Below are 115343 nucleotides of genomic sequence, written 5' to 3'. Positions count from 1 at the left end.
GTCGAGCGCGGCCTGAGCTCACCCTCGCTGACCTCGCTGATGGCGATTGCCGCGGCACTTCAAACCAGCATCGAAAAGCTGCTCAGCGTACCCGAGGTGTTCAGCGAATATGTGGCAAAGGACAACCGCCAGACATATTCCTTGGGTATGCGGGGCAGGTTTTATGAGAAGCTGGGCCCTGGTTTTACCGGTGCATTGTTCAACCCACAGATCGTTCATCGCCCCCCGGGGCACGTTTCCGAAAAGATGCGGCATGAGGGCGAGGCGTTTTGCTATTTGATCTCGGGACGGCTTGAATATCACCTTGGTGACAAGGTTTTCATTATGTCGCCAGGTGACGTCGTTCACCACGACACATCTACCCGTCATTTCTCAGTCGTGTTGGGGGACGTAGAAGCCGTAGAGCTTTGGGTAACAACCTCTCCGATCAATGATTCCGGCTTTGTGGCAAGTTAAATTGACCAACCGAACAGAGGTCAGCCTAAATACATTTGGCCATTTTTCACCCGCCACTAAAAAAAGCTTTAGTATTGTTAAGAATCGGATATGGTCGCCCCGAGCATGAATTCATTCTGCGGGAGGACTGATTATGAAATTGAAGACGGTTTTGGGACTAACCGTTGCCGCTACCCTGGCCATGCCTGCATTGGCACAGGAAAGAGGCGGCACACTCAACTTTGCACGCTATGACGGGTCGCGCCTGATTGATCCGATCTATGCGGATCGCAACCCTGATATCTGGATGGTCGGCAGCCTGTTCGACACCCTGCTGCGGAGCAGTGCCGACGGCAATTCCGTCGAACCCGGCCTTGCTGAGACCTATACAGTCTCTGACGATGGTAAAACGGTTTCGCTGACCCTGCGCGAGGGGATCAAATTCGCAAACGGTTCGCCCATGTCAGGTGACGACGTAGTCTTTTCCCTCGACCGAGCGCGCAATCCCGACCTGAGCCCCTGGGCTGGCTTGCTGGGTTCGATCAACGCGGTTACCGCAGATGGAAACGCGATCACGGTTGCCCTTGGCAGCCCGGATCCAACCATCCTGTCCATGCTGGCGACATTCAACACGGCAATCGTGTCCAAAGCGGCCTTTGAGGCCGCAGAAGGTGCAACAGATCAGGAAAAATCCGCTGCGATATTTGCCGCCACAGCCGCCGGAGTAGGCTCTGGCCCCTTCTATCTGTGTGGCTTTGAACAAGGTGCATCGATGGATTTCTGCGCCAATGAAAACTATTGGCGCATGGGCGCAGACGGCAAAGCTCTGCCGTATCTGGATGCCGTACATTTTGAGATCATCCCGGATGACGCTACCCGCATTCTGAGTTTGCAGGCCGGAGAAGTTGATGCCGCAGAATTCATCCCGTTCAGCCGTGTGGCCGAGCTGGAGCAGGATTCAAACATCAACATGAACCTCTATCCGTCCACGCGGATCATCTATTCGCCAATCAATACGCGCGATAACCGAGCCGATGGTTCTGCAAACCCACTGGCCGACGCCCGCGTCCGGCAGGCGCTGAACTATGGCACCAACAAAGAAGCGTTGATCGGGCTGGTACTGCATGGCGCGGGTCAACCGATGAGCTCGCCGTTGATGGCCAAGGCTACCCAATATGCCGCCGACATGACCCCGCTCTATGGCTATGACGTGGACAAGGCCAAGGCATTGTTGGCCGAGGCCGGGTTTGCCGATGGAACCGAAATCACCTTTACCACGCTGGCAGGTTCTGCGGACGATGCAACCATCTTTGCGGCGCTTCAGCAGATGTGGGCTCCTCTGGGCGTCGATCTTGTGGTCGAGCAAGTGGACGGCGCAACACGCGGCGCTAAGAACCGATCAGGTGAGTTTGACATTCACACCTATGGCTGGGTCAACGATGTAAATGATCCCAGTCAGGTGGTGGGCTGGCTGGGCCACACACCCACGGCCAAGGCAGTAGGAACCGGCTGGGAAAACGCCGAGTTTAACACCCTGTTCGACGAAGCCGCCGGTGAAATGGACGCCGAGGCGCGCAAAGCGAAATTCGCCCGAATGCAAGAGCTCTATGCCGAAGCAGCCCCCCTGCTGTTCATGTATGAGACCCCCTTTGCCGTTGCAGTTGGCTCGGCTGTCGAAGGCTATGTCCAGACCCCTCTGGGCAACAATATCTTCGATCAAGCAACCGTCAGCCGCTAAGGTAAGACCCCTGGTCCCGCCGCTTTCAGGCGGCGGGACAAATTTGCGGAGCTCGCTTTGTCCAGCCTGTCCTATATCTTCAAACGACTCCTGATGATGATCCCTACCTTTTTTCTGGTCATGATCATTATTTTTCTTCTTGTTCGATTGCTACCGGGAGACCCTGCCATTGCGATGGCCGGTGATCGTGCCTCGGACGCCGACATCCAGGCCATCCGTGAACGGCTTGGGTTGACCGAACCTATGCTGGTGCAATTCTGGCTGTTCCTTACCAATACCGTGCAGGGCGATCTGGGTCGGTCTATCCTGATGCGCTCGGATGTGATCAATGTGATTTCTGACCGTCTTCCTATCACTGTCTTCCTGACCGTGTATTCGGTGGTTTTGTCGCTGCTGATTGCCGGTCCGCTGGCCTTTGTTGCTGCGCTCAATCGGGGCCGCTGGCCTGATGCGGTGATCCGCACCGTTTTTCAGATCGGGCTGTCGATGCCGGTGTTCTATATTGGCCTCGTTCTGTTGACCTTTCTGGCAGCACAGCTGCGCCTGTTTCCGGTCGGAGGATATGGCGACACCTTTACCGAGCGGCTCTATCACCTGTTCCTGCCTTCAGTGACCGTAGCGCTTTACACCTCGGCCATCATCATGCGGAACCTGCGCAGCGCGATTATCGAGGTTCTGGACGCCGAATATGTTCAGTTCGCGCGTGCCAAAGGCCTGCCGCCTCGTTTGGTTCTGGGTCGCCACGTCCTGCGCAATGCGCTGATTTCCACGGTAACCCTGCTGGGCCTGTCCATCGGCAATCTGATGAGCGGGACATTGGTCACCGAAACCGTATTCGCCGTGCCCGGAATGGGGCGCCTGATGCTCGAGGCTATCTTTGCCCGCGACTACCCCCTGATTCAGGGGCTGACCCTGACATTTGCTGTTCTGGTTTCCGTGGTTTTCCTGATGACCGACCTGTTTCAGAGTCGCCTTGACCCAAGGATGCGCCTGCAATGAGTGACGCGACCTTCAACAGCACCTCGCAGCGCCCCACCTTCATGCAGCGGGCCTTGCGCAAGCCTGGGTTTGTGGCCGGGTGCATCATCATCGGGTTTTCGGTGCTGCTTGCCCTGTTTCCCGGCGTATTCGCGCCCTATGACCCAAGCGCAATCGACTATCAGGCCCTGCGCCAACCACCATCATGGGCACATCCGTTCGGCACAGATCTGTTAGGGCGCGACAGCCTATCCCGCGTCATCTGGGCCTATCAGGTCAACATGCAGATGGCAATTTTCGGGACTGTATTCGCGTTGGTCACCGGTATAACGGTTGGCGCGCTGGTCGGGTATTATCGCGGCATCGCGGACATGATCTTTGGCCGCATCGTTGACGCTGTAATAACCTTTCCTTTCCTGGTTCTTGTCATTGCCGTGGTTGCGGTTCTAGGGCCGGGCCTGATCAACATGTATATCGCGATTTCAGTTGTTTACTGGGTCTATTATGCGCGCCTGATGCGGGCCGAGGTGATCGCTCAAATGGGGAATGACTATGCCTCGGCCGGGGTGGTCATGGGCTATTCTGACCGGCGCATCATCTTTCGCCACCTGCTGCCAAACGCGATAACGCCGGTTATCGTCTATTGGATGACCGACATGGCGCTGGTGATCCTGCTGGGGTCATCCCTGGGCTATCTTGGTTTGGGGGCGCAACCACCGCAGGCCGAATGGGGCGTGCTGATCGCCGAAGGGCGCAACTTTATCTCGACCGCCTGGTGGCTGAGCCTGATGCCTGGCATCGCCATCGTTCTGACCGGCCTTGGCTTTTCGCTTTTGGGCGATGGGCTTGCCGATCTGCTGAGACCGCGGGGATAGCGATGCAGGATCAAACGAAACTTCTAGAAGTTACCGGGCTAAGCACAACCTTTCACAAGAACGGTCGCGCGCTGCCTGCGCTGCGCGATGTCAGTTTCGGCGTGAACCGGGGTGAAGTTTTGGGGCTGGTCGGCGAAAGCGGGTCGGGCAAGAGCGTCACGTTGCGCTCGATCATGGGGCTGGCGCGCCGCTATGGCGACGTGACCGGCCAGGTGCGCTGGAATGGAAGTGATCTGATATCCATGTCAGACAGGGCTCTTCGTCGGTTTCAGGGTCGCGAAATCGCGATGATTTTTCAGGAACCGATGACCTCGCTGAATCCACTGCTGACAGTCGGACTGCAACTGGAAGAGACCCTGCGCGCCCATACCGACCTGCCCCGCGCCGCGCGCTTGGATCGGGCAATCGAAATGCTGGACCTTGTCGGCATCCCCTCGGCAGCGCAACGCTTGAAGGATTATCCTCACCAATTTTCCGGCGGAATGCGCCAGCGGGTCATGATCGCAATAGCGCTTGCCGCAGAACCCAAACTGTTGCTGGCGGATGAACCCACCACAGCACTGGACGTGACCATACAGGCGCAGATCCTCGATCTGATCCTGCGACTGGCGCAGGATATGGATATGGGGGTTGTGCTGGTCACCCATGATCTTGGCGTGGTTGCCCAGACTTGCGACAACGTGGCCGTTATGTATGCGGGGCGGATCGTCGAACAAGGGCCGGTCCGCGATGTGCTGCGGGCACCGCATCACCCCTACACTGTGGGTCTGATGCGGTCTGTGCCCGAAAACATCGCTCCTCGCACGCCGCTATATTCTATTCCCGGAGTGCCGCCAGCACTGGATGCCCTGCCTGCTGGATGCGCGTTTGCACTGCGCTGTGCCGCCTGCATAGACGCCTGCACGCAAGAGCGCCCAGCGATGACCCTGATCACCGATCATAGACAGGTCGCCTGTTTCAACCCGATAACCAAAACCCAAGGGAACGCCGCATGACCGCCCTGATGCAAATCCGTGACCTGCATCTGCGGTTCCCAATGGGCCGTAGCATCGGCGATGTCATTTCGCGGCGTCCTGGTCGCGAAGTACGGGCGCTGAATGGTGTCAGCCTAGATCTGACCCGGGGCGAAACTCTGGGCGTCGTCGGAGAGTCCGGGTGTGGAAAGTCCACACTAGCCCGGTGTATCGTGCGCCTTCATAAGCCCAGCGACGGTTCAATCCACTTTGAAGGTCAGGACATATTCGACGGCGAAATCAAAGCTGACCGCACCTATAACCGCCGGGTTCAGATGATGTTCCAGGACCCCTATTCATCGCTCAATCCCCGGATGACGACAGGGCAAATTCTGGCCGAAGCCCTGAGCGTTCACAACATGCGCCCAGAAGCAGAAATTCCCGACCGTGTGGCCGAGTTGCTTGATCTGGTCCGCCTTCCGAAGGACGCGCAAGACAAGCTGCCGCACGAATTCTCCGGAGGTCAGCGTCAGCGGATCGCCATTGCGCGCGCATTGGCGGTCGAACCCGAAGTTCTGATTGCGGACGAACTGGTCTCGGCACTAGATGTTTCGGTTCAGGCGCAGGTGGTAAACCTGTTGCTGGACCTGCAGCGGGAACTTGATCTGACAATCCTGTTTGTGGCCCATGACCTGCGGCTTGTCCGTCATGTTTCAAACCGGGTCGCGGTAATCTACCTTGGGCGGATCGTTGAAATCGGCGACAGCGAAACCTTGTTTTCCGCCCCCTCCCACCCTTACAGCCAAGCTCTGCTTTCAGCCGCCCCTTCGCTGGACCCCGACAACCGCGGTGCCGTCAAGCGGCTTGAGGGAGAGCTGCCTTCACCACTGAACATGCCCTCAGGGTGTCCGTTCCATGTCCGGTGCCCTCACGCCAGCAACATATGCGAAACCAAAGTGCCTGCCCTGATGCCTTTTGAAAATCGTGGCGAGGTCGCCTGTCACCATGTTGAAGAGATAAATGCCGATGCTTGATGCCCCCGGAACCGACCGATCCGCGATTGTTTCGGCCTTGCGCGCAGAGCTTAAAGCACAAGGTCTGGATGCCTTTATCGTGCCCCGCTACGACGCACATCAGGGCGAATATGTTGCCCCTCATGATGAACGCCTCGCCTTTGTAACTGGCTTCAGCGGCTCGGCAGGCATGGCCATCGTCACACCCGAAACTGTCGCTTTATTTGTCGATGGCCGCTATGTGGTGCAGGCTGCAAACCAGTGTGCCGAGGCTGTTTTCTCGCACCATCATCTGTTTAACGAGCCGCCCGAATACTGGCTGGCCGCCGTTGCACAGAAAGGATGGAAAATCGGCTTTGACTCGATGCACCTACCGCCGGTCTGGTTTGACCGATTTGAGCACGGGCTGGAAGGCAGCGGTGCCGCGATGGTAGCGACGGCTTCAAATCCGGTCGATGCAGTCTGGACCGACCAACCCGCTGCCCCCCAAGGACAGATCGAGCCATTTCCACTTCAGTTTTCGGGCCGGGCGGCGGGTGATAAGATCTCGGATCTGGCCACTGAGCTAACACGCCGAGAGGCCGGCTTGCTGGTGGAAACTCAGCCCGACAACATCGCCTGGCTGCTTAATGTGCGTGGCTCAGACGTGGCTTTCAACCCTGTTCCCAACTCTTTCCTTCTGTTGCAAAGCTCGGGCCAGGTTCACTGGTTCGTGTCTGACCAAAAACTGGATGCCGATGTCACTGACCACATGCCGGAAAATGTTTCGGTTCAGGCGCCGGATGGTTTTCTGTCTACACTCAGTGATCTCACAGCGCCCGGCCAGGCTGTGATTTTCGACCCCGATTTTTCGCCGACGGCGGTCAAACAAGTGCTGGAGCGTACCGGAGCAAAGGGCGTGCCGGTCAACGGATTGTTAAGCAAAACCAAAGCCCGCAAGAATACAACGGAACTGGAAGGGTTGCGCGCTTGCCATATCCGGGACGGGATCGCCTGGACCGAATTCTGCGCCTGGCTGGCGGCTCAGGTACAGAAACAGGCTGAACCGGTGACCGAGCGTGAAGCAGAACAGCGGGTATTGGCCTTCCGCCGCGCTCAGGATGGGTTCATCCACGAAAGCTTCAACACAATCTCGGCCGCCGATGGCAATGCCGCGATGTGCCATTACGCTACCGAGGCCGACAATACCGTTCCGATCCAACCGCGGGGCACATACCTGCTGGATTCCGGGGGGCAGTACGACACCGGCACAACGGATGCCACGCGCAGCTTTTCGTTCGGGCCTCAGCGGCCTGATGGATATGACCGGGCCTATACCGCAGTGTTCAAGGCCTTTCACGCTCTGGCCACGCTGCGCTTTCCTGCAGGCACACAGGGCCATCACATTGATGCAATCTGTCGCCGCCCGCTGTGGGATCTGGGATTGGATTATGACCACGGTACGGGTCATGGAATTGGCCACCGGTTGTCTGTCCATGAACATCCGCAGCGCATTGGCAAACCTTACAACCCGGTCGACCTGATGCCTGGCATGGTTATGTCGATCGAGCCGGGATATTACGAGGCCGGCAGGTTCGGCATTCGCATCGAAAACCTGTTCGAAATTGTCGAGGCAGATGACGGATTTCTGGAGTTCTCGAACATGACCTGGATCCCGATCCAGACGGATATGTTGATGCCAGATATGCTGAATCAGTTAGAAATTGACTGGATCAATGACTATCATGCCAAGGTTCTCAGACAGGTCGGGCCGCATCTTTCGCCTCTGGCCCTTAGATGGGCCCAGACGGCCTGTGCAACGCTGACCAAATAAACCAGAGTTTTGCCATCAGACCACCGTTCGAGGCGTCTTTCCTGCAAATACCGGCTGGACCCGGGCACCCTGATATTCGCAGGCGTTATCCAACCAGGCCAGAAACAGACGCGTGTTTCCAACAATGTGAGGGACAAAGCCGAAATCCGGTCGATTACCGGCCAGCTTTTGAACCAAAGAACCCGTTTGCAACACGAAGATCGCGCCCCCTACCACAACGGCGGCGCTGATTGTGGGCGAGGCTGCGATCTCATGGCTTTGGGTTCCGGCCACCCAAAGAGCAAATGCCAGACGCGTCATCGCCACCGTATCCGTGACGCGGCGCAAGCCAGGAAGGAAATAGGTGGATAGAGCCGTCGCGCATACAATGACAGCCATATAGATCAGGCCGATAACAACCGGGACGGGTAATCCGAAACGCGTTGCCTCTATATGTGAGTAAAGAGTGAAACCTGAGGCAAAAGCCAGAGCCGCAATCAGCGACAACCGCCGTCTTTCGAGACTTAGATGCCTTGTGACTCTTTTCACTGCGTCGACCCTCATGTTTTGTTGAGGATCTGTTTGAGATATGAATTTGTGATTGATCTGACGAAATAGCGGCGGAAGTTTGTTTTTGTCTCCCCTCACCATTCAATCGGTCGCCCAAATGACTTGGTTACGCCCTGCACGTTGGCCTTTTCACTCTGGTACGAGCGCAAAATCCAGCCCGGTTTAGGCCGCTGCAACCCGCTTCGGCGGCCCTGTGATTTCAGAAAAGAGGTTTGGCAGAATTCTCACCTCCTATGGTGAAAATCGCTCAAATTCATTCCGCTGGGCCCGTTTCAATGTCGCTTGCCTTCAGGATAAATGTGCTGTCGCTTCAATTTCCAACAAGGCCTCGTCTTCGACCAAACCCGCCACGATGATCATTGACATCGCAGGAAAATGCCTGCCGAAAACCTCACGATAGGCGGCCCCAACTTCGGCTTGCAGAGACAGATATTCGCGTTTGTCTGTTACGAACCAGGTCAGGCGGGTCACATCGCGGGCCGAGCCACCAGCGGCCTCGACAATATCAACGATATTCTGCAGCGCCTGTTTCATCTGTCCGATGAACCCGCCGCTGACAAATTTCTTGTTCGCGTCCCATCCTATTTGCCCGCCGATATGTAACGTTCCATCTTTGGTCAAAACGCCATTGGCATATCCTTTGGCAGGCAACCAGCCGTCGGGGTGAATTGTCTTGTGGCTCATAGCGCGTCGTCCCTGAATGCCTCGAGTTTTTTACGGATGTCTGCGGGCCAGGCCGTTGGACCGCCCTTTGAATCTACATGAACAAGCGTTGCTACGCTTGTCAGTCGCTCCTCTTGCGCACAACTGGCCACGACCGAGTATTCGGCTGAACTGCGTCCGATCTTTGTGATCTTCATCCGGAATATCAAATGGTCACCGTGACGGCTGGGCGCTGAAAATCGGGTTTGTATCTGTGCGGTAGGCACTGCGCCAACAGGATGAATCTCTTCAAACGGTTTGCATAGCACCTGATCGAAATAGGTCTCAACGCAATCATTGATCATCTCGAAATAGCGCGGGAAAAAGACAATCCCCGCCGGGTCGCAATGTTTGAACAGAACCTTTTGGTGGAATTCAAAAGTCATCAGACCCCCACATATTTTTCTGTGATGTCATGACCGAGATCCACCATCGCGCCAGACCAGACTGTTTTACCGCGCTCAAGAATGACCGCGCGGTCAGACACCAGCGCCAACTCTTTCAGAGACTTGTCGATCAACAGGATCGAAACATTGGTTTCCTGTTTCAGGCGATGCAAGACCGACCAGATTTCCTGTCGCACGATCGGAGCCAGCCCTTCGGTTGCTTCATCGAGGATCAAGAGCTGCGGATTTGTCATCAGGGCGCGCCCGATAGCCAGCATCTGTTGTTCTCCGCCGGATAGTGAGGCTGCCCCTTGGCCCTGACGTTCCTCTAACCGTGGGAACAGTTCAGCCACCTTCTGCAATGTCCACTCGCCGGGTCTGGCAGCGGCGATCAGATTCTCGCGCACCGTCAGGTCGGCAAAGCACCGGCGCCCCTCGGGTACCAGCCCGACACCAAGACGCGCGACCTTATAGCTGGGTAGAGCGTGCAGATTCTGATTGTTCAGCGACAAGGTGCCCTCGGACCGGATCATCCGGCAAATGGCTTTGACAGTCGTGGTCTTGCCCATCCCATTGCGCCCCATAAGGGCTGTAACCTCGCCCTGCGCCAGAGAAAGATCGACACCAAATAAAGCCTGACTGACGCCGTATGTCGCGGTCAGGTTTTCTACCCGCAACAAAGTCATGCCTCATCCCCCAGATAGGCATCGCGCACCTCACGGCTTGCGCGGATTTCATCTGCCGTCCCGGTTGCAATCACCTTGCCATAGACCAATACGCTGATCCGGTCAGCCAGCGCAAAAACGGCGTCCATATCATGTTCGACAAGGAGGATGGGCGCCTCTTCCCGCAGACCGTCAAGAAACCCGGTCAACCGTTTGGACCCTCCAGCGCCAAGCCCGGCCATCGGTTCATCCATGACAAAGACCCTAGGTGACAAAGTCAAAGCCACGGCGACTTCAAGCTGGCGGCGTTGACCATGGCTGAGATTTGCGCAACGCGTTTCGCGTTCATCGCCCAAGCCCACCCTTTCCAGCGCAGCCTCGGCCCTTTCGAGCAGCTCTGGCCGTTTCAAGGCAGGTTTCCAGAACCGCCATACGAGGTTTTCCGCACCCATGGCGCTCAACACGACGTTTTCCAGAATCGTATCTTCCATGCACAGTTCCGATATCTGGAACGTCCGCCCCATCCCTGCCCTTGCCCGCTTTTGCGTGCCAAGGTCCGACACATCCTGTCCGCACAGCAAAACACGCCCCGAATCCGGTTGCAAACCTCCGCAGATCTGCTGGATCAACGTGGATTTTCCCGCTCCATTCGGACCAATGATAGCGTGGATCTCTCCTGGCCTGAGATCAATCGAGACGTTATCCGTAGCCTTTAACGCACCAAAGCTTTTGTTCAGACTCTCGGTGGCAAGGACGGGATCAGACATGTGCCCCCTCTTTCCCGGTTAGCAGCCCAATCAGGCCACCGCGACCAAACAGAACGATGCACAGCAGAACAATACCCAAATATACATGCCAGAAATCGGTTAGTTCACCCAGAAAATGCTCGAGCGCGACAAACACGCAAGCCCCAATTACCGGACCCATCAGGCGTCCGACACCTCCGATGATTATCAGCACAATCAATTCGCCCGAAAGCTGCCAACTGAACATAGACGGCGAAACGAACCGGTTGAGATCGGCAAACAGCGCCCCGGCCAGACCAGTGACAGCGCCGGACAGAACAAAGGCCAAAAGTTTCAGCCGCATGGGGTTCAATCCCACAGTCTCGACTCGCGCCGTAGATTGCCGTGTCGCATTAAGAGCCAGCCCGAATGGCGCGGCTTGCATCCGCGCAAACAGGAACAGGACGAGACATAGCAGCGCGAAACAGATGCCGTAAAACTGGATCGGATCCAATGTGTTGAGGCCGGGAAAACCGTTGCGAACATAGATGGATAATCCGTCTTCGCCCCCGTATTGCGCCCAAGAAATCGCGAAGTAGTAAAACATCTGTCCGAAGGCCAGCGTAATCATGATGAAATAAACGCCTGACGTTCTTAGGGACAGAAGACCGACGAAAAAGGCAGCAATGCCCGAAGTAAGCATCGCAACTATCCAGATCACGGGCATGGATTTACTGCCTTCGATAGAAATCAAGCCCAGATCCAGTGCCGTGTAGGTCTGCGCGTGATAGGTCAGAATGCCCATCGCATAGCCGCCGATCCCGAAGAAAACAGCATGGCCAAAGCTGACCAACCCCCCAATTCCCAGGATGACATTCAGACCAGCCGCTGCAAGCGCCAAGATCACCGCCCGCGTCACAAGCGTGATTGTGAAGGGCTGGTCCGCGGCCAGCGCCCAAAGGGGCAGCGCCAGCAGGCCGGCGATCATCAGGCCATTGATGTATCTTTCATTCATTCTCATGCGCGGGCTCCGAACAGACCTGTTGGGCGCCAGATCAGGACCAGTCCCATCAGGACATAGATTCCCATTGATGCCAGAGCCGAGCCGCTTTTCTGAGCGGCTCCCGGTTCCATGAACAGTTTGAACAGCTCGGGCAGGAAAACCCCGCCCAGCGTGTCGGTTAGCCCAACCAACAGCGCCCCGATGAACGCCCCCCGAACCGAGCCTATGCCACCGATTACGATAACCACGAAGGCCAGGATCAGAACAGGTTCACCCATGCCCACCTGTACCGACTGAATTGCCCCAACCAAAGCACCGGCAAGCCCCGCCAGCCCCGCCCCTAGTGCAAAGACCAAAGTGTAAAGTTTCGAGATGTCGACGCCCAGTGCGGCAATCATTTCCCGGTCGTTCTTACCGGCCCGTATCTGCACACCCAAACGCGTGCGTTCGATCAGGGCCCACAAACCTACTGCAACAGCAAGACCAATCCCGATCAGGGTTAGGCGATAGAGGGGATATTCGATCCCGCCCTGCAGCGTGATCGGACCCGAAAGTGCCGTTGGAATATCCAGGAACAATGGGAAAGACCCAAAGACCCATCTTGTCCCTTCGGAAAAGATCAGGATCAGTGCAAAGGTGGCCAGAACCTGATCCAAATGTGGTGCCTGATAAAGCCGCCGGATAACGAGCATTTCTACGATCACCCCGGCCAGTGCGGCCGCAGCCAGAGCAGCAATCAGAGCAAGCAGAAATGACCCGGTCGCCCCTGCAACTGCTGCAGCGGCAAATGCACCCACCATGTACAAAGAGCCATGGGCCAGGTTGATCAGGCCCATCACCCCGAAGATCAGCGTCAGGCCAGCAGCCATCAAGAACAACATGACGCCGAACTGCAGCCCGTTCAGGATCTGCTCGATAATCAGGATCGAGGACATGGAAACTCCGGTGATCTGCCCGCCCCACTTTTAGGGGCAGGCAGAAATTCAGTTACATTTTGCACTCGGCCGCGTAGGCATCAGAGTGGTTTTCAAGAGCTACGCCAAGGATCTTATTGGTGAATACATCACCTTCTTTGATCACTTCGCGCGCATAGATGGTCTGAACCGGATGATGGTTCGGGCCAAAGCTGAAATCCCCTCGTGTGCTGTTGAAATCCGCCGCCCTCAGCGCTTCGCGGAAGGCATCCGCATCTGACGGGTCAGCCTTGTTAAGCGCCGCAAGTAACAGGTTGGCGGTATCGAATCCCTGACTGGCGTAAAGCGAGGGCAGACGTCCGTATTCTGCCTGAAAGCTTTCAACAAAGGCAGCGTTGGTCGGGTTGTCGATATCCTTGTTCCACTGCGAAGTGTTCACCACGCCCAGCGCCGCATCGCCTACCGCCTGCAGAATGCCCTGATCAAAGCTGAAGGCTGGGCCAACAACTGGAAGATCGATCCCGCTGTCGGCATATTGCTTCAGAAACGAAATCCCCATCCCGCCGGGCAGGAAGAAAAATACGCTATCCGCATCGCTTGCGCGGATTTGGGCGATTTCAGCTGCATAATCAGTCTGGCCAAGCTCGGTATAGATCTCACCGGCCAGATCACCTTCGAAAAAGCGTTTATAGCCAGTCAGCGCGTCGACGCCCGCCGGGTAATTCGGAGCAAGTATGAAGCTGCTCTTGTAACCCGCACCATTGGCGTATGCACCCGCGGCCTCGTGCAGGTTGTCGTTCTGCCAGGCGACGTTGAAATAGTTCTGGTGACAGCCCTTCCCCGCCAGAGGTGACGGGCCCGCATTGGGTGACAGATAGAAAACGTCCTGGTTCACGGCGGCTGGCACAACCGCCATCGCCAGGTTTGACCAGATGATACCGGTCATCACATCTACACGTTCGGATTGGATCATCTTGTCTGACAGCTGTACCGCGATATCCGGTTTGCGCTGGTCGTCTTCGATCACCACCTCGATATCATTCCGCCCCGATTGAGCAATCGCAAGCATGAACCCATCCCGTACGTCGATGCCCAAACCGGCCCCGCCGCCTGAAAGCGTTGTGATCATCCCCACCTTAACTTCCGCTGTAACACCCGTCGCGCACAGCGCAGTGATCGCTGCAGCCGCCAATAGTCTCTTCATCGTCTTCTCCCTTCGTTGGCCCTATGAACGCGATTTATGTCATTATTCTCAACGTTCGGTCTATGCCTTTGGCAATTCGGTCTTTTTCTTACATTCTTTCTGCCCGCTATATTCTACATACATTGATCATGATTTCAGGCGGAAACGCTGGATTTTTCCGGTCGCGGTTTTGGGCAAACCATCGCAGAACCGGATCGAGCGCGGGTATTTATACGGGGCAATCATAGATTTCACATGAGCCTGAAGGGCTTCGCGCATAGCGTCATCAGCCGTACCTGAAGCCAGAACAACATGTGCTTGGACAATATGACCCCTCTCAGCATCTGGGACGCCGATCACCGCGCATTCCGCAACGGCTTCATGCGCCAGAAGTGCGGCTTCGACTTCGGGTCCGGCTATGTTGTATCCGGCCGAGATAATCATGTCGTCATTGCGCGCAGAAAAATGAAAATACCCCTCTGCGTCCCGATAAAAGCTGTCACCAGTGATATTCCACCCATCTGTCACATAACCCGCCTGCCGCTTATCATTCAGATACCGGCACCCTGTCGGACCACGAACAGCCAGGCGTCCGATATCCCCAACTGCAGCTTCAGTTCCGTCTGGGTTTAGTACTTTGGCCTCATATCCGGTAACCGGCCTGCCGGTACTGGCTGGGCGGTGATCGTCAAACCGGTTTGAAATAAAGATGTGCAACATCTCGGTCGCGCCGATCCCGTCGAGCATTGGTTTGCCTGTCTTGGAAATCCACTCGTCATAGATTGGCTGCGGTAAGGTCTCGCCCGCCGACACAGCCGCACGCAGACTAGACAGATCTACACCGTCATCCATCGCCTGCAGCATGACCCGATAGGCGGTTGGCGCAGTGAAACAGACAGTCGCTTTGTATTTTTCGATTATCTCGATCATGCCCGCAGGCGAGGCTTGTTCTAACAGGGTTGCAGTCGCGCCGAACCGCAACGGAAACACCGCCAAACCACCCAACCCGAATGTGAAGGCCAAAGGTGGAGAACCAACAAAAACGTCCTCCGGAACGACCTGCAACACCTCACGCGCATAGCTGTCGGCAATGATCAGAATATCTCTGTGAAAATGCATGGTGGCCTTGGGTTCACCTGTCGAGCCGGAGGTGAAACCCAACAAGGCCACGTCGTCGCGCCCGGTTTTAACGCAATCGAACTGTACCGGCTTTTCAAGTGCTAGACGATCAAGCTCGGCATCGTGGTTTGAAGTTCCGTCGAACCCGACGACCCGCTGCAGGAACCGGTTATCACTGGCGCAGGACTGCATTTCGTCGATCAGCCGGGTATCACATAATGCAAACTGGATTTCCGCCTTATCGACAGTTTTCATCAGTTCTGCAGCGCGCAACATCGGCATAGTATTGACGACAACCGCTCCCACCTTGGTTGCGGCAAGCCAGCACGCAACCATTGCCGGATTGTTAGCCGATCGGATCAGCACCCGGTTTCCCGGCTCGACCCCCAAGTCATCGACCAATACATGTGCCAGCCTGTTGGTCCAGTCGCTGAGCTCTTTATATGTTCGTTGCCGACCATTGCCGATCAAAGCGGTATGATCACCAAAGCCCTTGGCAACCATGGCATCGGTCAGCTCATATGCTGCATTCACATGATCGGAATATGCAAAACCCGCCAACAGGAAGTCGGGCCACTGATCCTGGGGGGGCAGGTTATCGCGGCTGAACGTGTCGGTATGTGCAGACGGTCCAAGCATCACCTTCCCTCCATGTGCGCGGCCATCGTCTGACGTGCAATAATTACTTTTTGAACGTCCGAGGCGCCCTCGTAGATGCGCAAGGCACGGATTTCTCGGTACAGAGATTCAACCGCCATCCCAGAACGCACCCCGTCGCCACCAAACAACTGAACCGCCTTGTCGATAATCAACTGCGCCTGATCGGTAGCAAACAGCTTGGCCATCGCCGCCTCACGTGTGATGCGCGCCGCTCCGCTGTCCTTGGCCCACGCTGCCCGATAGATCAAAAGCGCCGAAGCATCGACATCTAATGCCATCTCGGCGATGTGTCCCTGCACCATCTGCAAATCAAACAACGGGGCGCCTTGCACCTGCCGTTCCGATACCCGTGTCAGCGCCTCATCCAGCGCGCGTCGTGCAAATCCCAGCGCAGCGGCCGCCACCGTCGGGCGGAACAGGTCCAGCACAGACATTGCAATACGAAATCCTGCGCCAGCTTGACCGATCATCGCGCTAGCCGGCACACGCAAATCATTGAAACGCAACGTCGCCAATGGGTGTGGCGCGATTGTGTCCAGTCGCCCGACAACTTCGAAACCCTTCAGATCAGGAGTGATGATAAAAGCTGACAACCCTTTGGCCCCGGGTGCCTCGCCAGTACGGGCGAACAGGGTGTAGACATCTGCGATACCCCCGTTCGATATCCATGTCTTTTCACCATTCAGGACAAAGTCGTTGCCATCACGGATAGCCGTCATTGTCGAATTTGCCACATCCGACCCCGATTGAGGTTCAGTCAATGCAAAGGCCGCGATAGCCTGACCAGAGCGCGTTTGCGGCAGCCAATGCGCCTTTTGGCCTTTTGAGCCGAACAACGAGATCGCACCGGTTCCAAGCCCCTGCATTGCAAAGGCGAAATCGGCCAACCCATCATGGCGGGCAAGTGTTTCACGGCTGAGGCACAGCGTCCTGACATCCAAATGGCCGCTTTCGTCCGAAGTAGGCTGCAGCAGCCCTGCGTCGCCCAGCTGGCGGACCAGATCGCGACAAGCCTGGTCCGGGTCGCCATGGTCAATAGTCAGTCCCCGAGCGACCTCTTGCACCCGATCCGCCCAGCCCCGGTGATGAGGGTCAAAGAATGGCCACGAAAGAAAGCTCTGATCTGCCATCAATCGCCCTCGAATACTGGTTTGTTTTTTGCAACAAAGGCCTTGTAGGCGCGTTCAAAATCTCCGGTTTGCATACAGATCGCCTGGGCCTGCGCCTCTGCTTCGATTGCCTGTTCGATCGACATAGACCACTCCTGCGCCAGCATGGTCTTGGTCATCATATGCGCAAAATTGGGGCCTGCCACGATACGGTCAGCCAGAGATTGCGCGGTAGCGTCAAGCTCGGATGGATCAACCACTGCATTGTAGAACCCCCAGGAAAGCCCCTCATCAGCGGTCATGCTGCGTCCGGTATAGAGCAGTTCGGCCGTACGCCCCTGCCCGATGATACGGGGCAGGATGGCGCAGGCCCCCATATCGCACCCTGCCAGCCCCACCCGCGTGAACAGGAATGCACATTTGGCCTGCGGGGTGGCGATACGCAAATCCGCAGCCATAGCGATGATGGCCCCGGCCCCCACGCAAATACCGTCCACCGCAGCAATCACCGGCTTACCACAATTCACAATCGCCTTGACGAGATCTCCGGTCATTCGCGTGAAGAGCAACAGGTCCTTCATCTTCATGCGCGTTAGCGGACCGATGATATCGTGCACATCGCCGCCCGAGCTGAAATTGCCACCATTTGAGGCGAACACCACTGCATCTACCTCTTCTGAATAGACCAGATCCCTGAACCAATCACGTAGTTCGGCATAGCTGTCGAAGGTCAAAGGGTTCTTACGCTCTGGTCGGTTCAGTGCAATCGTTGCAACCCGGTTCCGGATTTCGCAGCGAAAATGTTTGACGTCACTGGCCATCGATTTCCTCCGAAATAGTGAGTTCGGTTGTCAGAGTGCGGGCGTCCTCGGCGGAAAACTGGCCAAGCATATCGGATATCCAAGCCTCATGCGCCGCGGCTTGACGTGCGAATTCCTCGCATCCTTTTTGTGTCATGCGTACGCGATGGGCACGACGATCCCCAGGCACAGGTACGCGCACTAGCAGGCCGTCATCAGCCAGCCGATCCACGATTCCGGTCACATTCCCGTTCGAAACGCGCAGCGCACCCGAGATTTCGCTCATCTTCAGCCCATCTTCGAACCGCGACAGGGCTGCCATCACGTCAAAACGCGGCAGTGTCGTGTCAAACTCTACCCTGAGGTTCTCTCTTAGTGCTGCCTCGATGCCACGCGTGGTCTTGAGCAGCCGCAGCCATAACCGCAACCTCTCTTTGGATGGATCTTCCAATGGTGCTTGAAGCGGGTTTGGGTTCATATCTCGCCTCCGGACAGGCTAAGCGCGTGGCCGTTGACTGAATTTGCCGCATCCGAGCACAACCACCTCACGGCACCTGCTACGTCTTCGACCTGGATGAAACGACCCTGTGGGTTTATCTTTTTCAGGCTTTTCACCGCATTTTCCGCGCTCATTCCCGTCTTCTCGACGATGTTCGCAATCGAGCGATCCAGCATCGGCGTTTCCACAAACCCCGGGCAAACCGCATTGACGGTGATGCCTGTCGCCGCAAGTTCGCCCGCCAGAGACCGCGTCAGCCCGACCACCGCATGTTTTGTCGCACAATAGCCGGAAACATAAGGATAGCCCTTCAATCCGGCGGTGGACGCGATGGCAATCAGACGGCCCGTTCCAGCGGCTTGCATGTCAGGCAAAACCGCCTGCCATAAATTGAAAACACCCACCAGATTCACATCCGTCAGGGTCCGCAGATCATCGGCTGTCATCCGATGAAACGGAAGCGAATGGGCCGCGCCGGCATTCGCAATCGCTATTGAAATCGGGCCGCGTTCTGCCCGTGCTGTTTCAATAGCAGCTAGGACCTGCTTGTCATCGGTCACATCACAAAGGACATACGGCAAGGCTTGCTGCTGCAGCTTGGCCTCTGTACGGCCCAAAATGGTAACGGCTGCTCCGCCATTCGCGAAATCTTGGGCTATAGCCGCACCAACGCCGGTGCCGCCGCCGGTTATGACGACATGTTTCATACTTCACCCGCCGTTTCCGCCTTGCGATCTGCCAGGCGCCAAGCCTGGTCCCGCCCGGCTTCATAGGGGCGGGGCCAAGTTTCCTGCCGATCCCCCAACGCCGTAGCCGCGTGCAAGGTCCAGTACGGATCGTCCAGATGAGGCCGGGCAAGGCACACCAGATCTGCACGACCGGCCATGAGAATCGAATTTACGTGATCGGCTTCATAGATGTTCCCCACCGCCATAGTACTGATGCCGCATTCGTTTCTAATGCGGTCCGCGAAAGGGGTCTGGAACATACGGCCGTAAACCGGGTTAGCATCGGTCGAAGTCTGCCCGGCGGAAACGTCCACGATATCTGCACCCGCCGCATCGAACATCGCCGCTATATCCACAGCTTGTTGCGGCGTCACGCCAGTAGGTCCGACCCAGTCATTGGCAGAAATGCGCACCGCCATCGGCTTATCTTTGGGCCAGGTCGTCCGCATAGCTGAAAAAACTTCAAGCGGATAACGCATACGGTTTTCAAGACTGCCCCCATACATGTCGTCGCGCGTGTTCGACAAAGGAGAGATAAAGGACGAGATGAGGTAGCCATGCGCCGCATGCAGCTCGATCATGTCAAACCCAGCACGATCTGCCATCCGGGCTGCTGTCACAAATTGGGACGTGACCCTATCCATATCTGCACGATCCATCGCGCTGGGCACAGCGTTACCGTCGGACCAAGGGATGGCCGAAGCTGATATCAAAGGCCAGTTTCCTTCCTTCAGCGGCTGGTCCATTCCTTCCCACCCGATGCAGGTTGAACCTTTGCGGCCCGAATGGCCGATTTGACAGCATATTTTGGCGTCGGTTTCCGCATGGACAAATTCGGTGAGTCGAGCCCATGCGGCCTCGTGTTCGGGCTCATAAAGCCCCGGGCATCCTGGGGTGATCCGGCCTTCGGCGCTGACACAGGTCATTTCGGTGTATACCAGCCCGGCGCCACCTTTGGCCCTTTCACCGTAATGGATCAGGTGCCAGTCAACCGGGCACCCATGAACCGCCTTGTACTGTGCCATGGGTGACACTACGATCCGGTTCTTCAACTGCATCCCCCGCAGGCGAAATGGCGCAAACATCGGGGGCCGGGCCATACCATCAACAGCGCCCCCAGACTGCTGCATGAACCAGGCCTCGGCATGCCCCAGCCAGTTGGCATCGCGTTGGCGCAGGTTCTCGTGGCTGATCCGCTGAGACCGTGTCAGCATCGCGTAATTCAACTGAACCGAATCCTGATCGAGGTAACGTTCGACATTCTCGAACCATTCGACCGAGTTCCGCGCTGCCGATTGCAGGCGCAACACTTCAAGACGACGCTCGTCCTCATACCGCGCGAAAGCCGCTTCAGGCGTATCTTCTTTATGGACGAAGTCAGCCAGCGCTATAGCGCTTTCCAGTGCCAGCTTTGTTCCCGAGCCAATGGAAAAATGTGCGGTCGCTGCGGCATCTCCCAGCAATACCAGGTTTTTGTAACTCCATTTTTCGCACAAGACCCTAGGAAACCGCAGCCAGGCCGAGCCGCGGATATGACTGGCATTGCTCATCAAGGGATGGCCGCCCAAATGATCTTTGAAAATGTCTTCGCACAAAGCGATGGACTCTTGCTTGGTCATCTCACCAAACCCAAAAGCATCGAAGGTCTGTTGCGAGCATTCCACGATGAAAGTCGCCGTATCCCGGTCGAACTGATAGGCATGTGCCCAGACCCAGCCCTTTGGCGTTTCCTCAAAAATAAAGGTGAAGGCGTCGTCAAACTTCTGATGCGTACCCAGCCAGACGAACTGACACCGTCGTTGGTCTATATCGGGTCGAAAAACATCTGCGAACTCGGCCCGTGACTTGGAGTTCAGCCCGTCCGAAGCCACAACGACGTCGTAGTTCATCATATAGTCCGAGGCTGATGCCGCCTCGGTCTCAAAGCGCATCTCGACACCAAGCTCGCGCGCTCGGTCTTGCAAAATGAGCAGCAGTTGCTTGCGTCCGATCCCGCAAAATCCGTGGCCGCTGGACACGGTGCGCTGACCTTTATGCACAAGTGCTACGTCATCCCAATAGGCAAAGTGTTTACGTATCACCGTCGCGCTGGCTGCGTCATTGGCGGCAAGATTATCCAGCGTCTCATCAGACAACACGACGCCCCAGCCAAAGGTGTCATCCGGGCGGTTTCGCTCGATAACAACCACTTCGGCATCCGGATCGCGGAGCTTCATTGAAATCCCGAAATAGAGGCCAGCCGGCCCGCCGCCGAGACATGCAACACGCATCGTTACCTTCCCCCATTCGCAGCTTTACCTGAAACGCTAGACCAGGTGGCGCATCCCTTCAAGTAAAAATATTTTATACTTGAAGTTTATATATTCTGAATAACCAACCACAAATTCGCGACGGGTTGGTATTTTCCTGAGCCAAGCCAGCACCGGTTTGCCTGCGACAAAGCAATCAATCTCTGTAAGCGGTTACATTTCGCTTTCACCTGAACGGCGCAGAGCTTACACATATTTGCAAAATCAAATTTCAGGTTTGACAATGCCAAAGGCAAAAACTGCACCGACCCTGGAGGATGTTGCGAAACTCGCGGGCGTATCGACCGCCACGGTTTCACGTTGCCTCAATTCTCCGAACCTGGTGGTGCAGGCTACGCGTGATCGGGTTCAGTCTGCCGTTGACGCTTTGGGATACACGCCGAATTTTGCCGCGCGTGTTATGGCTGCCAGACGGTCGCACACCATCGGCGCCATCATTCCCACCATGGAAAACGCGATCTTTGCGCGTGGACTTCAGGCCTTTCAGGAAGAGCTGCGCCAGCATGGCTATACCCTGCTTGTCTCTAGTTCGGCCTATCAGCCTGAGATCGAAGAAGAGCAGATACGCAACCTGGTCGCACGGGGGGCGGATGGGTTGCTGCTGATCGGGCATGATCGAGACTCGCGGATCTATGACTATCTCGCAAAGCGCAGGATTCCGGTTCTGATAGCGTGGTCGTTTCAGGCAGACGCACCAGTCCCTTCGGTCGGATTTGACAACCGTGCGGCCATGGCCGAACTGGCAAATCAAGTGATCAAGCTGGGTCACCGAACCCTGGGTATGATTTCTGGTGTCAGCACCGGAAACGACCGTGCCCGCCTGAGGATCGAAGGGGTGCAAGAAGCAATGCGCCGCAACAATATCCCAAATGACCGGCTGACGATCGTAGAAACGCCATATGAAATCGAAAACGGGGCAGAGGCGTTTTCCCGTCTGATGTCTCGGCAAGATCGACCAACAGCGGTGCTGTGCGGGAACGATGTTCTGGCTATCGGTGCGTCGCGCCGGGCCAAGGAGATGGGGCTTAGAGTTCCTCAAGACGTATCCGTCACAGGGTTTGACGATATCGAACTGGCGCAGATCACCGATCCAGGTTTGACGACCGTGCATGTCCCACATCGCGAGATGGGTCGACGGGCTGCGCTGGAACTGGTTGGGTTGATCGAAAAGCCCACCGAAAGTTGCAATGTACAGTTGCGAACCAATTTGGTCGAACGCCAATCGCTGGGGCGCCCCGGCTGACTTCAGGCGGCCTCGTTTTCCATGGTGCGAAACTCACCTTTCAACCAGGCGTGACTTGCGCACATCGGGTCGGTAAAATGTTGACGGATGAGCTTTCCCATCGCTCTTTGGATTAGCTTCGAAGTGGTCTCGGGGTATACGTCGGTCGTGAATAAAGACACTGTTCTTACAAAGTTTCGGCCGGGAAATGGCACCACCCGAACTTGGTCGTGAAATCTGTGGGCCCTATGAAAACTTGCGGCCGTGGTAATGGTCCAACCGGTGCCTTCAGCGACCAATCCTATGATCGACTGATTGCATTCCAGTTCGAACCTGTTGGGCAGATCAAATTTACCTCGCCTGAGCTGTATCTCAATTTGCTTGCCGATCACGTAATCACGCGAATAGCGCAGCAACGGCAATTCTGCGTTTGATGAAAACATCTCCTCGGGCATGCCACTGAACCCTCCGGGCAAAACAACGATAAAAGGGTCGCGCATCAACGGGTATTCGATCAGGCCCTCGGTCCGTTCGAACGGTCGGGTCGCTACCCCTGCATCCAGCTTGTGTTCCTGTAACTTGGCAATGATCTCATGGCTGGGGCGTGTGAAATGCCGAAAACTGCAGCGCGGCAAAGCATGCGCAAGAAACCGAAACAAGTCTGGCGAGATTTGATTGTCGAAATCATCAATCAGTGCCAGCCTCAAATCCGTCGCATGGCGCCAGTTACCCGACCGGATCTCCGCCTCGGCCTTTTTCAAAACGATCAGCCCATCGCGGACATGGCGCGCATAGACTTCACCGGCAGGTGTCAGACCCATTGGACGACGCCCGTGATCCACCAAATCAATGCCCAACGCGGTCTCAAGGCTTCGTAGGTGATTGGAAACTGTGCTGATAGACAAACCGGTTTCCGATGCGACCTGTTGGATCGATCCTGACTTTGCGACCAACTGAAAAACTTCCAGCCAGCGGAGGCTTAGCGACTTTGGCACATTTACAGTCCGTTGTTTCGATTACATCAAAACTAGCGAAACAAAGAACGCCCCTCATTGCAATGATGAACTTGCAACCCGTTCTGCGTCAAGCCCGGAGCCTGCTATGGTCCGGGTCATAGGGCGAAGGTGCGATCACGGTTGCGTTGACCCGTTTTCCACAGTGATCCAACTCTATCTTGCACCCGATTTCTGCAAGTGACGGATCGACAAATCCATGGGCAAGATTGAGGCCGGTGCGGTGCCCCCACTCGCCCGAGGTGATTGTTCCGACAACCGTGTCACCCAGCATCAGCGAAGCTCCGGCATGGGCAGATCCCTGTTCGGTTTCCAACCGGAGCGGCACGAGTTTTCTCCGCGGCCCATAAGCATCACGGTTCAGCAGGGCATCGCGCCCGATGAAGTCGCCCTTTTCCAACCTCACAAACCGATTCAGACCTGTTTCAAAAGGATCAAACTCGGTGATCAAATCAGCCTTCCAGTGCAGGAACGTCTTTTCCATCCGCATGGAGTCGATCGCCCGAGCGCCAAACAGCTTGAGGCCGAAGTGCTCTCCAGCCCGCCGCAGCGCCAGATATGCGCTATAAAGCGAAGGGTTGGGAACGTGGATTTCATATGCCAGTTCGCCAGAAAAACTTACCGCCATCACCGTTGCCTGAGCGAACCCAACAAAGCACTCCCTGACGCTCAGCCATGGAAAAGCCAGCGGGGACCAATCACCGCGCGCGCAGGACGCCAGCACATCACGTGATTTCGGGCCGGCAAGGATCAGAATGGTGTAGTCGTTGGTCAGACTGCGTAAATGCACGTCTTCATCGGGGTGGCGGTTCTGCTTTAGCCAATCCATATCGTGGAATTCACTTGCCGCCGCCGAGCCATACCAGACCCGGGCAGGGCCGCGATCGCTGGCTGGCAGGTTCGCCACAGTCGCTTCGGCTTTGACCATCCCGTGGTGGTTCAAAAGATAGCCCAGCCCAACCCTGCCGTCGCGGCGCGTGACAGCACCGCAAAACAGACGATCCAGAAAGGCATGCCGATCCGCACCGGTAATCTCGATACGGTTGAAACCATTCACCTCGGACAGCCCGACATTGGACTGAACATTTGCCACCTCGGCTGCGATCGGATCAAAGGTTTCGTCAAAATCGAAACTGAGGGTCGGTTCAAAGCTGGGGTCAGGCTTGATGTAATCCACCCGCTCCCATCCATTGACGACAGTGAATTCGGCGCCCTCGGCCGCTAGAACCGGGGTCAGCGCCGTGGTCTTGGCGGGCCTTCCTGCAGGGCGGTGTTCATGCGGGAGGTGAAAGCGGAATTCATTCTGGTAATCTTCAACTGCCTTTAGCGCCGTCAATTCCACATTTGCGTGGCCCGTGAACCGGCGCGGGTCCAGGCACCAGGTGTCATAACAGGCCTCTCCATGCACAATCTGCTGGGCCAACAGCCAACCATGGCCACCGCCCTCACCCAATCCAGCCCGCAGGCCGATAATACAGAAGGCGTTGCGCTTGCCCGGGATCGGCCCGACAAGTGGTGCACCATCAATCGTATAGGTTATCGGCCCGTTGACGACCGTGTGAATCCCGGCCTCTAACAGCGCAGGCATCCGAGCAAAAGCGCCTTCCAGTACGTCCGACACGCGGTCCAGATCGTCCGGGCAAAGCGCATTTACAAAATTTGGATCGATCCCGTCCATGCCCCAGGTCTTGCAGTCCTGTTCATAGAACCCCAGCAAGAGGCCGTTCTTTTCTTGTCGACAGTAGAAATCGCTGATCGGACATCGCAGCAAAGGCATTCGGTGGCCGGCATCGCGGATTGCAGGAATTTCTTCCGTCAGAAAATACTGATGCTCCATCGAGGCCACGGGGTGGTGCACTCCCATCAAGGCGCCCACTTCGTTCACACGATATCCGCAGGCATTCACCACGATGTCACAGTCGATATCACCGTGTTCGGTCTGTACCGTCCAGGTGTCATCCTTGTGCTGGATCAACCCGACAACCGGGGTATTCCGGTACACTTCAGCCCCGGCCAAACGTGCAGCCCGGGCCAACGCCTGACACAGCTGAGCCGGATCAATATCCCCGTCCAAAGGATCCCACAGCCCGCCAATTAGGTTTTCGGTCGAGATCAGAGGGTGCCGCCGAGCGCATTCTTCGGCATCAATAACCTCGAAATGGACATCCATCCCCCGGGCCATCGAAGCGAAATGACGGTATCCCTGCATTTGTGCTTGGGTGTTCGCCAACCTGATTCCGCCGTCACCATGGTGGTAATTGATGGGATAGTCGGGATTCGCAGACAGGTCTTGGTACAGTTTGATCGAATGGGATTTCAGTCCAACCATGGTCTGGTTTGTTCCAAAATTCGTCACCTGCGCGGCTGAATGCCAGGTGGTACCAGAGGTCAACTCGTTTCGTTCGACCAGGACGACATCTGCCCATCCTTCTTGCGTCAGGTGATACAGAGTTGAGCACCCTGCGATCCCGCCACCAATTACCACTACTTTTGTCCGCGACTTCATTGGCTTTGCTCCTCTGAACCCCAATAGGTTTTGCTGAAAACGGGTCTTCGCAACAGCTTACGAATGGCTTGTGCTGAAAAATCGAAACTACGATTGAGGATTCTGAAAGGCGCATTTCCCTTTTGCAGAGACCCCGCATCGCCTTTTACGGTTCCGGGAATTCTGACATGAAAAGGATTGGGCGTTGTCAAAGGGCAGTAAAAGAAGCGGTCGAAATGCGCGTCTTGCGCAACGCGCAGCAGAGCCCGCCATAGATCCGTGCCCCCCCGGGCAAGCCGGTGGTCGCTTTCAACCTTTGACACAGTCCGAAGTCAAACAAATATACAATACCGCCTTAAGGCTTCTGGAAACTCTGGGCATGGGCGAGGTCCCGGACAGGCTGGCCAACGACCTGCGGTCAGCCGGTGCACAAACCGGACAGCAAGGGCGGCTGCTATTTCCTCGAAACTTGGTTGAAGACGCTATTGGGTCCGCTGCCAAGACTTTCTCCTTTCATGGCCGGGACGAAGCGCGCTCGATCGAAGTGGGCGGAAATCGTGTGTTCTTTGGCACCGGCGGTGCGGCGGTGCAGACGCTGGATCTGGAGAGCGGCCACTATCGCCCATCCTCGCTGGCCGATCTGCATGATTTCACGCGGCTTCAGGATACGCTGGCCAATGTCAGCTGGTTTACGCGCTGCTGTGTCGCGACTGATCTGCCAGATGTTTTCGATCTGGACGTGAACACGGTTTACGCTCTGGTTCGCAATACCACCAAACCGATTGCCACGTCGTTTACCCTTGCCGAACATGTGGCCCCGATCGTCGAAATGCTCGACATCGTTGCAGGCGGGCCGGGTGAGTTCGCTAAGCGGCCGTTTCTGAAGGCCCATATCAGCCCGGTGATTTCACCGCTGCGCTATGGCGAGGATGCGGTGGATGTTGTCTATGAATGTATCGCACATAATATCCCGATGTCCTGCATTACCGCCGCACAGGCGGGCGCCACAGCACCCGCGACACTCGCCGGGTTTCTGGCGCAGTCTTTGGCCGAGACACTGGCCAGCCTTGTTATGGTCAACGCGATCAAGCCTGGGTTTCCGATGGTGTTTTCGAACTGGCCTTTCATTGTTGATTTACGCACAGGATCCTTCGCAGGTGGCAGCGGTGAGACCGCCATCCTGAACGCGGCGTCGGCACAGATCACTAACGCACTGGGGCTGCCTTCGGGAGTGGCCGCCTCGATGACTGATGCCAAAGCTATCGACGCACAGTACGGGGCCGAGAAAGGAATGACCTCGCTCGCTGCGGCGCTGGCTGGCGGCAATCTGATCTACGAAAGCTCGGGCATGACCGCTTCGTTGCTGGGCGTCAGTTTCGAAGGGTTCGTCCTTGACGACGAAATGCACTCTCACACCTATCGCGCTTTGCGCGGCATCGAAGTGACCGACGAAAACCTGGGATTCGACGCCATTTGTCATGCGGTACTAGGCGACGGTCATTTTCTGGGAAGCGCCCACACCTATGCTGCGATGGAACGGGACTACTTCTATCCAGCGCTGGCTGACCGGAACGAACCCCGGACATGGCAGACCGAAGGGGCCGCAGATGCGTGGACTGTTGCCCGCCGGCACGCAAAGGACATCCTGGCACGACATCATCCGCAATACCTGACCGAAGAACAGGACGCTGAAATCCGCAGACGGTTTCGCATTCTCTATTAGACTTACGTCGACCGACTCTAGCCAGTAGGCTTGCAGCACAGACACTCAGATGAGGCCCTCATGACAAATCCCTTCTTTCAGCCGGTCTCGGCAATGGAGCTTGCGCGTTTCGCCGGCGTCCCCACGTTCATGCGCCTTCCCGAGCTGACGCCCAAGGACGATCGGATTGACGAGGTGGATATTGGGATCATCGGAATCCCGTGGGATGGCGGCACCACCAACCGCCCCGGCGCGCGGCATGGGCCTCGGCAGTTGCGCGACTTTTCCACTATGATCCGGGCAATGAACCCGGTCACCGGGGTTGCGCCGTTTTCGATGGTGAATTGCGCCGATCTGGGCGATGTTGCGCCGAACCCGGTGGATATCGAAGACACCATGAACCGAGTGACGTCTTTCTATGACGATCTGACCGACCGGGGGATAACTCCGCTTACCGCTGGGGGCGACCATCTGACCACCCTGCCCGTCCTGCGCGCTCTGGCCAAGTCGGAGCCGCTGGGCCTTGTTCAATTCGACAGCCACACCGACCTGTTCGACAGCTATTTCGGCGGCTACAAATTCACCCATGGCACCCCGTTTCGTCGCGCGGTTGAAGAGGGCCTTGTAGACCCCAAGCGCTTTGTCCAAGTCGGCATACGCGGGACGGCCTATAACACAGACGATATCGATTGGGCCGAGGCGCAGGGCATCCGCATCATCCGCATCGAAGAACTGTTCGACCGCGGCATTGACGATGTCATGGCCGAGGTGCGCGGGATCGTCGGAACAGGTCAGACCTATTGCACCTATGACATCGACTTTGTGGACCCCACCTATGCCCCCGGCACCGGCACGCCAGAGATCGGCGGGCCGAACAGTTTTCAGGCGCAGCAGGTGATCCGCCAGTTAAGCGGTGTCAATTTGGTTGGTGCTGATCTGGTTGAGGTCGCGCCACCCTTCGATGCCGCTGGGGGCACGGCCTGGCTGGGCATCTCACTGATGTTCGAGCTACTGTGTGTTCTGGCACAGGCCGTAGACGCCCGCCGCTAACCGGTGTTTTCGGCAATCATCGAGATCATCTCGAACATCACCGCCGCCGCAGTCAGGGCGGTGATGTTGTTGGGGCTGTCCTTAGTGGGCATCATGCAAACAACGTCACCGCCGACAATGTTCAAACCGCGCGCGGCACGCAGGATACCCACGGCTTCGTCAATGTCGAACCCCTTTTCGCCCGGCTCCAGATTGGACACCGCCGGAGCGATTGTCGGGTCAAGGCAATCCAGATCGAAGGTGATATAGACCGGGCGATCACCTAGAACCTCTTTGGTCTGCGCCACTACATCTGCAAGCCCGCGCTGACGAAATTCGCGCATGGTGACGATGTTGTACCCATAGTCGTAAGAAGGCTGCAGCCAGTCCAGGCTGCGCGGATGGCCTCGCAGGCCGATTTGCATCGAACGGGCTGGATCAACCTGCCCCTGATCGGCCAGATAAGCCCCCCAATGGGCTGCCGATTTCTTTGCCCCCAAAAAGTGATCGACCTTTGTAAACACATCCGTATGGGCATCCAGATGCAGAAAACTAATCGGCTCTCCTCCGGCCAGCTTCCCACATCCCAGCGCCTGTACGATCCCGCCGGTAATGGAATGGTCACCGCCAACGGATACCGGGCGCGCACCTGCCGCATCTATGTCCTTGTAAAAGGCGGTAATGCGTTCGATGCAGTCTTCGTTGTCGTTGGCGCGCGGAAAGGGTACATCGCCGACATCGGCAATCTTGGCGCGGCTCCAGGGGTCGATCTCAAAAACCGAATGGACCCTGCGCTGTACCGCCGAGACATTCCGCAAGGCGCGCGGGCCCAGATGCTGATCCCTTTCGGTTGTCCCGTTTCCGGTCGAATGCGGCACACCGACAAGTGCAATATCCTGCCCCTCGGGTCCGATATTGGGGCAGCGAAACATCGTCGGTATGCCCCACCAGTACAAATTGTCCATCATGGACTGCTCATAGCGGTCGACCATTTCATCCTCCGGTAAAAAAATGCCCCCGGCCTGAGCAGAGGGCATAGAAGTTCAGATTCTTTCGTCTTCTCGCCGAAATGCGCCCTGAACAATACGGTCCATGACCATAGCAAGGAACAAAATGGCAAAGCCGCCCAACAGGCCGGGCCCCTTGGCTGCATATTGCAACGCCTCAAGGATTTCCTTGCCCAGCCCTCCGCCACCGATCAGCGAAATGATCACCACCATCGATAGGCACATCAGGATAGTCTGGTTCACCCCGGTCATGATCGACGGCAAGGCCAGAGGTATCTCGACATCCTTCAGCAATTGCCATTTCGAGGCCCCAAAAGCCACAGCAGCCTCTTTGATACTGTCGGGCACTCCGCGCATGCCCAGCGCGGTCAGTCGGATGACCGGCGGCATGCCAAAGATGATCGTGGCCAGAATGCCGGGCGGGTTGCCGGTGCCAAAGAAGGCGATAATCGGGATCAGATAGACGAAGGCCGGCAAAGTCTGCATCAAGTCCAGCACGGGCTCTGCCGCGCGGTAGGCACGCCTGGACTTGCCAAACCAAATGCCCAGTGGAATGCCAAAAACAACGCATAACAGCACCGCCGCACCGACCAGCGCCACGGTTTCCATCGCCACATCCCAATATCCCAGCAAGGCGATATAGGCCAATGAAGACGCCGTGAAGATCGCCACTCGGGGGCCTGCAGCCCGCCAAGCCGTCACACATATCACCAGCATCACAACCGGCCAAGGCGACCCGATCAGCGCAATGGTCAGGGCATCCAGAACCGACCGAACCCCAGCGACAATCCCATCGAATACGTCCCCGCCAGCAAGAGCGGCCGCATCTATCTGCGCCTCCATCCAGCTTGCAAGGTTTGAAAACAGGGTCCCGCCGCCCTCACCCAATATCAGTGCGGACACTTCTTTTTCGGGGAATGCATCCAACATGGCCAGCGAAGCATTGACCGTGAATTTGTAGACGATCAACGGCCCAATCGCCGCAACAAGCACAGCCCCCAGCACCATATTTCGCCTGGACTGGCCACTTTCGGTACTGTCCGGATCGGTCCGCCATTTTGAATACTGTTTTTCATAGACGCGGTCGGCATAGAAGCCCTGTGCCAGTTTGAAGACCAGCAGCATCAGCAATCCGGTGATCATGATGCTCAGCGCTTCAGACTGCGCGGCCGCGGCTTTTCCAAAGCTGGCATCGGCGGCTTTCTGTATATTCGCTGCCAGCTTGGTGAAACGGTCAATATCGGCCTTCTCTGTCGCATCGGCCGCCCGCGCCAGCAGCTCGTCGGCGCGTGCCTGCTGACGTTCGGCACGTTCCACCATGTCAGCGCCCGGATTGCCCCAGGCACCACGCCCGATCTGAACCCAAGCGATGATTTCCAGGATCAGAAAGGTCCAGAACATCCCCCAGATGGCTCGTGATGCTGACCACAAAGGCCCCAGAACCCCGGCCCAGAGATTGAACGTATTCGGAACCGCGCTGGTTGCATCATGGATCTTGTGAAACGCCTTGACGTAATAGTCCCCATTCGGACCAGCAAACTCGTGAATGGACCGATCCAGTGCCTCATGGTCGACCTCGATATCCGAGGCGGCGGTGACTTTCACTTCGGTGGTTACATCAGTCATTCTTGCCCCCCTGAATTCCGCGCAGCAGGCGCGGTTTGGTCACGACGCCCACGTCCTGTCCTGCATCGGTGATGATCACCGGCAGGTCCGTGTCGACAGCCAGGTCGATCAACTGATCCAGATCGGCCCCCTCATCCGCGCGCGGCGCGCCGTCGGTCGGGCCGGAATAGCTGTCCAGTGGCTCCATGATTGAATGCGCCTTGACCAGTTTCAGTTTGGATATGCCCTGAACAAACTCGCGCACATAGTCATCGGCCGGATTCATCACGATGTCTTCCGGTGTGCCAATCTGAACGATGACACCATCTTTCATGATCGCAATTCGGTGGCCAATGCGGATAGCTTCGTCCAGATCATGGGTGATGAACAATGTGGTCTTCTGCAACTGGGCGACCAGCGCTTTGAACTGGTCCTGCAGCTGCAGCCTGATCAGCGGATCGAGCGCAGAAAAGGGCTCGTCCATTAACAGGATTTCCGGATCAGAGGCCAGCGCGCGGGCAATTCCAACACGCTGCTGCATCCCGCCCGACAATTCTTTGGGCAGGCGATCTTCGTACCCGGTCAGGTCCACCAAACCCAGCGCATGGTCCGAGACGGCCCAGCGCTTGGATTTGGACACTTTTCGAATTTCCAAAGGATAGGCCACATTGTCTCTGACAGATCGGTGCGGCATCAGCGCCATATGCTGGAAAACCATCCCGATCTGCTGCGCGCGGATACGGCGCAGCTCAGCCTCGGATATTTTGGATACGTCCTGGCCCAGAATCTCGATCTTGCCTGAGGTCGGCTCGATCAAGCGGTTCACGTGGCGCACCAGCGTGGATTTCCCGGATCCCGAAAGACCCATAATGCAGAAGATTTCGCCGCGCGGGACTTCGAAAGACGCACCCTGCACGCCGACCACACAATTATACCTTTCAAGAACTTCAGGCTTTCCAATCCCTTCATCCCGTACTGCGGTCATGGCCTCTTCTGCCCGCGCACCGAAAATCTTCCAGACATCTGTCAGCTTAACGACTGTTTCGGTCATACTTGCCCCTTCAATGCAAAACAGGCCGCCAGGCATTCCCGGCGGCCTATCTGTAATTCAGTTCCGAGCGTTACCGATCACTCTGACATCCAGTTCAGAACTGCATCTTCGTTCGCACCGACCCATTCTTCGGCATATGCGAGCGGCTCTTTGCCATCTATGACAAGCGCATAAGTCATGGCCGAGACAGCGGCAGTATCCAGTTTCATGTTGGACAACAGCCGAGCAACTTCGGGGTACTCATCCTCAAGAGATTTGGCATAGTGAAGGTGCAGATAGGCCAAATCCCAGGCGACACCTGCTTCGGATTTCTCCAGCCAATCCGGATCATCCGTGGGCTGCAGGACATTCCATTTTGCCGCGTCATAGGCCGGCTCTTCCAGGATCTGAAGATCATGCAGTTCAAACACGTAATGCGGCGTATAGCAGAAACCCACCCAAGGCTCACCCGCTTTGATCGCGTTATCAAGGTTCGCATAGGCGACGGTTTCGTCTATCTCGGTCAGTTCCATGACCTGGTCATAGCCATATGATTTGGCCCGGATTTTCTCGACGTTGGTCGACGCCCAGCCGGGGGCACCGATCCATACTTCGCCCTGCCCGTCGCCATTGCTGTCGAACAGTGCCGCGATGTCGGGATTGGTCAGGTCGTCAATGGACCGAATATCATTGGCATCAGCGGTCGCTTTGTCGACACACATTCCTTGAAACGCCTCAACGCCATTGGAATTGAAGGTAACTGTACCCTTTTCGGTTACATAGGTGTCATGCAGGTTCTGCTGGTTCGGCATCCACACTTCGGGGTGTACGTGCATGGCGCCGGAATCCATCGCCTCGAACACGATCGGGTTGGTGCCATTCTGAAGCTCGACCTCTAGCCCCAGATTTTGTTCGATCGCAACCTTTAGAATGTGCGCTGTTGCATTTACCGATGGCCAGTTCGGCACACCGATCACAATGTCAGCAGCAAAAGCAGGCACAGCGACCATCATCGACGCGCCTCCCAGTAACATAGTGAGTTTGTTCATATTATTTCTCCGTGTTGGGCGTTCGTGGCGCTGTTCTTCTTACCCTATGGGCAGCGGTACGCCTACCAAACGACATCGGGATGACGTTCCATCCCCCTTTCTTAGCCAGTTACCGGGCGCGCCGGTTTGACAGGAAAATTCAAACATGCCGACACATGACCCATCAAGAACAACATGCCACAAATCAATATATGCGTCTTTCTCGAATATTAGTTTCGGTTTATTCTGATCTTGGTCGATATGAGGCCTGAAATAGGTGCAGCCGATTCTTGAGTGGGCTTGTCTGCCATCAATATCCCCTAAGCGGCGCCATCTCAGACAGGGGCACAGATTTTATCCAGTCAGTCCTCAGATCCCAGTACAAGATCCTGCTTCAGGATGAAGTCCCCAAACGCGTCCGTCAGCGTTTGAAAGCGCGAGCGTTGCGAGACATAAAGATACACCTGCCTTTGATCTTCGAGATCAGCGATAGGACGGAAGACGATAGCCTCAGGAAGAGACCGTGCAACGGTTTGCGGCAAAACCGTCACCCATTCCTCGGTGCGCACCAATGCGATCAGTGAATGGGTGTTCTGAATGGTCACACCGGCCTTCGAAATCGCCGCGTGAAACCGCGGGGACTGAACCAAATCGCACAGAGCATTGCGTATGAAGGGGACCGAAGCCACCTGTTCGATGGTTGGCATCTCTGATTGCTGTGCCAGCGGGTGTGCAGCCGTGCAAACCACCCCAAACCTGTCTTCGAACAAGGGCGTGGCTGTGACCCCGTTTAGCGCAAGATACCCCGATGCAATACCGATATCCGCTTTTCCTTGCACAACTGCGTCCAGTACCTGCTGTGTATCGGTATCGCGGAGCTCGATCCTGATATCGGGGAAATGGCTATTCATGTGACTCAGCACCTTGGGAAAGGCAAGAGCCGCCACCGACGGCACAGACACGATCCGCAACAGCCCGTACTCTGCGCTGGCTATTGCCTCGATATCCTGAACTGTTTGATCGAACTGTCTGACCTGCTTCAAAGCCAAATCATGAACCTGCCGACCCACTTCTGACAGTCGGTTTTTGCGCTCTCCCTCGAACAGCTTCTTACCCAGGTGCTCCTCAAGCTGCTTCAGCGTCATCGACACCGCCGATTGCGTTCGCCCAAGACGGTCGGCGGCCTCGGTCAGATTACCAGTCTGCACAACCGTGCAAAAACTGCGCAGTGTTTCAATCTTGATCGCCATACTTCAGTTTTTCTGCAATTTGTTTCATTTAATTGAGTTTGACTGATGTTCGCCAAAAAATCCATCCTAGGTCAAATGAAATCGCACTGGGGCGTAACGTGACACAACTGAATCTGATTGCTGGCGAATGGCTGGCAGGTGAGTCTGAAATCGAAAACCGCAATCCTTCGGACCTGAGCGATCTGGTCGGCATGTTTGCACAGGCCAGCGCTGACCAGCTTGAGGCGACGCTGGATCAAGCCCGTGTTGCACAGGCTGAATGGGCCGCCTATGGCATCGAACGGAAGCAAGCTGTTCTGAACGCTATCGGTAATGAAATGATGGTCCGGGCCGAAGAACTGGGTACGCTCTTGGCGCGCGAAGAAGGCAAGCCGCTGGCCGAAGGCAAAGGCGAAGTGTTCCGCGCCGGGCAGTTCTTTACCTATTACGCAGCTGAATGCCTGCGTCAAATCGGTGAGAACGCGGATTCTGTGCGCCCCGATATCGAAGTAGACGTTCGCCGCGAAGCTGTCGGTGTTGTCGCCATCATCAGCCCATGGAACTTCCCTACCGCGACTGCCTCTTGGAAGATTGCTCCAGCACTGTGCTATGGCAACGCGGTTGTGTGGAAACCCGCCAACATCACCCCGGCATCCGCTGTCGCACTGACCGAAATCATCGAACGTCAGGACATCCCCAAAGGTCTGTTCAGTCTGGTCATGGGTTCGGGGCGCAGCATCGGGCAACGCCTGGTCGAAAGCCCCAAGGTCAATGCAATTTCCTTTACCGGGTCAGTCCCGGTCGGCAAGGGTATCGCAGCAGCCGCCATCCAGAACCTGACCAAAGTTCAGATGGAAATGGGATCAAAAAACGCGCTGGCAGTGATGGACGATGCCGATCTGGATCTGGCCGTTACTCTGGCATTGGGAGGAGCGTTTGGCGGCACCGGACAGAAGTGCACGGCGTCTTCGCGCCTTGTCGTGCATGCGGGTATCCATGACGCGTTTGTCGAAAAGCTGGTGGCCGGTGCGCAAGCGATGAAGGTCGGCCACGCGCTGGAGGAAGGCGTGCAGATGGGTCCCGTCGTCAGCCAACAGCAGCTGAGCGAAAACCTGGCCTATGTTGATCTGGGCAAATCCGAAGGGGCCGAGCTGGCCTGTGGCGGAACCCGGCTGGAGATGCCTCATGACGGGTTCTACATGTCGCCGGGCGTGTTTCTGAACACCAACAACGACATGCGCATCAACCGCGAAGAAATGTTCGCGCCCCTGACCAGTGTCATCAAGGTTGGCAGCTATGACGAAGCGCTGAGCGTCGTCAACGACACCAACTTTGGCCTGACCTCGGGCATCGTGACCAAATCGCTGGCCCGCGCCACGCATTTCCGTCGCAATGCGCGCACTGGTGTTGTGACTGTGAACCTGCCCACTGCAGGCACCGACTACCACGTGCCTTTTGGCGGCCGCGGCGACAGCTCTTACGGGCCGCGCGAACAGGGTAAGGCTGCGGCCGAGTTCTATACCACGGTCAAAACCGCCTATATCAGCGCGGGCCCCGTGTGATGCGGATCGACGGGCTACAATATGCCAACTGGTCGGAAAAGATTTTCCGCCAACTGCGTGACGGGGGAGTGGACGCGATCCACGTCACCATCTCGTACCACGAGAACTTTCGCGAAACGGTTCTGAATTTCGAGAAATGGAACCGCTGGTTCGAACAATACCCGGACCTGATCATGAAAGGGCGCTGGGCCAGCGATATCGATACGGCTCGTAAAACGGGACGGACGGCTGTGTTCTTTGGCTTTCAGAACCCCTCGCCCATCGAAGACGATATCGGGCTAGTCGAAATCCTGCACGATCTTGGCGCCCGTTTCATGCAGCTGACCTATAACAACCAGTCCTTGCTGGCGACCGGCTGTTATGAGGCCGATGACACAGGCATCACCCGTATGGGCAAGCAGGTGATCAAAGAGATGAACCGCGTAGGTCTTGTAGTGGACATGAGCCATTCGGCGGACCGTTCCACCATCGAGGCCGCAGAATGGTCCGAGCGTCCCATAGCCATCACTCACGCGAACCCGTATGATTGGTCGCCCGCGCTGCGTAACAAGCGTGACGATGTCATTCGTGCAGTGACGGAAAATGGCGGGATGCTTGGCTTTTCGGTTTATCCCCACCATCTGAAAGATAAATCCGACTGCACGCTGGACAGTTTTTGCGAGATGATCGCACGCGCCGCCGACAAATACGGCGCGCAGCATCTGGGGATCGGCACAGACCTGTGTCAGGATCAACCCGACAGCATTGTGGAATGGATGCGGGTTGGCCGCTGGACCAAGGAAATCGACTATGGCGAGGGATCCGCTTCGGCACCAGGCTTTCCGCCCATGCCGGGCTGGTTTCAGGACAACCGAGATTTTGGGAACATCGAACAAGGGTTACGCGCGACCGGCCTGAACGATGACGAAGTGGCCGGGATCATGGGCAGGAACTGGTATCAGTTCTTTGCCGAGAACTTCGTCCCACAAGGGTAACACTATGAATACACGCGTGCAGACTGAAAATGTCAGACGTGATCCCGCGATGGTCATGCGGCTGTCGCGGCTGGGCTCGCTGCATCAATGCCGTCTCAGCTTTATGCGGCAACTGACCCGCCGTATGGCGCAGGAAAACTGGAGTTTTTCCCGCCCTGCGTTCGAGATTGACGAACACGGCGTTGGCCATGCGGTCTATACCGCGCAAGGCCCTGATCACGCATATTCTCTGGTGGCGTTTGCCCATGATCTGCCGCCCGAAAAACGCTCGGACCGGGTCATCGCCGAGGCCTGGGATGCCACCTTCGCGCTATTTGACGGCATTCCGACGGCGGATGATATTCACCGCCTGTCGCAAAACGTACCAGTGCAAGAGGCCGGGCGCGTCAGCGAGACAGAACTGTCATTGTCGCGCGCCAACCGGTCAGTCCGCCTGTGGGCACATGTGGTCGACCGTCTGGCCGCTGGTCAACAACCCGATCTGGAACAGATTTATCAGGTTGGCTACCTGATGCGGACAACCGCCGTGTATGGTTCCGGCAAGTTTGGGGCTGCAGATCGCGAGAAAACAGCCAGTCGCCCCGAGGTCAACGGCCCGTTCCAGACCGAGATGTTGTCGGTCTACCTGACCCGGACCTTTGTGCGCGATCTGGTGCAGCATATGGCCCAAGTGAAGGGCGGCGGTCAAACCGCGCAGTTAGATCCGCAGATCGCCAGTTGGCTCGGCATTGGCAATTCCACAGGTCTGGGCATGGCCCCGTTCATCGTCAACCATCCGATCTTGTTCAATAACTGGATCATGGCGCGAGAGGAGGCCATCGCCCGGGTACGGTCGCTCTTGACCGCCTCGGAAGATGAGGCCCGTCAATTCCGTGGCATCTATGATCGTAGCAAACTCTCGATGTCCTGGTGGCAGTCTGAGCATCCGGTCCAGCGCGATAAGCTGGCGGCGCTCAACAACGATCTGCAGGCAATCTCTGGGTATCTGGACAGGGATGATCTGACGCAGAACCAACCCTGGGATCGGTTGATCCTGTGGTCGCAATCCGCGCTGAGCGAGGAGGGCCAGGAACTGCTCGCCTCGCTTATCCTTGAGCCCTATGGCGAATTGGTCGATGGGCTGAGTTGTTGTATGGCCGACAGTAATTCAAGTGCCCATGTGATTGATGGATCAATGTCGGTAGGCGCTGCGCGCGATCTGATCAGTAACAGTTTTGGCTGGGCCTTGGATCTGGATTGGAACGCAGCGGAAAACTGTGCGCGGGCCTGGTATGTCTCCGAGGAGAAGCTGGAGCCGCGACTGGGTGAGCGCTTTGAGGAACCGATATCCGGTTACGAACAGCCCCTTGCCCCGGCCCGTGACGCCGCGATGGCGTATAAGGCGCTTGCCGAATGGGATACTCGCTCCTCCGTTGCAGAGTTTCTGCTGCGCCATCCTGAACATCGCCACACCCTGCGCCGCGCTCAAATGAGCCGAGTAGCCCCCTATGGTGAAATCCACGACAACACGATTAGCGCCACTGTCCTGCCTATCGACATGCTGCGGGCCAAGCTGTCGTTTTTTGGGGCAACCCATTTTGACCCCCGGTCGGACCGCTGGGTGCGGATCTGCATGTATTCCGGCGCACCATATCCTGATGAGCTAACGCCGGAAAATGCCGATCTGTGGGTTTATCCGGAGTTGCCGCAATGACCTATTCACTGAACGAGATCGAAGCCACCTCTAAACGCGCTGCCCGAGGGGCAGGGTATGCCTGGGGTCTGGCAGAAGAGGCCGCCAAAGCCACACGCTGGTTGTGCGGGCATGGGCTGAACGGGACTGCAGAGCTGGCCCACCTGCTGGACTTGGGTTTGGCTGCGGCGCCGGCAGATCACAGACCAGATGCGATGCAGGGCCCATGGCAGGGCAAGGGCGCTTTGTGCCCTCTGGCCACTGGCACCTTGCTGTCGGATTGTGCCGAACAGCTGCGCGCCGGACCGGTTGAGATGGCCAACATTGCAATCCCTGCCCTGTTACTGCCCTTTGCTGCCTATGCGGCACGTGAACTCAAGGGCTGTGTGGTGCTTGATTGTGATGGGCATCTGGCGGCATGTGATGGGTATTCCGTGTCGACCCCAGATACCTTACCCGCCCAGGCGCGCAGGGTGGTGGTTTCGCTGGGGGAACAGCGTACAGGCCCCAGCCCACATCAGACCCGCGCCGCCCCGACTGATCAGGCTTGGGCAACGCTGAATCGCTTTGCCCACCGCACCTATGCCCCCGCAACCGAGGAATCCCGCCTGCTGGGTGCAGGGGCCGGGCTTTCTGATAATGACTGATGAGGTACTGATTTGACCGAGACCCGGACCCTTACTCTGAACGAAATCGAAGACCTGTCGTTTCGCGCGCTTGTTGCTGCGGGGACTTCACCGGAAAACGCCCGCCCGCTGGCGGTTGCGACCGCGGCAACCGAGGCGGACGGCGTGGCAAGCCATGGACTGGCCTATATCCCGATCTATTGTGAGCATGTCCAATGTGGCAAGGTCGACGGGCTTGCCAAACCGGTCATGACACGGCCCAAGCCAGGTGTAGTTACCGTAGATGCCGCAACCGGATTTGCCCATTCAGCCATCGATCTCGGGTATGAGACGCTGATCACCGCTGCGCGCGAACAGGGCGTTGCCGTGCTGAGCATCTGCAACAGCTATAACTGCGGCGTGCTGGGCTATCACACCTATCGTCTGGCACAGGCCGGGCTTGTCGGGCTTGGTTTTACCAACGCGCCAGCCTCGATCGCGCCATCGGGTGGCGCAAAGCCGGTTGTAGGGACCAACCCCTTTTCCGTTGCCGTACCCGGTACAGATGGGCAACCCGCCCTGCTGATCGATCAAAGCGCCAGCACAATCGCCAAGAGCGAGGTCATGAAACATGCCAGAGAAGGAAGGCCGATCCCCGTTGGGTGGGCATTGGACGCCGAGGGCAACCCGACCACTGATCCCAATGTGGGCCTCAAGGGCTCCATGGCACCTTCTGGTGGGTACAAGGGCGTCGGTGTGGCCCTTCTGACCGAAGTTATGGCGGCCGCTCTTACAGGGGCCACTCTGGGCATCAACGCCTCGCCCTTTTCAGGAACCGCTGGCGGCCCGCCCAAGACCGGACAGTTTTTCATTGCGATCGACCCTGTGGCGACATCGTCGTCGGGTGGCTTTGCTCAGGGCATCGAGGAACTCGTCGACGCCATTCGATCGCAAGACGATGCACATTTGCCTGGCGATGGCCGACGCGCAAAACGCGTCGCATCGGCCACACAAGGCGTGGCTGTAAATATTGCGACCCTTGAAAAGATCGAGGCCATCTTAGGATAAGCCGGTTTTCTTAGCCCGCAATCAGATTCTTTCTGGTTCGGGCACCCTTACCCAAACCTTCTGACTCAGCACCAATTTTCAGAACGGCTTCCAAGCCTTTAGCCAAAATTCGACCCGGACGCAGCAGGCTCATTTTTCGTATTTCATGCTTTAGCGCAGAAAAACCGGGTTGACTCAAATCGCACTCCATATTTAGTTCGGTAATAGAACGAATAAATGGAATCGACGTGGCAACGCAGACGAAAATCTCTCGACGAATGTCTCAAAGTGCGGTCGTTCAGGCGATTGCGACCTATGGGCCCATTTCGCGCGCCAGCGTGTCGAAGCTGACCGGTCTTTCGAAACAGACAATCTCGGAAATTGTCGGAAACCTAGAAAGCGATGGCTGGGTGCGGACAGTCGGTCAGACCGAGGGGCATGTCGGACGCCGCGCTGTGGTATATGAGATCGCTCCGGATGCGGCAACGGTCGCCAGCGTCGATCTGGGTGGAACAAAGATCAGGGTCGCACTATGCGATCTGACCGGTCGCGTTCTGGCCGAGCGCGTAGAGCCGACAGAACAAAGCGGCGGCAGACAAGTGGTCGATCAGGTTGCCCGTATGGTTCGCGCAACCGCAGACGACCCCCAATGCCCGTCAGGCGAATTGAAAATAGCTGTCGTCGGTGTCCCAGGCGTGCCGGACAGCAGGACCGGCGCGGTCCTGATGGCGCCTAACATAACCGGGCTGGATCAGATTGATCTTGCTGGCACTTTGAACGAACGGCTTGGGATAGAAATCCTTGTCGAAAATGACGTCAACCTTGCCGCTCTGGGCGAGCATTGGATGGATCATCGAAGCGACCAGGATGATCTGGTCTTCGTTTCCGTCGGAACCGGATTTGGTGCAGGAATCGTCGTCGGAGGTATTTTGCTGCGTGGCGCATCTGGTGCAGCTGGCGAAATAGGTTTTCTTCCCTTTGGTGCCGATCCCATTGCAAAGGAAAGCCATAAAATAGGCGCGCTGGAACGCGTAACCGCCACCGATGCAATCATCGGCGAATACAGGATGCTTACGGGCAAAACTTGCTCAGTTCCTGCGATCTTTGAGGCTGCCAATAACGGCGACAAAGCAGCCGAGCAAACGCTGGACAATGTCGCTTATCAGATCGCGCGGGCTTCGGCGTCGATTGTAGCGGTCCTTGATCCGTCCCTTATCGTGATGGGGGGCTCTATCGGCGCGCGTGACGAGTTGATGCACCGGATCAGACGCTTTGCCGCCCAGTGCTACCCCCGTGAAATAGAGATCCAGCCCTCAAAGCTGGGTCCGCATGCTGCCCTTGCCGGAGGTGTGTCTATTGCCCTGTCGCACCTACATATTTCTCTTTTCGCCGAGGGTCAGAAAGGTGCCGAGATCAACGTACCACCTCCAGCGCTCGATACCTTCAAGGCAAGTATGTCATGACCGCTATGGCTCTTTCAGAACGCTTGCGTCAAGAACAGGATGCTGATGCAGACCTGACTCTGTTGCGCAATGCCCTGTCCATCGAAAGCGTGACGGGCAATGAAACACGTTTTGCGCGTTTTCTGGACCAGCAACTTATGGCCCTGGGGCTGAATACCGGACGGAGCTGTTTCGCGGGTGAACGCGAAAATGTCTGGGGAATTGCTTCTGTGGAGGGACCCAACCTCATGATTTTGGGCCATACGGATACGGTGCATATCCGGGGCTGGGAGGAATATTGGGAAGACGATGCACGCAAAAATCCATTCGGCGCGACCGAAAAGGACGGGCACATCTGGTCACGTGGGGCAAGCGACCTCAAGGGTGGGATTTGCGCTGCGATTGCCGGGTATCGCCTGCTGCAAAAACTTGGCGTTATGCCTTCAGCCAGTCTGACCTTTGCCTTCATCGGTGACGAAGAAAGCGGTGAACCTGGCAGCGGCGTCAGCGCCGGGGCGAAAGATCTGGTTGGACGCATCAAATCCGCCGAGATCCCCCGTCCTGATTTCGCGATCTATGTCGAGCCAACGAGTTTGGACATTTATTCCGCCCAGATCGGGTTCTTTATCGCCGAGATCACGATAACTGGAAAAACAGCTTATTTCGGCCGACCCGAATTGGGGGTCGATGCATTGAAAGCAACGCATACGCTTCTGTCGAAAATCTGGGATCATGAAAAAGAACTGAACGCGGGCCCGCGTCATGACCTTGTCGGTGCCTCTTCTGTTCTGGTGACGCATATCGATGGCGGCGGGTTTATCGCAGTGCCCGGAGAATGCAGGCTCTCACTGATCCGGAAACTTAGACCTGGCGAAATGCTTGATGATGCAGTGGCAGCATTGGAAACAGCGCTTGGCCTGGATCGCCTACCTACAGGTATAGAGGTGTGCATCGACTACCCAGCCGGTCGTGATCATCCCAAGGGCGGCTCACCAGTTGAAAACGACCCCGATACTGAGGCGGTTCGCCTGTTGCAAAACTGTGTACAGCAAACTCTATCCCGAAAAGTAGAAATCGGCGGCGCGCCCTACTGGTCTGAGATGCCATTTTTAACAGAACAGATCGGCTGTCCAACCGTTTACTGCGCACCGGGGGATATCGCCGTGGCGCATACTTTTGAAGAACGAATTGAGGTCGAAGAATACCTCGCCGCCGTCCGGGCCTTTGCGCTTTTCATAGCGCAGTTCGGTGCGTCGGACACGCTCGCAATGCATCCAACCTGAGGAGGACAAACATGTCACTTGTTAGAAGCACATTTGCCGCTACCGCGATGTTCGCGCTGGCGGGCAGCTTATACGCTGAAACCATCGGTCCAGCGGGGGAAAGTGCCAACCCTTCATCAATGGTTGTTGTCGCTGATGATGATGTCGAAAAGGTGAAAGAGGCTGGATATTCCGCTGCTTTGCTGTGGCATGACCAATCCGACTTTGTGAATGCGGTAACAGCAGGTGCCAGCGATGAATTTGCGCGTCTGGGGATCGAGGTCGTTGCCGTGACAAGCGCAGGATTTGATGCTGCTAAACAACGTAGCGATATCGAGACGGTCATGGCCAAATCGCCCAATATCATTCTGTCGCTTCCTCTGGACCCGGTGACCTCTGCCGCAGCATTTGCAGAGGCAAAAGAGGCCGGAGTTGCCCTAAGTTTCCTCTCGAACCTGCCGGCCGGCTACAAGCACCCGGACGACTATGCGGCAATCGTGACGGATGACCTGTTTCAGATGGGCAAACAAGCGGCGGATGCGCTTGCGGCTGCCATGGGCAATGAAGGAACAGTTGGGTGGATTTATCACGACGCAGATTATTACGTGACCAATCAGCGCGACAACGCTTTCAAGACCACGATTGAGAACGACTACCCGAACATCACAATCGTTGCAGAACAAGGCATATCTGATCCTGCGCGCGCCGAAGAGATTGCCAATGCGATGCTGCTGAAAAACCCAGACCTGGGTGGAATTTACGTAACCTGGGCTGGTCCGGCAGAGGGTATTCTTGCAGCGCTGCGGACGAACGGAAACACCTCGACCAAGATCGTGACATTGGATCTGTCAGAGCCGATTGCCCTTGATATGGTTCAGGGTGGTAATGTCGCGGCGATTGTTGCCGATGAAGCCTATGAACTAGGGCGTGCAATGGCCGCCAGTGCCGTGCTCGACCTGCTGGGCGAGGAGGTACCATCCTTTGTTGTAGCCCCTGCATTGACAGTCACAGCGGACAACGTTGCCGATGGATGGCAAAACTCGCTGAATATTGATGCACCAGCCAGTCTGACATCGAAGTAGAGACCTGATGGGCAGGTCGCCTCTGGCGACCTGCCGCAACCGGATATTCCCAGAGGCATCCATGGAACAGGCTTTTCAACGTATGCGCGACTTGGATCTACAGCGCTGCGTCATTTATTTCGGCTTTCTTGCGATCTTTCTGTTTTTTGGGATCACTCTCTACGATGACGGGTTTCTGACCAGTCGGAATCTGACAAATATCGTCCTTCAGACAGCCCCGGCCACGATCATGGCCATCGGATTGGTCTTTGCCCTGTCAGCCGGAGAGATCGACCTGAGTTTTGGCTCTGTCGTAGCTGTTGCAGCCCTCTCGGCAGCTGTTGCGATGCAGAACGGCCCAATGATCCTGGGTGTCGCAGCGGGGCTTGGCGCAGGCATTCTGATCGGCGCGTTCAATGGTGCATTGGTGGCCTATCTGCGGTTGCCATCATTTCTGGTGACCTTGGCCACCATGGGATTATTTGCCGGAATTGCGCGTTCGATGACCGATCTGCGATCCATTCCTGTCGTTAACGGGACTTTCACCGGGGTCTTCGGCTCGGGCAAGCTGTTTGGTGTACCTTCACTTGTTATCTGGACCGTGATTGCAGTGCTGATTGGCCATGTCATCTACCGACACACACGTTTTGGCGCACACGTTCTGGCCGTTGGAGACAATGCCCGCGCAGCCCAAGTCTCTGGCATCAGGGTTCCCCGTATCCGGCTGATGGTTCTAACCTTGTGCGGTGCAACCGCTGGGCTGGCTGGTTTGCTCTATGCCGGGCGTATTCAAGCCGCCAAATATACAATGGGCGAAAGCGACCTGATGACAGTCATTGCCGCTGTCATCGTAGGTGGCACTGCGCTTAATGGCGGCAAGGGATCCATAATAGGTGCGCTTTTGGGCTCGCTCATGATGGGAATGCTGAATAACGGGCTGATCCTGATGGGGCTGCAGGTCTCGGACCAGATGATCGTACGCGGGCTGATCATACTGATCGCCGTAGCAATTTCACTCCGCGAAATCCGCCGATAGACACCGGAGCAACCCAATGTTTCTTGATCTTCTCATACGCCGCAACCCCAAGTTCATCGAGGCCGCCATGGCCTTGCATCAACAAGGGAAGATCCCCGCAAACGCCTATGTGCTTGACCTGGATGCCGTCGAACGCAACGCGCGCCTTTTCTCTGATGTGGCCCGTGGGCATGGCCTTACAACTTTTGCCATGACCAAACAGGTGGGCCGCCATTCCGGCTTTTGTCAGGCGGTCATGCGCGGTGGCATCAGCCGGTCCGTCGCCGTGGATATGGCCTGCGCCTTGGCATGTGACCGCGCTGGCTTAAGGACAGGTCATTTGGGTCACCTTGTACAGGTGCCCCGCCAAGAAGCTTTCTTCGCCGCGGCCAAACTACGCCCGGACTATTGGACGGTATTCTCGGACAACAAGGCAAAAGAGGCGGCAGACGCCTCTGCTCGGGCCGAGAGAGAACAGGCACTGATGGCGCGCATCCAGACCGAAGGGGATACATTTTATCGTGGCCACGAGGGGGGATTTAACGCGAATGATATCCTGGCGGTGGCCGACCGTTTGGATGCGCTGCAGGGCGGGCGCTTTGCAGGCATTACAACCTTTCCCGCCCTGCTTTTCGACCAGGATGCCCGCAAGGTTGTGCCGACCCCAAACCTCCACACGCTCAACATGGCTGCAGAAGCTCTGGCGCGTGCTGGGCGTACGGAGATCGAAATCAATGCCCCCGGAACGACATCTTCAGCTGTTCTTCCAGCATTAGCCGAAGCCGGGGCCACGCAGGTTGAACCGGGCAATGGCCTACATGGCACGACGCCTCTCCATGCGGTAGAAGACCTTCCTGAGGATCCGGCCGTACTTTACCTTTCCGAGGTCTCGCACCATCACGGCGGGAAAGCCTATTGCTTTGGCGGCGGGCTCTATATCGATCCGGTTTTCCCGAAATACCAGGTTCGGGCGCTGGTCAGCAGCAGCCCGACAATCAGCCGGTCAGCCCTGCGAAATGTCGAAATTCCTGATTATTCCGCAATAGATTACTACGCCATGATCGACAGCGACAGTGATCAAAACCCCGCACCAGGCGACACGGTTGTCTTCGGTTTCCGTGGGCAGGCCTTTGTGACCCGCGCTTTGGTTGCCGGGATAAAAGGCGTAGACAGCGGAATGCCAGAGCTTACCTCAATCGAAAACGGCTTTGGCGACCACGTCAGCTGGCCGGGAGCATTTGCGCAATGACTCCGGTTCTTTCCCTCAAGCAAATCCACAAATCTTTTGGCGGAGTGGTCGCGATCCAGAATTTTTCACTGGACCTCTACCCCGGTGAAATCGTGGCTCTGGTCGGTGATAATGGCGCGGGTAAATCCACGCTCGTCAAGATCATCTCTGGCGTGCATCGACCAACCAGCGGCGAGATCGCGCTTGACGGCGAAGAAGTCGGTTTTTCGGATGCAAGCGCGGCTCGATCACATGGTATTGAGGTGGTCTATCAGGACCTCGCATTGGCTGACGAACAGCCGGTTTATATGAACATGTTTCTGGGCCGCGAACTGACGCGCAAACCCTTTGGACTGCTGGATAAAGCACGCATGCGTGCCGAAACCCAAAGCCTTGTTGATCAGCTTGACGTGCGCATCCCCTCTGAGCGCGCAGCCATACGTGATTTGAGCGGAGGCCAAAGACAGGGCATTGCTATCGCGCGAGCAACCCATTGGGCCAGCAAATTGATCCTTCTGGATGAACCCACTGCAGCACTTGGCGTTGCAGAGACTGCAAAGGTTGAGGACCTCGTCGCGTCACTTAAGGATCGCAATCTGGCAATCTTGATCATCAGCCATTCCCTGGATCAGGTTTTTCGTCTTGCCGACCGCATCTGCGTTTTACGCCGGGGTGAACAGATAGGTGTCAGAACAACTGCCGAGACCGACAAGAACGAAATTGTCGCCATGATCACCGGTGTTCATAGTTGATGGCGCAAAGCGCAGCCGAGTCCCCATCTTTATAAAGGGGCCCTTTGGCTCGATCGGATATGACACCTATCGCTGCCCGATGATTTCGAAAGAATAATCTCGTCTCACCCCTGCCGGAGGTGGCGGGAAGGGTGCAGCCGCTTTCACCTGGGCAAGGGCGATCTGATCCAACCGCTTTGATCCCGAACTGCGTACTATTCCAACCGTCTGCAATGTCCCGTTCTCAGCTATTCGAAAGGCCACCAACGCGGCACCTCGAATATTGGCGCTCTTTCTCCGGGCGCGGATAATCTTGCGTTTAATCTGTCCGGCATAGTTGCTGGCGTCAGCATTGCCGGATGCGGTCAGCGCTGACGTGGATGTAGCAACATTTGCCGCGCCTTTCGTGGTTTTCCCGGTGGCGTCACCTTTCTTCCCCGATTGTTTCGCGTTGCCATGCGCGGTGGCAGTTTGATTGCTTACCTGTTTCTTCGGTTCCGGCGGCTTGGCATCCTCGGTCGGCGACACCGAAGCAGCATCACCCTGCCTATTCGGTATTTCAGCGTCCTGAGGCCTGAGAGGGCTTGGCGCAACAGCGGTCGCGGCCGTAGCGCTGCTCACAACCGGGCTGAGAGTTTGCGACGACGTTGTGCGCTGCTGCTTGACAGGGCGGGCCTTGGGTTGCAACCGATGAGGTGCTGCCGGTTTCTTGCGCGTGCTGGCCGGTGCTGGTGCATTTGTTCCGGCGACGAAGTCCTTGAATACAGATCCCAGCGCGGCGGCCCTCTCCTCTCCGCCACCTTCGACCTGCACCTGTTCGGCGGTCGAATAATCCAAAAGCGCAAGGCCATGTGTCGCTACGGCCAATGCGACAGAAATCAGAACCACCGCGCGGGATTTGGTTATCACCGTAATCCCCTTTCGGTCACGACATAAACCTGACTTGCACCCAACCCGCGCAAGTCATCGCTGATCTGTTTGAGCGCAACCGCAGGCAAGGATCGATCCGGCACGATCCGAACCGCATCAAGGGGCAGATCAACAGCCGCCCGCTCGACATAGGCCGCAGCATTGGTCAGCTCTGCCCCGCGATATTCAAGTGTGCCATCCGCACGGATAACCAATGCATCAGGCGGCTCGCGCCCCTCCATATCCGCCGTCTCAACAAGCTGAACTGATCCGTTGAGCGGCGGCTTAAGGGTGCCTGCGATCATGAAGAATATAAGCATCAGGAACACGACGTTGATCAGCGCGATGGTTGGCTCTCGGCTTTGTCTGGGCTTCAATTTCAGCTGCATCAGCCCAAAACCTGAGTGCGCAAGTTTTCGACAGGTGCCAGCACGATGAGCAGATCAATCAGCTGCTGAGAGGTTGCCCTCGGACCCAGGCTGATGAGCGCGATTTGGGATTTGGCGTCGAGCAGCATTGGGGCGACCTGCGCCAATGGTATAGGCGCACCATCGACCAGAATTCGGTCTGCATCCAGTTTAATAAACCGGATGGCTTGGTCTGGCTCCGCGCCGCCGACAGAGGCCGTCGAAAACTGAATCTCGGAAAATTTTGAGAATGTGGATGTCAGCATGAAAAACAACAGTAGCAAAAAGATGACATCTATAAGCGACGTCATTGACAGGCGTTTGCGCCGCTTTCTTTGCACATCAAGCACCATGTACCAGCGCCGTAACTGACGCCCCTGCCGTTTGCTCGGCCTCCCCGGCATGGCCGGGGGCAAATATTGTTCTGAGCGCACGGTTGGCAAAGACGCGTTCCCGGTTCACGCGGGCCTCAAACCAGGTCAGGATCAGTGACGTCGGCATGGCTACAGCCAGCCCCGCTGCTGTTGTCATCAGCGCCACCCAGATGCCCCCAGCCAGCAGCGACGGGTCAACGGCGTTGCCCGCCCCCTGCAGAGTCTGGAAGGCTTCGATCATGCCCAGCACTGTGCCGAACAATCCAAGCAGGGGCGCAAGTTGCGAGACGATGTCCAGCACGTTGAGACCCTGTTCCAGTTTTGCAAATCGCGTCTCAGCCTCGGCATCGACCCGTTCGGACAAGGTGCGATCATTCCCGGACAATGCCATTGCGATCACCGGCGCCAAGTAACTACGGCTTTTGTTCAGGTATATTCTGGCGGCCGTGGGGTCTTCTCGGTCCCATGCGTCGATCGCCCTGGACAATTCGACGTGACGGCCGACCCCCGCCGCTTTGTATTGCCAGATTTTGTAAAAAACCAAGGCGAGGGTCGCGATTGAGGTTGCAATCAGGATCGCCACCACCGGCCCCCCTAATTGCAGGATTTCCATCAGTTTTTGCAGCATTTTGGACATGGCTTTATCCTATCATCTCAGTTGCTAGGCGGCTTTTTAGACTGAGGCCATTCATGCAGGCATCTTTGTTACCGCTCTGGGTCATGCATTCCTGCACGCCGTTGAACAGAATCCGGCTAATCTGGTCACAGGCCATGTCGGTGAATTGAAACTGCCTGACCCGTGGGCGGCCTGCGGGCAGTTCTTCGAAATCCAGCAGGGTGATTAACGCGACCGCACCGTTTTTGCCAAACAGGACGGTTTCATAGACCGCACCGTTGATGTCGACCTCATTCATATTTTCGGCGACAAAGCTGAGCAGACAGTTTTGCCCCCTTGCTTCGGCAGAGCTGAGTTCGATTGATATGCCGCCAGTCTTGGGCACGTCTTCTGCGCTGGCAATCCCTGCCCCCAAGACTGAGAGCAGGGTCGACAGGACAGCGCTGGCTTTGTTTGCTGCCGCACTTCGCATAACGGGTCCTTTCCTTGGGATCAGAAGGTTTTGGCCAGGCCGAGCTTGAAGGTCCGGCCCGTCGAATTGCGGGTCGACAGGTTCGGGCGGTAGTCCTTATCAAGGATGTTCTCGATACCGGCGCGCAGCTCAAAGCCTTCAAACACACCCTCTTGCGGCATGTAGGTCGCACGCAGAGAGTTTACTCCGTATCCCGCGGTCGTGTCCCCGCTCGAGTCCGTTCCGGCCCGGGCACCGAAGATTTCCCAGCTGACGTCCAACGTCTGACCGAACCGCTTGCCCAATGTCAGGCGCGCGGAATCCGACGGCTCATTCCGCCAACGCGAGTCATCGCCGGTGGCGCTGGTTTCCGTACCCGTCACGATGTTCGAGTTGAAATCGACGTATAACCCACCCGCATTGGCATAAGAGGCTTCGATCTCGGCGCCTTTTGTTTCCACTTCAGACAGGGGTTGAGACGGGGTGCCAGAGACGTAGGAGGTGATATCCCACAGGGTCGTTTGATAGAAATTGACCTTGGCGCGGATCACGTCGCCCTCGGCAAACACGTCACCGCGATCATAGGAAAAACCAGCTTCCCACGTGCGGGATCTCTCGGGTTGCGTCATGTAAAGCGGCGTGCCCAGATCATCGATGATCGGCAGGCTTTCCGTGTAGGCCGCACCACCAAATATCGCGAAACCGCTGTTGAACGCGTACCGCGCCGACAACCCGCCCATAAGCGCGTTGTTGTCATAGCTTTCGTTGAACGGGGCCGCGGCGTCATCATCACCGTCGATGTCCTGCATCTCATATCGCACCGCGGGGGTAATCGTCAGATTGTCACCGATCTGCACATCGTCCACAGCAAACAGGGCAAATCGACGGTCAGTTCCACCCGGGGCCGAGGCCGCGTCCAACCGTTCGCGGTTGATAAACTCGATCCCGGCCCGCAGGTCATGCGAGGCGATGCCGGTCTGGAAATACGACGTGTTCTTGATCGTCAGCTTTGTCGTTTCATAGTTATGTGTGGCATCTGCCAGGGCCTGAATGCCGGGGAAGAATGGCGTGCCTTCAAGGCTGGAAGACCCGGAAACATAGCTGCTTTCGATCGCCTGCTCAGAATAGCTGAGGTTCACATCCAGATCGACCAGATCATTTCCAGTGGGTTGATATTGATACCGCAGGATACCGATCTTTGTTTCGATATCACGGTCTACATTACCAAAGGCATCCGACGTGGTGCCAAACGAGTCATAAGGGACGTCGCGCTCTTCAGATGTGGACTGGTTGTAGGATGCGGTGAACGAATGTTCGAGATCGTTGCCGAAACTGTATTTGCCCTTAGCCAGAAGCGACGGCAGCGTGAACGCGCTGTTGCCGATCGTATTGCCGTTTCCATCCTCCTGATCGTCCTGATCGCGATAGGTGTAGTTGAACAGGAATTCCGTTTGGGTATTCGGCTGCCAAGCCAGGATAGAGGACGAGGCAAAACCGTTGCCGTTCGAATACCCCTCAAAGGTTTGACGGAACCGAAAACCCGGCTCGCCACCGGTGAAATCTGACGCGTCCTTGGTTTCCAGCTGAACGACACCGCCAACAACCCCGGACCCATATTCGAATGACCCGACAGTGCCCCGAATGACCGAGACGCTTTTGTAAAGCTGGGGGTCAGTAAAAAGCTGGTTGCCGATCCGATACAGCTCTTCCGCGCCCGTTGTGGCACCATCGACCAGGATCAGAACCTTCTGGTCGGTTCCGAACGTGCCGTTTGCACCATAGCCGCGAATATTGATGCCCGATCCCTGAGGGGTCGAGCCGTTCACCAGGCTTACCCCCGGAACCGAGTCGATCAGCTCTGCAACCGTATTGGCCTGCCGGTCGTTGATCTCTTCCTGATCAATATTTGTGACCGGCACGGCAGTGTCTGTCTGAATCTCTCGTTTGCTTTCCCCAAGTATCAGGGTGCCCAGGAAACCATCGTCTTGGTCTTGCGCCATAGCGCCAGCCGCAATCATGCTGAGGCACGAAGCCGTTCCCAGCAAAGCTATCTTCCGTATTTGCACACGCATCTCTGTCCCTTCGAAACAGTAGGAGGACCTGAAATGCTTGCGCCATGCTGGCTTTGGTCAGTCTGTTTTATTGTTTTTTGGAGCCGCCTTTTTTTGGCGACTTGTGCTCGTTAATAAAGGTTACTAAAACAGTCAACAATAAATCGTTGTCGCATCGCCGACTCTCGCCAGCGGGCACCCGAACAATTCGGCTGCCGGGCCAGCACCTCTGAAAATCAACTCGAAGATGGGAAAACCCATGACGGAAAAGGTGCCTAACACCCCGGCTCAAATTCGTGCAGCCTATGCGCAAAACAGCGGCAAACGTGACCGCGATCTGGCAGAATCGATTGGACTTACCGAAGGCCAGTTGGTCGCTGCCTTCGCCGGGAACGACGTTACACGGCTGACGGCAAAACTTGATGACCTTTTCCCAATGCTCAACGGGTTGGGAGAGGTTATGGGGTTGACGCGCAATATCTCCTGCGTGATCGAAAAGGTCGGTCAATACGACAACTACCATTCGGGTGCTCATGCCTCGATGGTTCTGACAGATGAGATTGATTTGCGCATGTTTCCCGGCCATTGGGTCCATGCCTTTGCGATCGAACGCAAAACCGACAGCGGTGTGAAACGCTCGCTTCAGGTCTTTGATGCCGCAGGCGATGCGGTGCACAAGATATTCCTGCGCGAAGGATCGGATCTGGACCATTGGGATAAGCTTGTCAGCGCCCTTGCGTCTGAGGACCAATCGCAAACTCTTGATTTAGAACCGCGCCGACCGACCGAAGCGCCCAAGTCCAACCCCGAAAAGACGGAAATCCTACGTGCGGAATGGGCCAAGATGACGGACACCCACCAGTTCATGCGCTTGACCTCAAAGCTCAAGATGAACCGATTGGGGGCCTATCGCATCGCCGGCCAACCGCTCGTCAGGGAACTGACGCCGTCGGTAATATCACCAATGTTCGAACAGGTGTGCGACAAGGAGATTGAGGTGATGATCTTTGTTGGCAATCGTGGATGTATCGAAATTCACGGTGGCCGTATCGGAACGATCAAGCAGATGGGACCCTGGTTCAATGTGCTAGACCCGCGTTTCAATTTGCATCTGAGGACGGACCATATTGCAGAGGTCTGGGCTGTCACCAAACCGACGCAGCGCGGCCCCGCCGTCTCTGTCGAGGCGTTCGATGCCGAAGGTGGGCTGATCTTCCAGATATTCGGTCTGCGCACTGGCGAAACCGACCATCGCCCGGTCTGGGACGCGCTGGTTGCCGAACTTGAACCACAACCCGAGGCCGCGCTGACATGAACAGGATGCGAGTGATCTGGCCTGCCTTGGCTATGCTGCTAAGTACACAGGTCGCGCAGGCTGCGGACGACGAACCAAAGCGGATCATCGCGATCGGCAGTTCCATCACTGAAATCGTCTACGCTCTGGGTCAGCAAGACAGGCTAGTTGGTCGCGACCGAACATCAACCTACCCGACAGAAGCGATGAACCTGCCCGATATCGGATACCGACGCGCGCTGTCGCCCGAAGGCGTTTTGTCGGTAGAACCAGACTTGGTCCTGGCGCTTGAAGGTTCAGGACCACCAGAGGCGATTGCGGTTCTGCAGGAAGCGGGCGTGCAATACGTCACGATCAAGGATGAGTTCTCTCTGGAAGGCGTGGTCGAAAAAATCCAAACCGTTGGGGCCGTGCTGGGCACTGACGTTGCTGCCGAGGGATTGGCAGCGCAAACCATACGCCAGATCAATCAGGCGGAATTGGCGGCTAGTAGTGCCGCAGGATCCAACCCGAAACGGGTTCTGTTTGTTCTGTCGGTGCAGGATAACCGGATCACAGTGGGAGGTGTGGATACCCAAGCAGACAGCATCATTCGATTGGCTGGCGGTGTAAATGCCGCCGCCAAAGTGTCAGGTTACAAGCCAATGACGCCCGAAGCGCTGGTGTCGGCTGCGCCTGATGTCATCCTTATGATGGATCGGCGGGGTGATAATAATACCGAGGATGCCGCGCTCTTTTCACTGCCCGCAGTCAAGCTGACCCCGGCGGGCCAGAACAAGATGCTGATCCGCATGCAGGGTGCATATCTTCTTGGGTTTGGCCCTCGAACCGCCAGTGCCATTTCTGATCTGTCAGCAGCCCTGCAGGATGAAGGTGGCTCATGACGCTGACGTTGGATCATATGAGCGCCGAGGCACCCGGGTACAATCGGCGAGCAACCGCACGGCGGGTTACCTTGGCCTTACTGGTATTGCTTGGCCTGACCAGCGCCGCAAGCATTTCAGTCGGTGCTTCGGATGCGTCGTTAAACATGGCGGTGATCGACCTAATCAATGGGCGGTCCCTGTCTGACCTGAATCGGATTGTCCTTTGGGACATACGCTTGCCCCGGCTTGCCATGGGGATTCTGGTCGGTGCCGCGCTGGCTGTTTCAGGGGTGGTCATGCAAGGGCTTTTCCGAAACCCGTTGGCGGACCCCGGAATTGTCGGCGTCAGCGCGGGCGCAGGTCTGGGCGCAATTTCAGCCATCATCCTTGGCAGCCACTTGCCAGTGTCGGTTTTGGTCTGGACAGGAAACGGGTTAGTGGCCATTGCTGCTTTTCTTGGTGGCTGGGCGTCTGTTCTGATCCTATACCGTGTCTCGACCAGCGGGGGGCAGACTTCGGTCGCAACCATGCTACTGGCCGGCATTGCATTAGGTGCCTTATCCGGCGCCGCATCGGGTGTTCTGGTATACATGGCCGATGATCAGCAATTACGCGACCTGACGTTCTGGGGAATGGGATCGTTAGCTGGGGCAACCTGGACCAAAATCGCCTCGGCTGCGCCAATCATTTTGGCTGCCCTTGCAAGCACACAATTTCTGGCTCGCGCGCTTAACGGTCTGGCGATGGGAGAGGCTGTGGCCCATCACATGGGCATCCCGGTTCAGCGCAGCAAGAACATCGCCATTCTTGCAGTTTCCGGTGCAACAGGGGCCGCTGTTGCCGTGTCCGGCGGCATCGGATTCATCGGAATTGTGGTCCCCCATTTGCTACGTCTGGCAACCGGGCCGGACCACCACAGGCTTTTGATGAATTCCGCCTTGCTGGGTGCCAGTCTGCTGCTATGCGCCGACATGATCAGCCGGGTCGTGGTGGCCCCGGCGGAACTGCCAATCGGGATCGTCACGGCAATTCTCGGCGCACCGGTCTTTCTTTGGATCCTCCTGCGCCGCCACGGCATTATGGGAATGTAAATCATGCAAGGTAAGAATATCTGCGTCAGTCTGGGCCGAAAGGACATCTTGCACGACGTGAATTTCAAGGCCGATCCCGGTCAGGTCACCGCAATCATCGGGCCCAACGGATCGGGCAAGTCGACCTTACTAAAGGCATTGGCCGGAGAGATTGCCTCGACCGGAACCATCACCCTGAATGGCCACGACATCTCAGAATTAAAGCCCTGGCAACTGGCCGCAAAACGGGGCGTGCTGCCACAATCGACCAGCGTGGCCTTTCCTTTCAAAGTGCACGAGATTGTCAGACTGGGGCTGGCAAACGGGTTGGCCGCACAAGATGACAGTTCGGTCACTACCGCCCTGGCACATGTCGACTTAGCCGGGTTCGAGCAGAGGTCTTACCAGACCCTGTCCGGGGGTGAGCAGCAGCGTATACAGTTAGCCCGTGTTTTGACGCAGGTCTGGCAGGCACAACGGACCGATCATCCCAGTTGGCTTTTACTGGACGAACCGGTTGCCAGCCTGGATATCGCGCATCAATTTACGGTCCTTGGTATCGCAAGCGATTTTGCCGCCCAAGGTGGAGGTGTGGTGGTGGTGATGCATGATCTGAACCTCACCGCGTTATTTGCAGACTGTGTTTACGTGATGTCACAGGGCACTGTCTGGGGCTCTGGTACACCTTCAAATATCCTCACCGACGACCTGATGCAGCAAGTTTACGGCATCAACCTACCGATCGGCATTGTGCCGACCGGCCCGCTTCCTTTTGTACTGCCTCAGGCAATGCACAAATGCATTGAGGCTTGATGTTGTGCAAACAGATACGTTGCCTCAGACAGCGCGGGTCAATCCCCCATCAACGCGCAAGTTTTGACCCGTCATATAGCCACCGCCTTCAGACGCCAGCCATGAGACAAGCGAAGAGACCTCCGCAGCATGACCGTAACGTCCCATCGGAATCCGGGCTTTGCGGTCTTCTGTTTCGGGCAGGCTGTCGATGAAACCCGGCAGGATGTTATTCATGCGAATATTCTCTGCGGCATATTTATCAGAATAGAGTTTGGCAAAGGCGGCCAATCCTGCCCGGAAGACGCCTGATGTTGGAAACAGCGGATCGGGCTCAAACGCCGCGAAAGTAGAGATGTTGATAATCACCCCCCTGCCCTGTTGCTGCATCAAGGGTGTCACCAGCCGTGTTGGGCGGATCACATTCATCAAATAGACCTCCATCCCTTGATGCCAATCATCGTCACCGATCTCTAATACGGGCCCTTTCGGGCCATGACCGGCGGAATTGACCAAGACATCGACGTGGCCCCAACGCTCCGTCGCGCCCGTGACCAAAGCAGTCAGATCGTCACCACTGAGGTTAGAACCAGTGACGCCAAAACCACCCAGCTCGGCGCCGAGTGCTTCGCCTTTACCCGAAGAAGAGAGGATGCCGACTTTGAAGCCATCTTTGGCAAGCCGGCGCGCCGCGTCAGCCCCCATGCCACTCCCGCCCGCGGTAATCAAAGCTACTTTTTCTACTGCCATCTGACGATTCCCCTTTTGTATTCTGTGAAAATATCCTGTTTCGATGGATCGTTCGATTGAGATTTGATGTTTCATTACAGTAGAAATACTATTGTCTCATGGCTGATCTTCCTCCCCTCAACGGTTTACGGGCATTCGAAGTCGCTGGGCGCCGCCTCAGTTTCCGCGCCGCTGCGGATGAGTTGGGCGTAACACAAGGGGCGGTGGCGCAGCAGGTGCGACTGCTGGAAGCTCACCTAGAAGTCACATTGTTCGAAAGGGTGCCCAAAGGATTGGAGTTCACCTCGGTTGGCCGTAGCTATCACGCACGTATATCGGTTGCCTTTGCGAGCCTTAGATCTGCAACCGCCGAGCTAAAGCCGGAACCGGACAAGGTTATAATAAGCGTTACCCCGACTTTTGCTGCGAGATGGTTGATCCCGAATCTGCCGGACTTTGCAGAGAGCCATCCGGAAATCGACTTGCGGATCATGGCCACTGAAAAAGTCTCCAGCTTTCACAGCGACGGGATCGACCTTGCCGTCCGGCAGGGATCGCCGCCGTTTGGCACCGCGCTTCGGGCGGCGCTTATTTTCAGACAAGAGGTGATTGCCGTAGCCGCACCCGAGTTTATCAGCGACGCATTCGATTCGTTAACACCAGATGACCTTGCACACCTGCCCAAAATTCATGACACGCATGACCTTTGGCCGCGATACCTTGCAAACCTAGGGGTTCGTGACAAATCGCAACGCGGCCTTCGATTAAGCCAGACAGCGCTTGCGGTCGACGCTGCCATCGCGCGGCAGGGTGTGGCCCTTGTCAGCCGTTTCATGGTTTCCCGAGATCTTGAGGCAGGACGCCTGGTAGAGGTTGGTGCGGCAAGAGACATCGGTGGTAGCGATTTTTACCTCCTCATAGAGCGTTCGGCCGCAAACCAACACGCGGTGATGCAAGTCGTAAACTGGCTAAAATCGCGGTCGGCGAGAGAAACGTGATCGGCTTTCGCTTCCTGCAAAGCGCACGCATGCGCGTCTGAAATGAATGGTTGCTTAGGTTTCCCAACGCTTCCCAATTCAGGGTATTTGCACTCTCGAACCTGCCGGCAAACACCTCGGGCCGCTGGCGTAGTCGAACACAGCGTCCGGGGCAAAATAATTCGTAACGGCATCCGGATCGTGTGCGTTAGAGGCGTTACCGACGGCATTCACATTTGTTCCGTTGCTTCAGGTCAGTTTCGTCCGACCAACCTGAGCAAGTGCACTGGACAACTCTTCGCTGAGAATATTCCACAGTCTATGCAAACCCTCTTCGCCGGCCGCGGCGATGGCAAATTGCAATACGCGGCCAAAGAACACATAATTTGCGCTCTGATCGAGGGCTTTCAGAACGTCTTCGCCAGATCGTAAGCCACTGTCGTAAAATAGCGGAAAATCCGCACCAACGCTATCTCGTATCCGGCCCAGCGCGTGAACGGCTGCGGGTGCGCTTTCAAGTTGCCGTGCGCCATGATTTGACACTTGAATGGCGTCAACGCCTTCGGATTTCAACTGCAGCGCATCCTCGGCGTTGGTCACGCCTTTTACTACCAGGTTGCCCTGCCACAAATCGCGCAGAGCCTTCAATGTTGTCCAAGTCGCCCTCGCGCGGCTTTCGGTGCGGTCGAATTCAAAGCCCGGCATCTCGAAATTTGCCATCTGCGGACGACCTGCGGCAAGTGACATAAGCGACCATTGCGGGTGCAGGGCAAAGTCCAGAAATTGGCGGGGTCCGATACGGAATGGCATGGTAAAACCATGGCGCAACTCACGCGGTCGGCGACCAACCTCGGGCACGTCGACGGTTACGATCAGGGTTTCGTATCCGGCATCTTGCGCCCGCTTTGCCAGCTTGAATGACCCCGTTCCGTCCCCGCTGAAATAAAGCTGGAACCACGCGTGCCCTTCGGCGACCTCGATCATTTTTTCCAGCGGGGTTGAGGCCACGGTCGAGACCCCCAAAGGCACGGATGCGCGCGCGGCCAACCGCGCCAGCATCAGATCTGCACCAGGTCTGGACAAATTACACATGCCCATCGGCGCAATGCCAAAGGGCCGCTTGGCAATCTTGCCAAACAGCGGCATGTCCAAAGACCGATGGCTGACATCTTTCAGTATCCGGGGTTCAAGGCAAATGTCATCCAGAGCAGCGCGGTTACGCGCAGCCCCCGTTTCTGACCCTGCGGCCCCATCGATATAGTCAAACACCATCCAAGGCAGACGTGCCTTGGCCAAACGCCGCGCATCCTCACTGGAATGAATTCGCGCGGCGCGGTTCATCAACCAGCCACCGCTTTCATAAAGCGATCCTTGATGATCACCGGGTCCATTGTAATGACTGGCATCTTGGCATTTCCGCTGTCGCATTTCACGATCATGACCGTGCCGACCTGCGCGTCCATCGCCTCTTGCAATGCTTTCCCGGTATCAACATCCTGCACTTCAACGACATTGTCACATCCGGCCGCACGCGCCATGCCCGCCAAGTCGGTCTTGCGCCCGGTATAGGTCGGCTGATCACCGGTTGATCCATATGATCCATTGTCGATGATCATCAGGATAAAGTTTGGAGGCATATTGTTCCCAATGGTTGGCAAGGTGCCCAGATTGGTTAACACCGACCCGTCGCCATCAATGGAGATCACGGTTTTAGGCTGCGCCAGCGCCAGACCCAAGCCGATAGACGAAGCGAGGCCCATCGTGCCGAGCATGTAGAAATTCGTTGGTTGATCGTCGATGGCATGCAGTTCTTGGCTGGGGATGCCAATGTTGCAGACCACTAGTTGATCACGGAGTTGAGGTGCAATTTCCTTGAGGATTTCAGAACGGATCATTGGTCGCCATAGCCTCCCCAGAAACTGGCATCGGTCAGGATTGCCACGGGTTTGTTGCACATAAAGGTATACTTCAGGATCATATCCAGCTCTTCCACATCCTTCTGGTGATGGAAGTGGTAGGTGGGGATATTCATCTGTGCCAGCAGCGCCTTGGTATGCACCGCCATTTCCACCTGGCAAGCCACGGGCTCACGCAGCTCTCCGCGATAGCTGATCAACATCGGCAGCGGCATCCGGTAATACTGGATCAACGTCGCAAGAGTGTTGATCGTCACCCCAATGGCTGTGTTCTGCATGATGATCGCAGGGCGTTTTCCACCCATCCACGCACCGGCACACAGGCCCATGCCCTCGTCTTCCTTGTTCGACGGAATATGGAAGATATCGGGGTGTTGGTCTATTTCCTCGATAACGCCCGCAAGCTGTTTGCAGGGCACCGTCGTCACGAACGAGATGTCATTCGCGACAAGATCATCGGTGATCTTCTTGTCTATGTTCATGTTGCAGAAGGGCCTTTCTTGAAAGGAGAGGAGAGCGTCATCAAGAGGACGCGCGATGCACATGGACGGCACAGCCTGCGTGCCGCACGACGCGAGCAGCTGTGGAGCCCAGGAAATAATCTCTCAGACCAGGTTTGTGGGATCCAAGCACGATGCAGTCGATGCCATGCGCCTCGGAATAGTCGATGATAGTGCGGGCCGAATGTCCTTTTACAATCACAGGCGTGACACCGGGATGTCCAGACAATTTGCCCTCAAGATCAGCACGCGCTTTTTCAAACCCGGCGGCAACCATCTCTTCGTCCAGATACGCACTAACAGAGCCTTGGGGCGCCTCATGAACGTGAAGGGCGAAGATCTGGGCATCCTTTGCACTCAGCGCGTTGGCTATCTCAAGTGTATGAGTCGACACGCCATGGTCCAGCGCCATCGGGACGAGGATTTTATAGTACATGAAGTGTCTCCATTTGGTTGGTGATCATAAGTGTCAGGCCCACGGATCGAGGATGATCTTGGGGGCTGCAACCGCTCCCGATCGTAGATCGGCAAATGCCTGCGGTCCATCATTCAGGCTGCGATGTTCTGCCCAGTCTAGCGGGCCAAGCGCGCCATCGAAAAGCGCGCTGCAGGTATCCCGGAAGTCCTCCGGTGTGTAGGTATAGGTTCCGATGAACGTCACCTCTTGCAAGGTCATCCGCCGGATATCGAGGCCGCCCGTGTCTTCGCCCAGGCCGATATGGACGATGACGCCCCCCGGTTCAGCCATGGCAGAAGCTGCGGCGCGTGTTGCCGCGTATCCGACGGCGTCGACCACGATGCCGTACTGCCCTGCCCCTGCGGGTACAGATTTCACTAGGCATTGATCTTCCAGGAATGTGCGTCGCTTGTCGCTTGGTTCAGCAACAGTTACGTCATCGACCCCCTGCGCCTTGAGGGCAAGGGCCGCGGCAAGACCAATAGCCCCGCCCCCCAGTACAAGCGCGGTGCGGCTGGCACCCGGATCAAGCCCCGTCAGCCCCAACCGTATGGAATGCCAACTGACGGCCAGAGGTTCGGCCAGTGCAGCCTTTTGCAACGGAACATGATCCGGCACCACGATAAGATTGCTGCCTTGCATTGCCACATATTGAGCAAAGGCCCCTTCGCGCGGCGGCATGGAGATGATCATACGGTCCGGGCACAGGTTATCTCGGCCCGTCTGACACGCGGGACAAGTGCCACAGCTGACCAGCGGATTGATCGTGACCCGTTCGCCGTCACGCGCGCCGCCCTCAATCACACCCGCAGCCTCATGGCCCAGAATCAAGGGCGCAGGACGCCTGTCGTCATGGCCGAGGTAGGCGTGCATGTCCGACCCGCAGATGCCCGAGGCCTCGATACGAACCAGCGACTGGCCCTGGCCGACCGTCGGGTTGGGGACTTCGCGCACACCAAGCGTTTCGACACCTTCGTAGACCAACGCTTTCATTTTGCTGTGAACCCTCCGTCGACCATCAAGGTTTGTCCGGTCACGTAACCGGACGCGTCCGAGCAGAGAAACAGCATGGGGCCGTCCATGTCTTCCAAACGGCCATTGCGTCCGATGCAGGTCTGGACGGCATTGCGCGTGGCTCGGTTCGGATCGGCAAAGACGGCCTCGGTCAGTTCTGTCGGAAAAAACCCAGGCCCAATCGCATTGGCTGTGATGCCATAGGTCGACCACGCCTCGGCCATAGCGCGGGTCAGTTGGGCAATGCCCGCCTTGGTCGTCCCATAGGCGATGCCACCGGGAAAAGCGCGCGTGGTTTGGAGCGAGGCAAAATTCACGATCCGCCCCCACCCCTTGGCCTTCATCGCGGGCACCAGCGCCTGGCTCAGGAAAAACGGGGCCGAGATGTTCAGCGCCACGGTCTGGTCCCAACCTTCTGGTGTCACGTCATCCGCCGTCTGACGGGTGTTGATGCCCGCGGCGTGCACAATGATGTCTGGCGCTCCGAACGGTGCGCTGACCGCTTCTACCAAGTGTGAGAGTGCATCACGGTCGGCGACATCCGCTGCAACGTAGTCCACATCTTTGCCGACCTCGTTTTGCAAGCGCTGCAGTGCGTCTTCGCGACGGGCTACGCCCACCACGCGGGCCCCGGCGCTTGCCAGTGCGATGACCGCACGCCGCCCGAGGCCGGAGCTGGCGCCGGTTACACAGGCCACACGGCCAGTCAGGTCAAACAGAGATCGTGGGTCAGCCATTTGCAGTCAGGTCGAACGCTTCATCCGGGAAATACTTGGCCAGACGAACATCCGCAGCACGGGCGTGCCCCTCCATCCCTTCAAGGCGGGAAATGCGCGCTGTGGCTTCGGCAACCTGCTTGGCACCCTCGCGTGTTGCACGCTGCCATGTGACAATCTTCATGTATTTGTGGACTGACAAACCGCCAGTATAGTTGGCGGCCCCTGACGTTGGTAGCACATGATTGGTACCCGTCGCCTTGTCACCATAGGAAACGGTCGTCTCTTCCCCAAGGAACAGCGAGCCGTAACATGTGAGCCGCTCAAGCCACCAATCCAGATCTTCGGCCTGCACTGTCAGGTGTTCGGGCGCGTAATCATCGGAGCAAACAGCCATTTCTTCGCGATCTGAGCATACGATCACTTCGGCATAGTCACGCCAAGCGGCAAAGGCGTTGTCGCGGTTCACCTCGGGCAGATCATCAATCAGGGCAGGCACAAGCTCCATCACCTTTTCGGCCAACACCCGGTCATCTGTGACCAGCCAAACAGGCGAGTTGTAGCCATGTTCGGCCTGACTTACCAAATCCGTTGCCACGATATGCGGATCAGCTGTTGCATCTGCAAGGATCAAACTGTCCGTTGGGCCCGCGATCATGTCGATCCCGACACGGCCAAAAAGAATGCGCTTGGCTTCTGCAACAAACTGATTGCCGGGGCCCACGAGGATGTTGGCCTTGGGCAGGCCAAACAGTCCGAACGTCATTGCAGCCACACCCTGAACGCCACCAAGTGCCATAATCTTGTCCGCACCACATAGGTTCGCGGCATAAATGATGGCCGGGGCAACTCCTACACCGGGACGGGGTGGCGAACAGGCGGTAATGTGGCGACAACCTGCAACTTTGGCCGTTGTCACAGTCATGATGGCCGAAGCAATGTGGCTATAGCGACCGCCGGGCACATAACAGCCCGCCGCATCAACAGGGATAGCCTTTTGCCCTGCAATCATGCCCGGTACGATTTCAACCTCGACATCGGATACTGTGGCCTTTTGCGCCTCGGCAAACCGTTTGACGTTGTCATGCGCAAACCGGATGTCCGCTTTCAGCCTCTCCGGCACAAGCGCTCCTGCCGCCTCGATTTCTTCGGCAGTCAAAAGGACATTGCCCTCGTACTGATCGAACTTGGCGGCGTATTCCATAGCCTTTGCATCTCCGCCTGCCTCAATATCGGCCAGAATTGTCCTGACCGTCTCGTGGACTTCGGAAGCATCCGATTTAGCGGTTAGGGTCGCTTTTTTCAGGTATTCACGTTTCATCTTAGCGAGGTCCTACTTGTAGATTTCGGGCAAGAACGTAGTCGAAATCGCTGGCATATAAGCAATCAGCAAGACAACCAAGAACATGCAAAGAACAAAGGGAACGGCACGGGCGGCAATCTTGAGGATGGATTCCCCGGTTATGCCAGACACCACGAACAGGTTGAGCCCCAATGGCGGCGTGATGAAGCCTACGCCAAGAGCTGTGATCATCATGATGCAGAACTGTATCTCGTTCATGCCGATGTTGTCCGCGAGTGGTTTCAGGATAGGCGCAAGGATCACGATATTCGGCGTGGTTTCCATAACGCAACCGGCGGCGATCAGGATTCCGATCATCAGCAGGATCAGTAACCATGGTTCATCCGTCAGCCCGGTCACCGATGTCACAAAACCTTGCGGCACGCCCATGATGGCCAGCGCTTCGGCCAGCGGAGCCGAGAAAGCGATTATGGGAAGGATGACGCCGTTCACCTTTGCCGAACTGACCAGCATGGCGGGAAAATCCGCAAGGGACAGCGTCCGCAGAATAAAGCCCATGATGATTGTCACGACTACGGCCGTTGCACCCGCTTCTGTTGGTGTCAAGCGGCCCGAGAATATGCCGTAAAAGATGATACCCGGCACGATAAACGCATACCAACCGGATTTTAGAGCACGCCCCAGATTACCCAACCATTCGGCCATCGTCATCTGTCCGCCACCTTCATAGGCGTAGATGCGGTTCACGATCAGGTTTGTGATCAGGATCGACAACAGGATCGCGATCCCCGGGATCAAGGCCGCAAGGAACAGGGTCGATGCGGATATCCCGAGCACAAGGCCGATGATGATATAGGCGATCGACGGTGGGATCAGAATGCCGGTACAGGCGCCCGCCGCCACCAGAGCGCAGGCATAGGGGCGCGGATAGCCGCTTTCGACCAAGCGTGCGATAGTCATACGTCCGACCGCGGCCGCACCAGCAGCGTCCGATCCCGAAATGGCGGCAAACATGCCACAGACAAGAACCGTGGCAGACCCGAAACCACCCTTGGTGAAACACGTCAATGCCTCGGCAACATCAAGGAATTTTCGACTGAGCCCGGTTCGGACCAGCACGTCCCCTGTCAGGATAAACAGCGGCACCGCCGTCAGCGCGAAGGCGTCAATGCCGGTGAACAGCTTTTCACCAACAAGGCTCAGGGGAAGGTCGCCGGACATGACCAGCATCAGGATCGCCGAAGTCCCGATGGCGGCCCAAACCGGAACCGCCAGTGCAATCAGCGAGACGAATATGATAACGGGGAGATAGAAATCCCAACCCAGCTCGACGGTTTGATCAAAGGTTTGCCAAAGCATTCAATTCATCCCTCAATCAAAGAGTGTGTCGCCCTCAAAAACGGGTTTGCCCGTTCTGAGAGAATGGATGTCGCGCAGTAGGGATTGAATCAGCCGCAATATGATCAGGCCGAACCCCAATGGAACCGCCATCAGGAACCATACTTTGGAAATGCGCAGCCCGTCCGTGACCGACCCGAATTTGGCAGACACATGCACGGCTTCGTAGGACCAATAGAGGGCAATCACAGCAACACCGAACATCACCAGGTCGCCAAAGATATACAGCAAAGCCTTCGGACGCGGCCCAAGGTAGTGCATCAGCACGTCAATGCGGATATGCGCGCGCTCTTTCACTGCAGCCGCAGCACCAATCCATGCGAGATAGATGAAGGAGTACCGCACAATTTCTTCGCCCCAGATCGAGGAAAAAGAGAATATTTCCCGGCGCAGCACCTCGATCGCCATGGTGATGACAAGCATCACGTAGAAGACCAGAAGCAACCAGCGCTCGGCGTCTCTATCAATTCGGCGCAAAAAGCTCATGTGAGAACCTGCTGATTTGCCTAGCAAAACGAACCGCGCTGACGCGTTTGGATTTTACTGAGGCGGGAGAATATTGGTGATCGGGCGCGCGTGGAGGCACGCCCGACCCGACTGTTAAGCGTCATGCACGTAGTACTTGCCTTGGGTACCTGCGGCTTCTTCCATCTTGGCGAAGTTGTCCATGGAACCGGCCAGATCGATCTTGAACTCGTCCCATTCGGACCGTTGGTAGCCACCAGCGGCTTTCCATTCGGCCAGTTGCTCTTCGCTGAGCGAGTGGAATTCGACACCTGCTTTGATCAGTTCGGCCATAGCGTAGGCACGGGCCGATGGCACTTTGGCAAGGTTCTGGTGCGAGGTCATCTCGGACCCCCACATGATCCCTTCCTGCACGTCGGCGGGCATTGAGTTAAACCATTCCAGGTTGCACGAATAAACTTGGCTGTCTGGCACGGCCTGGGTGAAAGTCACATGGCTCAGGATATCTTTGAAACCAAAGACTTCGAGCGCACCCACGGACGGGTCAAGCGCGTCAGCGACGCCCTGTTTGATCGCAGACGGGGTTTCTCCCCAGGCCACAGGCGTCGGATTTGCACCAACCATGCGGTAGTATTGCTGCAGCATCTTCGAGCCGGGAACGCGGAACTTGACGCCGGACAGGTCGCCAGGTGTCAGGACCGGTCCGGGGCCACCCTTGCGGATGGCAACTACACGGGGGTCGATGTTGATATAAAACAGCGCCTTGAAGCCGTTTTCTTCGACCTTCGGCTCAACCGAGTCTTTCCAGAACTGCGAGTTGACGAGGTTTGTGAAACGCTGGTTCGACCCGCACAGATACGGCATGTTGATCAGGTCAACGGTCGAGGCAAATGGCGCGAAGTTCGAAAGCGAATGCTGTGCTGCCTGAATTGTGCCACCCTGCACCGCCTGCACCAGCGCGCCGCCTGCACCCAGCTGCCCGCCAGGCGCGAGTTTGACATAGACCTTGCCGTTGGTCGCGTTCTGGATGTTTTCCTTCAGGTCCAGCTGCATGATTGGATAACCACGCGACGCACCGACCGGATAGGCAGTTGCCAGAACCATGATATGGTCCGCGGCAGCCTCACGGTCGCGCTCTTCGCTGGCACTTTGCGCTGCAGCTTCAGTTGACCACAACGTCCCCGCAGCACCAGCTACCATGGCCGCCGTGAAGCCGCCTGTTGCCGTCAATTTCAGAAAATTTCGGCGTGCTGCCGACGCAAGGTCCTTGCGATCTTTGTCCATTATGTTTCCTCCCAGAAATCCTTAGCTGCCGTTCTTTTTGTTTCGGTCAGCCTCTTTTTGAAGAATGGCGACGACAAACAATATCGACGCGGCAAACAGAACCAGCATTTCGCCCACGTCCCCAAGGAATGCGCTTGCTGCAAAGGCCCCCAGAGCGACGTTGGCGAAGTAGATGACAAAGACGATCAGCGAGGCGGTAAGGAACATAAAACAGGATCCGAAAAGGTTGCAGTTCTGAGCGACACTGTAAGCGCTTACATTTGATTCGTGCAAGCGCTTACATTCGAGGCACATTTTTTGGCGCTCTCGGCGATTGCGGACAGGAAGACCCCAAGCAGCGACCAAAGTAATACTATTATGGTCGGATACATTCTGAAAATTCATCGTGTTAGCCAAGTCGCCGTACAACAAGAACGGTGGGCCGGGTTCCACACCGCTGCATCAGCCGATGCGCGGGATGTCAAAACCCCCGACCGTGAACTTATGGAGAAATTCAATGAATGAGATGACCAATCTGCAGGCGGTAACGAGTATCTCGCCCTTTCTATCCCATTATGACAATTTCATCGGAGGCGACTTTTGCAAGCCAAAGGCAGGCCGGTATTTTGACAATCTAAGTCCGATCACCGGCCAGCCCATTGGCCAAATCGCACGGTCTGATGCTTCAGACGTTGAGGCCGCACTGGACCCAGCGCATTCGACTGCCGATACCTGAGGTTCGACCAGCGTGACCGAGCGCGCGAATGTTCTCATGCGGATAGAGCAAAAGCTGGACGACAATCTGGAGCTGCTGGCTATTGCGTGGTCCTGAATCCGGCCAAGCAACACCAGCGACGATCATGGTGTTCTGTGAACTGATCGCGGATATCCTGCCTGCTGGCGTGTTGAATATGGTTAACGGATTTGGCCTTGAGGCGGGTATAGGGCCCTGCGGCGTTCATTTCGCATATAATACGTTTTCTTCAATTCTGATTGAATTCTCTCAAGACACGGAAGCCGGACAGTTTTGACCGCGAATCAATGCCTAACCTCGTTACGAACCATGACGAACTCAAAGCCAAACTATATGGCAGAGCGGTTGGAGAAGGCTCATGCCATCGCCGAATTCACTGACCTGTATATGACAGAAATTGCATTGGCCTGTGGATTTGTTTCCTGTACGACGCTTTCGCAGCGATACAAGCGAAGATTTGGTAGAACACCAGTCGATCAGCTCATGAAGCAGAGCGCATAGAGGTGCAAAATCATATGTGTCTACAAGGCGTTTTCGCTGATTGCGACGAGCAATGACAGTACATGCGATCCTCATCGTACTGTTTGCGGCTTTCCTTCATGCGCTGTGGAATGCGGTCGTAAAGGGCGCGCCTGACAAGGCCATTATGTTGGGATTAATCTCGATCGGGCATGCCATACCTGCGCTTGCCGTGCTTCCTTTTACGGGCTTTCCAGTAATGGCTGCAATTCCATACATTATTGGTTCCACCTTGATTCATTGGGGATATTACTGGTTTCTCAACACCGCCTACCGTTACGGCGATTTATCGGTGGTGTACCCCATCTCGCGCGGGATAACGCCCATATTAGTGGCGTTGGGAGCGGTCTTTCTTGCCGGTGAATTCCTTCCTCCGGGCGCGTGGATCGGTATTGTCTGCATTTCGGCCGGCATCGGTTGCCTGTCTTTTGGCGGACTTGGAAAGGGCACGAACTGGGTAGGTATCGCGGCGGCATTCGGAACAGGTTTGATGATTGCTTCCTACTCTTTAGTCGACGGTATTGGCGTGAGACTGTCAGGGAATACGCTTGGATATATCACGGTATTGTTCGTGGCTGAGATCTTCGTGGCGGGGTTCATCTTCTCGACCCGATGGGAGCGCCTCATCGCACTTCCAAAGAGATATGTCTGGTCAGGCTTAGCAGGAGGAATCATTTCCGGCTTAGCCTATGGTCTGGTGCTCTATGTTAAGAGTTTCGCACCGTTGGGTGTCGTATCGGCGCTCCGAGAAAGTTCGGTCATCTTCGCTTCAATAATTGGTGTGATGTGGTTTGGAGAGGGTCCAAAATCCAACAGGCTCCTGGCGGCGATAATCGTGGCAGTTGGAATTGTGGTTCTGGCCCTAACAAGATGACGTACAAGTTGGACTAAGGAGAAGGAAGTTGCGGGATAACGAGTCCAAGGCGCAGGTCTTTAACTTCGGATAAGGTCGCCGCACGTATCTTATAGCCCGCGAGGCGCTTCTTGCCAGCTTCAAGGAGTTCTTTGGACCAGCTATAGTACAGACTCTGAGCGATGCCTGCCCGGCAGCACAGCTCCGCAATGCTGTCTTTACCCTAGAGCCTGTCCAGAACGATCCTGATCTTCTCTTCCGCTGAATAGTGCTTGCGGGTAGCAGTATGTAGCCTCGGATTTCGTAGCCCACCGCCCGTTCGATGGGCCAATGCCGAAGCGTACTGATTTGAACGGAACTCTTGGGTGACTGGTGCAGGGAGAGTTCCTATCTCATATCAATGGGGTATGACACTCAATTCCGAGCGCTAGGGCGGATTGCCTTACATAGGTTTTGCTTATGATGTGGAAGGTATAATCGATTTTTCTTGATCTATTTATCTGTCACACTGCCGGGGCATGGAACTGCAAATAAGCGCTGCTCAAGAATGGCGTTCCCGAGAATAATCAACCGACAGAGGATCACGATGAAACATAAGACCAAATTTCTTGCAGCCCTGGCCGTAAGCTCCTTGACTGCTACAGTTGCGTTATCTGAAACCGAATTGACAGTTTACACAGCCGTCGAAGCTGAAGACCTGGCGCGCTACGCTGAGACGTTCAATGCGAGCAATCCGGACATCAAAATCAACTGGGTGCGGGATTCGACCGGGATCATCACCGCCAAACTGTTGGCCGAGAGGGACAACCCTCAGGCAGACGTCGTGTGGGGTCTCGCAGCCACTTCGCTGTTGTTGCTCAAGTCCGAAGGTATGCTGGAGCCTTACGCGCCTGCGGGTGTTGGCGACCTAGACGCGAAATTTGTCGATGGCGACAATCCTCCGGCGTGGGTTGGCATGGACGCTTGGGTTGCGGCAGTTTGCTACAATACCGTCGAGGCCGAGAAGGCGGGACTGAAGCCACCAACTTCGTGGAAGGATCTTACAGACCCCATGTATAAGGATCAGGTGATCATGCCAAATCCGAACTCGTCGGGCACTGGTTTCCTTGATGTTTCAAGTTGGCTGCAGATGTTCGGCGAAGAAGGCGGCTGGGAGTACATGGACGGATTGCACGAGAACATCGCGCGATATACCCACTCTGGTTCAAAGCCGTGCAAACTGGCTGCTGCAGGTGAGATCCCGATTGGCATCTCTTTTGCTTTCCGTGGTGCTAAGTCGAAAGCTGATGGTGCGCCGCTTGAGATCATTGTCCCGTCAGAAGGTGTCGGCTGGGACATGGAAGCGACCGCTATTGTTGCCGGTACTGCAAATCTCGAAGCCGCGCAGAAACTGGTTGATTTCACCGTCACCAAGGAAGCCAACGAGATGTACAATACAGGGTACGCCGTTGTCGCCTATCCTGGCGTCGCAAAACCGGTCGAGCACTTCCCTGAAGGTCTTCTGGATGCGATGATCGACAACGACTTTGAATTTGCCGCCAACAACCGCGCGGCGATACTGAAAGAATGGCAGTCTCGCTATGACGGGAAGTCTGAAGCGAAGTAAACCAACCTGCAGAAGAGGTGTAAGCACCTCTTCTGCACACCACTCTATTTTTCCAAACAACGCGACCAGCGCGCCCGGCTTCAACCGGCCCAGATCGGCCGTTCCCGAGGTGCAGATATGAGGACCGCTCCCGTGCTTCAGAAAACCCCACCCGGTGAACTGTATCTAAGCATCCAGAATTTGTGGAAGGCGTTCGGCAGCTTTCTTGCACTCAAGGACATATCCCTCGAAATCAACGAAGGCGAATTTGTCTGCTTTCTGGGGCCGTCGGGTTGCGGCAAAACAACCTTGCTCCGGGCGATTGCGGGTCTCGATCTGCAAACCAAGGGCACTGTCATGCAAGACGGCAAGGATGTGTCAAATCTGCCGCCGTCAGAGCGTGATTTCGGGATTGTGTTTCAGTCTTACGCCTTGTTCCCGAACCTGACGATCGAAAAGAACATTGCTTTCGGCTTGGAAAACACTGGTCGCAGCAAATCGGATATTGCCGTTCGTGTCAGCGAACTGCTTCATTTGGTTGGGTTGCCTGAACAAGGCAAAAAGTATCCTGCGCAATTGTCCGGTGGCCAGCAGCAGCGGATTGCGTTGGCCCGCGCCATTGCGACCAACCCCGGTCTCTTGTTGCTGGATGAGCCGCTTTCGGCATTGGACGCAAAGGTGCGCGTCCATCTACGTCACGAAATCAAAGAGCTGCAGCGCAAACTGGGTGTGACTACTGTGATGGTTACGCATGATCAGGAAGAAGCGCTGGCGATGGCGGACCGGATCGTGGTCATGAATCATGGGGTTATCGAGCAGGTGGGGTCACCTACAGAAATTTACCGAGAACCCGCAAACTTGTTCGTGGCAGACTTCATCGGGGAAATGAACCAGATCCAGTCTCAGGTCACCAAGGGTGGTCGACTGAGTGTCGGCGAAAAGACCTTTGCGTGCCTCAGCCACACGTTCAACGACGGAATGCCAGCGATTGCGGCGATCCGACCGGAGGATATCATCCCGCATGAGGCTGGTTATCTCGATACCGGCGGCAACAGGAATTGCATCGACGTCACTCTCGATGAAATGGAATTCCTCGGTTCATTCTGGCGATGCCGCTTAAGCAACGAGCGATTTGGATCTTCGGAACTGATCGCAGATTTTTCGATCAATGCCGTGCGCCGCCTAGAACTGGAAGAGGGTAGGACCATGGTGATTGAGCTGCCCGAAAACCGGCTAATGGCCTTCGATGTTCCGGAGACGGCAGCATGAGCGAGATTTCAACCAACCCGGGGACTCTTCCAGCCGGACCTGACATCAAACCCAAGCTCAGCAGGGATGACATCCTGATGCGCGGCAGCATGATCGTGATCGCACTCTATCTGGTCGCGACGTTGGTCCTGCCGCTTTACACGATGCTTTCCAAGTCATTCTCGACCTATCGGATGGAGTTGTCACAATACGAGTTTCAGGTCAGTGATGAAGCGGGGCAATTTGACGGAACCATCCTGTCAGCCGACACACTGAACGAACAAATCGGGGCTTTTTCAGGCACCGAACTGTCTACCGGCTCAGACGGGCGGCTATCGGTAACCGAGCTTTTTCCCGATTTCAGCTTTCGCAGTCCGGTCATGTACCAAATCCGTAACACGAGCGACACCGGGCGGTTTCTTGTCGGTTCTACGCTGCAAGACAATATGGATTGGGTCACGCTCGATTCCAATCAGTTCCGGCGGGTTCAGCTGAGGCCAGTTCAATCGCGAGGCTTGGAAAATTTCGTCAACTACTTCTCAACCCCGGCACTGTTCAATTCTATCAAGAACTCCCTTTGGATTTCTGTAATTAGCACCATTGTCACAGTAACTTTGGCGTTCTGGTTCGCTTATGCGCTGAACCGGAGTTGCATGCGGTTCAAGGGTGTGTTTCGTCTGATTGCGATGGCTCCGATCCTGGTGCCTTCGCTGTTGCCCGGGATCGCGCTGGTCTATCTGTTCGGCAATCAGGGCATGATAAAAGAGTTGCTGTTCGGCGCCAGTATCTATGGTCCGATTGGCATCGTGATAGGCTCGGTGTTCTTCACCTTCCCGCACGCCTTCCTGATCATTTCAACGGCGCTGGCGATCTCTGATGCACGACTATACGAAGCTGCAGTCAGCCTGCGTTCAACGCCGTGGCGTACTTTTTGGACGGTCACCGTTCCCGGCGCGCGATATGGTCTGATCTCGGCCGCTTTCGTTGTATTTAATCTGGTCATAACTGATTTTGGTCTGCCAAAAGTGATTGGAGGTCAGTTCAACGTTCTGGCGGTTGATATCTACAAGCAGGTGATCGGCCAGCAGAACTTTGAAATGGGTGCCGTAGTCTCGGTCGTTCTGGTGATCCCGGCAATCCTGGCGTTCGCGATCGACCGCATGGTGCAATCAAAGCAGGTTGCCTTATTGTCGGCCCGGTCGGTCCCGTACCAGCCAACCCCAAATCGAAAGGCAGATCGGTTCTTTCTAGTCTATTGCTGTCTGATCGGTTTGTTCATCGTTGGGCTGTTGGCTGTGTGCCAATTCGCGGCGCTCATCAAGTTTTGGCCCTACGACCTGAGCCTGAGCCTGAAGAACTACGATTTCAACAAGATGGATGGTGGCGGTTGGGGCTCCTACATTAACTCGATCAAGCTGGCGCTTTTGACGGCGGTGATCGGTACTTCAGTCGTCTTCTTTGGTGCCTATCTGGTTGAAAAGTCGAACGGGTTCAGAACAGGTCGATCGATCTTTCAGATGTTCGCGATGCTGCCAATGGCGATCCCGGGCATGGTGCTGGGCCTGTCCTACATCTTCTTCTTCAATAGCCCGTCTAATCCGCTGAACGGTATCTACGGAACAATGGCAATTTTGGTGATCTGTACGGTGACACACTTCTATACTGTGTCGCACCTGACGGCAGTGACAGCGCTCAAGCAGATGGACAGAGAATTCGAGTCGGTATCAGCCTCGCTCAAGCAACCGACGATGAAGTTGTTTGCCCGTGTCACGGTCCCTGTTTGCCTGCCAGCCGTGCTGGACATATCAATCTATCTGTTCGTAAACGCAATGACGACGGTATCTGCGGTTGTGTTCCTATACTCGCCCAAAACCACGTTGGCATCTATTGCAGTGCTAAACATGGACGATGCGGGCGATATTGCGCCAGCTGCCGCAATGGGGATGATGATCTTCTACACAAACGCCGCAGCGCGGATCATCCACCTGATTGCTTCCAAAGGCGTCCTCGGTCGCACGCAAGCCTGGCGAACCCGCTGACAAGAAAACCCATTTAGGCATCTCCCCACCGATCACTGATTGGTGGGGTTTTGTTTTTCTTCTAGAACAGAATTGGCGAATTTCATGAAGGCGCGAATGGTCTTCACCTCACGCCGTTGGGAGAGATAGATCATACTTTCTCCCATTTGCAGGTCGACGTCTTGCAGCTTGATTTGTCTGAGACGGTCGTCGTGACCGTATTCTGCCTGGGACACGAACCCGATACCTGCACCTGATGCCACCAACTCTCTGACGGCCTCTCTTCCTTCGGCCACAATCGCCGGTTTCAGCGGCACCCCCCGTTTACTGGCTTCATCTTCGAGCTTTTGGCGTGTTTTTGATCCCTGTTCCCTGAAGATGAGAGGCAACTCCGCCAGCTCTGCGAGGGACAATGTAGGTTTTGAGGCGAGAAGCAAACTGCGGGCCGTGAATGCCACGATCTCGGTCGAACCGAGGCTAAGAACGCTCATGTCCTTGCCGGGAGACACGCTGCCAACAACACCAATTTCTGCGTTGTAAGATCTGAGTTCCTCCAAAATGTCCTCGGTGTTGCCAGCGCGGACGGTAATCGTAATGTTTGAATATTTTTCTCGGAACGGCCCCAGAAAGTCGGTCAAGTGGTGCGCGGAATCGGCAAGGATCCGCAGTTCGCCGTCGATCGCAGCCCTCGTTTCTGACAGATAGTCCTCGATCTGATCCTCGATCTCAAAATACTGCTTGGTGTACCGGTAAAGCTGCGTCCCCTCCGGGGTTAGGTTCACTCTTTTTCGCTCACGCTTGAACAACAACAAATCATGATCCTGCTCAAGTTTGCGAACCTGCTCTGAAATTGCTGGCTGCGTCAAAAAAAGCGCCTCTGCAGCACGCGAAAACCCACCATATTTGGCCACGAAATGAAAGGCTTTGAGCTGGCTATGTCGCATTTCAAACTCCTGAAGGTTCGAGCATAGGCTGAGCTTATAATTAGATTGATATTTGCAATTTCACATATAGCTGCGGTTGCTGCAACTGTGTCTTTGAAACGTTGATCTGGAGCTTGGTTATGACGTCTTCTTTTCCTCAAATTGAACAACCGCGTCTCGGCGAGCCCTATCTACTAACTCCTGGCCCCTTGACCACGTCATACGCCGTGAAAGAAGCCATGTTGAGGGATTGGGGAAGCTGGGATGATGACTTTCGGGGTATGACCCAGGAGTTGCGCTCCAGTCTTTTGGCATTGCTTGGCGAGGGCGCCAATGAGTTTGACTGCGTACCGATGCAGGGGAGCGGATCGTTTTCAGTAGAGGCGATGCTGGCTTCGTTCATTCCGCGCGATGGCAAGGCATTGGTGCTGGCCAATGGCGCTTACGGTCAACGCTCGGCGCAAACGCTCGAGTATCTGGAACGCGATCATGTTGTCTTGGACAAGGGCGACTATCTGCCGCCGCGTGGTTCAGAAGTTGCCGAGATTCTGGCGAATGATTCCGCGATCACCCATGTCGTTGCTATCCACTGCGAAACAAGCTCGGGCATTCTGAATCCGGTAGAGGAAATATCGGAGGCGGTTTACGCCGCTGGTCGCAAACTTCTTGTCGACTCAATGTCAGCCTTTGGTGCGATCGAGTTGAAGCCTACGGAAGTCCGCTATGAGGCAATGGTTTCGTCCGCCAACAAGTGTATTGAGGGTGTTCCGGGGTTTGGGTTCATAATCGCGCGCAAGAACGAGCTTGAGGATGCCAAGGGTAACAGTCATTCGCTGTCTCTGGACGTTCACGCGCAGTGGGCGCATATGAACAAAACCGGTCAATGGCGATTTACGCCGCCCACCCATGTGGTTGCCGCTTTCATCGAAGCCCTCAGGGCACATGCGGCTGAGGGCGGCGTTTCCGGTCGCGGAGCCCGATACACCAGCAACAGGGATGTTGTGGTCGCCGGCATGCGTGAGCTGGGTTTCGAAACTCTGCTCGACAATCGCTGGCTGAGCCCAATCATCGTAACATTCTTCTGCCCGGCCGATGATAACTTTGTCTTTGATCAGTTCTACAATCTGATGAAAGAAAAAGGGTTCATCATTTACCCCGGCAAGTTGACCGTCGTCGACAGCTTCCGCGTTGGGTGCATCGGTCAGATGGACGACAAGGTTATGCGGAAAGTTGTAATTGCCGCCAAGGAAACTTTGGAAAAAATGGGTGTGTCGAGTGCCACACCTCCTCTCCAAGCTTTAGAAGAACGCGCCAAACTGGCCGCTTAAGGATCAAGGAACAAACCAAATGACCATCCACACCCCTGTTGAAGCCAACGAGCGTGTCTACCCGATGCCCAAAGTTCCCGCCATTGCCATCTGCCTTGACGGCTGTGAGCCAGAATACCTGGACAAAGCTATTGCTGACGGTCTGATGCCGACTCTCAAGCGAATGCGCGAAACCGGCACTGACCGGCTGGCCCATTCGGTGATCCCGTCGTTTACTAACCCTAACAACCTCAGCATTGCGACTGGCCGTCCGCCTATCGTGCACGGCATCTGTGGAAACTATCTGATTGATCCGGACAGTGGTGAAGAAGTGATGATGAACGATGTGCGCTTTTTGCGTGCACCGACCGTGTTCAAGCAGTTCTATGACGCTGGCGCCAAGGTGGCCATAGTCACCGCGAAGGACAAGCTGCGCGCGTTGTTGGGGGCGGGTCTAAAGTTCGACGACGACCGGGCCAAATGCTTCTCTGCGGAAATGTCCGACACGTCGACCCAGGCTGAGCATGGTCAGGAGAAAGCAAGCGCATGGTTGGGCATGGCCCAACCCGAGGTCTATTCGGCAGAGTTGTCCGAGTTTGTCTTTGCTGCGGGTGTTAAATTGCTGAAAGAGTGGAAACCAGATGTGATGTATCTGACCACCACCGACTACGTGCAGCACAAATACGCACCCGATCAGGCCGAGGCCAAGGCATTCTATGAGATGTTTGACAAATATCTGACCGAACTGGACGCCATGGGCGCTGCCATCGTGGTCACCGCCGACCACGGCATGAAGCCCAAGCACCACGCCGATGGCTCGCCCAGCGTGGTATATGTGCAGGATCTGGTGGATGAATGGCTGGGCAAGGACGCGGCCCGTGTCATCTTGCCGATCACGGACCCCTATGTGGTGCACCACGGCGCACTCGGGTCGTTTGCCACCTGCTATCTACCCGAAGACGCGGATCGCAACGACATCATCGGCAAACTGAAAGCTACACCCGGCATCACTCATGTTTTGACCAAAGAAGAGGCGATCAAGCGCTTTGAACTGCCCGGTGACCGCATTGGCGATATTGTGATGGTCTCGGGTGAGAACATCTGTATCGGTACCTCTGAAGACCGCCACGATCTGGCCGCTCTCAACGAGCCGCTGCGCAGCCACGGTGGACTGACCGAGCAGGAAGTTCCTTTCATCGTAAACCGGGTTATCGACTTGGGGACTGCGCCCGAGTTGCGCAATTTTGATGCGTTTTTCTATGCAACCACAGCGGCGGCGCAGTAATCCATGAAAGATCAAACCATGTCGAAAATCGAAATCCGCAATGAAGGAATGCGCATCGGGGGCGAGATCGTCTTTACCGACGAAACGGTGCCGGTTCTGTACCCATACACAAACGAGATTGTCGGGCATGTACCCGCCGGCAAGGCGGAACATGCGCGCAAAGCGTTCGAAATCGCGGCAAATTACACTCCAAAGCTCACACGGTATGAGCGCAGCCAGATCCTGCAGCGTGCGGGCGAGTTGATTGGTGAACGTCGTGAATACCTTGCCAAATGGCTGACGTTGGAACTGGGTATCTGTCACCAGCATGCGATTTATGAGACCAAGCGTGCACAAGATGTCTATCAGTTCGCCGCCGCTGAGGCGATGAAGGATGATGGCGAGATCTTTTCATGCGACCTGACCCATAATGGCAAAGATCGAAAAATATTCACCATGCGCGAGCCGGTGAATGCGATTTCGGCAATCACACCATTCAATCATCCACTTAACATGGTCAGCCACAAGATCGCGCCATCAATCGCGACCAACAACTGCATGGTGTGTAAGCCGACGGAACTGACGCCGCTGACGGCGCTGACATTAGCTGACATCCTCTACGACGCGGGTCTACCACCCGAGATGTTCCAAGTGGTTACCGGCTGGCCAGGTGACATTGGCGACGAGATGATCACCAATGAAAACATCGACATCATCACATTCACCGGCGGCGTGCCGGTGGGTAAGATGATCGCCGAAAAAGGTGTTTACAAGCGGCAAGCTCTGGAACTGGGGGGCAATGACCCTCTGATCGTTTTGAACGATCTTTCTGACGCGGACCTTGAGAAGGCCGCGACCATTGCTGTGGCAGGCGCCACCGGCAATTCGGGTCAGCGCTGCACTGCGATCAAACGTATTCTGGTGCAAGAAAGCGTGGCCGACAAGTTTGTGCCATTTGTTCTGGAAAAGGCGAAGAAGATCAAGTTCGGCGACCCACAAGACCCCGAGACCGAACTGGGCTGTGTCATCCATGACAAGGCAGCTGAACTGTTCGAAAAACGCGTTTACATGGCCGAGGCCGACGGCGCAGAAATCCTCTATCATCCGGGCCGTCAGGGTGCACTACTGCCGCCCATCGTGGTCGATAAGGTCCCCCATGACAGCGAGCTGGTGATGGAAGAAACCTTTGGCCCCATTGTGCCCATCGTTCGGGTTCCGGACAATGACGACGAGGTGATGCGTATTTCGAACGGTACCGAATTCGGCCTCAGCTCAGGCGTCTGTACGAACGACTTGAACCGTGCGATTGCCTTTATCAACGGTCTGAACGTGGGCACCTGCAACATTTGGGAACAACCCGGATACCGTATCGAAATGTCCCCCTTCGGAGGCATCAAGGACAGCGGTAATGGGGTTAAAGAAGGTGTCATCGAGGCAATGAAGTTTTTTACTAACGTAAAAACTTACTCGCTGCCCTGGCCACGCTAGTTTTTGTGCCCCGTCCCGACCCGGGTCGGGGCACCACAAGTTCCTCCCTGGTACTGGCGGACTTTGCGAGGTCCGCATTTTTTCACAAGCGGCGTTGAGGAAAAAGCATGTCACAAATCGTCCACACGGAAGGCGAATCCAATACTTCCAGCGCGCGAAAAGCATGGATGAAGGAATCTATAGGGCCTAAATCTTCACCCTTGCTGAAACGCGACGCTAACGCGTTTCTCCACCAGTCACTGTCCTCGCCATGCGTTAGCACCATTGCCAAAGCTGAGGGGATTTGGGTCGAAGACCTGGACGGCCGCCGTTACATGGATTTCCATGGCAATTCAGTGCATCATATCGGTTACGGACATCCCCGTTTGATCACCGCGATCAAGGCGCAACTGGATGACCTGTCTTTCGCACCCCGTCGCTTCACTAATGATCCCGCGGTTGAATTGGCCGAAAAGCTCGCCGAAATCGCGCCAGACGACCTTGGGAAAATGCTGTTTACGACCGGCGGCTCTGATGCAAACGAGGTCGCTCTCAAGATAGCGCGCGCTGCCACCGGTCGGTTCAAAACAATTAGCTTCTGGGATGCCTTCCACGGTGCCGGTTTTGGCGCCGCAAGCGTCGGCGGCGAGGCGACATTTCGCAGCCATATAGCCGGCCCGCTTCTCCCGGGTGCAGAGCACGTGGCACCTTTTGCCTGTTACCGATGCCCGTACAATCACGCCGGCCCAGATACCTGTGGGTTGGCTTGTGCAAAAATGGTCGAGTTCGTTCTAGAACGCGAGGGAGACGTAGCTGCGGTCATCGCTGAGCCTATGCGCGCGGTGCCTTATGTGCCGCCACCGGGCTTCTGGAAAGCTGTGCGGGAGGCGTGTAATCGTCACGGGGCTCTCTTGATCATGGACGAGATTCCCACGGGGCTTGGAAAGACCGGCAAGATGTTTGCCTTTGAGCATGACGAGATTATCCCTGACATCGTCACCTTGGGTAAGGCACTTGGCGGAGGCATCCTGCCGATTGCAGCTTGTATCGCGCGAACCAAACTGGACGTCTGCGGAGACTTTGCCATTGGACATTATACACACGAAAAAAACCCGGTGACTGCACGCGCCGCGCTTACCACAATACAAATCATCGAAGATGAGGGGTTGGTTGACCGGGCGGCTGAGTTGGGCGAGCACGCTATGGATCGTCTGATGGGTGAGCTTCAGAATATCCCGATCGTCGGTGACATTCGCGGCCGTGGTCTGATGTTTGGTGTCGAAATTGTCGATGACCGTGCCGACAAGACACCTGGAAATGCACGAGCCGAGCGGATCTATTATGCTTGTTTGGAAGCTGGCCTAAGCTACAAAATCAGTCAGGGGTGCGTGCTTACATTGTCACCGCCGCTAACGATCACGCGCAAGGATCTCGACTGTGCAATCGACATTGTTGTCAACGCGATTAAGGACGAATGTTAATCTTTGTGGCCATACCTTTAGAGCAAAACACGCCGTTGCTCTCTCTGCTTCCAGGAAAACAGTGGTCAATGGACGTGGAGATCAATTCTCAATTATGGCGCCAAGGGCCACTGCCTACCACCAAGAAAGTGAATGCGTTTTCCCGGTGGAACAGGCGCGTCCGATTTTTTTCAGCAAACTCGGGCGCTGAGCGTTTTATCGAAATTACTCGTCCGCAAAATCACCGGGTCGGTCTCCGGTCGTTGGTTGGCAGGATTGCAGCGCACCCTGTTATTCCAAGCAAACCGTGGGAGTGAGGTAGAGCATGGCGATAGTCAGCTTTTTAATCAGCCTTGCTGGCGCGACGATGTTGCTGCTTTTTGCAGTTCGAATGGTACGCACTGGAATTGAGCGCAGCTATGGAGCGTCGTTCCAGCGCGTTTTGACGCGACAGCACAGTTACCTGCAGGCCTCACTTGTGGGTCTGATGATGGCGGTTGTACTGCAAAGTTCGGCGGCAGTGGCGCTGTTGACCTCTGGGTTTGCTGCCAGTGGAATGTTGAGTTTTCCTGCCGGTCTGGCGATTGTGCTCGGAGGCGATCTAGGTTCAGCACTGATCATCCAGATTCTTACGTTCCGGTTGGACTGGCTTATTCCAATGCTGCTGGCGATTGGAGGCTATCTATTCGTCAAGACCGAAGCCAAAAAAGCCCGACAACTAGGGCGCATTCTGATGGGCGTTGCCTTTATCCTGATCTCACTTCGGTTCCTTCGTGAGGCGATGGACCCAATTCGGGACAGTGCATTTTTACCCGCAGTCGCGGATTACTTGTCGCGCGACTATATCACTGCATTTCTTGTCGGGAGTGCCTTAGCCTTCGTCATGCATTCCTCGGTTGCGGCCATCCTTATGTGTGTGACACTTGTGCAAATTGGAGCGATCCCATTTGCCGCCGGAATGTCTTTGGTTTTTGGTGCGAACTTTGGCTCGGCCTTCATTCCGGTATGGCTAACCCGAGGAATGCCAGTGACTGCCCGACGAATACCCTATGCAAATTTGGCGCTGCGAGGCAGTTGGGCGTTGGCTAGTTTGTTTGCAGCAAATTTTGCCCTACGAACCGGGCTTTTGGGCGACCCGCAAGGGGGGCAAATGCTAGTCAACGTGCATCTTGCTTTCAACCTGTCGCTTTTGGTTTTAGCCCTTCCGTTTTGTGGACACTGGCAGAACTTGCTCGAAAGGCTCTTGCCAGACCAGCAGAAAGTACAGAAGTCGCAACCCGCACAACCGGTCAGCGCATTGGACATGGAAGACGTGGCAAATCCCAATCAGGCCTTGCCGAGCCTCAAGCGTGAGCTGCTGCGGATGAGCGATCTTCTCGAAACCATGTTCCGTCCTGCTCTTGAACTTTACCGCAGCGGAGACAAAGAACAGATCCGGTCAGTTCAGGCCATTGACGAGGACGTAAACCGGTGCCTCTCGGGTATTCGAGCCTTCGTCGCCGCGATACCCCCTGAGCTATATGAAAAACACGATGCTAAAACCGCGCGCGACCTTATGGAGTTTGCGATCAGGCTTGAAACGGCGGGTGACGTTGTTGCCAAACGCCTGACTGTATTGGCCGGTGAAATGCGGGCCAAAGGCTCAAGCTTTTCGCAAGATGGCTGGTCCGAACTTGTTCAGATGCATGAAGGTATTCTTGCAAACATGAAACTGGCATCAAATGTACTTGTTTCAGACGATCTGGAAAGCGCCCGGCTTCTCAGCCTTGAGAAAACCGAAATCAAACGCGTGGAACGTGAAAGCCGCAAGCGTCACCTGCGCCGGTTGCAGCATGGAACAACGGAAAGCTTCGAAACCAGTGATATTCATCTAGAGACATTGCGGGCTTTCCGGGAGTTCAACAGTCATATTGCATCGATTGCTTACCCGGTCCTATACCAGAACGGTCAACTTCTCGAGACACGATTGATCAACGAAATTGCTGAATAGGCCCGAGCCGGTCTCAATGCGAAGACAAGAAAAGAGCGAGAACAAAGGCGACTGGAAACACCGAAGTGAGTTCGTTCTCGAAATCAAATTTTGAAATTGTTCAGTGTCTTCCAAAACCTGAGCCCAGCACTGCGCAGTGCACAAGGGTCTAAGTAACCGGATTGAAGGATCCCACCAATCAACCCGAAAACGCGAAAAGATCATCGGTCCCGACAAGTCACTCTGGCAGACTCAGAGATTTCTGGTTGCCCATGACCAGTTCACCATCAGCTCCCGTCTCCCCGCTATCAACTTACTTCAGCTTTATACCACCATGCCCGATCAGATGCCTTCCAGTTTTGGATCAGCTATGCCCGCGAAATGTCCTCCTGACGACATAGGCGCCGACGTTCTTCAATCTTGCTCAAGCAAGTTGGCAATCCCGGCAGAGTTCTTAGGTATTGGGTATTCCGTTCTAGTACCATTCATCCGGCATTCGCGCTTTGCGTTCTGACACGAAGTCTTCAAGCGCGGCTTGTATGCCGGGTTTCATTTCAGGACGCTGGTAATCGTTCAACATCTGATGCCACCGCGCGGTGGCGCGTTGATCTGACGTGAGAGCACCATTTTCAGACCAGGTTTCGAATGGCCCTGCGTCAGAAATTTGTGGCTCATAATTTGCTGCCGCATAGTGGCGCAGCGTGTGTTTGGTCGACAGGAAATTTTCGCCCGGGCCCGTTTCAAAATAGGCATCACGGCCAAATGCCTCCTCATTCGTTTGGAAGCCCTGCAGCAGTTTCTGCATCGCGCCACAGTGGTCGAGATCCATGATGAATTTCTCGTAGGACATCACAAGCCCACCTTCGAGCCAGCCTGCCGCATGCCAGACCTGATGGGCTCCGGACAAAAGCGTGGACCACATGGCACCGGTGCTGTCCTGCATCGCTTGCCCATCTGGCGCATTTGAGGCGGTGATCTGTCCGCCACCGGACCGCACAGGTACGCCAAGCCTTCGTCCCAATTGTGTCAGCGCCATCGTGGTCATGTTCGCCTCGGGCGATCCAAAGGTTAGAGCGCCCGTGCGCAAGTTCATTGTGGAGTGGAACGAGCCGAACACCACCGGACAACCGGGGCGCACCAGTTGCGCAAGCGCAATGCCAACCATCGCTTCTGCCAGAGTTTGCGCCGCTACCGCCGCCGGCGAAAGCGGCCCCATGGCACCCGCGAAAATCGCTGGGGAGACGCAGACACATTGGCCTGCCTCCGCATAGATACGCAGAGCCGACGACATGGTATCATCATAAACCAGCGGCGAATTGACGTTGATATTTGCCTGCATCACCGCGTGACACTTCATGAAGCCGCGCCCAAAGACTAAGCGTGCCATCTCGATACTATCCCGCGCACGCTCGGGTGCTGTGACAGATCCCATAAATGGTTTGGTCGACAGCGTCAGATGCGCCAGCATCATGTCCAGATGTCGTTTGTTCACCGGTATATCTGTCGGCTCGACAACCGTGCCGCCGGAATGGTGCAGGGCAGCCGCACTGTAGGCCAGTTTGACGAAATTGCGGAAATCCTTCAGCGTCGAATATCGTCGGCCCGTCACCAGATCGCTGACAAAGGGAGAGCCGTATCCCGGCATCAGCACAACGTTGTCACCGCCAAGTGTCACCGTTCTGACCGGGTCTCGGCCATGCAACTGAAATTCACTTGGGGCCGTAGCGCAAAGCGCACGGACATGACCCGATTCAAACCGCACGCGATCGCCATCGATGCGGGCACCCGTTTGGGCGAAGTGATCCAGTGCCGTTCGATCCCCCCGAAACTCGACGCCAATATTGCTTAGAATCCAATCGGCTTGATCTTCGATCCGGGTCAGGGCCGTTTCACTTAGTAGATTGTATGCAGGTATCCTGCGACCTGTGAACGGTGTGTTCTCAGGAGGGGCAATACTACGGGCCAAGCGGCGCCTGCGCGCGCGGCCGCGGTGCCCCGCCGGTGTCGGTGTTTTTGCTTTTGCGTTCAACAAGTCCAACTTCATTTCATCGCTCCACGAGCTTGAATGCGGTTGTCGACCTTAAAAACATGTTTGAAAATCGAAAAAAACTACTCTTAGCGTTTAGAAAATTTGTACACTAAGAATATGAGTACCCGATTTCATCACCATGACTTACTCAGGCTATTTGCCGAGATTGCTCGTTATTCCAGCTTCTCGACGGCAGCATCGGCGCTCAACATGACAAAGGGCGCCATCAGCTATCAGATCAAAACGCTTGAAGCCGATCTTGGGGTGATCCTGTTCCAGCGCACATCGCGTGGTGTCACACTCACTGGTGAAGGATTAAAACTGCTCGCGATCTGCCAGACCCGATATGAAGAAATCGAAGCTGAAATTTATGCATTAAAGGGGATTTCAACGCGTTCTCTAACCGTTGGGATCTCGACCTATTTCGCTGCGCGCTGGCTGTCGCCACGCCTGATGTCATTCATGCAAAGCCACCCGGACGTACAGATTCGCATTCAACCGATGATCGAGTTTTCAGAAGCTGAGATGCAGGATGTGGATCTTGCAATCAGGTGGGGTAACGGGAATTGGATCGGCGGCACCGTTACTCCATTCATGCCCATGCCGCCCTATCCTGTGGGTGACCGGGCGGCAGCTGACCTAGTGATAGAGTTAGGAATGAAAGAGGCAATATCGCATCTTACGCTGCTGAGAGATCGTGATGACAGCAACGCCTGGTCTGATTGGCTGAACGTCGCAAAGCTTCCCCGACAATCAAGGAGAGATGCGCTAATCGTTCCTGACCCAAATGTCCGGGCGCAAGCAGTCATCGACGGACAGGGAATAGCTTTGATGGATGATCTGGTTCGGGACGATCTAAATGCTGAAAGACTGTTTCGGTTGTCGGAAACCGATCTGCCCGACTATGGGTATTTTTTGGTTCAACCGCATAGCTCCGCTCCAACCGGCGCAGTACAGTCCTTCTCGGACTGGATTCTGGGTCAATCGTAGCAGTCATTCCCCTTGAGTATCCTCAGAGCCGTTATTATACAGCATATAAATAAATCACAGGGACCCAGAAGATGCCGACAGGACATATCATGATGGCAATGAGCCTAGACGGTTTTGTCGCAAGGCCAGATCACAGGCTGGATTGGTTGGAAAAGCAACCCACTGCCGACGAAGATCACGGGTTCGCCGCGTTTCAGAGTAGCGTCGACGTGATCGTGATGGGGTCCGGATCGTACCGGACAGTTCTGGGATTTGGGGAGTGGCCTTACACGAAACCGGTGGTGGTTCTCAGTCGCTCAATGAAACCCTCAGGCATTCCAGATGAACTGCGCGATAGAGTTGAAGTTTCAGACAAAACACCCACTGATTTGATGGAGGATTTTGGCGCGCGTGGTTACAATCGAGTTTATGTGGATGGCGGTGCAATCATCCAATCCTTCCTCAAAGCCGGGCTGATTGAGGACATGCAGATTACCTTGGTTCCCATTCTGATCGGTGAAGGCATTCGGATCTTTGGTAAAACAGAAGGTGACGTTGATCTGGAATTGGTTTCGGTTAGCAGCTTTTCCTCCGGTCTGGTAGATCTCGATTACAGACTGAAAACCAGGTGACGAAAGCTTCTCCACCAGGGCGACCGTCAAAGGCTGCACAGCGCCTTTCGAAGCAAGTGATCCTGCAGGCCGCATTGCCGATCGCCCAAAGCAAAGGTGTTGATGCGCTATCGTTTCGCATACTTGCCGATCAGCTTGACGTCACTCCGATGGCCGTGACCTATCACGCAGGTAGCAAGAAGCAACTATTGTCCGATCTGGTGGAACTTGCCTTTGCAGGCGTCTTGGATGGAGTGAATGGTGGCAACCCGGTCAAACGCGCACGCTGCATTATGGCGACTTACTATGGTTGCGCTTTGAAGAACGCCAATCTACTCCGTGCAATCCTAGACGATGTAACACTCATGAGCGCGGACCTCATGAACGTGGCCGAGGAATTAAAAGTCAGCACGGACCAACTCGAAAACAGCGATGGCGGTGATGTTCTTGTTCACGTGCTGATCGACTATGCACATGGGTTTGTGCTCTCAGCCTCGAGCGGAGAAGACAGCCCCCTGACAATAGACGATTTTCTGCGTGGGGTTGACTGGATTCTTTCTCAAGCGGCGGGTGACCTCGCCGCGACGTGATATGAGAAACATGCCCATCAGAGGGTGTCCTCAAGCAATGAGCAGTTTGCGTCATTCAATTCTGACCCTAACGTCAAGTAGTTCTGCCCCAAGGCTACTAACTTTCATCGAAGCTAAGGCTTACCCGCATCCTTCTCTGGCATGACTTGGACATAGAGCGTCCAATTGGGAAAATCACCGTCTTCGATAGCGTCGAAAAGATCACGCTGATGGCTTTCACGGTCACCAGAGATGATCTGCGCGGCTTCCTCATCAGTGAGGTTTTTGATCCCTTGCTGGGTTTTGAAATGGAACTTGACCCAGAAACGTTCGTTATCCGAGTTGATAAAGCTGAATGTGTGGCTGCCAAAGCCGTGCATGTGTCGGTAGGTTGCAGGAAGCCCCCTATCAGACATGACAATCGTCACCTGAAGCAAAGCTTCGGGAAGGCTAGTCCAGAAGTCCCAATTGTTTTCCGCACTGCGCATGTTCGTTCGCGGATCACGTTTGACGGCATGATTAAGATCGGGAAACTTCAGCGGATCGTGAAGGAAAAACACAGGGGTATTGTTCCCAACTAGATCCCAATTGCCCTCTTCAGTGTAGAACTTTACCGCAAAGCCTCGGATGTCCCGTTCCGCATCCGCTGCGCCGCGTTCTCCTGCAACGGTCGAGAAGCGCAGGAAGAGATCCGTTTTCTTGCCAACATCAGAGAACAATTTGGCGCGTGTATAGCGGGTGATGTCGTGGGTCACTGTGAATGTACCGTACGGCATGTGGCCACGGTCGCAATGTGCCAACCGCAACAATTACGCCGACAATCGTCATTGCCCAGATCAAGCCCGAACGTTTCGAGTTGGCCTTGGGTCCGGGTTCCGGCCCATCAGAAGCCCGCACGGCCAACCAGAAGACAAGTGACAGCACTGCCATCAGGATCAGCGAGATCAATAACACAACGGGCTGCATGAGCCATCCCCTTTATTAAGCATTCTAAATGCCTATTATAAGGGTAAAAAAGATGTCAATAAAATAGGCATTTTCAAAGCCTATTTTTTATGGGAAGAATAACTATGCAAATTACCAAGTTCTCCGACTATGCCCTGCGCATCCTGATCCATCTTGCCACCCATGAAGAAGGGTTGATGTCGACGCGTGAGATCGCGGCTATGCAAAACTTGCCCTTTAATCACCTGGCCAAGATCTCGCAGTGGCTTACACACGAGGGCTATGTAGAATCCACGCGTGGGCGCAACGGTGGCATGCGTATGGCCCTACCTCCCAATGCGATATCGATTGGCGGCCTACTACGAAAATCCGAACGCGGCACACCTTTGGTGGAATGCATGAAGGAAGACGGCGGCTGTTGTGTAATGACGCCCGCTTGTGGATTGTTGCCAATTCTGAACGAAGCTCAGGAGGCGTTTTTTGCTGCCTTGGACACCAAGACTTTACAGGACGTATTGGAAGGAAACCGTGGCATGAAAAACCTGATCCGAGCGTTGGAAGTCAGTCATGCGCTGGCATCAAGCGATTAATACGCAAACTGTAGTCCTATAATAATTTGATTGTTACTTGGCCGCGCCAGGCACAGCCTTTGCAATCGCCTGTCCTTCCCATGCCTCGAAAGCCATGGAAAGGTGCCATGCCTTGAACCCGATGTAGCCGACCAGAAGGACCAGTATCATCAGATACATTGCCCTTCGGAATCGTGGATTTTCTTCAACTTGGTGCATCTTCTGCATTCCACAGTAGATACAACGTGAGCATTCGAATCTGGGCGTCGCTCAGACGTCCTTCCCACGCAGGCATCACACCTTGCCGACCGTGATAAATGCTATGGTAAATCTCATCCCGGTCGCCTCCATAGATCCAGCGTTCATCACCCAGATCGGGCGCGCCGATTTCATAGCCCCCGCGCCCGTCATCGCCATGACAGGCCGCACAGTTTTCTTCGAAGATCAATCTACCGGCGCCAGCCGCCGTCGCATCATGCTGCTTTCCAGAGAGGGCCAAGACAAATTCTGTAACCTCTTCAACCTGCTGCTTTTCGATCATGCCGTCTGCGCCAAACGCCAGCATCTGTGCAATACGTGTATCGTCATGCTGCGCATTGATCCCATAGCGTATGGTCGCCTCAACCTCTTCCGGTGCGCCTGACCACAGCCAATGTACGTCTACCAGATTGGGAAAACCAGGCTGCCCTTTCAGATCATTCCGGTGACAAGCGGCACAATTGTCAGCGTAAAGCTTGGAAATCGACGCGCTATACCTTGCCTCCAGTGTTGGGTCTGCGGCCAGTTCTTCGAGATCCTGTGACGCAAAAGGCGCAAATGTCATTTCACGATCAGCATTCGCTTGCTGAAGTTCTGCAACAACCTCTGATCGGGATGAATACCCCAACAGCCCTTTTGCATAGTCGCGCGCACCTGGGAAGGATGGGTAGAACACCCAAAACAGTGCTGCGATGATGATACTGATCCACAAAGCCCATCGGGCCGCCCAGGGAACAGGTGTGTCCAACTCTTTGATACCGTCCCACTCGTGGCCGGTCAGATCAGTACCGGAAACCGGATCCTTTCCCTTTAGCGCCACGGCTGATCCTCCTGATGGTCCAGCGGAGATTGCGCAGCGTCATCGTAGACTTTTCGCCGTGAGGGCCAGTAGGTCCAGACAACTGCGGCAAGGAAGACGACCAGCAGGTAGATTGCACCCCAGGTCTTGGAGAAGACAAGAACGGTATCATGTGTCATCGATTAATCTCCTCGTGATCTACCGAATCCAGATCGGCCAATGTGCCAAGAACCTGCAGATAGGCCACAAGGGCATCCATTTCCGTCAACTCACTCGGGTGCCCGTCGTAATCCCTGACCTGAACGTTTTCACCGTAACTTTCTTGCAGTTCACCTTCATAATATTGCTCGGCATCTGCTTGCCATGCAGCATCCTTTTCCGCATTTTCGATCTGAGCATCTGTGTAAGGCACCCCGGCGCGGCTAAGGGCTCTTAAAGAGGCAGGCAGGTGGCCTGTTTCCAGCCGCGCGTCAGACAAAAACGCATAACCAGGCATGATCGAGCCTTCCACCAGCTCTCGCGGCGCTTCCAGATGCGCCACATGCCATGCGTCAGAGTATTTACCGCCAACTCGCGCCAAGTCCGGCCCTGTACGTTTCGAGCCCCATTGGAAAGGGTGGTCATACATGCTTTCGGCGGCCAGGCTGTAGTGCCCATAGCGTTCGATGTCCGACCGTAGGGTGCGGATCATTTGACTGTGGCAGGCATAGCAGCCCTCGCGCACATAAATATCGCGCCCGGCTAGTTCCAGCGGAGTGTAGGGCCGCATGCCGTCGACTTCTTCCACCGTGTTTTCGATGGTGAACAAAGGGGCGATTTCAACAATGCCACCGATTGATGCAACCAGCAGGATGGCCATGGCAAAGCCAAGTGAGTGGCGTTCGAGCTTTTGGTGTTGTGTACTCATGGGCTGCTACTCCGCCGGCTGGACCAAAGGTCCGGATTGCCTGGTCTCGGTTTGCCGCGGCCCACTGACCGTCATGTAGATGTTGTATGCACCGATGCACGCTCCGATCAGATACAGCAGCCCCCCGATCGCACGGGCGACATAGTAAGGATGCATTGCGATCACACTGTCGAGGAAGGAATAAAGAAACGCACCATCCGCATCATAGGTCTGCCACATCAGCGATTGTGTGATGCCACTGTTCCACATTGCGCCGACGTAAATCAGCGTCCCGCTCAGGGCGAGCCAGAAGTGCCATGCCTCCAGCCGCAATGAATACACGCCATCTCGTTTCCAAATCCAGGGCACCATTTTATACATGGCACCAAAGGTGATGAAGGCGACCCAGCCCAACGCCCCCGCATGTACATGGCCGACGGTCCAATCCGTGTAGTGGCTCAGCGAATTGACCGGACGGATCGCCATGAACGACCCTTCGAATGTCGACAGTCCGTAGAACAGAATCGCGACCATCATAAACCGGACCGCTGGATCCGTCCGGACCTTATCCCAAGCCCCGTTGATCGTAAGGATTCCGTTGAACACAGAGGCCCAGCTGGGGACCAGCAGGATGATCGACATGGTCATGCCAAGGTACTGAACCCAGTCCGGTAGCGCCGTGTAGTGAAGGTGATGTGAGCCAGCCCAAAGATACAGGAAGGTGATCCCCCAGAAGCCAACAATTGACATTCGGTAAGAGTAGATTGGCCGGTTCACAGCTTTGGGCAAGAAGTAATACAGCATCCCTAGGAACCCGGCGGTCAGCAGGAAGCCAACAGCATTGTGCCCATACCACCATTGCGTCATTGCATCCTGTGTGCCGGAAAACAGCGAGTAGCTTTTGGGATAGGCAATGGAAACCGGAACCGAGAGGTTGTTCACCGTATGCAGCATCGCGATGACGACGATGAAGGCCAGATAGTACCAGTTAGCCACATATATATGCGGTTCGGCCCGGCGAGAGAGCGTCTTTAGGTACAGACCTAGATAACCAACCCAGACGATCAGCAAAACCAGATCCATATACCATTCCGGTTCGGCATATTCCTTCGATTGGGTGATCCCCAAGGGGTAGCCGGTCGCCGCAAGGACCATGAACAGATTGTACCCCCAGAACACCATCCAGGGCAGCGATTCACTGGCCAATCTGGCGCGCGAGGTACGTTGGACCACATAAAACGACGTCGCGATTAACGCGTTGCCACCAAAACCAAAAATCACGGCAGATGTATGAACCGGGCGCAACCGGCCGAAGTTCGACCAGAACATATCACCGTTCAGTGCTGGAAACGCCAACTGCCAGGCGAGGATATCGCCAACCGTGAACCCTATGATTGCCCAAATCAGCGCGGCGATGACACCAAACCGAATGACCTTGTCATTGTATTCTAAAGGGATGTCCTTTGGGGCCTCGCTCAAACGGTTGATCATCCACATCAACCCCCAACCAGCGGCTATTGCGATCAACCAACCGTGCAGCACGTAGGCGGTAGGAACCCCCCAGCCAAGTATGGCTACGCCACCGACAAAGATCAAAGCAAGGGCACACAGGACGGCAGCATCCTCAAGAAAACTCTCACGCTGCATCGGGCGCCTCGTGCCGGTGGAAGCGTACTTCAAACTCAACTTCGCCAATCGGGTTCACCGAATGAGTTTCCTGTGGCGCGAACACAGCAGTGGCCCCAACGCCCAGAACCAGATCACCCTTGTCATCCCGGCTCAGTAGAAGTTGCCCATGTTGCACAGCCAATTGACCCCAAACACCCGCTTTGGTGCTGTGATCTTTGCGCAGCTTTTCTGGCAATGTCTCATGCGTGAACCGCGAGGTCGCATAGTGCACCACGCCTTTTGGAAGCGCTTCGGTCATTTATGCATCTCCATGAAAAAGCTCGGCATAAGCATGCCAGGTCGCGTACCCGAGCAATGGGAACACCACGACCAAACCCAGTAGCCCGGACAGTATTCCAACCAAAGTCAAAAGAGTGATGATGGCTCCCCAGCACAAGCAAAGCTTGAAGTTGTGAGTGGTGGCGTTGAAACTGAGCCCCATAGCCGAGAAGCCATCGATCTTGCGGTCGATCAGCATTGGCAATGAAAACGCTGACACCGCAAACCCTAATGCCGCAAACAGCCCGCCAACCAATGATCCTGCGATTAACAGCGCCCATCCTGATGGCGTAGTAATCAGCAAAAGCAGCGTATCTGCGAAGCTTGAGAATGGGCGCAGCCCGTAGACTATGGCGAACATAACTGTGGCCGCGCGAATCCAGATGAGAGCAAAAACCATCAGTATGACGCCCACCAACGTAATCTGACCCGTGGCCGCTCTGAGCCCTGTTTTACCGCTTGCTACGGAATAAAGACCAATCGTTGCAAGTGGTCCGACCAAAACGCCGCCAGCTAGCAAAGGCAACAAAACCCAACCGAGATCGTTGAGCATCAGGGCCGCAACGCAAATCCACCCCAGAACTACGAGTGAACCACTGTAAAGCAAGGAATATCCCGGGTTGCGTTTCACGTCGCCCCAGCCCGCCTGCAGCCAACGTTTGACAACGCGTGCCGGAGGATCAGAGATGACCTGAGCTTTGGTATAGACAGAGACCGTCATGACAACACCGGTGGAGTGTCAGCCTCACGACGAAAGTTCTCAATTCCGAATGACAAGCCCTTACCGATCCTGCTGGCCAAATGAGAGAACGCTTCGGCGGTTGCAGGTTTAAGGGCTTTTTTTGCGGTGTCTTCGAACAGGTCGAGCCACAGGCGAAAATGTTCTGGCAGGATTTCAGAGTTCGCCAGGTGAACCTGCATCGGGTTACCCGAATAGCCTGCCTCTCGTAGAATGGCGCCGCGCCAAAAGGCTGCGATCTTTTCTTCGTGTTCCGGCCAATCTTCGATTGCCCTGTCAAATACCGGCCCCAGATCAGGATGCACTCTGATGCGCGCATAGAACTGGTTGACCAAAGTCGCGATTTCATCCGCTGTGATGTCAAACATATGTGGCCGAATTGGCATGGTACGAGTCATCGGATCTACCTTAACGATACGCCTCACTATCTGTGTGTTATAATAGGCATTGTCAATACCTATTATAACGTGAATGGTGTGATCAACATCAAGGGGAAAGGCGCGTGGGTCTATCTTTACTCAGCCGTCGACAACCACGGCAAAACGCTCGACGGAATAGAAGTGGTGCACATAATCCGCAAAGGGCAAATCACGCCCGGTGTCTGTCCGTTTCGGCAATTTACGGAGCTGGCGGCTTAGTCCGCCGGTGCAAAGATATCACTGTGGCAAGTTAAAACTTCGCAACAGATCCCGTCCGGTTTATTGCGCCGATGATAATGTGATCTGCCGACGGAAGCCGGCAGGTGAGAGGCCAATTTCCCTCTTGAAAACGCGTGCAAAAGCAGAATCCGATGCGTATCCAGCGCGTTCTGCCGCATCCGAAACAGAACTTGATGGGTCAGTAAGACAGCGTTTCGCGATCTCCAGCCGCCAAGCTGTTACGTATTGCATTGGCGACATCGCCATCTTTTTCTGAAACTGAACCGCAAAGTTTGTTCGTGACATGCCTGCAATGCGCGCCATTGTTTCTATCGTCCAGGATGCGCTTGGATCCTTGTGAAACGCGTCAAGAGCCCGAGCCAGATGGTGATCAGAGAATCCGTTCAAGCCCCACCTCGAGGATTCGTCACTTTCCACAAACGAACGTATTGCCTGCGCAAGAATGGCTTCTGACATCTTCAAAGCAATGAGATCGCCACCGAGGCGAAGACCCCCGGCCTCATCTCCGATCATGCGCAGTGTCGCCTCCATCCATTTTCCAGCGGATTCCCCGTAATTCCTTAGGTGAATGATCGGTGGAAGGCGTTCCAACAGTATGTGTTTTGCATGAGGGTCGAATGAAAAATGGCCGCAGATAAGTTGCGTGTCACGTTCATCGCCGTCGCCGCCGTAAACCAGAACCCCAGTTCCAGTGTATCCCGACCGCTCGATTACCGTGTCCAGCGGCAAAACTGCATCTCTTGTTTCAGCCGCGCAGTACAACTTGTGTGACGCGCCATGCGGAACAATCAACAGATCGCCCTGCTCCAGCGCCACCACTTTTTCATATCCTTCAACTTCGATCAGGCAATTGCCCCTATGAGCAAAATGAAATCGGGCGACGTTATTGAACTTGGGAACTTCAATCCCCCAAGGGGTGGTCAACGAAGTTCGAAAATAGAGCGCGCCTTGAACAGACAGTTTCGTAAGGATATCGCTAAGCAAATCAAGCATGCATTTTCATGGCATTATTTGGCGTTTTTGTACAGCAGCTTGAACGATCTGCACAGAAAATCGAACGTTCCCGCATATATCTCACTTCCCGGTTCGGATTACTCCTATTGCCATCGTAACACTCAGTGGAGTCTCCAAAATGAAGAAACTGATTTCCGCATTTGCTGTGGCACTTTCCATGACTGGCGCTCAAGCCTCTGCGCAGGACGTCGCCGAGATGAGCGATCTCGAATACGCTCACATTGCCTATACGGCCGACAACATCGACATTCGGTATGCCTATCTGGCGCTGGCTTTGTCGTCGAACCCCGACATCCATGAATTCGCAAACACGATGATCCGCGACCATACTGCCGTGAACGAAGCGGCCTTGGGCCTGCTCGAAAAACTGGGCGTGTCAGCGCAGGACAATGCGTTCAGCCAAACGCTGAATGCCAATGCCGAAGAGATCATCGATGGCTTCGTCAAGCTGCGTGGAGCAGAGTTTGATGCCGCTTATGCAGCCAATGAATTGGCCTATCACCAGGCGGTGAATGATCTGGTGGAGAACACAATGATCCCCAATATCGACAATGCCGAGGTGAAGGCTCTGTTCGAGCAGGGACTTGAGATCTTTAAAGCCCATGAAGGCCACGCCGAAATGATGGTCGAGGCACTGCAGTGATGGAAAAAGCCCATTCACGCCGTCGCGTAATGGTTGGAGCGGTCGCATCGGCGGCCGTTCTCGCTTTAACCCGAACGCGGGCCCGGGCGGCAGAACCAGTAGTCCACGAAGTCAGCATCAAAGCATTCGCATTCACGCCAAAGCTTCTGAACGTGTCTGTTGGTGATACCATTCAATGGACCAATGAAGATCTGGCGCCACATACGGCCACGGCAGATGAGTTCGGATGGGACACTGGGGAGATCCCAAACGGTGTCAGCGCCAAAGTTGAGGTTACTAAACGTATGGAAACAAAATATTTCTGTGCGTTTCATCCACATATGAAGGGAACAATAGTGATCATGTGATTTGACTCATTGGATCGACTGAACGAAAGCGGACTATGATGCAGGTCGCAGCATATGGAATTTGGGCTTCGCGCCTTCCAGCTTCTGTTGGGGCACACAAAGATGGACAGCACGGTCAGGTATCTTGGTGTTGAACTTGAAGATGCCTTGGCCATCTCCGAAGCCATTGAAATATAATATCTCTGGGCCGCTCTCGCAGGCAGCCCGATGCGGACCGTCATCGCAACTTCAAGTGCTGCGATGCAGCGTTCTCAAAATCCGGCAATGGTCACGAGCAATATGCGACTTCACTGCACGGAAGTGAATGAGTGCTTTAATTGGCATATTCTTTCGACAGAAACTCGGGCGACTCGAAGAAAGTGGATTTCTGTCTGGCAAACACTGTTTTGTGTTCTGACACCCCATCCACTAGGGATGGTTTTGCATTTAGCAGGAAGTGAGCCGACCTATGCATAACATCATTGCACGAAGAAACTTCGCCGTTGCGGTAGCAGAAGAGGCAGGCGCGCTTGCACTAGAGTATTTTGCTTCCAGAGATACCTTGGTCATTGATCAAAAAGGCGCGCAAGACTGGGTCAGCGAGGCGGATCGCAACGTCGAGACCTTCATTCGCCAAAAGATTGTGAACTCTTTTCCCGATGATGGGATTTATGGCGAAGAACACGCGGAAAAAGCTGGCTCCAGCGGTTTTGACTGGGTGATCGATCCGATTGATGGGACAACGAACTTCGTCAATGGCATTCCGGCCTGGACGATTGTCTTAGCGGGCGTTTCGGACAGTCAGACGCAGGTCGGTGTGATTTTCGAGCCAAACGTTGGTGAAACTTACGTGGCGGTCCGAGGCGAAGGTGCCACTTTGAATGGACACGCCATGCAGGTTGCCTCAAGCGTGGAACTTGCAAGTGGAACCGTCTCAATTGGCTATTCGAACCGGGTCGAAGCATCAAAGGTCATTCCGGTGATTGCGGCCCTTATCGAACGCGGCGCTCTCTATCATCGCAATGCAAGCGGTGCGCTTTCGCTGGCCTATGTCGCGGCGGGACGTCTATTGGGGTACATTGAAGAGCACATGAACGCCTGGGATTGCCTCGCCGGTCAGTTGATGATCGCCGAAGCAGGTGGCGAGATCGAGGATCAAGACGCCGACGGGATGATCCGGGACGGTGGTCGCGTGATCGCTGGCACACCGGCCGTGTTCGGGACCTTGAAAATGATCTGCGACGACGCTTGGAACGAATGACGTCGTTCAGGTAATCGGGCTCGACCCGAATTCAGGTTGAAGAGTTTTAATATCCGCGCGCCAGAAGTGGCCCTGCCCAGGTTGCACAAACAGCCGATCGATTTTCTTCTCTGCAAGATGGCATCAAAGCAGTGTTCCGACCGCGCCGTGGTTTAAAATGGCCAAGTCTCTTCTGTCGTGGTTTTTGACGATTGACAGGACTGTTCGAACGATACGCAGTTGCGCAGCATGGGCTGTTTCCCAACTGCAGAAGCTGGACTTGGGTGCCTTGAAGAAGGTGTAAGCAGCGGACCTTGAATATCGAGGGAGGAAGGAACCCGGTAGTGCTTCGGTCGTTCTCTCCCAACCCAGGTTCGGAATTCGTGACCAGCCCCAAAGGCTTTGCAAGGATAGCGTCTGTTTCGGACGCTTTTCGCTCGGTTCTGGACCAGATATCTGTCGCGCTAGACATGGTCTTACTTTGTGAAAATGTGTCGGCTCGGGCGCGGCCAATTTCACTCAAACCCTATTCGGTGACTGATTTCTCTGGCTCAAGGACGACCTCCGGGTGAGAGACGACTAAAAGTTTACCTACGTCACCCTTCCGGCAACAGAACAGGGCCACGTTCGGCAAAAGACATTTTGACTTCCGAGCCGATTTCCAGTGGCTCGTCCACGTCGTCCTGCACAGCAAATACCTGCCCGAAGGCACCGGCCAGAGTGTACTCCATCCGCACGCCAACATAGGTCGCCTTGGCAACTTTGGCCGGGATGCCGATATCAGATCCAATCAATATCCGTGACGGGCGCACGGCCAGCGTTGCGGGACCAGGCGTTAGGCCACGAGAGGGGAGCGTGTGTTGATAGCCCTCGATTTCGATCGTGGCTAAATCGCCATTAACGGAAAGAATAGTGCAACTGATCAGGTTAGCCTCACCAATGAAATCGGCCACGAACCGGTCAACCGGCGCATCATATAGTTTACGCGGCGTGCCGATCTGTGCGATGGCAGCGTTGCGCATGACGACAATCTCATCTGAAACGGCAAGGGCTTCTTCCTGATCGTGAGTCACATAGACGACGGTCAAACCGAGATCTTGCTGAATGGCGCGGATATCTTCGCGCACCTGGCGGCGCAGTTTAGCATCGAGGTTTGAGAGAGGTTCGTCAAAGAGCAAAACCTGTGGCTCCAAAACCAATGCACGAGCGACAGCAACACGCTGTTGCTGCCCGCCGGAAAGTTCGCTTGGCAAACGGTTGTCGAAGCCCTTCAGGCCAACCAAGTCTAACCCATGCAGCGCGCGCGATCGGGACTCGCGCTTGTCGAAGCCGGAAAAGGTCAACCCATACATGACGTTTTCCAGCACGCTCATATGAGGAAAAAGCGCGTAGGATTGGAAGACCATCGACACGTCACGGTCGGTAGCGGGTAATTTGGTCACGTCTCGGTCGCCGATCAGAATTCGGCCCGAGGTCGCCATTTCCAGACCTGCGATCATGCGCAACGTCGTCGTTTTGCCGCAACCAGAAGGGCCCAAAAGCGTCACCAACTTGCCGGCCTGGACGTGTAGATCGATGCTGTCGACAGCCACCACATCCCTGCCGAACACTTTCGAAACCCCCTCGAAACGAACAGGCGCGGCTTTACTTGCTATAGTCGTTTCGGTCATGTCGTTTTCTCTGTCCCGAGTTGTGTACGTCGCCCGATCTGAACACGGCCCACGAGGATTTGTAACATCCCGACTGCAGCCAACATCACGAAGATCAGCGTTGTGGAATATGCGATTGCAAGACCGTAATCGTTGTTTTCGACCCGACCGATAATGTAGCTGGTAGCCATGTCATACTCTGCTGAAACAAGGAATATCACCGCCGAAATCGCCGTCATGGCCCGGACAAAACTGTAAACCAGCGCAGCTAGGATAGCGGGCCGTAAAAGAGGAAGAATTACCCGCCTGAAAGTCTGCCAGGAATTTGCACCGAGCGTCAGCGAAGACTCGTCAAGCGACTTGTCTAATTGTGACATAGACGCAATACCCGCGCGAACCCCAACCGGCATATTGCGGAAGATAAAGCTGACGACAAGGATAACGCCTGTGCCAGTGATCTCGATCGGGGGCACGTTGAATGCCAGGATATAGCTTACGCCAATAACCGTGCCGGGAATGGCGAAAGAGAGCATCGTACCAAACTCAAACGCATTCTTTCCCGCAAAACTTTGCCGTGTCAGCAGATAGGCAGTGACCAACCCTACGGCGGCCGTCAACGGTGCGGCAATGGCAGCAATGGTGATTGTGGTCCAGAAGCTATCCCAGGCGGCTCCGGTCCAGCGAATACCTTCTTCTTCGAAGCGAACCGAAAAGGCTGTGACGTAGTGCTTGAACGTCAGCGAGTTATCAACGCCCCACAGTTCGACGATACTTCCATAGATGATCATCCCGTAAACCACGGCAGTGAAAACCGCCCAGGCAATTGCAATGCCCAGAACCGGTATGGCAAGGCCGCGCGGCATCAAGGGGTGCACACCCGCGTCGCCCTTGCCGGAAACTGTGGTATAACTCTTTTTCCCCAGCCACGCGCGCTGCGCATAGAAGGCGGAAAGTGTGAAGAACAGCAGCACCATGGCCAGAACAGCAGCCCGGCCCTGATCGTATTGCGCACCGACGATGGCAAAAAATATCTCAGTCGAAAGCACATCGAAGTTTCCGCCCAAGACAAGTGGGTTGCCAAAATCGGCCATGGATTCGATGAACCCAAGCAGGAAGGCATTGGCCAGGCCGGGACGCATCAGAGGCAGGGACACGGTTTTGAATGTTTGCCAACGATTGGCTCGAAGGGTTTGGGCGGCCTCTTCCATCGAAGGTGACACCCCTTCGACCACCCCGATCAAAACCAGAAAGGCGATCGGCGTAAATGCCAGAGTCTGAGCGATCAGCACCCCGGGCATACCATAAAGCCAGCGCGTAGGCTGCACACCAAAGATCTCAGCAACAAATTTGGTGACCGAACCGGAAAGCCCAAACAGCAGGATCAGTGCAAGACCAATCACGAAGGGCGGTGTGATAATCGGCAAAACTGTCAGCGCGCGCATCCCGCGTTTAAAACGAAAACCTGACCGTGTGACGACAAGTGCAAAACATAGTCCAAGTGCCGTCGTGATGAAGCCCACAAGAACTGCAAGAAACAGAGAGTTCCACGCGGCGCCGCATTTGGCACCGGCAAAACAGCCCAAGCCCCAAAGTCGGTCATCAAAGAACTTCGAGGCAAAAACCGAAACTGAATAGACACCATCTTCGGTAACGAAGGCGGCAAACAACATCTTCGCAATTGGAAAGAAAACGAAAATTGTAACAATGGTGATTACGCCACCAATAGCGCTAACGACGAAAACGTCGCCGTTGATAGCGCCGCGCGCTGCAATACCCTGAGTTAAAAGGAACAGAAACGCTGTGGCGCAGATCATCGCGCCGTATCCCATGCCGAACTGGCGGATCTTCGGTTCTCCGAACAGCACCTTCATCCATTCGAAATTGAACCCGCGAAGGCCAATTGAGAACCCTTGCGCAATCAGCCAGCCAAAACCCAAGGCACCAGCCAAAATCAGGATACGTGCATATTGTGGATCGGACTTTGGCTTGCCGAGTATCAACAAAGGCAAGGTAAGCGGGACCAAAAGCGGCGTAAGCCACAGCTTTTCGCCCTGTCCGATCAGGAAAGCAGCGGGCGCATAATCTTCATCGAACGGATATCCATCGACCAGCCATACGAATGACCAAATGCCATCCTCCACCATGAACCATGGCAGCAGACAGAAACCAACCCACCCGGCAACAATCCAGAAGATCAGAACCGGGTGGTTCGTTTTTGGTGTGGTGTCAGTCACTTACTGTGGCAGTACTGAGACCTCTTCGTCCCATTTCTGCAAGAGACGCTTGCGTTCGTCAGACGAGCCGTACTTTTTGAAGTCATAGTCAATAAGCTTGATCTGGCTCATGTCAGGTGCGCTTTCAGAGGTTTCCGCATTTTTGTTGGACGGAACCTGGAAGGCGTTAACCTCAAGCGCAAGGTTCTGGGCCTCGGGGCTGAGCGCCCAGTCATAGAACTTTTTGGCTTCTTCTTCATTTCGAGCGCCGTCAATGATCGACATCGAACCGATCTCATAGCCTGTGCCTTCGCATGGGGCCACGACCTTGACCGGAAAACCTGATACGGCCTGCTTGACCGCATCATGCATGAAGACGATACCGATGGTGTTCTCACCCCGACCGGCGGCCTTGATTGGGGCTGAACCCGACTTGGTGTACTGGTTGATGTTCGAATGTAGGCCCTTCATGAACTCAAAGCCGTCGTCTTCGCCAAATATCTGAACCATCGAGGCAAGCGTCGTATAAGCGGTGCCCGAGGAATTCGGGTTCGCCATTTGCACGTGCCCTTTATACTCGGGCTTCAGCAAGTCTTTCCAACATGCGGGCTCAGGCAGGCTGTTCGCGGCCAAGAGGTCGGAGTTGTATCCGTAGCCGAGTGCGCCTGAATAAATTCCGATGGTTTTGTTACCTGCACTTTCAGCCTGCGAGATTGCCCAGTCGTGAAGCTGGTCACGCATCGGCGACACGTATTCCATCGTCAGGCCTTCTTCGGCAGCTTGCAAATGGGGATCACCGGTACCGCCCCACCATACATCGCCTTTAGGGTTAGAACTTTCCGCGCGAATTTGTGCAAACGTCTCGCCCGAGGACTTGCGGGTCATATTGACGTCTATACCGGTGGCATCCTCGAAACTGCGCGCCATGAGTTGACACCAATCTTCCTGTGCCGAGCAGTAAAACGTCAGCTTCTCAGCTTGGGCCGCAGTTAGCGAAGCCGCAAATGCTATCAGCGATCCCGCCAGCGTCGTCGTCAGATTTTTCAATTTCTTTCCTCCCCTATGTGTCGTGCCGAAATTTTCAGCGCGATACTCGTCAATTCGTCGTTAGTGGCGGTCGCTCTAAGTCGCTAGTTGATCTAATTGCGTTGGCCAGATCAACATCCGACCAGCCTCCCAATGACAGAAGCAATCTCAACACTGTACTGTTGGTTCTGCAAGAAAATTCAACGAGCATTGGTTTTCTGCACCGGTGGGTTTTGAACCGCCAAGCCTGTTTACAGCACCAAGTTTGAGTATCGGGAGCGTATTTTGATGCCGCATTGTTTAGGCAGCCCATTGCTGAGGCGGCCGCTTCCTCCAGCGTAGAGCAAGCATCGTATTTCGAACTTAAGATCTGCTTTTCGTCTGCAAACTAGGTCTCTGTGCGAGTGCTGCGAACTTCTGCTTTCCTGAAGGTTTTTCGATGCGGGCCGAGGTACAGCTTTGCCTTCGCCGCAACTGATGAAAAATGCTCGAAGCGCAGCTCAGGCTGAACAGCAAATACGCATAGCGTCGAGAATAGCGGCGTGCATATTGCGGCCTGCGATCGCGTCACCAATTCGGGCCAGATAGAACTGGCCATCCGGCTCGTCTTCCCTGAACGGGAATGAACCATTGATCAGCGCCTTGTGATCGACCTGCCCAAGGTTTCGCGAACCTGGCTTTAGATCGTGATAGAGCGCGTCCGTCGGGACTAGACCATGTTCGACAACCACGTGGTCGACAAGACGCTTGGTGATATCACCGGTCAAGACATTGCGCAGGCTGGCGCACACCCGGTTTCCCTCTTGGCTTAGAGCACGGAGTTCGTGGAGGCAGGTAAAGGTCACCCCGTTGGCTGCCAGATCGCGCAAAGCAACGGCAGAGGTCGTTGGGCCAAGGTCATGCAGAATCGCCCGGTCGGGGGTCACAAGTTCGACGCTGTGGCCAGCGCCTGCCAACATGTCGGCCGTGACTGCCGCGGGATGGTCTCCAATCTCGTCGAACAATAGAACTTCGCCCGAGACACGCGCTTCTCCGGACAGAACCTCCCAACTGGAGAGCGCCAGATCGCCGCCTGGAATGGATACTGGCTCGGGCCATCCTCCGGTAGCAACTATGACTAAATCCGGGGCTTCTCTAAACACGTCACTGGCCTCGACAAAGGTATTCATGCGGAGATCAACACCAAGGGTGTTAACCTCGGAAATCAACCAATCGGCGACACCCCATATCTGCCTGCGTGTCCCGCCCTTGGCTGCCAAAACAAGCTGCCCCCCCAGCCGATCTGACGCCTCGAACAAAACCACATCGTGACCGCGCAAGGCACTGACCCGCGCTGCCTCCAGACCGCCAGGTCCACCGCCGACGACAACCACCTTCCTTCGGGTGCGGCTGGCAGGAATGACATGGGGTAAAGTTTGCTCCCGCCCGGTGGCGGCATTGTGTCCGCACACGGCGGGCTTGCCCTGATTGACCCGGTCCACGCAATACCCGAGGCCGACACAGGTACGGATACGATTCTCTTCCCCACGCGCCAGTTTTGCCACCAAATAAGGATCAGCCATTTGGGCGCGCGTCATGCCGACCAGATCGACATGGCCGCCTGTAACCGCGTGGCGAGCCGTTGCAATGTCTGCGATGCCGCCTGCATGTAGGATCGGCAGGTTGACGGCTTCGCGGATGCGTCCGGCCACAGTAATATGCGGAGCGGCTGGCAGCCCCATAGGACGCACCCATTCAGCAAGGCCAAGATCATCGTAGGGTGCCCCGACCAGGATGTTGAGCAGGTCGACATGGCCACTATCTTCCAGCATCCGGGCGGCGGCAATGCAGTCCTCGGCGCTCAGCCCGCCCTCAATCAACTCATCGCCGGTGATGCGCATGGACAGTATGAACTTCGGACCGACCTCGGCGCGCACCGCATCCAATACCTGCAGGGTCAGGCGCATGCGGTTCTTCAACGTGCCACCAAAGGCATCGTCGCGTTGGTTGGTGAGCGGAGACAGAAACTGGCCCAGCAAATGCGAGTGGGACAGAAGCTCGATCCCATCGAACCCGCCCTGCTGACAACGTCGCGCCGCAGCGGCATAATCGCCGATCACTCGTTCAATGTCCTCTTGTTCCATTGCTTTGGGAAAGGCGCGGTGCGCGCGTTCGCGAACGCCGGACGGGGCAATAACCGGCAACCAATGCCCATCATCCCAAGCAGTACGGCGTCCCATATGAGTGATTTGACACATGATAGCGGCCCCATGCAGATGCACGCCATCCGTGAGCTTCCGAAACCAGGGAACGATACTGTCGTCGCCGGCATAAAGCTGGCCGAATACCGAGGGGCTGTCGGCAGCGATATTCGTCGATCCTCCGATCATTGTCAGGGCGACGCCACCCTTGGCCTTTTCTTCGTGATACAGCCTGTAACGGTCTCGCGGATGACCATCTTCGACGTAATTGGGCGCGTGAGAGGTGCTGACGATACGGTTGCGCAGCGTCAGGTGCTTGAGCTGAAACGGATCAAGTAGTTTCGCCATGGTCAACTCCCTTCGGTAACGACACCGGTTAAAAACAGCTCCGGGTCGGGCCCGTTTGACAGCTTCTGTGACTGACAACGTTCGCTGTCAAAGTTATGCTACTTGGGAAATACGGGGAGAGAGTTCACTTTTTCCGACACTGATCCACAAAATGACGACCAGACCAAGAAATGTGGAACGCCACTGACCTTTGACTCAATTGACAGCCAAAACCTCAATGAGTCGGAGGATCACGTCATTCAATTCTAACCTAAACGTCGGGCATTTCTGACCCAGAAAGTATACGGTTAGTGTCTCAAATGAGCCCTAGCCATGGGGTCCAATCCTACTGAGACATGGCGTTAAGGATGAAAAGGGTAATACTCAAGGAGTTTCATGAACGCGTTGCTTAGCCGCCGAACCCCGCCGCCTCGGGAAGCCACGTGGACAAAGGTGGGAATGCAAAGACGAGGATCAGGCCCAGCAGCATTAGCGCTGCATATGGCAAGGCGCCGCGAATGACCTCGTACAAAGGGGCTTTAGCAATGCCCTTGATGACGAAGAGATTCATCCCCACGGGAGGTGTGATCAGCGCAAGTTCGAGGTTGATCATTAGCAGGATGCCGTACCTAATTGGATCGACCCCCAATGCCAGCATGACAGGAAAAACGATTGGCGTCGTGATCAGGATGATCGAGATGGTCTCCAAAAACATGCCCAGCACCAGAATGAGCAGCATAACAGCTACGACAAACATGGCGGGGCTGAGGCCCATTGCCGTCACTTGTTCGACGATCTTTATGGGCAGGCGAATAATGGTTACGGCGTGACCAAACAGCGCCGCAGCAGCCAGGATCATGAACAGCATCGCCGTTGTGCGCACTGTTTCAAACGCAGTCACCCAAGGGTCGTTCAGACCGAAATTGCGGTAAACAACTACACTGATGAACAGCGCGTAAAGGCAGCCAATAGAAGCTGCTTCAGTAGCCGTAAATACTCCGAGGTAGATTCCGCCCAAAACCACCGGTGGCATCAATAAGGCCCAGATCGACTGCCTCATACGTGACCAAATAACGCCCATACCTGCAAATGGTTGAGAGACAGCCGTGCCCCCAAACCCAGCGCTGACCATCGCCCAAACCGCGAATATGACGGCCATCATGATACTCGGCACCAACCCGGCTAGGAAAAGAGCTCCGATCGAGGCCTCGGTTACAATGGCATAGAGAATAAGAGGCCCAGAGGGAGGAATCAGAATCCCGAGCGTACCGCCCGCTGCAATCACACCGTAGGAATTGCTGGGGCTGTAGTTGAAGCGCTTCATCTGCGAGATAGCCGTCGAGCCAATAGCTAAGTGCTGTGGCTACAGACGAACCGGAAATGGCTGCGAATATGGTGCAGGAGAGGATCGTGGCGACCCCAAGTCCACCACGCAAATGGCCGACCATTGCATTTGCTGCTTCGTAAAGGTCCTTAACCACGCCGGCACGGATCATCACGTGAGCCAAGAAAGCAAACATCGGTATAGCCGTAAGAAGTCCGTTGTTCAGTTTGGCAAACACCGTATCAGCCGCGCTGTTCACGTTGCCCTCCGTCAGCATCATTTTGATTAGCGATGTAAGCCCGAGCCCGGCAAAGATTGGCATACCCGTGAGCAAGAGGACAATCAGACCGGCCAAAATAAGAAACGTCCTCATGGTCGGCGCACCGTCAGAAGCGTAAAGATGCGAGCCAGAGCCGCAAGGATTAGTATCATCATGCCGATGAGTAGGAAGCCTTGCGGAATCCACATTTGAACGCTCAGATACCCGTCTGAATAGATCCCGAAATCGTATGAGAACTGCACCATAATCACCGCGCTGTAGAGAACAGCCGCAGCGACCAGGATCACACCAATCATCCCCCAAACCTCAACCAGCCATTGAGTGCGAGGTCCGGCGCGTTCAGTCAGCAGGTCGACCCCACAGTGCACTGGGCTACCGCCCGCCAGCTCCCGAAACCATCATCTCAATGGATCACAGGCCAATGATGCACTAACAATCAACTTGGACCAGTCAGATGAGGCTGCTCAGAACGTGGCCTCGCGACCGAACGCTAGGAGGCAGTCTTGCTACAGTTACCGATGTTAGCGACCTGAAATTAGAACGCATTGATCCGACCCTCAAACCGGGTGGATTTAGCACTCTGGTCAGATTGACCGTGAAAGTCGAAGGCGGCCATTGGGGGCACGCCCACATACGCGCCGTTACGTTCAGGGCGCTGGTTGAAGTTATACCAGAAGCCGGGCAATGGGAGTTGGATGGACTAACTGTAATCGAGGCTCGCGATCCAATTGCATAAGTGTTTAAGACCAAAGGTTTTTGCTTTCGGTATTTTTTTGTCAGCTTGATTTTGTCACTGACGCTGTCAGCCTCGGCGCATTTTTTGCTGAATCTCAATGTCCGCGTAACGCATGTCGAGCATTCCGTGGATAATCTGCGCGTCTTTATGCGTACACCCATGCCCTATCTGGTTGCGGACAAGGTCGGCGAACAGGACGATGACGCTCTGCCAGATGCTGCACCATTCACGACCAATGCCATGAGTAACAGTCAGTTGGTCCATTTTGTCGACTTGCAAGCTGTAATGAGCGATCCCAACGGGCTGGGGCAAATCGCCGAAGGTGGGTTGCACCTGTTGATCGACGACCACCGCTTAAGAGGAACAGTTGAGGCCGTTCGCTTGCATCGCGTTGGAATTGAGCCCGGATTTGCAACTTTAGCCGAGGCTCAACAGGCAGTAGACACCGAAACGGCCTTAACGCCACCGCTTTTTGTTGGTGACACGATTGTCGATCTCGTCCTGCATTATGACACTGACGGCCCGGTCCAATCGTACAGCATTGCCAACGTGCTGGACCCCGGTTTGCCGGATCAGGACCAAACGGCGAACCTCATTCTCGATTACGCGTCTGACACACCGCAGATTTTCCAGTCTCGGGGTCTGATGACCGACCCTGTGGAGGTTCAGCAAGAAGGGTACGGAGGATTCCTGAGTTTTGTCTGGGAAGGCACACGACATATCCTCGAAGGTTAGGATCATGTTCTGTTTGTTGTGTGTTTGGTCATTGGGGCGCAAACACTCAGGGCGCTATTACTGCGTGCAACCGGTTTTACCGTGGGGCATAGCGTAACGCTGTCGCTGGGGTTTTTCGGGTTTGTGCCGTCGGGCGCGTGGTTTGTTCCTGCCGTCGAAACTGGAATCGCGCTTTCTATCATATTTGCAGCCGTCGCAGCGTTTGTGGGTTTTAAGGACAATGCGCGCTCTGAAGTCACGATGGTGCTTCTGACAACGCTGATTGGCCTCTTGCACGGGCTTGGGTTTAGCTTTGTGTTGCACAAGATCTTGCAGGTCACATCTCCAAACATCTGGCAAAGCCTACTTGCCTTCAATCTTGGCGTCGAGCTTGGCCAGGTCGCCATTATTCTTGCGCTCTGGCCTGCCTTGATAATGTGTCGGCGCGTGAACTCCAGCTTGTGGATGTCCTTACGAGTGGGCTTAGCCGGTGGATGTGCGGCTATCGCCTGCTTTTGGACCTTTCAACGAATTGCCGAGGTTTATTCCACGCTGGCTTAAGGTCATTGCGATAGCGCGTACCGTGATGATCGCCTGAGAGAATAGCGGACATTCGACTGTTCTGCAGCATAAGACAGATTGGGCTCAGCGCGGCCCGATGCTCGCGCGGCAATGCCATTGTGATCGGCTGATCGAAACCGGCCACAGGAGGATCGGGTCAAGTCTTTGATCTTGTGTCTTATTGTTCAATGCGCGGACGTTGGGAAATCAGGAGCCATAGTTCGCGCTTCAGGCGGCGAAACCAGGGAGTGAGCCCTCAGTAACCAATGCTGCGATGAGTACGAACGGCGGCGTTGCAACTCTATCCATCCCGAATAGTGTAGGCACATGAGAGAATTTCGAAACGCCAAACCTGCCGACGCAACTCGCTGCTTTGAAATAGAGATTGATGCCTACGAAGGCGACGAAGCAGCAACGCTCGAAAAGATTTCTAAAAGGATTGAGGTCTATCCCAATGGCTTCCTAGTTCTTTTGATGGAAGGCGAGATAGTTGGCTTTGTAAATTGCGGATGTGCTCATGAAGTCGAAATGTCTGATGAAGAGTTCAAAGAGCTTGTTGGCCATGACCCCGACGCCCCAAATGTCGTAATAATGTCTGTTGTTGTTGATCCCGCGCATCAGGGCAAGGGTCTATCACGGGCATTGATGGTCGAATTCGTGGGGCGCATGAAAAGGATGGGTAAATCCACAATCCATCTCATGTGCAAAGAGCATCACGTCCCACTCTACGAGAATTTTGGATACAGCTATTTACAGCCATCGACTTCTGACCATGGAGGAATGACTTGGCATGAGATGGCTATGAAACTTTGAACTGGCCGATTATCTCAGCCGTGCAGAGCGGACATTCAAATTTTCAATGGGAAAGTCCAATTTGTCCGCTCCTCGATTGCCGGACCCAGCTGCAGCGAAAAGGCGGTTTGGAATTGGCTGAATTTTGCGCCGATGAATGACCGCAAACGAAGAATCCTCTGCGATGCAACAAATGGCGTGTCGCGCCTGCGAGGGGTTTCTGCGTCAGCAAAAGCGGCGTGAGCAAAAGTCGGCTCCGCCCCGCAGACCGTGAGTTACCGTTCTACAGGATTTCGCACGCTCGACGAAGGGCAGCTAGACACACACTATTCAGCACTTCGCCGTGGTGACGGCGGAGTGCTCTTTCCACTATCTCTCAAGATTCTGCTTTGGGCTCACAACAGGCTCCGGTGCCGTTGCAGAAAGATCCCCTGCCCCACCCAATAACTGATCATGTGGACGGCCCAAATCAGTCGACACGCCTTTACACGACTGAACAGATAATGACGCCAGCTATCTATGCGTTTGGTCGCCGTTGCTTATGCATGAATGGCACGCATCTTGCATCTTTGTCTAAGCCGTACCGGCAAACCGCGCTCAAAAATCATCCCATGTAATTCAAACCTGTCCAGGAAGCCACAGAACGATAGCAGGGAACGCAACGAGCATTGCGATCGTCGCTGCATCCGCCAGAAAGAAAGGCGTTACACCTTTAAAAACATCCTGAACGCTTAGGTCATCACGCACGCCAGCCACTACAAAGCAATTCAGCCCGATAGGTGGGGTGATCAGGCAAAACTCGGCCATTTTGACTACCAGAATGCCAAACCAGATGGCACACATCGGGCCGGACATTCCAAAGGTACTATCGGCCGCACTTACCGCTTCACCACCGTTCAACGCCATGACGGCTGGGTAAACTACGGGCAACGTCAGCAGCAGCATACCTATCGCATCCATGAACATGCCCAGTACAGCATAAGCCAGCAGGATACAGATCAGAATGAGCATTGGTGACATCTCAAGCGAGGTGATCCAGTCGGAGAACGCGCTGGGTAGTTCGGCAAAACCCAGAAAACGAACATAGACCAGCACGCCCCAGATGATGGTAAAGATCATGACGCTTAGCTTGGCCGTCTCCAGCAACGCGTCTTTAAGTTCGGACCAACGCATGCCCTGATATAGCGCCATCAGAAAGACAACGAAGGCACCGATTGCGCCACCCTCGGTTGGCGTGCCCCAAGCATCGCCTCCGAATGGGTTGTAGACAAAGAAGATGATGGTAACGACGACAAACAAGATAGGCAGTGCGGGCGGAAGAGACATGAAACGCTCTTTCCATGTAAAGCCTGAGACTGCGGGACCAAAGTCTTTGATCACAACAGCCATGCCAATGATCAGCAAGCCATAGATCAAAGCTGAGAACATGCCCGGAATGAAACCGGCTAACAGCAGTTTGCCCACGTCCTGTTCCACGATAATCGCGTATATGACCAAAATGGCCGAAGGAGGGATGAGCGACGCCAATGTGCCGCCTGCAGCGACGACACCTGCAGCAAAGCGCTTGTCGTAGCCGATCTTCAGCATCTCGGGGATGGCGATGCGGGCGAAAACGGCGGATGTGGCAACCGAGGCTCCGGAAACCGCAGCGAACCCGGCGGTGGCAAAGACGGTCGACACCGCCAGCCCGCCAGGAACCCATGCCAGCCATCGCTTGGCGGCCTCGAACAGTGCTTTGGTCAGGCCCGCGTAGTAGGCGAGGTAGCCAATCAGGATGAAGGTCGGGATAAGGCTCAGCGCCTGGCTCGAAATCTTGGAATGCGGCACCTGCCCCGCTGTTTTGACGGCTACAGTCACAGCCTTGCCGAACCGCGCTGGGTCGTACCCAAACTTGGCCCAGAAGATCCAGATCAGGCCAACCATTCCGGCCGTTGCGGCAGCAAATGCCACGCGCATACCCAGCACCACAAGAACAAGCATTCCGCCCGAGACGATCAGACCAATTTCAATGGGTTCCATCAGAATTTACCTCAGTTGTCGTGGCCCGAGACATGCTCGGCTTCCATTGCAGCCTGGGTGGCGGCATCGGGAATCAACGGGACGGCGATAGGCGGCTGGTCAGGATGGCGAATCGCACGACCGTAGGCACAGAGCTGCAGAAAGAGCCTTATGCAAAGCACACTGAAGGCGACGGGGGCCAACAGCTTGGCGGGCCACAGCGGGATGCTGATGTCAATGGAACTGTCGCGGCTCCACAGTGGGGCACCATAGTCGAAACTGCGCGCGAAGTGCGCCCAGCTTCCCCAGATCAGCAAGACGATCAGCGCCAGAATGACGGCGGTTGTTACGAATTCGACGATATAGAGCGTCCGGCCTTTAAGTGCACCAACGAACATGTCCATTCGGATGTGGCCGCCATCGCGCTGCGCATAAGATATCCCCATGAAGGCAATCAACGGCATGGCCTGTTCAATCCAGTCGACATACCCGGGAAGCGGCGCATTGGCGATATTCCGACCACCGACGGAGACAACGGCCATTACCATCAGAGAGAAAACCGCAAGACCGCTGAGCAAGGCCAGAAAGCTCTCCAGTTTGTAGAGATGTTGATCGAGAATGCTGAGACGGCTGTCGTCGGACAGCACCAGGGATGACCCGGCCATCGTTGTGCTCCGCTATCAGAGGAAAAGGCACCCGACGCCTGCTTGGCCGACGTCGGGTGGTGAGTGGATTAGCTACCGTTGGCGATCTTGCCGGTCACGAGGTCATAGAGCTCTTGCGCCGGAAGACCGCGTTCGGTGTTTTCCGCAATCCAGGCTTCTGCTGCGGGTGCGGCGGCGGCCTCTTTGAATGCCGCGATTTCTTCATCGCTGAACGTGACCCGTTCGATGCCGCGTTGATCCAGCTCGGGGCCCCAAGCTTCCATCGTTTTGGTCTGGTATTGGGAAACGTAGTGATCCAGCGCTTCGTCTATCGACCCCAGCAGAGCTTTACGATGTTCATCGGACAGATCTTCCAGTGCCAGAGTATTCACGACGACCGGGCAGTTGACGGTTCCGGGGTTCAGGTTCGTCGTCCACCATGTAGCGTTCTCAATAGTGCCAAAGGACATATGGGCGTGTGGTGCAAAGCTGACGGCTTTGACGATGCCGCTATCCATTGCCTGACGTACTTCGGATGCGGACATCGAAGTCGGAACTGCGCCGACCGTCTCCATCGCTTTACCGATACCGCCGGTGGCGCGCACACTCAGACCTTCAAAATCGGCCAGAGATTTCGGCGCGTCACCTACCCCGACAAGGTTGTACTGCGGTAGCGGCGACGGCATCAGCAGAGTCGCGTCCCAGCGTGCCAAATCCTCGACGACTGCCGGGTGTTGATAAACAGCCATCGACAAGTCGACTTCCTGTTCAAGGGATGTCACGCCCAGAAACGGCAGTTCCAAGACAGTGATCGAGGGGTTCTTGTCGCGGTGATAGCCAGCGCAGAACTGGGCCATTTCAAACGCGCCAATCGAAATCCCATCGAGGTTTTCTTTGTTCTTCGACAGGCCACCATAACTGATGTTCAGGGTAAACTCACCGTTGGTCTTTTCGTTCACCAGTTCAGCCAGCTTTTCGACATGCTCTGTGAAAGCACGACGCTTGCCCCACAGGGATACGTTCCATTCGACAGCCAGTGCTTCGGATGCAACGGTCAGCGACAAGGCGGCAATGGCCGCCCGGTTAAGGTGTTTGCGCATAGTGGCTCCTCCCAGATCATGCAATTCGTTTGGGCGGAGTATTCAGAATGCGCGGCGTCCTGACTATGAAGGAAAATGCGCGCCTTTTCCCAGGCGCCCTGCGGATTTCCGCAGAGCTGTTTTCGCCTACAACAGAGCCTCTTTATCGAGACCAAGTTTGACGATCTTTTCGTTGAGCGTCCGGCGGCCAATCCCAAGCGCTTCGGCGGCGGCATCCATGCGGCCTTTATGCGCCTTGATGGCTTTGCCTATGAGCTCGCGTTCAAATGCGGCAACGGCATCGCGCAGGGTATCCGGCACTTCGTCGAAGTGCTGATCGCTTTGGATAGCCTGCGCCACCGAACCGCCTCCGCGTCGGGCCGCCAGAATGCGCCGTTCGCAGACATGGCGCAATTCACGCACATTGCCGGGCCAGTCATGTGCAAGCAGAGCCGCCAAATCGTCCTGATCAAGTTCTGGCACGTCTATCTCATAAACCTGCGCGTATTCGTTTAAGAAATGCGTTGCCAACAGAACCAGATCATCCCGTCTTTGTCTAAGCGGGGGTAAGGACAGGACGACAGTATTCAATCGAAACAAAAGGTCCTGACGCAGGCGGCCTTCCTCGGCCGCCAGTACAACGTCTTCGTTGGTTGCTGACACGACCCTGAAGCTTACCGGCACCGGCGACACCGCCCCCACCGGCAGCACTTGTTGATCTTCGATAACCCTTAACAGCTTGGCCTGCGCCGCTGGTGGGCACGAGCAGATTTCATCCAGAAACAAGGTCCCACCCGATGCCGCCCCAAGCCTTCCGTCGGATTCACCCGCGACGCCGAACATTTCCGCTTCAAATGTATCGGCCGACAATGCGGCGCAATTCAGCGCCAGAAACGGTGCCTCCGGCGAGCGGCCCAAATCATGTAAAGCATGAGCAACCAGCTCTTTCCCGGTGCCCGTATCTCCCTGCAACAAAACCGCAACCGACGTATCAGCAAGATCAAGTACTTCTTGTCGCAAGTCTGTAATGGCGTCCGTTTGGCCCAGCAGGATGCGGTCAAGGCCTGACAGTTTGAACAGACGGTCTTTGAGGCGGGCATTACTTCTTCGCATTCGGTATTGTTCGGCCGCGTGCCTCAGCACCGTAAGCAATCGCCGTGGTTCATATGGCTTTTCGATGAACCCATATGCCCCGTCCTGTATGGCCTGAACCGCCATCGGGATATCACCATGTGCCGAAATCAATACCACCGGAGGCGCCACATGCCTGTCCAGGCTGGCCAGCAATTCAAGTCCCGACATGCCGGGCATACGCACATCGGATAAAATGACATCGGGCGAGGCGTTGGCCAGATGCTCCGTCACCTGGGTCGCGCGTGGCAAGGCGTTGACAGACCAGTCGGCGGCTTCAAGCAACTCGACAAGAGATTGTCGCATCGATTTGTCATCATCAACGACCAGAACTTTGAAGGGTTGCTGCAGGTTCATTCGTCCGTTTCTTCAGTATTTGAGGCTATCGGGAAGGTGACACGGAAAATTGTTCCGCCGCCATTTCGATTTCGGGCCGTCATTGTGCCATCGTGATCTTTGACAATGCTGGTGGAAATGGCCAGTCCCAAGCCCATGCCTCTCCCGCTCTCTCTTGTGGTTACAAATGGCTCTTGCAACTCTGCCAGCGTTGCCTCGCCCAACCCGTGACCGTTGTCCTGAATTTCCAACACGACCTCATCATCAGAAGCCATGACAGCGATATGGATTTCAGGCGCATCCGCTTCATCCGTAGCATCTATGGCATTGCGCAAAAGATTTGTGATGACCTGTTCGATCCGCAGGGCACTGCCCCGGATAAACGCCGGACCAGTCGACGCATCAATTGAGATTTTCACCTTGCCCTGTTCGATGTTTGGAGCAACCAGAGCCAACGCGGCATTAACCGAAGTGCGTAAGTCTACGTCGTCGAACGCCTCACTCTCCGACCGTGCAAAAAACCGTAATTGGCGTGTGATCCCTTCCATCCTGTCAACCAGGCTGCCGATTTTTTGTGGCAGCTTGGTTTCCCCGGAAGATGAAATCTCTGCAGCCACCAGATGATTGCGCATCGCCGCGATGGGCTGGCCCAGCTCATGCGTGACCGACGCGGATAGTTGCCCAAGAGCGGCCAGTCGGCTTGCGCGCTCCAACTCGCCCTGGGTGCGTCTGAGGCTCCGCTCGGCTGTCTTGCGGTCGTCGATTTCGATGGCAAGCCTTTCATTTGCTTCGCGCAGCATTGCTTCTTCCTCTTCGGACCGCGCCAAAGCAGCGCTGACGCGTCTCGCACGTTGTATCTGGAAGTAGATAAATGTGAGCCCCGCCAAGAGGACAAAAACTGCAGTTACAAGCCAACTGCGTGCTACGGCTTGATCGTCACTTGCAAAATAGTGAAGCGACCAGCCATGAGGCAAATCCGTTGCTGCAAGATGCAAGCGCTTCGTCCCCGCAATTCTGGCCTGATCTCCCGGCAACTCAACCCAATCCAACGCATCTAAGGCTTGCCCCGGAAACTGCCGGGCGTTTCGAATTCGCTCTCGCTGTGGTTCTGACAATGGCGTCAACGCGCGATATTGCCAATCCGAGTTCGAAGAAAGCAGAATGACACCGTCTTCATTGGCCAAAAGAACCTGTTCGCCCGAGTTTTTCCAACTATCCTGAAGATTAGAGAAATCGATCTTAATCGCTATGACACCAGTTGAATCTCCCTGGTCGTCAAGCACTGCGTTGGCGATGAAGTATCCTGGCAGACCAGTCGTCGCCCCGATGGCATAGAAGCGGCCCTGTTTACCAGAAATGGCACTTTGGAAATATGGGCGGAAAGCGTAGTTCTGGCCAACAAAGCTCCCTGTGTCGCGGTAGTTCGATGCGGAAATCGTGATCCCGTCTTCGTCCATCAGGTAGATAGCATCCAGCTCCGCCCGCTCCGCAAAATCCTCAAAGCGTCGGTTTAAAGCTCCGGTGCCGTCTCCTTCGGCTGTTCCAATTACAAAGGAATCCTGTGACAGTACATAGGTGAGGTGGGAAAATCGTTCGAGTTCGCTGTTTACCGAGCTTTGGTAGAGAGAGAGCCGGCCCTGAGCTTTCGAAAGCTCCTCCGAAACGAAGTACTGGTAAGAAACCAAATAAAGGCCAATGCTGGCGGCAATGGCTACCAAAATACCTACAATATACGAAGCTGATCGCATTGAATGCCCATGAACTGCGACAGCATAGGATCACAGTAGGTATTAGTCGTCCATCCCAAGAGTTCTAGGGTCAGGACCCATTGATTTCCGTTTTGCGGCGTGATTCACGGTTCAAAAACGAGCGGTGAACATGTCTGATCTCTTCTGGCTTACGGATGCGCAAATGGCGCGTCTGGAGCCCTTCTTCCCGAAGCCCCACGGCAAGCCGCGCGTCGATGACAGGCGTGTGTTGAGCGGGATTATCTTCATCAATCGCAATGGTTTGCGGTGGCGGGATGCCCCTGCCGCCTATGGACCGCACAAGACGCTGTACAATCGATGGAAACGGTGGAGCGACAAGGGCATCTTCGCGCGAATGATGG

Annotated in this window: 110 protein-coding genes and 4 pseudogenes (1 of these 114 running past the window's edge); 49 read left to right on the top strand and 65 right to left on the bottom strand. The window is 55.5% G+C overall.

From position 1 onward, the window contains the following. The 7 genes from AC2FFB_RS13880 to AC2FFB_RS13850 form a co-directional block, all read left to right on the top strand. Positions 1-456: the 3' portion of a helix-turn-helix domain-containing protein gene (locus tag AC2FFB_RS13880; protein WP_281973159.1), read on the top strand. The gene continues 150 nt to the left of window position 1, outside the view; only the last 456 of its 606 coding nucleotides appear in the window; its start codon lies off the left edge, out of view; it ends in the stop codon at positions 454-456. A 133-nt stretch (positions 457-589) separates the two neighbouring features. Then, positions 590-2173, top strand: coding sequence for an ABC transporter substrate-binding protein (locus tag AC2FFB_RS13875; protein WP_496875056.1), 1584 nt, complete (start codon positions 590-592; stop codon positions 2171-2173). 57 nt (positions 2174-2230) lie between these two features. Beyond that, complete coding sequence (locus AC2FFB_RS13870) at positions 2231-3172, top strand: ABC transporter permease (protein WP_142637818.1); 942 nt, start codon at positions 2231-2233, stop codon at positions 3170-3172. Next, positions 3169-4026: an ABC transporter permease gene (locus AC2FFB_RS13865; RefSeq protein WP_271950018.1), complete on the top strand. Its 858-nt coding sequence runs from the start codon at positions 3169-3171 to the stop codon at positions 4024-4026. The genes AC2FFB_RS13870 and AC2FFB_RS13865 overlap by 4 nt, the downstream gene beginning before the upstream one ends. A 2-nt stretch (positions 4027-4028) precedes the next feature. Further along, positions 4029-5021 carry an ABC transporter ATP-binding protein gene (locus tag AC2FFB_RS13860; RefSeq protein WP_496694011.1) on the top strand — a complete coding sequence of 331 codons (993 nt, stop codon included), beginning with the start codon at positions 4029-4031 and terminating at the stop codon, positions 5019-5021. Further along, on the top strand, positions 5018-6013 hold the full coding sequence (locus tag AC2FFB_RS13855) for an ABC transporter ATP-binding protein (RefSeq protein ID WP_496694012.1): 996 nt from the start codon (positions 5018-5020) through the stop codon (positions 6011-6013). Before AC2FFB_RS13860 ends, AC2FFB_RS13855 begins: the two co-directional genes overlap by 4 nt. Beyond that, the gene (locus tag AC2FFB_RS13850) at positions 6006-7805 is read left to right on the top strand and encodes an aminopeptidase P family protein (protein WP_185956703.1); all 1800 of its coding nucleotides are present in this window, start codon (positions 6006-6008) and stop codon (positions 7803-7805) included. The genes AC2FFB_RS13855 and AC2FFB_RS13850 overlap by 8 nt, the downstream gene beginning before the upstream one ends. 15 nt (positions 7806-7820) lie before the next feature. Here AC2FFB_RS13850 and AC2FFB_RS13845 read toward each other — a convergent pair whose 3' ends face one another. The 14 genes from AC2FFB_RS13845 to AC2FFB_RS13780 form a co-directional block, all read right to left on the bottom strand. Next, entirely contained in the window at positions 7821-8333 is a 513-nt protein-coding gene (locus tag AC2FFB_RS13845) for a hypothetical protein (protein ID WP_142637807.1), read from the bottom strand. A gap of 309 nt (positions 8334-8642) precedes the next feature. Beyond that, entirely contained in the window at positions 8643-9038 is a 396-nt protein-coding gene (locus AC2FFB_RS13840) for a RidA family protein (RefSeq protein WP_142637805.1), read from the bottom strand. Then, positions 9035-9442, bottom strand: a complete 408-nt coding sequence (locus tag AC2FFB_RS13835; RefSeq protein WP_142637803.1) for an acyl-CoA thioesterase — start codon at positions 9440-9442, stop codon at positions 9035-9037. Before AC2FFB_RS13835 ends, AC2FFB_RS13840 begins: the two co-directional genes overlap by 4 nt. Then, positions 9442-10128, bottom strand: a complete 687-nt coding sequence (locus AC2FFB_RS13830; protein WP_142637801.1) for an ABC transporter ATP-binding protein — start codon at positions 10126-10128, stop codon at positions 9442-9444. The genes AC2FFB_RS13835 and AC2FFB_RS13830 overlap by 1 nt, the downstream gene beginning before the upstream one ends. Further along, a complete protein-coding gene (locus tag AC2FFB_RS13825; protein ID WP_281995513.1) occupies positions 10125-10874 on the bottom strand; it encodes an ABC transporter ATP-binding protein in 750 nt (249 codons plus the stop codon). Before AC2FFB_RS13825 ends, AC2FFB_RS13830 begins: the two co-directional genes overlap by 4 nt. Next, entirely contained in the window at positions 10867-11847 is a 981-nt protein-coding gene (locus tag AC2FFB_RS13820; RefSeq protein WP_496694063.1) for a branched-chain amino acid ABC transporter permease, read from the bottom strand. Before AC2FFB_RS13820 ends, AC2FFB_RS13825 begins: the two co-directional genes overlap by 8 nt. A gap of 2 nt (positions 11848-11849) precedes the next feature. Further along, a complete protein-coding gene (locus tag AC2FFB_RS13815; protein WP_142637797.1) occupies positions 11850-12770 on the bottom strand; it encodes a branched-chain amino acid ABC transporter permease in 921 nt (306 codons plus the stop codon). Positions 12771-12822: 52 nt separating this feature from the next. Continuing rightward, positions 12823-13953 carry an ABC transporter substrate-binding protein gene (locus tag AC2FFB_RS13810; protein ID WP_496875055.1) on the bottom strand — a complete coding sequence of 377 codons (1131 nt, stop codon included), beginning with the start codon at positions 13951-13953 and terminating at the stop codon, positions 12823-12825. A gap of 126 nt (positions 13954-14079) precedes the next feature. Beyond that, the gene (locus AC2FFB_RS13805; RefSeq protein WP_496875054.1) at positions 14080-15690 is read right to left on the bottom strand and encodes an AMP-binding protein; all 1611 of its coding nucleotides are present in this window, start codon (positions 15688-15690) and stop codon (positions 14080-14082) included. Continuing rightward, positions 15690-16841 carry an acyl-CoA dehydrogenase family protein gene (locus AC2FFB_RS13800; protein WP_496875053.1) on the bottom strand — a complete coding sequence of 384 codons (1152 nt, stop codon included), beginning with the start codon at positions 16839-16841 and terminating at the stop codon, positions 15690-15692. Before AC2FFB_RS13800 ends, AC2FFB_RS13805 begins: the two co-directional genes overlap by 1 nt. Continuing rightward, entirely contained in the window at positions 16841-17641 is an 801-nt protein-coding gene (locus AC2FFB_RS13795; RefSeq protein WP_496702299.1) for an enoyl-CoA hydratase family protein, read from the bottom strand. The genes AC2FFB_RS13800 and AC2FFB_RS13795 overlap by 1 nt, the downstream gene beginning before the upstream one ends. Next, a complete protein-coding gene (locus AC2FFB_RS13790) occupies positions 17631-18098 on the bottom strand; it encodes a MarR family winged helix-turn-helix transcriptional regulator (protein ID WP_142637787.1) in 468 nt (155 codons plus the stop codon). Before AC2FFB_RS13790 ends, AC2FFB_RS13795 begins: the two co-directional genes overlap by 11 nt. Then, the gene (locus AC2FFB_RS13785) at positions 18095-18826 is read right to left on the bottom strand and encodes an SDR family NAD(P)-dependent oxidoreductase (RefSeq protein ID WP_496713238.1); all 732 of its coding nucleotides are present in this window, start codon (positions 18824-18826) and stop codon (positions 18095-18097) included. Before AC2FFB_RS13785 ends, AC2FFB_RS13790 begins: the two co-directional genes overlap by 4 nt. Next, positions 18823-21117, bottom strand: coding sequence for a bifunctional salicylyl-CoA 5-hydroxylase/oxidoreductase (locus tag AC2FFB_RS13780; RefSeq protein WP_496694019.1), 2295 nt, complete (start codon positions 21115-21117; stop codon positions 18823-18825). The genes AC2FFB_RS13785 and AC2FFB_RS13780 overlap by 4 nt, the downstream gene beginning before the upstream one ends. A gap of 262 nt (positions 21118-21379) precedes the next feature. On the opposite strand from AC2FFB_RS13780, the gene AC2FFB_RS13775 reads away from it, so the two are divergent. Next, positions 21380-22399, top strand: a complete 1020-nt coding sequence (locus tag AC2FFB_RS13775; protein ID WP_281973175.1) for a LacI family DNA-binding transcriptional regulator — start codon at positions 21380-21382, stop codon at positions 22397-22399. A 2-nt stretch (positions 22400-22401) separates the two neighbouring features. On the opposite strand, the gene AC2FFB_RS13770 is transcribed toward AC2FFB_RS13775, so the two are convergent. Then, positions 22402-23373 carry a LysR family transcriptional regulator gene (locus AC2FFB_RS13770; protein ID WP_142637779.1) on the bottom strand — a complete coding sequence of 324 codons (972 nt, stop codon included), beginning with the start codon at positions 23371-23373 and terminating at the stop codon, positions 22402-22404. Between the two features lie 88 nt (positions 23374-23461). Beyond that, entirely contained in the window at positions 23462-25897 is a 2436-nt protein-coding gene (locus AC2FFB_RS13765) for a GcvT family protein (RefSeq protein WP_496875052.1), read from the bottom strand. Positions 25898-26081: 184 nt separating this feature from the next. On the opposite strand from AC2FFB_RS13765, the gene AC2FFB_RS13760 reads away from it, so the two are divergent. Both AC2FFB_RS13760 and AC2FFB_RS13755 read left to right on the top strand, forming a co-directional pair. Continuing rightward, a complete protein-coding gene (locus AC2FFB_RS13760; protein WP_496752113.1) occupies positions 26082-27599 on the top strand; it encodes a trimethylamine methyltransferase family protein in 1518 nt (505 codons plus the stop codon). A gap of 60 nt (positions 27600-27659) precedes the next feature. Further along, on the top strand, positions 27660-28628 hold the full coding sequence (locus AC2FFB_RS13755) for an agmatinase (protein ID WP_496803687.1): 969 nt from the start codon (positions 27660-27662) through the stop codon (positions 28626-28628). Here the strand turns inward: AC2FFB_RS13755 and AC2FFB_RS13750 are convergent. The 5 genes from AC2FFB_RS13750 to AC2FFB_RS13730 all read right to left on the bottom strand — a co-directional run bounded on the left by AC2FFB_RS13750 (position 28625) and on the right by AC2FFB_RS13730 (position 34527). Then, positions 28625-29599, bottom strand: a complete 975-nt coding sequence (locus AC2FFB_RS13750; RefSeq protein ID WP_496803688.1) for an arginase family protein — start codon at positions 29597-29599, stop codon at positions 28625-28627. The genes AC2FFB_RS13755 and AC2FFB_RS13750 overlap by 4 nt on opposite strands. A 51-nt stretch (positions 29600-29650) precedes the next feature. After that, positions 29651-31240 (bottom strand): ABC transporter permease, encoded by a 1590-nt coding sequence (locus AC2FFB_RS13745; RefSeq protein ID WP_271949986.1) that lies wholly within the window; start codon positions 31238-31240, stop codon positions 29651-29653. Beyond that, positions 31233-32270, bottom strand: a complete 1038-nt coding sequence (locus tag AC2FFB_RS13740; protein ID WP_142637767.1) for a quaternary amine ABC transporter ATP-binding protein — start codon at positions 32268-32270, stop codon at positions 31233-31235. Before AC2FFB_RS13740 ends, AC2FFB_RS13745 begins: the two co-directional genes overlap by 8 nt. Positions 32271-32347: 77 nt before the next feature. Next, on the bottom strand, positions 32348-33298 hold the full coding sequence (locus AC2FFB_RS13735; protein ID WP_142637765.1) for an ABC transporter substrate-binding protein: 951 nt from the start codon (positions 33296-33298) through the stop codon (positions 32348-32350). Between the two features lie 341 nt (positions 33299-33639). Beyond that, on the bottom strand, positions 33640-34527 hold the full coding sequence (locus tag AC2FFB_RS13730; RefSeq protein WP_142637763.1) for a LysR family transcriptional regulator: 888 nt from the start codon (positions 34525-34527) through the stop codon (positions 33640-33642). A gap of 98 nt (positions 34528-34625) precedes the next feature. Here AC2FFB_RS13730 and AC2FFB_RS13725 point away from each other — a divergent pair, with 98 nt between their 5' ends. The 11 genes from AC2FFB_RS13725 (at position 34626) to AC2FFB_RS13675 (ending at position 47126) form a co-directional block, all read left to right on the top strand. Continuing rightward, positions 34626-36068, top strand: a complete 1443-nt coding sequence (locus AC2FFB_RS13725) for an aldehyde dehydrogenase family protein (RefSeq protein ID WP_271949981.1) — start codon at positions 34626-34628, stop codon at positions 36066-36068. Then, the gene (locus AC2FFB_RS13720; protein ID WP_496690020.1) at positions 36068-37042 is read left to right on the top strand and encodes a membrane dipeptidase; all 975 of its coding nucleotides are present in this window, start codon (positions 36068-36070) and stop codon (positions 37040-37042) included. Before AC2FFB_RS13725 ends, AC2FFB_RS13720 begins: the two co-directional genes overlap by 1 nt. Before the next feature lie 4 nt (positions 37043-37046). Next, the gene (locus tag AC2FFB_RS13715; RefSeq protein WP_496690021.1) at positions 37047-38735 is read left to right on the top strand and encodes a hypothetical protein; all 1689 of its coding nucleotides are present in this window, start codon (positions 37047-37049) and stop codon (positions 38733-38735) included. Next, complete coding sequence (locus AC2FFB_RS13710; protein WP_496690022.1) at positions 38732-39361, top strand: DUF3726 domain-containing protein; 630 nt, start codon at positions 38732-38734, stop codon at positions 39359-39361. Before AC2FFB_RS13715 ends, AC2FFB_RS13710 begins: the two co-directional genes overlap by 4 nt. 12 nt (positions 39362-39373) lie before the next feature. Next, positions 39374-40387 (top strand): Ldh family oxidoreductase, encoded by a 1014-nt coding sequence (locus AC2FFB_RS13705; protein ID WP_281973183.1) that lies wholly within the window; start codon positions 39374-39376, stop codon positions 40385-40387. A gap of 257 nt (positions 40388-40644) precedes the next feature. Beyond that, the gene (locus AC2FFB_RS13700; protein WP_496694023.1) at positions 40645-41829 is read left to right on the top strand and encodes an ROK family transcriptional regulator; all 1185 of its coding nucleotides are present in this window, start codon (positions 40645-40647) and stop codon (positions 41827-41829) included. Then, positions 41826-43091 carry a M20 family metallopeptidase gene (locus tag AC2FFB_RS13695; RefSeq protein ID WP_496694024.1) on the top strand — a complete coding sequence of 422 codons (1266 nt, stop codon included), beginning with the start codon at positions 41826-41828 and terminating at the stop codon, positions 43089-43091. Before AC2FFB_RS13700 ends, AC2FFB_RS13695 begins: the two co-directional genes overlap by 4 nt. Positions 43092-43102: 11 nt before the next feature. Continuing rightward, complete coding sequence (locus AC2FFB_RS13690) at positions 43103-44152, top strand: substrate-binding domain-containing protein (RefSeq protein WP_496875051.1); 1050 nt, start codon at positions 43103-43105, stop codon at positions 44150-44152. 61 nt (positions 44153-44213) lie between these two features. Continuing rightward, positions 44214-45167, top strand: a complete 954-nt coding sequence (locus AC2FFB_RS13685; protein ID WP_282022025.1) for an ABC transporter permease — start codon at positions 44214-44216, stop codon at positions 45165-45167. A 16-nt stretch (positions 45168-45183) separates the two neighbouring features. Beyond that, the gene (locus tag AC2FFB_RS13680) at positions 45184-46395 is read left to right on the top strand and encodes an alanine racemase (RefSeq protein ID WP_496875050.1); all 1212 of its coding nucleotides are present in this window, start codon (positions 45184-45186) and stop codon (positions 46393-46395) included. After that, on the top strand, positions 46392-47126 hold the full coding sequence (locus AC2FFB_RS13675) for an ATP-binding cassette domain-containing protein (RefSeq protein WP_496692973.1): 735 nt from the start codon (positions 46392-46394) through the stop codon (positions 47124-47126). The genes AC2FFB_RS13680 and AC2FFB_RS13675 overlap by 4 nt, the downstream gene beginning before the upstream one ends. Positions 47127-47192: 66 nt before the next feature. Here AC2FFB_RS13675 and AC2FFB_RS13670 read toward each other — a convergent pair whose 3' ends face one another. The 6 genes from AC2FFB_RS13670 to AC2FFB_RS13645 are packed head-to-tail and all read right to left on the bottom strand — an operon-like array spanning position 47193 to position 51934. Beyond that, positions 47193-48014 carry an energy transducer TonB gene (locus AC2FFB_RS13670; protein ID WP_496875049.1) on the bottom strand — a complete coding sequence of 274 codons (822 nt, stop codon included), beginning with the start codon at positions 48012-48014 and terminating at the stop codon, positions 47193-47195. After that, on the bottom strand, positions 48011-48403 hold the full coding sequence (locus AC2FFB_RS13665) for an ExbD/TolR family protein (RefSeq protein WP_496875048.1): 393 nt from the start codon (positions 48401-48403) through the stop codon (positions 48011-48013). The genes AC2FFB_RS13670 and AC2FFB_RS13665 overlap by 4 nt, the downstream gene beginning before the upstream one ends. Continuing rightward, a complete protein-coding gene (locus AC2FFB_RS13660) occupies positions 48403-48732 on the bottom strand; it encodes a biopolymer transporter ExbD (RefSeq protein WP_496875047.1) in 330 nt (109 codons plus the stop codon). The genes AC2FFB_RS13665 and AC2FFB_RS13660 overlap by 1 nt, the downstream gene beginning before the upstream one ends. 31 nt (positions 48733-48763) lie before the next feature. Further along, positions 48764-49432, bottom strand: coding sequence for a MotA/TolQ/ExbB proton channel family protein (locus AC2FFB_RS13655; RefSeq protein ID WP_496875046.1), 669 nt, complete (start codon positions 49430-49432; stop codon positions 48764-48766). Between the two features lie 4 nt (positions 49433-49436). Next, the gene (locus AC2FFB_RS13650) at positions 49437-49883 is read right to left on the bottom strand and encodes a hypothetical protein (RefSeq protein ID WP_496875045.1); all 447 of its coding nucleotides are present in this window, start codon (positions 49881-49883) and stop codon (positions 49437-49439) included. A 20-nt stretch (positions 49884-49903) separates the two neighbouring features. Further along, positions 49904-51934, bottom strand: coding sequence for a TonB-dependent receptor domain-containing protein (locus AC2FFB_RS13645; protein WP_496875044.1), 2031 nt, complete (start codon positions 51932-51934; stop codon positions 49904-49906). 238 nt (positions 51935-52172) lie between these two features. Between AC2FFB_RS13645 and AC2FFB_RS13640 the strand changes: the two genes are divergently transcribed. From AC2FFB_RS13640 to AC2FFB_RS13625, 4 genes are read left to right on the top strand one after another with little or no spacing between them, the layout of a single operon-like run. Further along, entirely contained in the window at positions 52173-53228 is a 1056-nt protein-coding gene (locus AC2FFB_RS13640) for a hemin-degrading factor (protein ID WP_496690068.1), read from the top strand. Continuing rightward, a complete protein-coding gene (locus tag AC2FFB_RS13635) occupies positions 53225-54091 on the top strand; it encodes a heme/hemin ABC transporter substrate-binding protein (protein ID WP_496694028.1) in 867 nt (288 codons plus the stop codon). The genes AC2FFB_RS13640 and AC2FFB_RS13635 overlap by 4 nt, the downstream gene beginning before the upstream one ends. After that, a complete protein-coding gene (locus AC2FFB_RS13630; protein ID WP_496875043.1) occupies positions 54088-55164 on the top strand; it encodes a FecCD family ABC transporter permease in 1077 nt (358 codons plus the stop codon). Before AC2FFB_RS13635 ends, AC2FFB_RS13630 begins: the two co-directional genes overlap by 4 nt. A gap of 3 nt (positions 55165-55167) precedes the next feature. Then, entirely contained in the window at positions 55168-55956 is a 789-nt protein-coding gene (locus AC2FFB_RS13625; protein ID WP_496713256.1) for a heme ABC transporter ATP-binding protein, read from the top strand. Positions 55957-55980: 24 nt separating this feature from the next. On the opposite strand, the gene AC2FFB_RS13620 is transcribed toward AC2FFB_RS13625, so the two are convergent. Next, the gene (locus AC2FFB_RS13620) at positions 55981-56685 is read right to left on the bottom strand and encodes an SDR family oxidoreductase (protein WP_496694064.1); all 705 of its coding nucleotides are present in this window, start codon (positions 56683-56685) and stop codon (positions 55981-55983) included. 98 nt (positions 56686-56783) lie between these two features. Between AC2FFB_RS13620 and AC2FFB_RS13615 the strand changes: the two genes are divergently transcribed. Then, positions 56784-57662, top strand: coding sequence for a LysR substrate-binding domain-containing protein (locus AC2FFB_RS13615; RefSeq protein ID WP_496875042.1), 879 nt, complete (start codon positions 56784-56786; stop codon positions 57660-57662). Positions 57663-57890: 228 nt separating this feature from the next. Here the strand turns inward: AC2FFB_RS13615 and AC2FFB_RS13610 are convergent, their stop codons facing one another. The 11 genes from AC2FFB_RS13610 to AC2FFB_RS13560 form a co-directional block, all read right to left on the bottom strand. Next, a complete protein-coding gene (locus AC2FFB_RS13610) occupies positions 57891-58982 on the bottom strand; it encodes an alpha-hydroxy acid oxidase (protein ID WP_496690038.1) in 1092 nt (363 codons plus the stop codon). Then, positions 58982-59536: a sulfopyruvate decarboxylase subunit beta gene (gene comE / locus AC2FFB_RS13605; RefSeq protein ID WP_142637717.1), complete on the bottom strand. Its 555-nt coding sequence runs from the start codon at positions 59534-59536 to the stop codon at positions 58982-58984. The genes AC2FFB_RS13610 and comE overlap by 1 nt, the downstream gene beginning before the upstream one ends. Then, positions 59533-60039 (bottom strand): sulfopyruvate decarboxylase subunit alpha, encoded by a 507-nt coding sequence (comD, locus tag AC2FFB_RS13600; RefSeq protein ID WP_496690039.1) that lies wholly within the window; start codon positions 60037-60039, stop codon positions 59533-59535. The genes comE and comD overlap by 4 nt, the downstream gene beginning before the upstream one ends. A gap of 40 nt (positions 60040-60079) precedes the next feature. Continuing rightward, positions 60080-60493: a universal stress protein gene (locus tag AC2FFB_RS13595; RefSeq protein WP_282027722.1), complete on the bottom strand. Its 414-nt coding sequence runs from the start codon at positions 60491-60493 to the stop codon at positions 60080-60082. A gap of 33 nt (positions 60494-60526) precedes the next feature. Further along, complete coding sequence (locus AC2FFB_RS13590; RefSeq protein ID WP_496823865.1) at positions 60527-61507, bottom strand: zinc-dependent alcohol dehydrogenase; 981 nt, start codon at positions 61505-61507, stop codon at positions 60527-60529. Continuing rightward, positions 61504-62265 carry an SDR family NAD(P)-dependent oxidoreductase gene (locus tag AC2FFB_RS13585; protein ID WP_496875041.1) on the bottom strand — a complete coding sequence of 254 codons (762 nt, stop codon included), beginning with the start codon at positions 62263-62265 and terminating at the stop codon, positions 61504-61506. Before AC2FFB_RS13585 ends, AC2FFB_RS13590 begins: the two co-directional genes overlap by 4 nt. After that, on the bottom strand, positions 62258-63565 hold the full coding sequence (gene hisD, locus AC2FFB_RS13580; RefSeq protein ID WP_142637705.1) for a histidinol dehydrogenase: 1308 nt from the start codon (positions 63563-63565) through the stop codon (positions 62258-62260). The genes AC2FFB_RS13585 and hisD overlap by 8 nt, the downstream gene beginning before the upstream one ends. Positions 63566-63577: 12 nt before the next feature. Next, positions 63578-64906: a TRAP transporter large permease gene (locus tag AC2FFB_RS13575; protein ID WP_142637703.1), complete on the bottom strand. Its 1329-nt coding sequence runs from the start codon at positions 64904-64906 to the stop codon at positions 63578-63580. 12 nt (positions 64907-64918) lie between these two features. Beyond that, positions 64919-65431 (bottom strand): TRAP transporter small permease, encoded by a 513-nt coding sequence (locus AC2FFB_RS13570; protein WP_281973202.1) that lies wholly within the window; start codon positions 65429-65431, stop codon positions 64919-64921. A gap of 114 nt (positions 65432-65545) precedes the next feature. Continuing rightward, positions 65546-66694 carry a TRAP transporter substrate-binding protein gene (locus tag AC2FFB_RS13565; protein WP_271949927.1) on the bottom strand — a complete coding sequence of 383 codons (1149 nt, stop codon included), beginning with the start codon at positions 66692-66694 and terminating at the stop codon, positions 65546-65548. A gap of 21 nt (positions 66695-66715) precedes the next feature. Continuing rightward, a complete protein-coding gene (locus AC2FFB_RS13560) occupies positions 66716-66901 on the bottom strand; it encodes a hypothetical protein (RefSeq protein ID WP_142637697.1) in 186 nt (61 codons plus the stop codon). Between the two features lie 289 nt (positions 66902-67190). On the opposite strand from AC2FFB_RS13560, the gene AC2FFB_RS13555 reads away from it, so the two are divergent. The 3 genes from AC2FFB_RS13555 to AC2FFB_RS13545 all read left to right on the top strand — a co-directional run bounded on the left by AC2FFB_RS13555 (position 67191) and on the right by AC2FFB_RS13545 (position 68820). Next, positions 67191-67409, top strand: coding sequence for a hypothetical protein (locus AC2FFB_RS13555; protein WP_496875040.1), 219 nt, complete (start codon positions 67191-67193; stop codon positions 67407-67409). A gap of 327 nt (positions 67410-67736) precedes the next feature. Continuing rightward, positions 67737-67928, top strand: a complete 192-nt coding sequence (locus tag AC2FFB_RS13550) for a helix-turn-helix domain-containing protein (RefSeq protein ID WP_425595857.1) — start codon at positions 67737-67739, stop codon at positions 67926-67928. A gap of 52 nt (positions 67929-67980) precedes the next feature. Beyond that, a complete protein-coding gene (locus tag AC2FFB_RS13545) occupies positions 67981-68820 on the top strand; it encodes a DMT family transporter (RefSeq protein WP_142637693.1) in 840 nt (279 codons plus the stop codon). Between the two features lie 49 nt (positions 68821-68869). Here the strand turns inward: AC2FFB_RS13545 and AC2FFB_RS13540 are convergent. Next, positions 68870-69130, bottom strand: a pseudogene (locus tag AC2FFB_RS13540) (transposase); the annotation flags it as partial. Positions 69131-69286: 156 nt separating this feature from the next. On the opposite strand from AC2FFB_RS13540, the gene AC2FFB_RS13535 reads away from it, so the two are divergent. From AC2FFB_RS13535 to AC2FFB_RS13525, 3 genes are all read left to right on the top strand, one after another. Then, entirely contained in the window at positions 69287-70405 is a 1119-nt protein-coding gene (locus AC2FFB_RS13535; RefSeq protein WP_496710130.1) for a putative 2-aminoethylphosphonate ABC transporter substrate-binding protein, read from the top strand. Between the two features lie 132 nt (positions 70406-70537). Further along, positions 70538-71653 (top strand): putative 2-aminoethylphosphonate ABC transporter ATP-binding protein, encoded by a 1116-nt coding sequence (locus AC2FFB_RS13530; RefSeq protein WP_281973207.1) that lies wholly within the window; start codon positions 70538-70540, stop codon positions 71651-71653. Next, entirely contained in the window at positions 71650-73671 is a 2022-nt protein-coding gene (locus AC2FFB_RS13525; protein ID WP_281995492.1) for a putative 2-aminoethylphosphonate ABC transporter permease subunit, read from the top strand. Before AC2FFB_RS13530 ends, AC2FFB_RS13525 begins: the two co-directional genes overlap by 4 nt. Before the next feature lie 32 nt (positions 73672-73703). Here AC2FFB_RS13525 and AC2FFB_RS13520 read toward each other — a convergent pair whose 3' ends face one another. Next, positions 73704-74594 carry a LysR substrate-binding domain-containing protein gene (locus AC2FFB_RS13520; protein WP_142637687.1) on the bottom strand — a complete coding sequence of 297 codons (891 nt, stop codon included), beginning with the start codon at positions 74592-74594 and terminating at the stop codon, positions 73704-73706. Positions 74595-74713: 119 nt separating this feature from the next. On the opposite strand from AC2FFB_RS13520, the gene AC2FFB_RS13515 reads away from it, so the two are divergent. The 5 genes from AC2FFB_RS13515 (at position 74714) to AC2FFB_RS13495 (ending at position 82061) form a co-directional block, all read left to right on the top strand. Continuing rightward, the gene (locus AC2FFB_RS13515; RefSeq protein WP_496875039.1) at positions 74714-75901 is read left to right on the top strand and encodes a 2-aminoethylphosphonate--pyruvate transaminase; all 1188 of its coding nucleotides are present in this window, start codon (positions 74714-74716) and stop codon (positions 75899-75901) included. Positions 75902-75920: 19 nt separating this feature from the next. After that, entirely contained in the window at positions 75921-77165 is a 1245-nt protein-coding gene (gene phnA, locus AC2FFB_RS13510) for a phosphonoacetate hydrolase (RefSeq protein ID WP_496875038.1), read from the top strand. Positions 77166-77168: 3 nt separating this feature from the next. After that, the gene (phnY, locus tag AC2FFB_RS13505) at positions 77169-78632 is read left to right on the top strand and encodes a phosphonoacetaldehyde dehydrogenase (RefSeq protein WP_496875037.1); all 1464 of its coding nucleotides are present in this window, start codon (positions 77169-77171) and stop codon (positions 78630-78632) included. A 107-nt stretch (positions 78633-78739) separates the two neighbouring features. Next, positions 78740-80092 carry a (R)-1-hydroxy-2-aminoethylphosphonate ammonia-lyase gene (gene pbfA / locus AC2FFB_RS13500; RefSeq protein ID WP_281973209.1) on the top strand — a complete coding sequence of 451 codons (1353 nt, stop codon included), beginning with the start codon at positions 78740-78742 and terminating at the stop codon, positions 80090-80092. 304 nt (positions 80093-80396) lie between these two features. Then, a complete protein-coding gene (locus AC2FFB_RS13495) occupies positions 80397-82061 on the top strand; it encodes a Na/Pi cotransporter family protein (RefSeq protein ID WP_496694035.1) in 1665 nt (554 codons plus the stop codon). Positions 82062-82515: 454 nt separating this feature from the next. Here AC2FFB_RS13495 and AC2FFB_RS13490 read toward each other — a convergent pair whose 3' ends face one another. After that, positions 82516-84084, bottom strand: a complete 1569-nt coding sequence (locus AC2FFB_RS13490) for a trimethylamine methyltransferase family protein (RefSeq protein WP_496875036.1) — start codon at positions 84082-84084, stop codon at positions 82516-82518. 102 nt (positions 84085-84186) lie between these two features. Here AC2FFB_RS13490 and AC2FFB_RS13485 point away from each other — a divergent pair, with 102 nt between their 5' ends. The 3 genes from AC2FFB_RS13485 (at position 84187) to AC2FFB_RS13475 (ending at position 86239) form a co-directional block, all read left to right on the top strand. Next, a complete protein-coding gene (locus AC2FFB_RS13485) occupies positions 84187-85059 on the top strand; it encodes a LysR substrate-binding domain-containing protein (RefSeq protein WP_496875035.1) in 873 nt (290 codons plus the stop codon). A 92-nt stretch (positions 85060-85151) separates the two neighbouring features. Further along, entirely contained in the window at positions 85152-85670 is a 519-nt protein-coding gene (locus AC2FFB_RS13480; protein WP_496690049.1) for a dihydrofolate reductase family protein, read from the top strand. Continuing rightward, positions 85667-86239: a TetR/AcrR family transcriptional regulator gene (locus AC2FFB_RS13475; RefSeq protein WP_496875034.1), complete on the top strand. Its 573-nt coding sequence runs from the start codon at positions 85667-85669 to the stop codon at positions 86237-86239. The genes AC2FFB_RS13480 and AC2FFB_RS13475 overlap by 4 nt, the downstream gene beginning before the upstream one ends. Before the next feature lie 125 nt (positions 86240-86364). Here AC2FFB_RS13475 and katE2 read toward each other — a convergent pair. Both katE2 and AC2FFB_RS13465 read right to left on the bottom strand, forming a co-directional pair. Next, positions 86365-86994: pseudogene (gene katE2 / locus AC2FFB_RS13470) on the bottom strand (catalase KatE2); the annotation flags it as partial. After that, positions 86927-87184, bottom strand: coding sequence for a hypothetical protein (locus AC2FFB_RS13465; protein ID WP_271950105.1), 258 nt, complete (start codon positions 87182-87184; stop codon positions 86927-86929). The gene AC2FFB_RS13465 and the pseudogene katE2, both read right to left, overlap by 68 nt. Positions 87185-87288: 104 nt before the next feature. Here AC2FFB_RS13465 and AC2FFB_RS13460 point away from each other — a divergent pair, with 104 nt between their 5' ends. Then, positions 87289-87753, top strand: coding sequence for an RrF2 family transcriptional regulator (locus AC2FFB_RS13460; RefSeq protein ID WP_142637659.1), 465 nt, complete (start codon positions 87289-87291; stop codon positions 87751-87753). 33 nt (positions 87754-87786) lie between these two features. On the opposite strand, the gene AC2FFB_RS13455 is transcribed toward AC2FFB_RS13460, so the two are convergent. The 9 genes from AC2FFB_RS13455 to AC2FFB_RS13415 form a co-directional block, all read right to left on the bottom strand. Beyond that, positions 87787-87912, bottom strand: a complete 126-nt coding sequence (locus AC2FFB_RS13455; protein ID WP_281286276.1) for a hypothetical protein — start codon at positions 87910-87912, stop codon at positions 87787-87789. Positions 87913-87937: 25 nt separating this feature from the next. After that, positions 87938-88810: a cytochrome-c oxidase, cbb3-type subunit III gene (gene ccoP / locus AC2FFB_RS13450; RefSeq protein ID WP_496875033.1), complete on the bottom strand. Its 873-nt coding sequence runs from the start codon at positions 88808-88810 to the stop codon at positions 87938-87940. After that, positions 88801-88968, bottom strand: a complete 168-nt coding sequence (locus AC2FFB_RS13445) for a cbb3-type cytochrome c oxidase subunit 3 (protein ID WP_281973918.1) — start codon at positions 88966-88968, stop codon at positions 88801-88803. The genes ccoP and AC2FFB_RS13445 overlap by 10 nt, the downstream gene beginning before the upstream one ends. Next, complete coding sequence (ccoO, locus tag AC2FFB_RS13440; protein ID WP_496690057.1) at positions 88965-89696, bottom strand: cytochrome-c oxidase, cbb3-type subunit II; 732 nt, start codon at positions 89694-89696, stop codon at positions 88965-88967. The genes AC2FFB_RS13445 and ccoO overlap by 4 nt, the downstream gene beginning before the upstream one ends. A gap of 6 nt (positions 89697-89702) precedes the next feature. Then, positions 89703-91322, bottom strand: a complete 1620-nt coding sequence (ccoN, locus tag AC2FFB_RS13435; RefSeq protein WP_142637651.1) for a cytochrome-c oxidase, cbb3-type subunit I — start codon at positions 91320-91322, stop codon at positions 89703-89705. Then, on the bottom strand, positions 91312-91602 hold the full coding sequence (locus AC2FFB_RS13430) for a TehB-like domain-containing protein (protein WP_496875032.1): 291 nt from the start codon (positions 91600-91602) through the stop codon (positions 91312-91314). Before AC2FFB_RS13430 ends, ccoN begins: the two co-directional genes overlap by 11 nt. Beyond that, positions 91603-92343 (bottom strand): DUF2189 domain-containing protein, encoded by a 741-nt coding sequence (locus tag AC2FFB_RS13425; protein ID WP_496875031.1) that lies wholly within the window; start codon positions 92341-92343, stop codon positions 91603-91605. Further along, entirely contained in the window at positions 92340-92759 is a 420-nt protein-coding gene (locus AC2FFB_RS13420; protein ID WP_142637645.1) for a group III truncated hemoglobin, read from the bottom strand. The genes AC2FFB_RS13425 and AC2FFB_RS13420 overlap by 4 nt, the downstream gene beginning before the upstream one ends. Positions 92760-93059: 300 nt before the next feature. Beyond that, a complete protein-coding gene (locus tag AC2FFB_RS13415) occupies positions 93060-94013 on the bottom strand; it encodes an AraC family transcriptional regulator (protein WP_496694047.1) in 954 nt (317 codons plus the stop codon). A gap of 139 nt (positions 94014-94152) precedes the next feature. Here AC2FFB_RS13415 and AC2FFB_RS13410 point away from each other — a divergent pair, with 139 nt between their 5' ends. The 4 genes and pseudogenes from AC2FFB_RS13410 to AC2FFB_RS13395 all read left to right on the top strand — a co-directional run bounded on the left by AC2FFB_RS13410 (position 94153) and on the right by AC2FFB_RS13395 (position 96264). Then, positions 94153-94677, top strand: coding sequence for a DUF4142 domain-containing protein (locus AC2FFB_RS13410; protein WP_142637641.1), 525 nt, complete (start codon positions 94153-94155; stop codon positions 94675-94677). Between the two features lie 29 nt (positions 94678-94706). After that, positions 94707-95024: a cupredoxin domain-containing protein gene (locus tag AC2FFB_RS13405; RefSeq protein WP_496875030.1), complete on the top strand. Its 318-nt coding sequence runs from the start codon at positions 94707-94709 to the stop codon at positions 95022-95024. A 66-nt stretch (positions 95025-95090) separates the two neighbouring features. Further along, positions 95091-95201: pseudogene (locus AC2FFB_RS13400) on the top strand (integrase); the annotation flags it as partial. 271 nt (positions 95202-95472) lie between these two features. Then, entirely contained in the window at positions 95473-96264 is a 792-nt protein-coding gene (locus AC2FFB_RS13395) for an inositol monophosphatase family protein (protein ID WP_271949871.1), read from the top strand. 575 nt (positions 96265-96839) lie between these two features. Here the strand turns inward: AC2FFB_RS13395 and AC2FFB_RS13390 are convergent. From AC2FFB_RS13390 to AC2FFB_RS13360, 7 genes and pseudogenes are all read right to left on the bottom strand, one after another. Continuing rightward, positions 96840-97913 carry an ABC transporter ATP-binding protein gene (locus AC2FFB_RS13390; protein ID WP_496692017.1) on the bottom strand — a complete coding sequence of 358 codons (1074 nt, stop codon included), beginning with the start codon at positions 97911-97913 and terminating at the stop codon, positions 96840-96842. Then, entirely contained in the window at positions 97910-100126 is a 2217-nt protein-coding gene (locus AC2FFB_RS13385) for an ABC transporter permease (protein ID WP_496690063.1), read from the bottom strand. Before AC2FFB_RS13385 ends, AC2FFB_RS13390 begins: the two co-directional genes overlap by 4 nt. Continuing rightward, positions 100127-101152 (bottom strand): ABC transporter substrate-binding protein, encoded by a 1026-nt coding sequence (locus tag AC2FFB_RS13380; RefSeq protein ID WP_496678075.1) that lies wholly within the window; start codon positions 101150-101152, stop codon positions 100127-100129. Between the two features lie 479 nt (positions 101153-101631). Continuing rightward, the gene (locus AC2FFB_RS13375) at positions 101632-103659 is read right to left on the bottom strand and encodes an oxidoreductase (protein WP_496875029.1); all 2028 of its coding nucleotides are present in this window, start codon (positions 103657-103659) and stop codon (positions 101632-101634) included. Positions 103660-104047: 388 nt separating this feature from the next. Continuing rightward, a complete protein-coding gene (locus tag AC2FFB_RS13370; protein WP_496875028.1) occupies positions 104048-104962 on the bottom strand; it encodes a TRAP transporter large permease in 915 nt (304 codons plus the stop codon). A gap of 91 nt (positions 104963-105053) precedes the next feature. After that, positions 105054-105284, bottom strand: a pseudogene (locus AC2FFB_RS13365) (TRAP transporter large permease subunit); the annotation flags it as partial. 47 nt (positions 105285-105331) lie between these two features. Beyond that, positions 105332-105610, bottom strand: coding sequence for a TRAP transporter small permease subunit (locus AC2FFB_RS13360; RefSeq protein WP_281995473.1), 279 nt, complete (start codon positions 105608-105610; stop codon positions 105332-105334). Between the two features lie 413 nt (positions 105611-106023). Between AC2FFB_RS13360 and AC2FFB_RS13355 the strand changes: the two genes are divergently transcribed. The 3 genes from AC2FFB_RS13355 to AC2FFB_RS13345 all read left to right on the top strand — a co-directional run bounded on the left by AC2FFB_RS13355 (position 106024) and on the right by AC2FFB_RS13345 (position 108066). Continuing rightward, a complete protein-coding gene (locus AC2FFB_RS13355; protein WP_271949858.1) occupies positions 106024-106713 on the top strand; it encodes a hypothetical protein in 690 nt (229 codons plus the stop codon). 9 nt (positions 106714-106722) lie between these two features. Then, positions 106723-107253 carry a HupE/UreJ family protein gene (locus AC2FFB_RS13350; protein WP_496875067.1) on the top strand — a complete coding sequence of 177 codons (531 nt, stop codon included), beginning with the start codon at positions 106723-106725 and terminating at the stop codon, positions 107251-107253. A 327-nt stretch (positions 107254-107580) separates the two neighbouring features. Continuing rightward, positions 107581-108066, top strand: coding sequence for a GNAT family N-acetyltransferase (locus AC2FFB_RS13345; protein WP_496694055.1), 486 nt, complete (start codon positions 107581-107583; stop codon positions 108064-108066). A gap of 597 nt (positions 108067-108663) precedes the next feature. On the opposite strand, the gene AC2FFB_RS13340 is transcribed toward AC2FFB_RS13345, so the two are convergent. The 5 genes from AC2FFB_RS13340 to AC2FFB_RS13320 form a co-directional block, all read right to left on the bottom strand. Further along, positions 108664-110064 carry a TRAP transporter large permease gene (locus tag AC2FFB_RS13340; protein WP_142637621.1) on the bottom strand — a complete coding sequence of 467 codons (1401 nt, stop codon included), beginning with the start codon at positions 110062-110064 and terminating at the stop codon, positions 108664-108666. An 11-nt stretch (positions 110065-110075) separates the two neighbouring features. Continuing rightward, complete coding sequence (locus AC2FFB_RS13335) at positions 110076-110708, bottom strand: TRAP transporter small permease subunit (protein WP_496694056.1); 633 nt, start codon at positions 110706-110708, stop codon at positions 110076-110078. Between the two features lie 68 nt (positions 110709-110776). After that, complete coding sequence (dctP, locus tag AC2FFB_RS13330) at positions 110777-111787, bottom strand: TRAP transporter substrate-binding protein DctP (protein ID WP_496875027.1); 1011 nt, start codon at positions 111785-111787, stop codon at positions 110777-110779. A gap of 126 nt (positions 111788-111913) precedes the next feature. Beyond that, positions 111914-113254, bottom strand: coding sequence for a sigma-54-dependent transcriptional regulator (locus tag AC2FFB_RS13325; protein WP_142637615.1), 1341 nt, complete (start codon positions 113252-113254; stop codon positions 111914-111916). Then, positions 113251-114981, bottom strand: coding sequence for a sensor histidine kinase (locus AC2FFB_RS13320; RefSeq protein WP_496875026.1), 1731 nt, complete (start codon positions 114979-114981; stop codon positions 113251-113253). The genes AC2FFB_RS13325 and AC2FFB_RS13320 overlap by 4 nt, the downstream gene beginning before the upstream one ends. A gap of 130 nt (positions 114982-115111) precedes the next feature. Between AC2FFB_RS13320 and AC2FFB_RS13315 the strand changes: the two genes are divergently transcribed. Beyond that, positions 115112-115343, top strand: a 232-nt coding sequence (locus AC2FFB_RS13315; protein ID WP_496729103.1) for a transposase, incomplete at its 3' end; no start/stop codon positions are given.

It is taken from the genome of Ruegeria sp. YTSA219 (assembly GCF_059609985.1).
Note: the sequence above shows the minus strand (reverse complement) of the source record. Positions and strands in the feature narration are given on the sequence as shown.

Excerpts from the sequence above, each read along its gene's own strand:
- AC2FFB_RS13875 (WP_496875056.1), top strand. The coding sequence starts at position 590 with ATGAAATTGAAGACGGTTTTGGGACTAACCGTTGCCGCTACCCTGGCC.
- AC2FFB_RS13865 (WP_271950018.1), top strand. The coding sequence starts at position 3,169 with ATGAGTGACGCGACCTTCAACAGCACCTCGCAGCGCCCCACCTTCATG.
- AC2FFB_RS13860 (WP_496694011.1), top strand. The coding sequence starts at position 4,029 with ATGCAGGATCAAACGAAACTTCTAGAAGTTACCGGGCTAAGCACAACC.
- AC2FFB_RS13855 (WP_496694012.1), top strand. The coding sequence starts at position 5,018 with ATGACCGCCCTGATGCAAATCCGTGACCTGCATCTGCGGTTCCCAATG.
- AC2FFB_RS13850 (WP_185956703.1), top strand. The coding sequence starts at position 6,006 with ATGCTTGATGCCCCCGGAACCGACCGATCCGCGATTGTTTCGGCCTTG.
- AC2FFB_RS13840 (WP_142637805.1), bottom strand. The coding sequence starts at position 9,038 with ATGAGCCACAAGACAATTCACCCCGACGGCTGGTTGCCTGCCAAAGGA.
- AC2FFB_RS13835 (WP_142637803.1), bottom strand. The coding sequence starts at position 9,442 with ATGACTTTTGAATTCCACCAAAAGGTTCTGTTCAAACATTGCGACCCG.
- AC2FFB_RS13830 (WP_142637801.1), bottom strand. The coding sequence starts at position 10,128 with ATGACTTTGTTGCGGGTAGAAAACCTGACCGCGACATACGGCGTCAGT.
- AC2FFB_RS13825 (WP_281995513.1), bottom strand. The coding sequence starts at position 10,874 with ATGTCTGATCCCGTCCTTGCCACCGAGAGTCTGAACAAAAGCTTTGGT.
- AC2FFB_RS13820 (WP_496694063.1), bottom strand. The coding sequence starts at position 11,847 with ATGAATGAAAGATACATCAATGGCCTGATGATCGCCGGCCTGCTGGCG.
- AC2FFB_RS13815 (WP_142637797.1), bottom strand. The coding sequence starts at position 12,770 with ATGTCCTCGATCCTGATTATCGAGCAGATCCTGAACGGGCTGCAGTTC.
- AC2FFB_RS13810 (WP_496875055.1), bottom strand. The coding sequence starts at position 13,953 with ATGAAGAGACTATTGGCGGCTGCAGCGATCACTGCGCTGTGCGCGACG.
- AC2FFB_RS13805 (WP_496875054.1), bottom strand. The coding sequence starts at position 15,690 with ATGCTTGGACCGTCTGCACATACCGACACGTTCAGCCGCGATAACCTG.
- AC2FFB_RS13800 (WP_496875053.1), bottom strand. The coding sequence starts at position 16,841 with ATGGCAGATCAGAGCTTTCTTTCGTGGCCATTCTTTGACCCTCATCAC.
- AC2FFB_RS13795 (WP_496702299.1), bottom strand. The coding sequence starts at position 17,641 with ATGGCCAGTGACGTCAAACATTTTCGCTGCGAAATCCGGAACCGGGTT.
- AC2FFB_RS13790 (WP_142637787.1), bottom strand. The coding sequence starts at position 18,098 with ATGAACCCAAACCCGCTTCAAGCACCATTGGAAGATCCATCCAAAGAG.
- AC2FFB_RS13785 (WP_496713238.1), bottom strand. The coding sequence starts at position 18,826 with ATGAAACATGTCGTCATAACCGGCGGCGGCACCGGCGTTGGTGCGGCT.
- AC2FFB_RS13780 (WP_496694019.1), bottom strand. The coding sequence starts at position 21,117 with ATGCGTGTTGCATGTCTCGGCGGCGGGCCGGCTGGCCTCTATTTCGGG.
- AC2FFB_RS13775 (WP_281973175.1), top strand. The coding sequence starts at position 21,380 with ATGCCAAAGGCAAAAACTGCACCGACCCTGGAGGATGTTGCGAAACTC.
- AC2FFB_RS13765 (WP_496875052.1), bottom strand. The coding sequence starts at position 25,897 with ATGAAGTCGCGGACAAAAGTAGTGGTAATTGGTGGCGGGATCGCAGGG.
- AC2FFB_RS13755 (WP_496803687.1), top strand. The coding sequence starts at position 27,660 with ATGACAAATCCCTTCTTTCAGCCGGTCTCGGCAATGGAGCTTGCGCGT.
- AC2FFB_RS13750 (WP_496803688.1), bottom strand. The coding sequence starts at position 29,599 with ATGGTCGACCGCTATGAGCAGTCCATGATGGACAATTTGTACTGGTGG.
- AC2FFB_RS13745 (WP_271949986.1), bottom strand. The coding sequence starts at position 31,240 with ATGACTGATGTAACCACCGAAGTGAAAGTCACCGCCGCCTCGGATATC.
- AC2FFB_RS13740 (WP_142637767.1), bottom strand. The coding sequence starts at position 32,270 with ATGACCGAAACAGTCGTTAAGCTGACAGATGTCTGGAAGATTTTCGGT.
- AC2FFB_RS13735 (WP_142637765.1), bottom strand. The coding sequence starts at position 33,298 with ATGAACAAACTCACTATGTTACTGGGAGGCGCGTCGATGATGGTCGCT.
- AC2FFB_RS13730 (WP_142637763.1), bottom strand. The coding sequence starts at position 34,527 with ATGGCGATCAAGATTGAAACACTGCGCAGTTTTTGCACGGTTGTGCAG.
- AC2FFB_RS13720 (WP_496690020.1), top strand. The coding sequence starts at position 36,068 with ATGCGGATCGACGGGCTACAATATGCCAACTGGTCGGAAAAGATTTTC.
- AC2FFB_RS13715 (WP_496690021.1), top strand. The coding sequence starts at position 37,047 with ATGAATACACGCGTGCAGACTGAAAATGTCAGACGTGATCCCGCGATG.
- AC2FFB_RS13710 (WP_496690022.1), top strand. The coding sequence starts at position 38,732 with ATGACCTATTCACTGAACGAGATCGAAGCCACCTCTAAACGCGCTGCC.
- AC2FFB_RS13700 (WP_496694023.1), top strand. The coding sequence starts at position 40,645 with ATGTCTCAAAGTGCGGTCGTTCAGGCGATTGCGACCTATGGGCCCATT.
- AC2FFB_RS13695 (WP_496694024.1), top strand. The coding sequence starts at position 41,826 with ATGACCGCTATGGCTCTTTCAGAACGCTTGCGTCAAGAACAGGATGCT.
- AC2FFB_RS13690 (WP_496875051.1), top strand. The coding sequence starts at position 43,103 with ATGTCACTTGTTAGAAGCACATTTGCCGCTACCGCGATGTTCGCGCTG.
- AC2FFB_RS13685 (WP_282022025.1), top strand. The coding sequence starts at position 44,214 with ATGGAACAGGCTTTTCAACGTATGCGCGACTTGGATCTACAGCGCTGC.
- AC2FFB_RS13680 (WP_496875050.1), top strand. The coding sequence starts at position 45,184 with ATGTTTCTTGATCTTCTCATACGCCGCAACCCCAAGTTCATCGAGGCC.
- AC2FFB_RS13675 (WP_496692973.1), top strand. The coding sequence starts at position 46,392 with ATGACTCCGGTTCTTTCCCTCAAGCAAATCCACAAATCTTTTGGCGGA.
- AC2FFB_RS13665 (WP_496875048.1), bottom strand. The coding sequence starts at position 48,403 with ATGCAGCTGAAATTGAAGCCCAGACAAAGCCGAGAGCCAACCATCGCG.
- AC2FFB_RS13660 (WP_496875047.1), bottom strand. The coding sequence starts at position 48,732 with ATGACGTCGCTTATAGATGTCATCTTTTTGCTACTGTTGTTTTTCATG.
- AC2FFB_RS13655 (WP_496875046.1), bottom strand. The coding sequence starts at position 49,432 with ATGTCCAAAATGCTGCAAAAACTGATGGAAATCCTGCAATTAGGGGGG.
- AC2FFB_RS13650 (WP_496875045.1), bottom strand. The coding sequence starts at position 49,883 with ATGCGAAGTGCGGCAGCAAACAAAGCCAGCGCTGTCCTGTCGACCCTG.
- AC2FFB_RS13645 (WP_496875044.1), bottom strand. The coding sequence starts at position 51,934 with ATGCGTGTGCAAATACGGAAGATAGCTTTGCTGGGAACGGCTTCGTGC.
- AC2FFB_RS13640 (WP_496690068.1), top strand. The coding sequence starts at position 52,173 with ATGACGGAAAAGGTGCCTAACACCCCGGCTCAAATTCGTGCAGCCTAT.
- AC2FFB_RS13635 (WP_496694028.1), top strand. The coding sequence starts at position 53,225 with ATGAACAGGATGCGAGTGATCTGGCCTGCCTTGGCTATGCTGCTAAGT.
- AC2FFB_RS13630 (WP_496875043.1), top strand. The coding sequence starts at position 54,088 with ATGACGCTGACGTTGGATCATATGAGCGCCGAGGCACCCGGGTACAAT.
- AC2FFB_RS13625 (WP_496713256.1), top strand. The coding sequence starts at position 55,168 with ATGCAAGGTAAGAATATCTGCGTCAGTCTGGGCCGAAAGGACATCTTG.
- AC2FFB_RS13620 (WP_496694064.1), bottom strand. The coding sequence starts at position 56,685 with ATGGCAGTAGAAAAAGTAGCTTTGATTACCGCGGGCGGGAGTGGCATG.
- AC2FFB_RS13615 (WP_496875042.1), top strand. The coding sequence starts at position 56,784 with ATGGCTGATCTTCCTCCCCTCAACGGTTTACGGGCATTCGAAGTCGCT.
- AC2FFB_RS13610 (WP_496690038.1), bottom strand. The coding sequence starts at position 58,982 with ATGAACCGCGCCGCGCGAATTCATTCCAGTGAGGATGCGCGGCGTTTG.
- comE (WP_142637717.1), bottom strand. The coding sequence starts at position 59,536 with ATGATCCGTTCTGAAATCCTCAAGGAAATTGCACCTCAACTCCGTGAT.
- comD (WP_496690039.1), bottom strand. The coding sequence starts at position 60,039 with ATGAACATAGACAAGAAGATCACCGATGATCTTGTCGCGAATGACATC.
- AC2FFB_RS13595 (WP_282027722.1), bottom strand. The coding sequence starts at position 60,493 with ATGTACTATAAAATCCTCGTCCCGATGGCGCTGGACCATGGCGTGTCG.
- AC2FFB_RS13590 (WP_496823865.1), bottom strand. The coding sequence starts at position 61,507 with ATGAAAGCGTTGGTCTACGAAGGTGTCGAAACGCTTGGTGTGCGCGAA.
- AC2FFB_RS13585 (WP_496875041.1), bottom strand. The coding sequence starts at position 62,265 with ATGGCTGACCCACGATCTCTGTTTGACCTGACTGGCCGTGTGGCCTGT.
- hisD (WP_142637705.1), bottom strand. The coding sequence starts at position 63,565 with ATGAAACGTGAATACCTGAAAAAAGCGACCCTAACCGCTAAATCGGAT.
- AC2FFB_RS13575 (WP_142637703.1), bottom strand. The coding sequence starts at position 64,906 with ATGCTTTGGCAAACCTTTGATCAAACCGTCGAGCTGGGTTGGGATTTC.
- AC2FFB_RS13570 (WP_281973202.1), bottom strand. The coding sequence starts at position 65,431 with ATGAGCTTTTTGCGCCGAATTGATAGAGACGCCGAGCGCTGGTTGCTT.
- AC2FFB_RS13565 (WP_271949927.1), bottom strand. The coding sequence starts at position 66,694 with ATGGACAAAGATCGCAAGGACCTTGCGTCGGCAGCACGCCGAAATTTT.
- AC2FFB_RS13560 (WP_142637697.1), bottom strand. The coding sequence starts at position 66,901 with ATGTTCCTTACCGCCTCGCTGATCGTCTTTGTCATCTACTTCGCCAAC.
- AC2FFB_RS13555 (WP_496875040.1), top strand. The coding sequence starts at position 67,191 with ATGAATGAGATGACCAATCTGCAGGCGGTAACGAGTATCTCGCCCTTT.
- AC2FFB_RS13550 (WP_425595857.1), top strand. The coding sequence starts at position 67,737 with ATGACGAACTCAAAGCCAAACTATATGGCAGAGCGGTTGGAGAAGGCT.
- AC2FFB_RS13545 (WP_142637693.1), top strand. The coding sequence starts at position 67,981 with ATGACAGTACATGCGATCCTCATCGTACTGTTTGCGGCTTTCCTTCAT.
- AC2FFB_RS13525 (WP_281995492.1), top strand. The coding sequence starts at position 71,650 with ATGAGCGAGATTTCAACCAACCCGGGGACTCTTCCAGCCGGACCTGAC.
- AC2FFB_RS13520 (WP_142637687.1), bottom strand. The coding sequence starts at position 74,594 with ATGCGACATAGCCAGCTCAAAGCCTTTCATTTCGTGGCCAAATATGGT.
- AC2FFB_RS13515 (WP_496875039.1), top strand. The coding sequence starts at position 74,714 with ATGACGTCTTCTTTTCCTCAAATTGAACAACCGCGTCTCGGCGAGCCC.
- phnA (WP_496875038.1), top strand. The coding sequence starts at position 75,921 with ATGACCATCCACACCCCTGTTGAAGCCAACGAGCGTGTCTACCCGATG.
- phnY (WP_496875037.1), top strand. The coding sequence starts at position 77,169 with ATGAAAGATCAAACCATGTCGAAAATCGAAATCCGCAATGAAGGAATG.
- pbfA (WP_281973209.1), top strand. The coding sequence starts at position 78,740 with ATGTCACAAATCGTCCACACGGAAGGCGAATCCAATACTTCCAGCGCG.
- AC2FFB_RS13495 (WP_496694035.1), top strand. The coding sequence starts at position 80,397 with ATGGCGATAGTCAGCTTTTTAATCAGCCTTGCTGGCGCGACGATGTTG.
- AC2FFB_RS13490 (WP_496875036.1), bottom strand. The coding sequence starts at position 84,084 with ATGAAGTTGGACTTGTTGAACGCAAAAGCAAAAACACCGACACCGGCG.
- AC2FFB_RS13485 (WP_496875035.1), top strand. The coding sequence starts at position 84,187 with ATGAGTACCCGATTTCATCACCATGACTTACTCAGGCTATTTGCCGAG.
- AC2FFB_RS13480 (WP_496690049.1), top strand. The coding sequence starts at position 85,152 with ATGGCAATGAGCCTAGACGGTTTTGTCGCAAGGCCAGATCACAGGCTG.
- AC2FFB_RS13465 (WP_271950105.1), bottom strand. The coding sequence starts at position 87,184 with ATGCAGCCCGTTGTGTTATTGATCTCGCTGATCCTGATGGCAGTGCTG.
- AC2FFB_RS13460 (WP_142637659.1), top strand. The coding sequence starts at position 87,289 with ATGCAAATTACCAAGTTCTCCGACTATGCCCTGCGCATCCTGATCCAT.
- AC2FFB_RS13455 (WP_281286276.1), bottom strand. The coding sequence starts at position 87,912 with ATGTATCTGATGATACTGGTCCTTCTGGTCGGCTACATCGGGTTCAAG.
- AC2FFB_RS13445 (WP_281973918.1), bottom strand. The coding sequence starts at position 88,968 with ATGACACATGATACCGTTCTTGTCTTCTCCAAGACCTGGGGTGCAATC.
- ccoO (WP_496690057.1), bottom strand. The coding sequence starts at position 89,696 with ATGAGTACACAACACCAAAAGCTCGAACGCCACTCACTTGGCTTTGCC.
- ccoN (WP_142637651.1), bottom strand. The coding sequence starts at position 91,322 with ATGCAGCGTGAGAGTTTTCTTGAGGATGCTGCCGTCCTGTGTGCCCTT.
- AC2FFB_RS13430 (WP_496875032.1), bottom strand. The coding sequence starts at position 91,602 with ATGACCGAAGCGCTTCCAAAAGGCGTGGTGCACTATGCGACCTCGCGG.
- AC2FFB_RS13425 (WP_496875031.1), bottom strand. The coding sequence starts at position 92,343 with ATGACGGTCTCTGTCTATACCAAAGCTCAGGTCATCTCTGATCCTCCG.
- AC2FFB_RS13420 (WP_142637645.1), bottom strand. The coding sequence starts at position 92,759 with ATGACTCGTACCATGCCAATTCGGCCACATATGTTTGACATCACAGCG.
- AC2FFB_RS13415 (WP_496694047.1), bottom strand. The coding sequence starts at position 94,013 with ATGCTTGATTTGCTTAGCGATATCCTTACGAAACTGTCTGTTCAAGGC.
- AC2FFB_RS13410 (WP_142637641.1), top strand. The coding sequence starts at position 94,153 with ATGAAGAAACTGATTTCCGCATTTGCTGTGGCACTTTCCATGACTGGC.
- AC2FFB_RS13405 (WP_496875030.1), top strand. The coding sequence starts at position 94,707 with ATGGTTGGAGCGGTCGCATCGGCGGCCGTTCTCGCTTTAACCCGAACG.
- AC2FFB_RS13395 (WP_271949871.1), top strand. The coding sequence starts at position 95,473 with ATGCATAACATCATTGCACGAAGAAACTTCGCCGTTGCGGTAGCAGAA.
- AC2FFB_RS13390 (WP_496692017.1), bottom strand. The coding sequence starts at position 97,913 with ATGACCGAAACGACTATAGCAAGTAAAGCCGCGCCTGTTCGTTTCGAG.
- AC2FFB_RS13375 (WP_496875029.1), bottom strand. The coding sequence starts at position 103,659 with ATGGCGAAACTACTTGATCCGTTTCAGCTCAAGCACCTGACGCTGCGC.
- AC2FFB_RS13370 (WP_496875028.1), bottom strand. The coding sequence starts at position 104,962 with ATGAAGCGCTTCAACTACAGCCCCAGCAATTCCTACGGTGTGATTGCA.
- AC2FFB_RS13345 (WP_496694055.1), top strand. The coding sequence starts at position 107,581 with ATGAGAGAATTTCGAAACGCCAAACCTGCCGACGCAACTCGCTGCTTT.
- AC2FFB_RS13340 (WP_142637621.1), bottom strand. The coding sequence starts at position 110,064 with ATGGAACCCATTGAAATTGGTCTGATCGTCTCGGGCGGAATGCTTGTT.
- AC2FFB_RS13335 (WP_496694056.1), bottom strand. The coding sequence starts at position 110,708 with ATGGCCGGGTCATCCCTGGTGCTGTCCGACGACAGCCGTCTCAGCATT.
- dctP (WP_496875027.1), bottom strand. The coding sequence starts at position 111,787 with ATGCGCAAACACCTTAACCGGGCGGCCATTGCCGCCTTGTCGCTGACC.
- AC2FFB_RS13325 (WP_142637615.1), bottom strand. The coding sequence starts at position 113,254 with ATGAACCTGCAGCAACCCTTCAAAGTTCTGGTCGTTGATGATGACAAA.
- AC2FFB_RS13320 (WP_496875026.1), bottom strand. The coding sequence starts at position 114,981 with ATGCGATCAGCTTCGTATATTGTAGGTATTTTGGTAGCCATTGCCGCC.